Consider the following 115343-nt stretch of genomic DNA (forward strand, 5'->3'; position numbering starts at 1 on the left):
GCAGCACGTCCTGCCATCCGTTCATGGCGGCGGACCCGGCGAAGAACCCGATCACCACCGGGATGCCGATGAACACCAGGCGGCGCATGGGCTCGAGCTGCTTCTGGTATTGCGCCAGGGAATCACGGGTCTGGCTCTGCAGGTTCTGCGGTCGGGACCGCCAGGCCAGCCACATGGACAACCAGACGGCTGCGCCCATGAGCACCCCACCGATCGCGAACAAGGCGGCACGGGTCCAGATCTCGGTCCAGAACACCTCGGAGAAGTCCACCTGGTTGTACCAGAGGACATCGGTGTAGACGCCCGAGAAGAACATGAAGGCGACCACGAGCACAGCCAGCACCACGATGGTGAGCACCAGCGCGGAGGGGCGGCGGGAGCCGGCTGGACGCGCCCCCGAGGAATCACCGCCGCGGTCCGCCGGCTGCCCTGGGCCACCGGGACGACCAGGACCCCCCGGTCCGCCGCCGCCCGGGCCACCGAACAGGCCGCCGGAGCCCCCTGTTCCGCGGTCGTTGCCGCGTCCATCGTCCGGTCCTCCGAAGAGACCGCCAAACCCTTGTCCGAAACTCACGTGTCCTTACCCATCTGCGCCCTGGCGCCGGTCGTATCCTGCACTGCGGTGGCGGCCCTGGGGGGCCGCCGAAGTCCCTGGTCTTGCGTATCCTGCGTGTCTTGCGTTGCACCGCGCCATGGCGCGCCAGGCCTCAGTTGTCACTGCACCTGTCAGCCGCACGTCGGTGCCTGCGGCGTTTCACCACTCCCCACGGTCTCGACCACGGTTCGGGCCTGCTCGAGGGTGGCCACCGAATAGACCTCGATCCCCTCGGGGACGTTGCCCGCCAGTTCAGCGCAATTGCCCTCCGGCGCCAGGAAATGACGTGCCCCGCCAGCCTGGGCGCCGGCGACCTTCTGCACGATCCCGCCGATCTCCCCGACCGTTCCATCCGGGTCGATGGTCCCGGTGCCCGCGAAGTGCTGGCCGCCAGCCATGGCACCGGGCGTCAACTCATCGACGATTCCGAGCGCGAACATCAGCCCAGCGCTCGGACCACCGACATTCTCCAGCGTGATCGCCACGTCCAGCGGAAATTCGAAGTCCGAGTCCAGGAAGACGCCCATCAGCCACTCCCCCTGGGCCCCCTCGTAGACGGGGACCTCGACGGTGCGCTCCTGGCCGTCCCGGACGATGCCGAGGTTGACCGGTTCACCACCGGAGTCATTGAGCCGGTTCTTCAGACCCTCGAGCCCGGTGACCTCGATTCCGTCCGCGGTGACCAGTTGATCCTCCGGCTGGAGCAGGTCGGTCGCCTGGGAGTCCTCGGTGAAGCCGGCGACGAACAGGGTCTGGCGGTAGTCGATGCCGAGGTTCTCCAGCGCTGCCGCCACGGCCCAGCTCTGAGAGGTGGCCATGGCTGCGGAATTCTCGGCGTTGACCTCCTCTGAGGTGGTCCCGGAGGGGTAGACGAGTTCCTGGGGGATCACGGATGCGGTGGGATCGACCCAGCTGCGCATCACATCCAGGAACGTCGTCCAGCCGTTCGGGGCCCCGGACACGTACACCGTGGTCAGGTCCAGGTGGCCGTCCGTCGGATACGTCTCGGCACCGTTGACGGTGATCACCGGCTCACCCTCGAACTCGCCGACGGTGTTGAAGGTCGGCCCGGGCGACTCGATGATGAACGGGCTGGGCAGGGCGACGGCGGTCAGGGTCAAAAGGCCGGCAACGGCACCCGCCACGGCGGTGAAGCGGCGACGGCGACGACCGGCCTGGGCTCGACGTGTCCACGCCTTGAGGTCGGTGGCGTCTTTCAGGCGGGCCGCGTCAGCCGGTGCCTGGTCCGTGAACGGGGTCACGGAACCGGGCACGGCCGACGGCGACGTCGGCGGGTGTCCGGTCTCTGACACGTCAGGGCACCTGTCTTCACGAAAACTGCCCCGGGACGGTGGGTCCACCGACCCGTGGGCAGAGGCGTACGACCCGCTGTCCGGGCCGCTCTGGTCTTCTCTTGGTCCATTCTAGGGGGTCTGCGCGCAAGGTGTGGCGCGGGACGCAATGCCCCTGTGCGCCCAGAGTGAACCGGTGGATTCACTGCGGACACGGTCAGGGCTCGCCGATACGCTGGTGCCCATGACGAATCCCCCGAACGGCCCCGGTTCCCACGACGGCGAAGACCCGCTGTCCGACATGCTCCGCCGCATGTTCGGCGAGGGTGGGCCCGATCCCGAGGAATTGCGCCGTGCCCTCGAGCAGATGGGCGGCGCCGGTGGAGCCGGTGGCCCCGGAGGCCTTCCGTTCGACCCCTCCCAACTGGATCCGGCCATGATGAGCCAGATGATGCAGCAGTTCCAGACCATGATGCAGTCCTCGCCCGAGGACGGCCCGGTCAATTGGACCCTGGCCCGGCAGTCCGCGCGCCAGGCCGCCGCCGGACAGGACCCGACCGTCGGCACCTTCGCCCGGCGTGAGATCGACGAGGCCCTGCGGCTGGCGGAACTCTGGTTGGACGGTGCCACTGAGATCGAGTCCACCGGCCTGCTCGGCAAGGCCTGGTCCCGCGCGGAATGGGTCGAGGCGTCCATGGACACGTGGCAACGGCTCACCGAACCAGTGGCCGTCTCCATGTCCGAGGCCATGTCCCGGGCCATGAGGGACCAGCTGCCGGGCCAGGTGCCCGAGGAGATGCAGGGCATGCTGGAGGGCATGCAGCCGATGCTGCAGAACATGGGAGGCACCATGTTCGGCCTCCAGCTGGGCCAGGCCGTCGGCGCCCTCGCCCAGGAGGTCCTCTCCGGAACCGACTCAGGTTTCCCGGTGGCCGGGCACCAGTTGGCCATGGTCCCCGTGAACATCGAGGAGTTCGGAGACGGGCTCGAGGTCCCGGACGATCAGATCCGCATCTACCTGGCCCTACGGGAAGTGGCCCGCATGCGCCTGTTCGTGCACTCCCCCTGGCTGGAACGGGACCTGTACGCGGCGATCGAGCAGTATGCCTCGGGCGTGCACATCGACATGTCCAAGATCGAGGAGGCTGCCCGGTCCATCGACCCGTCCGATCCGGAATCCATGCAGGAGGCCTTCGCCGGGGCGTCGTTCATCCCCGAGCCCACGGGAACGCAGAAGGCGGCACTGGAGCGCCTCGAGTTGACCCTCGCGCTAATCGAGGGCTGGGTGGACGTGGTGGTCACCGAGGCCGCCAAGCCCCTGGATGCGGCGAACGCCCTGCGGGAGACCATCAATCGGCGCCGGGCCACAGGGGGCCCGGCGGAGCACGCCTTCGGCACCCTGGTCGGCCTGGACCTTCGTCCACGCCGGCTGCGTGAGGCGGCCACGCTCTGGGAGAAGATCGGTGAGGCCAACGGTCGCGAATACCGCGACACCATCTGGCGCCATCCCGACCTGCAGCCCACTGCCGAGGACCTGGACGATCCGGACGGCTACGTCACCCGGCGCGAGACCCGCGAACAGGAATCGGCAGGCCTCGACGACGAGCTGCGCAAACTCCTCGAGGGCGGGTTCGGCGACGGCGAAGGACACAAGTAGTCAGTCGTCCGGTTCTCCGTCCGGCCCTGTCAGGCCCCGCCCGGTCGCGTGGCTGACGCCGTTGAGGAAGGCCATGGCCTCCTTCTGCCGCGGATAGCGTTCCGCCATCGCGTGGAACGCAGCCGAGTGGTCACCGTGCTTCAAGTGCACGAGTTCATGTACGAGTACGCCGTCCAGCACCCACCCGGGCATCCCCGCCACCGCGGCGGCGATGCGGATACGGCCCGTCGTCGGTGTGCACGAACCCCAGCGGCGCTGCTGGCGGGTGGACCACACCACCTCGCTCGGCTCCACCTCGCCACCCAGCCAGGTACGGGCCAGTTTCCGGGCCCGGGCCAGCAGATCGCCGTCCGAGTCGGGGCCTGCCGGTTGCCGTGAGGCCACCTTCTTCAGCATCCGGCGCGCCCAGTCCCGTTCCGCTTCGACGCCCAGGCCCATCGGCACCGAGACCTGGACCCGTCCGTCGCGCCAGGCAGCGGAGATGGTGCGGGTGCGGCGCGAGGACCGCACGATCCTGACGAACGTGCCATCCACCTCCATCTCCTCGACTTCCCGGCTGGGACTTCCGGGCCCCGACGCCCGACGACGGCCGGTCCCGGACGCAGTGCGGGCCGGGGTTCGCGTGGAAGGCCGGGCATCGGGCCGTGAGGACGTCATGGCCCCATTCTGCCGTTGCCTCCGCCAGGGTACGGACATCGACTCCCCCTTGTGGATAACCTCACGGGCCGGACCGGCATCGATGCCACGATAAGACGACGACCCGTTCCGGAGGCGGAACAGACCGGCGTCGACCATCCCGGTGTCACTGTGGAAAGCGCCGTCCGACGACGCCACCGCTCCAACCCGCCACGCCTGACGAAGGAGAATTCCATGCGCCTCGATCCCGGGCTCACGCTGCTCCAGATCGCCGACGACATCGTCCAGATCGGCTCGGGAACGCGCTCCACCCAGCTCTCCGGCTGCCCGGCTCCTGCTGTCGAATACCTGCAGCGGCTCGTTGACGGGATCCCGGACGGACAGGAGGCGGCCACCGCCCGCCGATGCGGCCTGGATCCGGCCGACGCCCGTGACCTGGAGGCGACCCTGGAGGACTTCCTGCGGTGGCACGATCCGCCGGCACGCGCCGGTGCGGGCCATGCCGCCGACCTGCTGGCCGACGATCTGGCGCTGGCGCTGGCCCTGGATGCGGCACCCGCCGGCACCGCTGGAACCGGTGACGCTGACGGCATTCATGGCGTCCCTGGCAATCGCGGCACCGACGCATTGGAGCGCGTGTCCGAGGTCTTGGACCGCCGTCAGGATATCCAGATCCAGATCCTGGGACTGGGGCGCACCGGGTCCGTCATCGCCCGGGTCCTGGCCGCCGCCGGCATCGGCCGGCTGGCGGTGTGGGATCCTCAGACGGTGAAGGCCGCTGATCTCGGTACCGCCTATCTGGCCCCCGACCTCGGCCGGAGCCGGCCCGTCGCGTTGGGACGGCGCGTGGACGACGCCGGCCTCGGCACCGTGGTCCTGCCACTCACCTCCCCCGTACGCCCGGGCCCCGGAGGCGCCCTCACGGTCAGCGTCACCAGGGGTGCCGTGGACTATGACGTCATCGCTCTCGCCCGCGCGGCCGACCATCCGGTGTTGCCGGTGGTGATGCGGGACGACGACGCACTCATCGGCCCCTGGTTCGTGCCTGGTCAGGGGCGGTGTCCCTTGTGCTGGGACCTCGCGGCCCGGGACGCGGACCCGGAGCGGAGCCGGCGGACCGCAGCCCTGCTGGAACATCGGGCCGGCCGTGAGGACGTGGCCGTGGCGACGACCGCCGGCGCCCTGGCGGCCCGCCAGGTGATCCGATGGGCTGAGACGGGAACGGCCCCGGCGGGTGCGGTCCTGCACGTGCACGGAGACGGCAGCCGCGTCGACACGCTCACGGTGGCCACTCACCCGGAGTGCGGGTGTACCGCCTCCGGATGACCCTGTCCGGCCGCCAAACTGTCCGGCCGCCAAACCGTGACGTCGCCAGTCCGCCAGGCAGTCAGGCAGTCAAGCAGTTGGGGTTCCGTTGACGAGTTCGAGCACATCCTCGCCGTACTTCTCCAGCTTGGACTTGCCGACCCCGGCGATGCGCAACAGCTCGGCCGGCGTCTTCGGCTCGGCCTCGGCGATCGCCACCAGGGTGGCGTCCGTGAACACCACGAACGCCGGCATGGAGGCCGCCTGGGACGTGGACAGCCGCCACGCCTTGAGATTCTCGAACAATCCCTCGTCGTAGGTCGGCGGACAATCCAGGCACCGGCCGGTCTTCCGCTCGGCGCCGGTCTCCAACAGGACGCCGCAGGAGCGGCAGTGGGCCGGCTGGGCGCGCTTGCGGCCCGAGCCCCGCCCACCGGGACCGGACGCTCCCGCGGCGCCGGGCCGGCGTCGGCCCTGGCTCTGGGCCCCGTGCCGGGAGTCCGCCTCGGGATCCAGAGAGTCCAGGAAGCGCGAGGGCTTGCGAGTGGAGCGTCCGCCGGTGCCGCGTGAGAGCGTCCAGGTGAGGAACAGGCGCAGCCGGGCTCGGGTGATGCCCACGTAGAGCAGTCGCCGTTCCTCGTCGATGTCCTCCTGCGTGTCCGCGAAGCTGATCGGCATGAGGCCCTCGGAGAGCCCGACGAGGAAGACGGCATCCCATTCCAGGCCCTTGGCCGAATGGAGTGAGGCCAACGTGACGCCCTGGACGGTGGGGGCATGCTGGCTGGCAGCGCGTTCGTCCAGCTCGGCCACGAGGTCGGTGAGGGTGAACTGGTCACCACGGGTGGTGGCCAGTTCCTCGGACAGGGCTACCAGGGCGTTGAGCGATTCCCATTTCTCGCGGGTGGCCCCCGAAGCCTGGGGAGCCGCCTCGGTATAGCCCAGGGAAGCCAAGACGTCTTTGACCCGGCCGGGGACCTCGTCTCCGGAGACGTCCTGGGCAGACCGGGCCGCCGCCCGCAGCTGCAGGATGCCGTCCCGGATCTCGCGTCGGGAGAAGAACCGTTCTCCGCCCCGGAGCTGGTAGCCGATGCCGGCGGCGGCGAAGGCCGATTCGAACGCCTGGGACTGGCCGTTCGTGCGGAACAGGACCGCGATCTCTGCGGCCTGGATGCCCTCGTCGAGTAGCTGTTTCACCTGGGCGGCGATCCACCCGGCTTCGGCCTCGTCGTCCGAGCATTCGGCGAACACCGGCGCCGGGCCGTGGTCTCGCTGTGACACGAGCTCCAGGGGTTCGGCCCACCGTGGCATCGGCCCCCGGACGCCTCCCGGTCCCGGCACCGGCACCCGTTGCCGGGTGCGTTCGGACAACAGCCGGTTGGCGAGGTCCACAATCTCGGGAGTGGAGCGGTAGTCCCTGACGAGCTTGACCATGGTGGTGTCCGGGTGTTCCTGGCGGAAGTCGAGCAGGAAGCGGGAGGTGGCCCCGGTGAAGGAGTAGATGGTCTGGGAGGCGTCGCCCACCACGCACAGCTCGTTCCGTCCGCCCAGCCAGAGATCCAGCAGGCGGTGCTGCAGAGGCGAGACGTCCTGGTACTCATCCACGATGAACACGCGGTACTGGTCCCGCACCTGGGCGGCGATCTTCGGCTCCGTCTCCAGGATGCCCACCATGATCAGCAGGACGTCCTCGAAGTCGATCAGGTTCCGGTCCGTCTTGACGTCCTCATACCCCTGGAACAACCGGGCCACGCCGTTGGCGTCCCAGCCTGTCGGCATCTCGCGACCAGCGGCAGCGGCGGCATACGAGTCCGGGGTACGCATAGAGACCTTGGCCCACTCGATCTCGCCGGCCAGGTCCCTCAGCGCCGCGCGGTCCGTGGTGGTACGCAGGCGCCGAGCAGCCTCGGCGAGCATGTTCACCTTGTGGTCAACGAGCTCAGGGACGGCCCCACCGACCGCCTGGGGCCAGAAGTACTGCAGCTGGCGCAGGGCAGCCGAGTGGAACGTCCGTGCCTGGACCCCGTGGGTGCCGAGGTCCCGCAGCCGGGTGCGCATCTCGGCGGCGGCCCGGGCTGTGAAGGTCAGTGCCAGGGTCCGGTGTGGGTCGTAGACGCCGGTCTGCACACCGTGGGCGATGCGGTGGGTGATGGCCCGCGTCTTGCCCGTCCCTGCCCCGGCCAGGATGCACAGGGGTCCGTTGAGGGTGGTTGCGGCCTGACGCTGCTCGGCGTCCAGGCCAGCCAGGATGTCTGTGGCGATATCGGGGTGGTCGGTCACGGTCCTCCGGAGGGTGTCGTTCAGTTCTGCAGTGTGCGCGGTTCGGGCAGCGGTCCGCCGAACCAGTGTTCGATCAGGGCGCGGGAGATGGACGCGGCCCCGGGGATGGTGATGTCTCCGCTGGCCACCGTCTCCTCCAGCTCCTCACGCGTGAACCACCGCACGTGGGCCACCTCGTCCCGGTCCGCGTCCGCCTCGTCAGGATGGTCCGTCACCGCTGTGTAGCCCAGCATGAGGGACTGCGGGAACGGCCACGGCTGCGATCCCAGGTACACGGGTGAATGGATGCGCAGGTTCGATTCCTCGCGGACCTCACGGACGACCGCTGCCTCCAGCGACTCCCCCGGTTCCACGAAGCCGGCCAAGGTCGAGTACATCGCGGGTCCCCAGGCGGCGTTGTTGCCCAGCAGCACACGGTCATCCCGATCGGTGACCGTCACGATGATGGCCGGGTCCGTGCGCGGGAAGTGCTCCGAGCGGTCCTGCGGGCACACCCGGACCCAGCCCGATTGGGTGATCGCGGTCGGGGTGCCGCACCGCGGGCAATGCGTGTGCCCGGCATGCCAGTTGGCGATCGCCACGGCCTCCACGAAGACCCCGGCGTCCCGGTCTGTCAGGGCCGCCGCCGCGTCCCGCAGGCCGACCCAGGCGACCTGTTCCGGCTGGTCCACCGGCCGGCCTCCGGCTTCTCCGTCCGTGAGGGTGGGCTGCTCATCGGCGACCAGCAGGATCAGTTCGGCCCGGGACTGGGTCTCCCGATCGCTCCCGTCGGCTTCATGCTCGACGCCGGCCGCCGAACGTCCGAGGTACACGGCACCGTCCGGCAGGTCACCCTCCGGCCGGACCAGGACCAATTGACCGCCGAGAACGGGCGCACGACCACCGATCATCCACAGCACGCGGGCTTCTGGCTGCTCCCAGACCTGTTCCAGCCATCCTTCGCGGGCCCGTTCCTCGCAACCCCGGTCCACGTTCTCCCGAGCCAGGGGAAGCCGGCCGAGGGCGGGAAGGATTTCGTCCGAGGTACGCATGCTTCCACGGTACCGCCCAGTGCGGACACCGTTGCGTCGATCCGGTCGTGGCTGTGGAGCACGGCCGAGTCCTGCTGGAACCACCGCGGCACATCACGGCGGCATCCGCCACGGCCGGTCATTCGGCGACTCGCCGCACCTGAGCCCCTCTGCTGCCGGGGCGGGAAAGTACGGTGGTGAATGTGAACCGTACGCCCATGGAACTTGCTGCCTTGGCCAGCGCCGCCATCCCCGATCTGTCCCCGACCGGTGTGGTCGGCTCCCCGGACGATCCCCGGGACTTCTCGGCCGCCGTCGTCTTCGACCGCCAGGGAAGCCGGTGGCGGGTGCGGTCCCCTCTCCACGAGGAGGCAGCGATGCGGCTGGAGACCGAGCTGCAGGTGCTGTCCGGCTTCACGCCCGGCATCCGCGCCGGACTGCCGTTCCGGGTGCCGTCCGTGGCCGGGGCGGTTCGCCTCGATGGTATGCGCACCTTCGTCTACCACGACATGCCGGGCGAGGAGATGGAACTCGAGGACCTCACCGAGCTCGGCGGCAAGACTCCCGATGACATCGGGCGGGTGATCGCCGCGGTGCACGCGCTGCCGGCCGCCGTCGTCGAGAACGCGGACCTTCCCGTCTACACCGCGGACCAGTTCCGCCAACGCCGCCTCAATGAGCTGGACCAGGCCGCGACCACAGGCCGCATCCCCGCCATACTGCTGCGTCGCTGGGAGAACGCGCTGGAGGAGATGGAGCTCTGGGAGTTCTCCCCCGTGGTGGCCCACGGAGACCTGCACGAGGACAACCTGCTCGTGGATCAGGGCCGGCTGGTGTCGGTGACCGGGTGGACCGATCTGCACATCGGCGATCCGGCCGAGGACTTCGCCTGGCTGGCGTCCTCTGGGAACCAGGAGTTCACGGACCAGGTGGTCAAGGCCTACTGGCAACACCGGTCCGGGGGAACCGTCCAGGACGGGCACTTGTTGCGCCGGGCCGTCCTGGCGGCCGAGTTCGCCCTGGCCCAATGGCTCGTCCGGGGCATCGCCGCCGATGACGAGGAGATGGCCGCCGAGGCCGAGGCCATGCTGCAGGAACTGGAGGCGGACGTGGAGGAACACGGCGGACAGGCCATCAGCGCTGCACCCGCTGTGGCACCGGCTGCGCATCCTCAGGGCCTTGCCCCCGCCAGCACCGATGATCCAGCTGACGATGATGACACCGGGGAAGGCACCGACGATGACGACGCCGTCATCATGGATCGCGCACGCGCCCCCGAGCAGGAGGGCACCGATGAAGCACCGGGTGCAGATCAGCCGGTGACGCATGATGCGGCATCGGAGGGCTCGGAGGATGAGCTGGTGCCGGACGAGCTGGCGGCAGATGAGGCCGAGTCCGGCCACCCGAGCGAGGCCGTTGGCCCGGACGACGCTGAAGCCCCGGACGATGGTGACGACCCTGAAGACGCCGAGGAAGTGAGCAGTACCCAGGATGTGAGCAGCACCGAGGTTCAGGAGCACGCCGAAGAACATGGCGATTCCGAGAACGACGATGCTGAACACGGCCCTTCTGGGAGCCATGCCGCGGCACCCCACCAGGAGGGACCCCCGACGACGGCCCTGGACCTGGACGAGGTCCGGCAACTCGACATCCGCCGGACCACGAACCCGTCCTGAACCGGTGAAGACCGGCCCGGCAGAGACGTGGATCAGTCACGCTGGGGCATGACTGCCCGTGCCAGGATTGCCTCGAGTTCAGCCTCGCCGGCCAGGTTGTGCAGGGCCCGCTCCGTGCCGTGCGCCACGTAGACGAAGCAGGCACTGATGTTCTCCAGCGGGATGCTGTGCAGCCGCGACCAGGCCAGTCGGTAGACGGCCAGCTGCAGGGACTTGACCTCCAGGTCCCGGCCGGAGGGCACCGCGCCGGTCTTCCAGTCGACGAGCTCCCATCGCGCCTGCGGATCGTTCGGCTCCCGAGGTGAACCGCCCTCCCGGAACACGGCATCGATGCGGCCACGCAGGGTGACTCCCCCGACCGTGGTCTCCACCGGTGGCTCGATGTAGGCAGGCACCCGGTCCGCCCAACGGCTGGCCAGGAAGCTCTGCTTCATCGGCTCCAGGTCCAGGGCATCCTCCACCCAATGGTCCGCCGAGTCCTCCGGGTCGTCGAAGTCCAGCATGCCGGTGCTGCCGAAATGGTCCTCCACCCAGGCATGGAAGGCCGTCCCCCGTCGGGCGGCATGGGCCGGCGGACGGGGCATCGGCCGCCGGAGCTGACGGGCCAGGGCCTCGGGATCGTTGGCCATCTCCACGAACGTCGAGGCACTGACGTGGCTGGGCAGCTCGACCAGGTTCCCACGGTGGTTCACCGGGGTGGACCGTTCGAGGACCCATTCCACCTGACGAGCCAGATCGCTGGCCGGCTCATCATCACCGGCTTCTGTCGGCTCGGCCTCGGTCTGATCGGCCTCGGTCCGGCCCGACTCGGTCTGATCGGCCTCAGTCTGGTCTGCCTCAACGCGCAGCGGATCGGCGTCCCGCACCCAGCGGGCTGCCGTCTCCAGCGCCGCCCTGCGGGGACGAGCCCTCCGTGGCAGGGCCGTCGCCCGGTCGAGGTCGTCGGGGGCCGCGGGGTCCATGACCAGGACCTCGGGGCCGTCCAGCGGGTCGAAGGGCCACCAGGCGGACAACCTGCGCTCGGCGAAGGGGTTCTCCTCCCCGGCCTCGGACGGGTCCGCCCAGGGGCCGATGGTGATGTGAACGCGGCTGGAGTCGAGGAGCTCCTGCAGGAACGGAGACGGCGTGGACGGGGTCTTGGTGACACCGCGCCAGTGGCTGCCGCTGAGTAACAGGAGTGTCCTGGCCCGGGTGAAGGCCACGTAGGCCAGGCGCCGCTCCTCCTGGAGGTGGTGCACGGCGGCACTGTCCTTGTAGGAATCCGGGTAGTTCTCCTTCTGGCCCTTGAGGAACCACCCGACGGCGTGCCCGGCCCAGTCCCGCTGGTTCTCCCAGTCGGTGTTCCACTGCGGGAGACTGTGCCGGTCGCCCCGCAGGTCCCAGGGCAGGTGTCCGGAGCGTTCAGAGGTCCAGGTGTCGAAGGTCTTGCCGGGGAATTGCCCGTCCACCAGCCCCGGCACGGCCACGATGTCCCATTCCAGTCCCTTGGAGGCGTGCGCCGTGAGCAGTTGGACGGCATCATGGCGGGGTTCCACGCCGGCGATGCCCAGGCCCTTCTCGCGTTCCTCGGCGGCCTCGAGCCAGGCCAGGAACGCCGTGAGGTCTGAGCCGGACCCTTCGGCGGCGCCGTTGGTGAAGTCCCGGGCGGCGTCCAGGAAGGCATCGAGGTGCCGACGGGCGGTGACTCCGGACTGTCCCGGCCGGGCGGCGACCTCGATGTCGAGCCCGAGGGTGGACTCGACCAGCCGGATCAGGGCGGTCAGGTCCAGCCCGGTCTGCCCGGCGAGGTAGCGCAGTTCCCGTGACAGCCGCTCCAGCCGTTCCCGGCCCTGGGCGCTGAAGCTCCGTCCGGACCGGCTCGTCCAGTGCGGGTCCGGGAGCCAGTCGAGGGCCTCGATCAGGGAGGAGGTCTCGGCGTCCTCCTCCGGTGAGGTGTCCTGCTCGGCCGTCTCACCGCCGTCGGGCTCCCCCGGGCTGCGGCGCCGGGTGCGGGCAAGCATCGCGGCCCGCTCCTGCAACACCACGAGGTCGGCTGCACCGATGCGCCAACGGGCACCGGCCAGCAGGCGCATCAGGTGGTCCGACCGGCTGGGATCGGAGATGACCTGCAGCACGGCGATGAGGTCCGCCACCTCGGGCACGGACAGCAGCCCGGACAGCCCGAGTACCTCATAGGGCACACCGGCGGCGTCCATGGTCTCCATCAGCGGTTCGAACTGGCTGCGGGTGCGGCACAGGATCGCCCGCGTGGGCCGTTTCGCCACCGGCAGGTCCTGGCGTGCGGCCTCCTTCAGGGCGGCGACGACGGCCGCGGCCTCCTGCTCGGAGTCCGGCAGCCAGGAGGCCCGGACCTCGCCTTCGACGGCCACCGGCGACGGCTCGAGCGGTTTCACCTGGATCCCGCCCACCGGTTCGCTGCGGAGGGGGTCCGCCACCGTGTTGGCCGCCGCGAGCACGGTGAGGGAGTTGCGCCACGCCGTGGTCAGGTAGCTGACGGGCGCCGGGCCGGCGGCACCCTCCGGGCCGGGCACCGAGAAGCTGTGCGGGAAGGAGAACAGCTGACCGGCAGAGGCCCCGCGGAAACCGTAGATGGACTGGTTGGGGTCGCCGACGGCGGTGACCGGGTGACCGTCCACCCCGAACAACCCGCGGAACAGTTCCAGCTGGGCATGGGAGGTGTCCTGGAACTCGTCCAGGAGCACGACCCGGTAGCGGGAGCGTTCGATCTCCCCGACGGCGGGGACCTCCTGGGCGATCCGCGCGGCGTACCGGACCAAATCGCCGAAGTCCATGACGCCGGCGTCGTGCTTGGCCTGGCGGTACGCGACCACGAGCTCGGACATGACCCGGCGCAGCCGGAGCATGGTGAACACCGAGGTGACCGTGGCGTTGCTGCCCTCGACGGCCTTCTCGCTGAACGGCAGGTTCTCCCCGAAGACCTGCTTCTCGGCCAGGCATCTCTCGACCTCGTCCGGTTCCACGAGGTGCTCGGCACAGTCCGCGGCCAGCTTGATGGTCCCCCTCACCAGAGTGGAGGCCGGGATGTTCGCGAAGCCGAGGTCGCCCTCGTAGGCGCGCACGATCCGGGACACCAGCTGGTATGACTGGGCCTCGCCGATCATGCCGGTGTCCGGCTCCAGGCCGATGCGCATCCCGTGATCCCGCACCAGCGTGTTCGCATAGGAGTGGTAGGTGGAGACGCTGGCCCGGGCGGGCCCCTCCGTCGTCAGTCCGTCCTCGGTCTCGGCCTCGGAGGCCACCGGGGACAGGTCCAGGCCCGATTCGACCAGCAGATCGAGCTTGCGGTTGATGCGCTGGGCCAACTCGCCGGCGGCCTTGCGGGTGAAGGTCACGCCGAGCACCTGGTCCGGGGCGGAGAAGCCGTTGGCCACGAGCCACACCACCCGGTCGGACATGGTGGCGGTCTTGCCGGAGCCGGCCCCCGCCACCACGAGCCGGGGCTCCAGGGGCGAGGTGATCACGGCTGCCTGCTCGGCGGTGGGCTCATGTTGTCCCAACAGCCGGGACAGCTCCTCCGGGCTGTACCGGGCGGTGCGCACGTCCGGACTCATCGATGCCATTCGGTGGTTTGCCTTCCGTTGCTGTGGATCGGGCAGATGGCGGGCAGGGCACAACCGGGGTTGTCCGCACCACCGTGGATCGCCAGGTACCGGGGCCCGATCATGGCGCGGGCGGCGGTGAAGATCTGCTCGATCGCCCACTGTTGACCCGGGCCCAACGCGGGCTGGCCCTGGATCTTGACGCTCTTGTTGGTGGTGCGCAGCTGGACCAGTGCCGCCCCACCCGGTTCGGTGGGCCTGACGAAGTCCTCCGCCGGCAGGGCCCCCGCGGCGATGGCCGCCTGGTAGACGCCCAGCTGGGGCAACTCCTGCAGCTCGTCATTCGAGGGTGTGCGTTTGCCGGTCTTGAGGTCCACCACATAGGGCCGCCCCTCGGCGTCCTTCTCCAGCCGGTCGATGATGCCGTTGATCTGGACCCGCAGCCCGTCACGCTCCAGCTCCTGGTGGAACTGGTGCTCCACGGCAACCCGCGACCGGCCGTCCTGCTCCATCTGGCGCAGATACCCGACGAAGTAGCCGATCATGCGCTGCGCATCGGCGGCCACCCGCTCGGCCTCCCATCCCGGCTCCAGGCCGAGGTCCGGCAGCCGGCGTTCCAGCTCGGCCAGGAGAGCCTCGGCGGGGCCGTCCGGGTGACGCTCCGCGATGGCGTGGATGAAGGTGCCGATGGATTGGGCCTGGGTGGTCCCGGCCTGACCGCCGGCCTGGTAGATGAACCAGTTCAACGGTGACTTCAGGGCCGATTCGACCCGCGAGGGCGACACCGGCACCGCTGTCAGGGCGGTGTCCACGAGCGGCTGCTCGGTGGACAGGGGCAGCAGCCCCCACCAGTTGGCGGGATCCGCCCCGCGGATCCCCTCGTCCGCCAGTCGGGACAGGGCCGAGGCGGCCTCGCGTACCCGGGCCGGCGGGCCGACGTCGTCCGCCGGATCCGGCCCTGCGGGCGCCGTGCCGTGTCCCGTCACGCCGGCGACGGCCACCGTACCGGGCTCCTGCGAACGTTCCTGCCGGCCGGTGGTGGCCTCCTGCTCAAGCTCGCGCCGCAACCCGGCCACCAGCGCACCGGCGGTCAGGGGGCGGGGCACGTCCGTCAGGGGCCGCTCGTTCTCCACGTCCCTCCAGGGCTCGACGAGGTCGAGGAAGTCGGAGGGCTGGTGGTTCTCCGAGGACACCGCGATGCCGATGACGCGTTTCCGGGCTCGGGAGACGGCGGTCGCGAAGCTGCGCAGCTCATCCTGTCGCACCTCGGCCAGCCGTGAGCGGTGATCCATGCGGGTGGTCTTGCCCTGGGCGACATCGGCGAGGTCCGTGGCCCCGAGCAGCTGTCCGCGCAGCCGGGTGTTGGGCCAGATCCCGTCCTGCAGTCCCGCGATGATCACCACGTCCCATTCCCTCCCGGCGGCGGAGGCCGGCGTCACCACGGACACGGACCACTCCTGGACAGCGGTCGAGGCCAGGGAGTCCATCGGCAGGTCCTGGGCCTCCATGTAGTCGGCGAAGGCCAGCGGAGACGCCCCGGGAAACTGGTCCACATAGCGTTCGGCCGCCTGGAAGAGCCCGACGACGGCGTCCAGGTCCCGGTCGGCGCGCCGGGACGCGGGGCCGGTTCCGGTCACGGCCTCCCGTTCCCAGCGTGCGGGCCGGTCCGAGGCCGCCCACAGGGCCCACAGCACGGTCTCGGCGGTGGCTGCCGGGTCCGCTGCCGCGGCCCGGCCGGCCGAGACCATCCGGGCTATGCGCAGGACGCCGGCCCCCGGAACAGGGTGGTCCGCCAGCGCCTCCGGATCTTCGAAAGCCTGCAGGAGCAGCTCGGTGCTGGAGCGGGTGCCGCCGTCCGCGCGTTCGCCCTGCAGGAGGCGCTGGCGCAGTTGACGCAGGTGTAGGGCCGTCGCCCCGCCGTAGCTGCCGCCGGCCAGCCACAGCGCCCGGTCCAGGTCCAGCACCGAGTCCGGCTCCCCGGCCGGGGTGGAGACGGTCCTGAGCAGGGAGAGCAGGGGTGTCACGGCGGGCTCGGTCTTGAGCACGGTGTCCGTCACAGAGCGGTTGACGGGGATGCCCTCAGCCTCGAGGTACCGCCCGAGTTCGGCGACGAGCGGCCCCGAGCGGGCGATGACGGCCATGTCCCCGAGGGGGACGCCGCCGCGGTGGTGCAGGTGCAGCACCTGTTGGAGCACCAGGAGCTGCTCGTGCGGGGGCGAGGCCACCACATGGACCGTGGCCTTCACCTCCAGGCTGGGCTCCGGCGGAGCCGGCAGGAGCTCCTGACGCAGCGCCAGTGTGCCCGGCAGTGCCGGGATCCGGCGGGCCACCCGTTGCCAGGCCGCCAGCACTCCCCCGCCCATCCGGTGGCCCGTGGTGAGGGTCAGGGTGCGGCCGGGCCGCTGGGCGGTGGCCAGGCACTCCGGGTAGTCGCGGACGAGGTCCGGCCGGGCGCCGCGGAAGCCCTGGACCACGGTGTCCGGGCTGGCCGTTGCGATGACGTCCTGTCCGGTGGCGAGGACGCGAATGAGGCGATGCACGGCGGGGGTCGCCTCCTGCAGGTCGTCGATCACCAGCACGGGCAGGCTTCCCCGCTCGGCGTCCAGCAGCTCGGGGAAGTCCTCCAGCAGGCGGGAGGCCGTGGTGATCAACCCGGCCGGGTCGAAGGCCTCGCTCATCCCGAGGTCCAGCCGGTCCCGGTAGTCCTGCAGGAGCACGGCAGCGGCCGTCCACTCCGGGCGGCGGTACTGGCCGCCCAGGTCCTCCAGCTGACCGGGTTCGATCCCGTACTCGCTGGTGCGGTCGATCAGCTCGCGGACCTCCTTGCGGAACCCGCGGGTGGCCACCGCCTCGGAGAGATCCTCGGGCCAGTCCGGGCCGCCGCGCTCCCCGGAGGCGTAGGTCTCCAGCAGTTCCGCGATCACCGTGTCCTGCTCCGCGCCGGAGAGCAGCCGCGGGGTCCGTTCGACCGTCGGCAGGAACCCGGCCGTCCGGGCGCGGCGGATGAGGTCGAAGGCATAGGCCGCCCAGGTCCGCACGGGCGTGGCCGCACGGGTGCCCCGGCCGGCCTGGTCCAGCCGCACGGACAGGGCGTCCCTCAAGCGGGCGGAGGCCTGACGGGTCGGAGCCAGCACCAGCAGCCGGGAGGGGTCCAGCCCGGCCTCGATGCGCCGCGCCGCGTACTCCACCGCGAGGGTACTGCGTCCGGTGCCGGGTCCGCCGAGCACCAGGACGGCGCCGTGCCCCGGCGCCAGGTCCAGGACCTGCTGTTGGTCGGCATCAGGGGTGAAGGTCTCGGCGCGGACCTGCTTCGGTGCGGTCAGGCGGAGGCCGTCATGCTGCGCTTCGAGGGACATGTCTTCATTCAACCAGCCGCCCCGGACAACTTAACGAACCACACTGATCAGCCCAGCCGGCCCTTCAGCTCCGAGAGCACGGCCCTCGCGGCCTCGTCCGGCGACCATCGTGCCCGGGCGAGGTCCACGCGCCGGCGCGGGCCGGCGTCGGGAGGATCGGCAACCTGCCCCTTCAGCGGTGTGCGCTCCGCGGCGTAGTGCGGCGCGGCCCGCGCGGACAACGACGCCGGCAGGGAACCATCGGCGCGCACGATCCGCCACCAGCAGGTCCCCTCGGGCGCCTGGGACATCGCCCGGCCCGCCTGCCGCGGCCCGCCGGCGCCCAGCAGCCCGGCCAGTCCGCCATAGCTCACGGCAAGACCCGGCGGGACGAGCTGGGCAGCCAGGATCAGCGCCTCAGAGAGCTCATACGGTCCGGGGGGAAGGTCGGGAAAGGTGCCCACGGGTGTCCATTCTGCCGGACCTGTCCACAGCGGGCCGCGTTGCGCCTGTAGGGCGTCCGTGCCACGCGGTACCGTGATGGCGTGAGCGACGTAACAGCATCCTCCCCCACCGGCGTGCCGGCCCCCGCGCCGGCCTCGGACCCCACCGTCCAGGCGGCCCAGGCGGCCGTTGCGGTGCTGCCCTGGCACCAGCAGATCCGCGTCGGCTTCGACCTGGAGACCACGGGCCGGGACCCCAACGAGGCCCTCATCGTCACCGCATCCCTCGTGGTGGTGGACCCGCAAGGCAACCTCGCCGCCAGCTACGAGTGGCTGGTGAACCCCGGCGTGCCGATCCCGGAGGAGGCCGCCGCCGTCCACGGGGTGAGCACCGAGAGGGCCCAGGCCGAGGGCATGCCCGCGGACCAGGCCGTCGTGGAGATCGCCGACACCCTGCGGGACTTCTTCGATGCCGGGATCCCGGTCATCGCGTTCAACGCCTGCTACGACTTCACCGTCATGGACCGTGAGCTCGCCCGCCGTGGCCTGGAGCCGCTGCAGAACCAGTGGATCATCGACCCGTTCGTGATCGACAAGCAGGTGGACCGCTACCGCAAGGGCAAACGCACCCTGACCGATGTCTGTGCCCACTACGGCGTGACGCTGCTGGACGCGCACACCTCCGCGGCGGACTCATTGGCCGCCGTGGGCGTGGCGGACGGCCTGGCGGTCAGGTACGCGGCCCTGCAGGTCGGACTGGCCGAGCTCCACGCGCTCCAGGTGCAGTGGAAGGCCGAGCAGGCCGCCAGCTTCCAGGACTACCTGCGCCGCAAGGACCCCGCCGCCGTGATCAACGGCGACTGGCCCGTGCAGCTGCGGTAGGGCTCGTCCGCATCCTCGACCTGTTCCATACCCTGATCCTCACTATGGACCTCGTTCTGGGAGTCGGCGGCTCCTAAGAGGTCGGAGCAGTCGCGGCGGCAGCGGCCCGGGCCGCATGCGGCAGGGCGGCGGCGATCCGCTCCATGGCGGCGTCGTCGTGGGCGGACGAGACGAACCAGGCCTCGAAGACGCTCGGTGGCAGGTAGACCCCGTGCTTGAGCATGGCGTGGAAGAACGGCGCGTACCGGAAGGTCTCCTGGGCCTGGGCATCGGCGTAGTTGTGGACACCGCCGGACGAGGTGCCGAAGGCCACCGAGAACAGGGTCCCGGCGCGCTGGATGGAGTGGTCCACGCCCGCCTCGGTCAGGGAGCCCACCAGCATCTCCTCGAGCTGCTGTGAGCGCCGGGTGATCGTGTCATAGACCTCACCCGTGGCGTTCTGCAAGGTGGCCAGGCCGGCGGCCATCGCCACCGGGTTCCCGGACAGGGTGCCCGCCTGGTAGACGGGTCCCAGGGGAGCCAGCAGGTCCATGACCTCGGCGCGGCCCGCCACGGCTGCGGTCGGCATGCCGCCGCCGATGACCTTGCCGAAGGTCCACAGGTCAGGGGTCCACCCCTCGACCTTTCCGGACAGGCCCCAGTAGCCGGTCTCCGAGGCACGGAAACCCGTGAGCACCTCGTCCCAGATCAGCAGGGCGCCATGGCGTTCGGTGATGCCGCGGTGGTACTGGTTGAAGCCCTCCTCCGGGGCCACCACGCCCATGTTGCAGGGTGCGGCCTCGGTGATGACGGCGGCGATCTCCTGCCCGCGGGCCGTGAAGGTCTCCTCCAGCGCGGTGCGGTCGTTGTAGGGCAGCACCAGGGTCTCGGCGGCCTGGGCCTCGGTCACCCCGGCGGACCCGGGCAGGGACTGGGTGGCGACCCCGGAACCGGCGGCGGCGAGCAGTCCGTCCGAGTGGCCGTGGTAGCAGCCGGCGAACTTCACCACGAGGTTGCGTCCGGTGGCGCCGCGCGCCAGGCGGATAGCCGTCATGGTGGCCTCGGTGCCCGTGGAGACCATGCGGACGCGGTCCACGGGGACCTTCCCGGCGATCAGCTCGGCCAGTCTCAGCTCGTCCGGGGTGGAGGTGCCGAAGGACAGCCCGGCATCCACGGCCCGGTGGACGGCGTCCACGACGGCGGGGTGGTTGTGCCCCAGCAGCATGGGGCCCCAGGAGCACACCAGGTCCACGTACTCGCGGCCTTCGGCGTCGGTCAGGTAGGGGCCGGCGGCCTTCACCATGGACACCGGGGCGCCGCCGACCGAGCCGAAGGCGCGGACCGGGGAGTTCACGCCCCCGGGGATCACGGCACGGGCGGCGTCATACAGGGCGGCGTTGGTGGTGGGAGCGGTGTTCGAGGTGGTCTCGGTCATCAGAGGCGTCCTTCCTTGATCCAGCGGGCCAGCTCGGTGGCCCAGTACGTCAGCACGGTGTCCGCCCCGGCCCGGCGGATGGACAGCACGGACTCCATCACGGCGGCGTCGCGGTCGATCCAGCCGTTGGCCGCGGCGGCCTCGATCATCGCGTACTCCCCGGAGATCTGGTAGGCGGAGACGGGGACATCGGAGGCGTCAGCCACGTCCCGCAGGATGTCCAGGTAGCTCATGGCGGGCTTGACCATGACCATGTCGGCCCCCTCGTCCAGGTCCAGGGAGACCTCGAGCAGCGCCTCGCGGCGGTTGGCGGGATCCATCTGGTAGGTCTTGCGATCACCTGTGAGCTGGGAGTCCACCGCCTCGCGGAACGGTCCGTAGAAGGCCGATGAGTATTTGGCCGCATAGGCGAGGATTCCGGTGCCCTGGTGGCCGGCGTCGTCCAGGTCCTGACGGATGACGGCCACCTGGCCGTCCATCATCCCGGAAGGGCCCACCAGGTCGGTGCCGGCCTCGGCCTGGGCCACGCCCATCCGGCCGTAGATCTCCAGGGTGGCGTCGTTGTCCACGGCTCCACCCTTTGTCAGGACGCCGCAGTGTCCGTGATCGGTGAACTCGTCCAGGCAGAGGTCGGACATGACGACCATGGAATCGCCGACCTCTTCCTTGACCGCGCGGATGCCGTCGTTGAGTACCCCGTCCGGGTCCAGTGAGGCCGAGCCCGTGGCATCGCGGGTCTCGGGGATGCCGAAGAGCATGATGCCCCCCACGCCCAGCCCGGCGGCCTCGGCGGCCGCGGCCTTCAGGGTGTCCCGGGTGTGCTGGACGACTCCCGGCATGGACTGCAGCGCCACCGGCTCGGTGATGCCCTCCCGCACGAACACCGGCAGGATCAGGTCGGCCGGGTGGAGCCGGGTCTCGGCCACCAGCCGGCGCATCGCGGCGGACTGGCGCAGGCGGCGCGGGCGGTGGGTGGGAAAGGACATGGGTACCTCGGCATTTTCTCGGCAGTCTGCGACGGTCCGTGGGTCGGTCGGTGCCGTCCCAGTCTACTGAGCTAGCTCAACACGTCCTTCGTGGTGAATCGGCCGTAGGCGAGTGCCCCGAACACGGCCACGTAGCCGACCTGCAGTAGCGCGTTCTCCCGGAACGAGTCCCAGAGGAGGGGCGCGCGCAGCAGGTCCGCGAAGCCCATCCAGTGATGGGTGAAGAGCCAGGGGTGCAGCCACGCCAGCTGGGGCAGGGCACCGAGGATCTGCGCCACGATGGTCAGTACCACGGCGGCGGCCATCGCCCCGACGGGCACGTCCGTCAGCGTGGAGACGAAGAGGGCGAGCGCGCCCAGGCCGCTCAATGAGACGGTCGCGTAGAGCACCATCAGCCCGATCCGGCCGAGCGTCTCCGCCGAGGTGATGGTCATTCCCGAGGGCAGCACCAGCGGTCCGGTCCCGAACAGCGCCAGCCCGGTGAGCACGCCGACGGCGGCCACCACCAGCGCTGCGGCCAGGCAGAAGACGAGCGCCGCCGCGTACTTCACGGCCAACAGGCCGGCCCGCCGGACAGGGGCCACCAGGAGGTACCGGAGCGTGCCGTGGGCGGCCTCCCCCGCGATCGAGTCCCCAGCCACGACGGCGACGGTCAAGGGGAGGAAGAAGGGCATGCAGACCATGACCGCGGCCACCGCCAGGAACAGGCCGCTGGCGGCCACCTGGTCCAGGAAGGCCGGGCCCCTGCCCTGAGGTGGCCCGGACGTCACCCGCACCACCACCCCCATGAGCACGGGCACCGCGGCCAGTGCGGCCAGCAGCGTCCAGGTGCGCCGGCGCCGGAAGAGCAGTCCCAGTTCGGAGACCAGCAGGGCCGTCCCGGTGCGTGCGGGACGGACGTGGCTCTCGGGGTCACTGCTCAACGTCGAACCCCTCCCCCGTCAGCTCCACGAACCGGTCCTCCAGGCTGGCGTGCTCCACCTCGACGCCGCGCACCCCGACCCCGGCGGCCACCAGGGCGGCGACGATCCGTTCAGGCTCCGGCCCGTCCTCGCCCAGCGGGGCGCGCAATGTCCCGGCACCCGGAGCGGGCACGCCCTCCTCGACCGGCGCCAGTCCCAGGCCCCGCAGGACGTCCCCGGCGAGCGGGACGTTCCGGGTGCGGACGAGGATCCGGCGGGGGCCGTCGTCGAACAGGGAGGCCAGCGTCCCCTGGGCCAGCAGGCGGCCACGGCCCACCACGGCCGCATGGGTGCAGACCTGCTCGATCTCGCTGAGCAGGTGGCTGGAGACGAAGACGGTGGCCCCGTCCTCCGCCAGGGATCCGATGAGGTGGCGGACCTCCCGGGTGCCCTGCGGGTCCAGGCCGTTGGTCGGTTCATCCAGGATCAGCAGCTCACGCTCGGAGGCCAGCGCGTTGGCCAGCCCGAGACGCTGCTTCATACCCAGTGAGTAGGCATGCACGGCCAGCCCGGCCGCCTGCCCCAGGCCCACCCGGTCCAGGGACCGGCCGATGCGCCGCTTGCGCGTGGCGGGATCGGTGGCCCGGTTAGCGGCGTCGAGGCGCAAAAGGTTCGCCGTCCCGGTCAGGTAGGGGTAGAACGCCGGGCCCTCCACGAGGGTCCCGACGCGCGGCAGGACCTCCATGGCGGCCTCGGGCATGGGCCGGCCGAACACGCTCATCGACCCACCACTGGGCGCGGCCAGGCCGAGCAGCATCCTGATGGTGGTGGTCTTGCCGGAGCCGTTGGGGCCCAGGAAGCCGAACACGGAGCCGCGGGGGACCTCGAGGTCCAGTCCGTCCACGGCCAGTCGGGCGCCGAACCGTTTGCTCAGCCCCCGGGTACGGATGGCCGACTCGGGCTCGCCATGGTCGGCAAAGGGCACGCTCACCCGGGACTCACCGGCCGCTCCCGCGGAGCTCGCTCGGTGCTCATCCCGAACTGGCGACATCGAGCAGGCGCTCGAGCGGGACCGGACCGGCGAGGACCCGGCCGTCGTCGGCGAGCAAGACCGTGGCCAGCGGCGTGCTCAGCACCCGGCCAGCCGCCGAGTCGATGGCGTACTGGTCCAGGAGCGGCGAGTCCGTCAGGCCCGCGGGCACCTTCTCGGCGGGGATGACGGCGACGGCGTCCCACCCGGAACCGAGCACGGAGTCGCCTCCTGCCGGATGACGGTCTCCGGCGTGCGGGCCGGAGCCATGCGGACCGGAACGGTGCGCACCAGGCCACATCCCGACGTCGGGCCGGGCCCGTTCGACTTCGGCGCCCGCGGGCGGGGTGAACTCGAACAGACCGGCGTCCGGGGTCTCGGTCGAATAGCTCGTGTAAGCGACGCTGATGGCCGGGTCCTCCTGGCCCACTGCCCGGATACGGACGCTCAACGGCGCGCCGGTGGCGGCGTCGACGGCAAGGGTGACATCCTCGACGAGCGTGTCCGGAGTGCGCGGGTCGAGCCGCAGCGTGTAGGCGTCTCGGCCGGCGACTCGGGTGTCCTCGCCAACGGTGACCTCCGTGGTGGGATCCAATCCCGCCAGCGCCTTCTCGGCCAGCCGCTCGGGGGTCATGTCGCCTTCCGGGGCATGCGCCATGCCGTGGCCGCGGCCAGCACCGTCGGGCCCCTCCGGCAGGATGACTTGCGCGGCCCGGCGCTCCGCCGAATCGTATGCCCAGACTTCCTGCCCGTTGCGCACCACATTGCGCTCGTCCGTGCCGTCGAAGACCTGCACCCGGAGCCGGTCGGCGCCGTCCGCGAAGACGCGCGCCTCGTGGGTTCCGGAAAGCAGCGAGAATGCCTCGGCGAGGCCCTCCGGCACAATTCCACCGGCACTCGACCCTTCCGATCCGCCCCGCTCCGGGCCCTGCCCCGTCGGCAATTGCGGCAGGCCCAGCGCGAAACTGGCCTCGACGGTGCCGGAGAAGGAGGTGTCGTGGTGCCCTGCGGACAATGCCAGGACCTCCTCGGCTGTCCGGTCCGGCAGGTCCGCCTGGGCATTGGCCGTCAGGCCCCCGCCGAGCGCGATCACGCCCACGATCACCGGCACCGCCACGGCCGGGATCCACTTGCTGCGCTGCTTGGATGCCATGGGAGGTCCACCTTAAGGAATTCGTCTTCCCCGTCCACGCTACGCCGGCCCCGGGCCCGTGGCGAGGGGCCCGGGCCCGTGGCGGGGGGCGGGCCTCAGGACCGCGGCTTCTCCTTCTTCGGATCGTAGAAGGGCGTGGCCACCACGGTGGCGGGAATCCGCTTCTGCTGGCCGTCCAGCTTGCCGATCTCCACCTCGGCACCCGCGTCCGCGTGCTCCACCATCATCCGGCACAGCGCGATGTTCTTGCGCAGGACCGGGGACCGGGTGGCGGAGGCTACCACGCCGACCTGGAAGCGGCCCACGTGCACCGTGTCCCCGTGCCCGGCGGGCTCGTTGCCCGCCAGTTCGAGGCCGACCATCCTGCGCTGTGGGTTCGCCTTGCGCTTGAGCAGGGAATCCCGGCCGGAGAAGTCGTCCTCCTTGGTCTTCAGTGGCACGGTGAAGCCGATGCCGGCCTCGAAGGGGTCGATCTGGTCGTTGAAGTCGTACCCGGCGAAGACCAGCCCGGACTCGATCCGGAGCATGTCCAGCGCATCGAGTCCCAGTGGCGTGAGCCCGTGGGGCTTCCCCGCCTCCCAGACCGCGTCCCACACGGCGTTGGCGTGGCTGGGATGGCAGAACAGCTCGTAGCCGAGCTCGCCGGAATAGCCCGTGCGGGACACGATCACGGGGGTGCCCTGGTGGTCCCCGATCCGGCCGATCGTGAAGCGGAACCAGGTCACCGAGTCGAAGTCCGGCTGGTGCGGTGGGGTCCAGATCAGATCCCTCAGGATGTCCCGGCTGGCCGGGCCCTGCACGGCGATGTTGTGCAGCTGGTCCGTGGAGTCCTTGATCCAGACCCGGTCCAGGCCCCGTTCGGTCGCCACCTGCCGCATCCACTCACCGGTGTAGTCCTCCCCGGGAATCACCCGGAAGTTGGTGTCGGAGCAGCGGAACACGGTGGCGTCGTCGATCATGCCGCCGGTGTCGTTGCAGATCGCCGTGTAGACCACCTGCCCCTCGGAGAGCTTGCGGATGTTCCGGGTCATGCAGTACTGCAGCAGCGCCTCGGCGTCCGGGCCGATCACCTCGAACTTGCGCAGAGGAGACAGGTCCATCACGGCGGCCTTCTCCCGGCACGCCCAGTACTCGGCCTTGGGCCCGTAGCCGTCGTAGTGCGTCGGCAGCCAGAAGTTCCGGTACTCCGTGAACTGCTTCGTCAGTGCACTCGTCCGCTCGTGGAAGGCGGTCTCACGCGTGAGCTTGGGCACGGAGTCGGGATTGGTGCGGTGGGTGATGGCCATGGAGAATTTCCGCTCCGAGGGGTAGACGCGCAGGTGGATGTCAGTGGGGACCCAGCCGTTGGAGGGGTCGATGTCGTCGGGGCAGGCGGAGGAGGCGCAGACCAGGTCCTGCTGGGCCTGCATCATCACGTAGTCCCCCGGGCGGGACCAGGGCTCGTCGAACACCAGCATGTTGTGCTCGTCGAACATGGTGTTGTAGAAGAGGTTCAGCGCCGGCCAGGACTTCCGGGCGGTCACCGAATACCGCTTGAGCTGGCCGTTGAAGTTGTCCGTGCAGTTCACGTGCCCCGGGTAGCCGAAATCCTCGTAGTACTTGGCGTTGCACGCCGGCGTGAAGGCGTCATGACGCCCCACCGTGTCCCGGATGATCGCGACCAGCGGGTCCATGTCCTGGTTGTAGAACTTGCCGTGCAGCCCGGGCTGGGCGTAGGCCTGGCCCACGATGTGCCGGGTGGTGCTGGCGTCCAGCCCCAGCTCGCGTCCCTCCTGCAGTGCCCGCGCGTCGAAGGCCAGGAAGTCCGAACACTGGCGGCCGGCCACATCGATGATCTGGATGTAGTCGCCCTTCTTGACCTCGTAGCCGATCGCCGTGCTGTGGTCGATCCGCGCGTCCAGGACCGGCTCGGCCAGCGGCGGGGGCAGCTCGATCTCCCGCGGCCGGTACGGGTCCGCCCGCTGGACCTCGATCATCAGGTCGGAGGGCGGGTTCTGCTCCTCGAAGTTCATGGCCCAGGTGGGGTTCCCGACGACGGCCGTCACCGGCCGCTGCGCCGTGAACGTCTCCCGGGACCCGGCTGGGGACCAGCCGCCGAACAGGCGAACGCCGTGGGCGGCATCCGGCCGCAGCCCGCGCAGGGCCAGGGCGGTGACCACGCGGGCGACCTGCTGGTTGTCAAAGGCGGAGCCCTCGGTGAGCGAGCCCAGCACCGTCGCCGGCCCATCGGCCCGCAGCCCGAGGGCGGAGAAGTCCTCCCCGCCGTTGCCCAGCACGGTCAGCTCGGCGGCCTGGGCCCCGAAGCGGTCCACCACGGTGAGTTCGTCCCCGGACTCGAGTTCCAGGGCGGTCACTCCTCCGGGGCGGACCCAATACCGTTCGTGTCCCGGCACCACGGGCAGCAGCCCCGGTTGCACCAATCGCGGCCTGGCCAGATCGAGCGGGAGTGAAGTCAGGTCAGTGAGATCGAGGGGTGCAGTCACCGGTATCCCTCCTCAGGGATGTCTGAACAATGGTCGGGACGCTGTCCGGTAGCGGCGTTCCCCGCACCGTAGCCCACATTCCCGGCCCATGTAAGAGGACCTTGAGAGGTCTCTGTGTTGGGCATCGAACCTCGGAGACATCAAACGGAGATTCTCCATGGCCGGCCCTCCATCACCTGCGGTCAGGTGCTCCAGGTCGGTGCCCCCGGATCAGGTGGTACACGGCATAGCCCCACAGGGCGACGCTGACGACCAGAAGGGCCCAGTGCACCCCGTGGAGCCCTCGGTCAGGGGTGGAGAGCATGAGGATCTGAGCCACGATGTTGAAGCTCATGGCGAAGGCCAGCAGCCAGGCCACCGTGCGCGTGGGGCGCTGCTTCCAGTCGAATCCCATGACCCCAGCATAGGTTCGGGAACCAGCCGCGCGCCTCCGTAGGCGAATCGTCTTCGTCTGATCCGGAGCCCAGTGCCCGTCATGGACCTTTCAGGGCAGTGAGTAGGACGCTTCCACCGATGTCCTCGGCAGACCCCGGCATCACCTCCAGGCTTCACCGGTAGAGGATCGGCATGCGGCACTGCCTGGCGTCAATCATTCGTTCTGCCAGCGAGTCTCGCCGTCCTTGACCACGGATGTCGGGTGCAGGCCCTGCTTGCGGGCGATGGCCGCTGACGCCGCGTGGTCGGGGTGGATGTAGGCAACATAGCGGTCGACTCCGGTCGCCGTCAGCCAGCCAATCATTGATGCTGTGGCCTCAGTGGCGAGGCCGCGGCCCTGGAATGCTGGCGAAATCACCCAGGCGATGTTGGCCTCGAACTCGTCCGCGCGACGCTCGACGGTGGCCTGCACATATCCGACAGCGCGCCGCGAATCATGGAGGGCGACGACCCAGTTCAGCCACCACTGCGCGTTGTCGTCAGAATGGCCCAACGTTTGCACCCGGTAGAGCCTTTGCAATTGCTCCAACGTCGGCGGCGTGCCGCCGGTGAACTCGTATATCGATGGGTCAGCCAGCACAGGCAACATCTCTGGGGCGTGCTGGACGGTGAGTGGGTCGAGAACGACGCGCGTCGACTCGATCGGCTCGATGGCAGGCCAGTTCATGGTCAGATCCTCGCACGGTGTGAGGTAGGCGCGATGACACCGCGGGAGAAGGCGACTTGCCTCAGGTAGGGAACGCTATATGGCGACGAATTTGCGCCGGACGGTCGCGGACCACAACGACCGGCCCGCTCCCATATGACGTTCCTTTACCGGACACTTCTCACTGACGCCGGCCTGGTCCTTTGCGGCCCGGAAACGTCACCGTGGCGATCTAGATTTCTTCAGTTACATCGAGTCCTGATCTCCAGGACTCGCAGGGGTTACAGGTGACGGTGGTACCGGCGTGGATCTTCGAGGAAGCGCCGCCAATGATGCACTAGTTCGAGGTTCTCCCACGGCACTGCGCGCAGTCCCCATGGACCGACTTCCAGAACCCGGGCTCCGGGCAGGGAGGCCAGCAGCGGGGAGTGCGTGGCCAGGAGCAATTGACTGTCACCGTTGGCCAGGCGGTCCAACAATACGGAGAGTAACCCCAGACACCCGGTAAAAGACAAGGCTGATTCGGGTTCATCCATCACCCACAGTCCGGGTCCGCGAAACCGATCGCGGACTAGGTCAAGGAACGATTCCCCGTGTGACATCTCGTGGAATGGCAGATCCGGCCGGGAGGTTCTGGGGTTCGTTTCGAGATACGTGAAGAATCCGTGCATCGTCTCTGCGCGCAAGAAGTACCCGCGACGGCTGGCGCCGGGGTTCCGGATCAGATGCAACTGTTCGTCCAGTGCAGACTCACTCCGACGAGTCGAATGCTCGGCACCTGTGGATCCGCCTTCGGCCGAGAGCCCGTAGGCGCTGGCGATGGCTTCGACGATGGTGGATTTTCCCGAGCCGTTCTCCCCCACCAGAACGGTGGCCGATCCCATTTCCAGCCCCTCATCCCACAGTTGCCGAACGGGTGCCAGCGTCCCGGGCCACGCACTGCGGTCAAGTTCGGCGTTCTGATGCGTGCGTACCTGGCGCACCGGCAGACGAGACAGATTCATAGTTCCAGCATCACAGATCAACTTGGCTGCGCGTCGATGATCTGCAATCCGAGCGATTACAGACTCTCTTGCGATGGAGACCCGGGTATCTACCCCTCGCCGTCACATCAACCAACTTTCAAAGCCGCGCCAGTTGACCGTTGAGGATCCCGCACCGGGCCCCGATGCGGCACGCGGAGCTGGAGCGACGGCTGCCGGCTTCGGATTGCGTGCCGGCGTTCGGTGCTGACAGGATCGGTCCTGTGGCCGCATCGCAACAGTCCCTCCGTGCCGCCGTCTTCCTCGGGCTGAGCGTCGACGGCCGCATCGCGCGGCCCGATGGCGACCTCGAGTGGCTGACCAGACGCGGCACCGCCGCCGGGGACGCAGGCTTCACGCCCTTCGTGGAGTCAGTTGACGCGGTAGTGATGGGCCGACGAACCTACGAGGCCATCGCTTCCGACGAGCACTGGCCCTACCTCGATCGGCCGATGCATGTGATCAGCACGACCCTCGCAGCAGACGGAGATCCCCGGATCACCGTGCATCGCTCCGGCGAGGCGGCCATCGACGCGCTGCAGCGGGACGGGCACCGGCGCGTCTACGTCGACGGTGGCGAGACCATCCGCTGGTTCCTTGCCTCCGAACTTGTCGACGAGCTCACGCTCTCCCCCGTGCCCGTGCTCATCGGCGACGGGCCCTCACTGTTCGGGCCGCTTGGCGGAGACGTGCATCTCGAGCATGTCCGCACCGCGGTTCTCGTCGGCGGGATGGTCCAGACCACCTACCGCGTCTTGGGCGGACCGACGCCGCCCGCAGCCAAGTAGGGCAAGCGGGTCTCACCCCGCTTGCCCGTCCCGTAAGCTCAACCCCCACCGGACATTCCTGCTCACGACATGGTGACATGAATACAGCCCTTAGACGGCGTCCCGGTTGACCACCCGTCCGGTGAGGTGTCCGGTGACAGCACAGCATCCGAAACAGGGTCCAGTCAGCCAGGACGATTCCGGACCGATGTGCACGCCCAACCGGCACCCAGGATCCCGGTACGGTGAGTCCATGACCGAAACCTCCAGCGCCACCACCCGGATCGCCGTGCTGATCGACTGTGACAACGTCTCCCCCACCCACGCAGGTGCCGTGCTGGAGGAGCTCGCCACCTACGGCACGCCGACCATCAAACGGGCCTACGGGGACTGGACCACCAACCAGCTCAGCGGCTGGAAGAATGAGCTGAACCGGCTGGCCATCCAGCCGACCCAGCAGTTCTCCTACACCGTGGGCAAGAACTCCACCGACTCGGCCCTCATCATCGACGCCATGGACCTGCTCTGGATGGGCAACGTCGAGGCGTTCGCCATCGTGTCCTCAGATTCGGACTTCACCCGCCTGGCCACCCGGCTGCGCGAATCCGGCAAACGCGTCATCGGTCTCGGCGAGCGCAAGACCCCGGAGTCCCTGCGCAATGCCGTGGACCAGTTCATCTACCTCGAGCTGCTCGGGGGCACCCCGGAGGAGGACTCAGCTCCGTCCCGACGGGCCACGCGCCGGGGCCGCCGGGGCGGCGCCGCGAACGACAACGACACCGATGCCGCCGATGGAACTGCCGACGTTCCTGTCGCCGTCGACACACCCGATGCACCCGATGCACTCGACGATGACCGCGTGCGGATCAACCTGGAGAGCGCTCTGGCCAAGGCCATCAACGCCACCAGCGGTGACGACGGTTGGGCCTCCCTGAGCCGCGTCGGACAGCACCTGAGCCGCACCCACGTGGACTTCGACCCCCGTGACTTCGGGCATCAGAAGCTGAGCACCCTGGTGTCCGAACAGCCCTACCTGGAACACCGCACGGCCGATTCCCGCATGCAGGTCCGCCTCAAGCAGGGCAGAAACCGGATGTGACCGTCCCCCACCGGCTATCCGCCGGAACTTTCGGGATACCCTGACCGGCATGCCTGTATCTCCCGTCACACCTCGGCCCGGTGCCGGCCACCGCCTGGCTGAGCTGATCCGTCTCCGCACCGTCTCCGCCCTGCAGGGTGAGCCGGAGCAGTCCGCCGTCGCCGCGGATTTCGAGGCGTTCCCGGAGCTCATGGCCCGGCTCTACCCACTCGTCCACCAACGGCTGGATCACGAGGTCGTGGATTCCACCGGCCTGCTGTTCCGCTGGCGCGGTGCCCGTGCCGCAGACCCCCTGGTCCTCATGGCGCATTGGGATGTGGTCCCGGCACCCGCGGACCAGGCCGAGTGGACTGCCGTGGGCTGGGAGGCGGACCCGTTCGCCGGCACCGAGGACACCGTGTCCGGCGAACCGGTGGTGAGGGGCCGTGGCGCCCTCGATGACAAGGGACCCCTCGTGGCCGTCCTGGAGGCGGTGGAGAACCTCCTGGCCGCAGGATTCACTCCGGATCACGATGTCTGGCTGGTCTTCGGCGGCGACGAGGAGGTCGGTGGACGCAACGCGGCGGCCATCTCGGACCTGCTTCGCGAGCGCCTGCAGGAGGAACAGGGCCAAGGCGCCGAACCGTGGCTGGTCCTCGACGAGGGGGGCGCGGTGGTTCCCGCACCGCTGCCCTTCGTCCAGGGCACATGCGCCATGGTGGGCCTCGCCGAGAAGGGCCAGGCCCAGTTGCGGCTCACCGTCTCCGGCGCCGGCGGCCACGCCTCCTCCCCGCCCTCTGGATCCCCCATCCCACGCCTGGCCCGCGCCCTGCGCCGGCTGGAACGGCGGCCCTTCCCGGCCCGGCTGAACGGCACGACGTCGGCCATGCTCGGCGCGCTCGCTCCCCTCGCCTCCGGGGCGGCAGGCCGCGCCCTGCCGTGGGCTCTCCGCTCCGGGACCATGGCGGCCCGGGCACTGGGCGCGATGGGCGGTGAGGCGGCCGCCTTGGTGCGCACCACCGTGGCCCAGACCAGGCTGGACGCCGGGACGGCGAACAACGTGCTGCCCTCCACGGCCACTGCCGTCCTGGATTGCCGCATCGTGCCCGGGGAGACCGTGGCCGGGGTCCGGGACGGCATCGTCCACCGCATCGCCGACCCCGGAGTGCAGGTCGAGCTCCTCCACGGGCAGGACCCCTCGGACGAATCGCCCGCGGAAGGTGACCGGTTCGCGGCCTTGGAGGCCGCCGTCGGGACCTCCTGGCCGGATGCGACGACCGTGCCCTACCTGTTGATGGCCGCCACCGACTCCCGGCATTTCCATGCCTGGTGCCGCCACGTCTACCGGTTCGCCCCACTGTGGATGGATGACGCTCAAAGGGCCTCCATCCATGGGGAGAACGAGTGGGTGTCCGTGGCCTCGCTGGAGCGGGGTGAACGCTTCCACCGCGGTCTCATCACCGCCCGAGGCGGCCGCTTCCCCGACTCGGCCGAGGCGGCTCCCGGCGCCATGACGGCACCCGGCGGCCAGGGGTGAAGGCGGCCCTCCGGCGCCGGCAGGGAGGCGCGCTGCTCTTCGGCGGGCTGGCCTCCGTCGTGGGGTTCCTCGCCTTCGTCGAGTTCACCTCCGGGGTGCTGCAGGGCTACTACGCGCCCCTGCTGACGGACATCGCCCGGCACCTCGGGGTGAACGACGCGGACGTGAACTGGCTGGAGGGTTCCCAGTTGATGCTGTCCGCGCTGGTGGTGCCGATGCTCTCCAAGCTCGGAGACCAGGTGGGCCACCGGAAGGTGCTGATCTGGTCCACCGCCGTGACCCTGGCCGCGTCGATCGCCCTCGTGGTGGCGCCCGTGTTCTGGGTGTTCCTGGTCGCGTGGGCCTTCCAGGGGTTCTATGTGGTGTGGCTGCCGTTGGAGATCGCCCTGGTCTACGTCCGGACCGTGGCACGAGAGGACGCCGCTGCGGCAGCTTCGGGGCCGGCGGCGTTGACGCGGCGGGCCGCCGCCGTGCTGGTCGGGGCCCTGGAGGTCGGAGCCATCGCCGGAGCCCTGGCCGCCGGCGCTCTGGTGGACACCATGGATGTCCAGGCCGTGCTGGCGGTCCCGGCCGTCGTGGTGGGACTGTGCCTGGTGGCCATCATCCTCGGGGTCGAGGAGACTCCCGGGGCCTCGCTGGCGAACTTCCGCCGCCGGGATTTCGATATGGCCGGGCTGTTCTGGGTCACGGTGGCCCTCGTCCTGATCATGGGGTCGCTGTTCGTGCTGCGGGGTGCCGGCCTCGCACCGGACCGCCCCGGGTTCTGGCTCTCGGTGCTGATGCTCGTGGCCGGCGCACTCGCGCTGGTGCGGTTCGTCCGGATCGAGCGTCAGCATCCCGATCCCCTGATCGACATCCGCATGTTCACCGATCCCGCCCTGTGGCCGGTCTTCGCCACCGCCGGCCTGTTCGGGGTCTCGGTCCTCGGCGCCCAGGCCCCGCTGTCCACGTTCGCCCGGACCGACCCCGGGATCTACGGCTATGGACTGGGGACCACCGGTTTCCAGACCTCCCTCATCATCGGCACCTATCTCATCGCCATGGTGGCCGGGGCCGGCCTGCTGCCGGTGGCCTCACGGTGGACGAGCCCGAGGCTGGCCCTGTTGTGCGCCACCCTGTGCGTGGCGGTCGGATTCGGCCTGTTCCTGCCATTCCATGACCAGATCGGGCAGGTGGTGGCGAACATGGTGGTGGTGGGCCTCGGTTCCGGCGCCCTGGTGGCGTCCTTGCCGGCGGCGGCCGCCGCGGCCGCCCCGCGGGAACAGACGGGCGTGGCCACGGGACTGACCAACTCGGTCAAGACCGTGGGCGGCGCGGTGGCCTCCTGCATCTTCGGGCTGGCACTGGCCACCACCGCCGCGGCGGGGATACCGGGCCCCGAGGTCGTTCCGGAGATCACGGGAACTCCCGACGTCGGCACGGCCGGTTCGTTCTCCGGTTACCTCACCGTGTGGATCGTCTGCTCGGCCACGGCCTTGGCGGCCGCGGTCCTGTTGCTGTTCGTCCCGAAGAAGGCGTTCCAGTAAGTACAGAGCATGGTGGCGCAGTCACCGGCGGCGGGCCGGATGATCCCGTGGGCTAGACGCGATGGCCGAGGTCCAACGCGGCCAGGACCCCGGGGGCGTCCGGGCTCGGTGCGGTGCCGGCCAGGTCCAGGCACTCCTCAGCGGCCGCCCGGGCCGTGGGCTGGCCGAGGGCGATGAAGCGGGTGCCGGCCGGGACGGCGGTGCCGCGGCGGCGGACCAGCTCCCGCACCGCGCTCGGACTCGTCAGCACGACGTCGGCCCCAGGCAGGTCGTCGACAGTCGCCAGGGCATCCACGGACGCCGGGCCCTCGCCCGCCAGCCCGGCCAGCAACCGCCGCTCCGTGTCCGCCGGATAGGGCACGGTGCGGTAGGCCTGCACGTGGTGGACCTCCCAGCCGCGTTCGGCCAGCCCCTCCGCGACCTCGTCGGTGGCCAGGGCGGACTGCGGCAACAACAGGACTCGACGGGGAGTCTCACCCGGCGGCGGGAACTGCGCGAGGATCCCGGCGGCGGAGGCGTCGCCCTCCGGCATCCAGGGGACCTGGGTGCAGCCGGCCTCGGCCAGGACGCGGGCGGTCCCCGGGCCGGTGACGGCCACCCGGATGCCGGCATCCACCTGTCCGTCCCAGCCGGCGCGGACCAGGGCCCGGACGGTGTTCGGGCTGGTGAGGACCAGCCACGCCGGGACGGGTGCCGGCCGCTCATCAGAAGCCAAGTCCCGCACGATGCAACGGAGCCCCGCCAAGTCCTCCGGCAACGCGAAATCGGTCAGAGGAAGGAAGAAGATCCGGTAGCCGGCTTCGGCCAGGCCGGCCTCGACCGCCCCGGCCTGGGCCGGTTGACGGGTCAGGATCACGGGACGGCTGGCAGCCACGGGCATCAAGAGGTCACTGCGGGGCGGGCAGCAGGTCGGCGCCGCCGGCCAGCATGGCCTCCGCAACGTCGATGCCGAGCTGGCGGGCCAGTCCGAGGGTCTCGGAGTCGGCGGAGCCGTCCTCGAGGCGCACCCGGACGGCCGGCAGGTCCACGGAGGCGTGCTCCCGCAGCAGGCGGCTGCCGTCGGTGGCCGCCACCACGGCGTCCATCACGAGTCGGGCCGATTCCTTCTCCACGCGGGCGAGGGCGCCGATCGGTGCCGCACATCCGGCCTCGAGCCGCTCCAGCAAGGCCCGCTCGGCGGTGACCTGCAAACGGGTGACGGCGTCGTCGTACCCGGCCAGGGCCCGCGCCACCGGATGGGTTGATCCGGCCCCGACCACCGCCGTCTCCGGACGGCACTCCACGGCCAGGGCACCCTGCCCCGGGGCCGGCATCATGACGGTCGGCGCGAGGCGTTCGGTGATCGCCCAGTCGAAGCCGATCCGGTCGAGTCCGGCGCAGGCCAGGATCACGGCGTCCAGATCACCGCGCGGGGCCCCGGCGGCCGCAGGGGCGTGATCATCGTGCTGTTCCAGTCCCGGAACCCGCGCGAGGCGGGTCTGCACATTGCCGCGGATGTCCACGACGTCCAGGTCCGGCCGCACGGCCTTGAGCTGGGCGACCCGCCGGGGCGAGCCGGTGCCGACCTTCGCCCCCTGCGGCAACTCGGACAGCCGCAGGCCGTCCCGGGCACACAGGGCGTCACGGACGTCCACCCGCTCGGGAATGGACGCGATGACCAGGCCGTCCGGCTGAACGGAGGGCAGGTCCTTGAGGGAGTGCACCGCAAGGTCGACCTTGGCATCCAGCACCGCGGCGCGCAGGGCCGAGGCGAAGACACCGGTGCCGCCGAGCGAGGCCAGGGAGCCCGTGGTCACGTCCCCCTCGGTGCGGATGATCTCCAGTTCGGCGTCCAGCCCGGACAGGCCGGCCAGGGCTTCCGCCACAGTGGTCGTCTGGGTGCGGGCCAGGCGGGATCCGCGGGTGCCGATCGTGAAGGTACCGGTCATCGGGTCGGAACACCCACCTCGGAGTCGAAGGCCGCCACCGTGGGGCGGGCCGTGCCGTCCCGCATGACCTTGACGCAGCAGTTGGGCGCACACACGTCATTCCAAGCGCCGAAGCAGCCCACAGCGGCCCGGCCCTCGCGCCGGCCCAGGCGCTCCTCGACGATGTCGACGAGGCCCGAGACGAAGGCCGGATGCGTCCCGGGAGTCGGGGTGCGGCGGAAGGCCAGACCGAGGTTCTCGGCGGTCTCCTTGGCCTCGGTGTCCAGGTCCCACACCACTTCCATGTGATCGGACACGAAGCCCAGCGGCACCACGAGCACCCCGGCGAGCGAGCCGGCGTCGGACCCTTCGCCGTGGTTCTCGCGTTCGCCCTCGCGTTGGTTCTCATCCGCGGTGGCGGGCACGGCCGCCAGTTGCTCGATCGCGTCATTGATGTCCGGCTCGAGCCACGGTACGTGCGGGGCACCGGAGCGGGACTGGTACACCAGTGACCACTCGATGCCGTCGGCCTCAGGGACGCGCCGCAGGATCTCCTCGGCCACGTCCAGATGCTGGGCCGAGTAGACGTCGGCACCGTTGCCCTCGCCGGGCGCCAGCCCGGTCTTCTCCTGGAGTTCCGCAGCCACGGGGCGTGGCCCGGCGGCCTCGGCATCCGAGGTCGGGATGGAGTGCGTGGCGAAGAAGATGTGCAGCCGTCCGTCGGCCCGGCCAGCGTCCGCCAGCTCGGCGCGGATCTCGGCCAGCCCGGCACTCAGGCCCTCGGCGAAGGGGGCCACGAATCCGGGGTGGTTGAAGTACTGACGGATCTTGTCCGCCTCGAGCTTGCCCTCCAGGCCGGTGGATCGCAGGGCCATCCCCAAGTCCTCGCGGTACTGGCGGCAGGAGGAATAGCAGGAGTAGGCCGAGGTGGCCACGGTCAGCATCTTCCGGTGCCCGTCGGCGTAGATCCGCTCGAGTGTCTGGGGGATGTAGGGCTCCCAATTGCGGTTGCCCCAGTAGACCGGCAGGTCGATCCCGCGGGCGGCCAACTCGGTCTGCAGGGCCGCCAGGAGGGCACGGTTCTGCTCGTTGATCGGGCTGATGCCGCCGTTGGCCCGGTAGTGCGTGGCCACCTCCTCGAGGCGTTCATCCGGGATGCCGCGGCCTGCGGTGACGTTGCGCAGGAACGGGATCACATCATCCTGCCCCTCGGGTCCGCCGAAGGAGGCCAGCAGGATGGAGTCATAGTCCTTCGCGGCCATGGTGCCGTTCTCATCCACCCCGGCCAGGGGATCGAATGGCTGGTTCCCTGCCGCATGCTTGGCGATATCCGTCATCAGGCCAGGACCTCTGCGATCTCGCTGGTGGTGATGTGGCGGCCCGTGTAGAAGGGCACCTCTTCGCGCACATGCATGCGGGTCTCGTTGTTGCGCAGGTGGCGCATCATGTCCACGAGGTTGTTCAGCTCCGGCGCCTCGAGGCCCAGCAGCCACTCCCAGTCGTTGAGGGCGAAGGCACTGGTGGTGTTGGCCCAGACCATGGGGAACTCGCGGCCCAGCATGCCGTGGTCCTTGAGCATCCGGCCACGCTCAGCCGGCTCCAGCAGGTACCAGTCGTAGGAGCGGACGAAGGGGTAGAAGCACAGCCACTTCAGCGGCTTGCGTCCCATGGCGAAGGCCGGGATGTGGTCCTTGGCGAACTCAGCCATCCGGTCCGAGCCCATGGCGGACAGCACGATGGTGGTTCCGGCCAGCAACTCGGTGCGGCGCAGGGTGCGGATGGCGGCCTGCAGATCCTCGGCCACGTGGCCGTACATCCAGACCATCAGGTCGGCGTCGGCGCGCATGCCGGAGACGTCATAGGTGCCGCGGACGGTCACGCCCTTCTCGGCGAGCCCGGCGACGACCGCGTCGAACTGCTCCACAGCCCGCTTCCGCTCGGTCTCGGTATGGCCCCCGGCACCGTTGCCGACCGTGTTCCGCGCGAAGACGGTATAGGTGGTGAACCACTCGACCTTCTCGGCATCACCCGGGCTGTCTACTCCCTGCGTGCCGGCGTCTGCGTCGCCATGAGGCTGGTTCTCGGTCATCGTCACAACTCCTGTGGTGTCACCTAAGGTCTGGGTTCCGTGCACCGCTGGTTTCTACAAGCGGTAGAACGAGCGGTCCCAGCCTACCTCTCCCGGCGCCAGGATGCCTCAGCCGAGTCCAATCGGCCGGCGGGACCGGCGGAGGCATCACGGCACGATCCGCCGGCGGGTATCAGCCACGATGGCGGCCAGTCCGGTTCCGGCCAGCCACGCCCCGACCGCGTCCAGCCCGGGCTGGTCCCCCAACCACGTGCGCACCGACTCCACTCTGGTCCGGTGGTCCGTGGTGGCCGCGGGCAGCGCGGACTTCCACCGCACCACGAAGGAGGAGACCAGCCCTGCGGCCACGTCCACCCCGGTGAGGGCCATGGCATCCGCCACGGCCCTGGCCCGCAGGTCCTCCTCCGGCGTGCGGTAGCCCGGCGCGGCCGAATCAGGGGCGTCGGTCACCCGCCCGTAGGACAGACGCACCACGTGGCGGTGGCCGCCGAGCTCCTGCCGAGCCCAGTCCCACTTGGCGCTGACGTGGGTCAGGGCCTTGGCACCCACCACGTCCGAGGAGACGGCCGGTGAGACCAGCAGACCGGTCCCCCGGGGGTTCGCGTCCAGTCCGGGCGCGTCCACCACCAAGGTCACGAGCGCGACGCCGGCCCCCTCCTGCGGGCGGTCCGCGGCGGACAGTGCCCCGCCGGAGACGGGGGCGAGCAGGTCCCAGGCCCGGGGGCCGTCCGTAGCCACGACCACGCGATCCACTGTGACCGTCTCGGTGCCGCCCACGCCGGCGGTCAGCTCCACGGTCCAGCGGTGTTCGGCCGCGGCACGCGCCAGCGTGACCGCGCGGGTCCCGGTCAGCACGCGGGCACCCGCACGGCACACTTCCTCGGCGAGCGCAGCCGTCAGGGTGTGCATGCCCCCGCGCAGGGAGGCGACCACGGCTCCCGGCGGGGCGGCGGCACGCCGGGAGGCCACGGCGCGGGCCAGTGAACCTTCAGCGACCAGGGCCTCCAGCAGGCCCGGCGCGACAGTGCGCAGGTCCAGGGTGTCAGGGTCCGCGGAGTGCACTCCGGCGACAACGGGCGCCACCAGGGTCTGCAGCACACCCTCCCCCATGCGGTCCCGGACGACGGCGCCGACGGTGACCGGGGTCCCCTCCTCGACCGCCTCGCGCCAGGTGTTCAGTGAAGGCGGCACGGGCGTCGGGTGCGTGACGGACGTCGCATCGGCTGAACTGACCGTCGAGTCCTCGAGGTCCTGGCGCGCCCGCTCCAGGGCGTCGGCGCCGAGCGCCTCGGCGACCTCGGGGGCATCCAGGTCACCCGGGATCCCCAGGATCCCCAAGCGAGGTGCGGGCACGGCGCGGTGCTCCTGCCCCGGTCCGGACGGCGGCAGATACAGCCACGAACCGCCCGGGTGGGGCTCGACGACGGCCTCCCCCAGTCCCAGCTCGGCCACCAGCTCACGCACGGCCGGGGTGCGGACGGCGAAGGACTCCGCACCGGCGTCGAGGGTGATTTCGCGGCCCCCGGGCAACGCCACCGTCCTCGGGGCCACGCAACCACCGAGGGAACCGCCGGCCTCCACCAGGGTGATCTCGTATCCCGCGCGAATCAGTTCCCAGGCTGAGAGCAGCCCGGACACTCCCCCACCGACCACGAGGGCGGTGGGGGTGACTGCCGGCCCGGAGGTCACGGCTGGATCGAGTGGATCAGGTCGACTATCCGGGTCAGGACCGTCGGGTCAGTGGTGGGCGGGACGCCGTGACCGAGGTTGACCACATGCCCGGGGGCCACGCGACCGGCCTCGACGACCTCGCGGACGTGGGCTTCGAGCACCTCCCAGGGGGCGGACAACAGGGCCGGGTCGATGTTGCCCTGCAGCGGGACGGTGCCGCGCCCGTCGGGGCCCGGCGTGGCACCCAGGCGGCGGTGCGCCTCGCCGAGCGGCAACCGGTAGTCGACGCCCATGACGGAGGCGCCGGCGTCGCGCATGGCAGGGAGGATCTCGGAGGTGCCGGTCCCGAAGTGCACGAGCGGCACCGGCTGGCCACTACCGTCCACCAGGTCACGGACGTGGGAGAAGGCATGGGCCGAGTGCGGCTGGACGTACTGCTGGTAGTCGTCCAGGGACAGGGATCCCGCCCAGGAGTCGAAGAGCTGGCCGGCGGAGGCCCCGGCCTCGATCTGCGCACGGAGGAACGCGCCGGCAGTGTCGGCGGCCCACGTGGCCAGGGCGTTCCAGGTCTCGGGATCCGCGTGCATCATGGTGCGCGGACCGAGGTGGTCGCGGGACGGGCCACCCTCCACCATGTAGGCGGCCACGGTGAACGGGGCGCCGGCGAAACCGATCAGCGGGGTGCTGCCCAGCTCGGCCACGGTCCGGCGCACGGCCTCACGGATCGGTTCAAGGGACTCGTCCGTCAATTCGGGCAGGGCCGCCACATCGGCGGCGGTGCGCACGGCCTGACCGAGTACGGGGCCGGTGCCGGGAACGATGTCCACATCGACGCCGGCCAGGCGGAGCGGGACGACGATGTCGGAGAAGAAGATGGCGGCATCGACGTCATGTCGGCGCACGGGTTGCAGGGTGATCTCAGAGGCCAGTTCCGGCTTCAGGCAGGACTCCAGCATGCCGATGCCCTGGCGCACCTCCCGGTATTCCGGCAGTGACCTGCCGGCCTGCCGCATGAACCACACCGGAATGCGGGAGGGGGTGCCGCCGCGGAAGGCGGTGACCAGGGGCGATCCGACGGTGGATCGGGCCGGGTCGGTGGTGGCCAGCGGATGGTCGGCAGGCAAGGGGGTGCCGGTCAGGGGTTCGGACATGACCGACATTGTCCCATTTTCCTTCTGCAGTGGTGAATTGCGGATGGATCGCGGACGGGCCGTGACGGCGCGGTGGCGATCAACACAGGGTGCCCTTCTTAGACCCGCCTGATCGAAGGGATTAGAATCGGCGCATTGTGGCTTTGTTTTCCCTGGTTGCCTCGCACACCGACCTTGACCTCGACACGGTGGCGCAGCTGAGCAACGGCACCGTCGAGGTCGCCTCTGTCATCCCCGAATCCTCCGTCAGCGGTGCGGTCGTGCTGGCCACCTGCAACCGAGTGGAGATCTACGCCGAGGCCCCGGATGACCAGTCGGTCGAGCAGGCCCGCGCCGAGCTGCTGAGGGCTGTGTCCCGTGGCTCCGGTCTGGCCCCGTCCACCGTCGAGTCCTCCTTCAAGGTCCTGACCGGTGACTCGGCCGTACGCCACCTGTTCGAGGTGGGTTCCGGGCTGAAGTCCGCCGTGGTGGGTGAACGCGAGATCGCCGGACAGGTGCGCCGCGCACTGGGCACCGCCCAGGAGACGGGGACCGCCACCGGCACCCTGGTCAAGCTCTTCGAATCGGCCACCCGCACCGCCAAGGACGTCGGCACGCGGACCGCGCTGGGATCGGCAGGCCGCTCCATCGTCTCCGTGGCACTTGACCTGACGGCAGACCTGCACGCAGGGGTCACGGACGCCGAGACCCGTGCCTTCTGGGAGCAGGCCAACATCCTGGTGATCGGCACCGGGTCCTACGCCGGTACCACCCTGGCCCAGCTGGCCGATCGCGGCGCCGTCCACGTGGGCGTGCACTCCGCATCCGGCCGTGCGGAGGCCTTCGTGGCCGACCGCGGCGGATGGGCCATGGCCCTCGGCGGGGAGAAGATCCACGGTGCTATCGCCGAGGCCGATGTCCTGATCGGCTGTTCCGGCGGCGATCGCCGGCTGGAAGCGGAAACCCTGCGCCGCCTCCGCGAGGGCGTCGAGACACGGCTGACCGTGTTGGACCTGGCCCTGAGCCACGACTTCGATCCGGCTATCGCCGACCTGCCCGGCGTGGACCTGATCACCCTGGAATCGGTGAAGATGGCCGCCCCGGAAGGGCAGCGGGAATCGCTCGTGGAGGCCTCCCGACTGGTGGACGGCGCGGTGGCGGGGTACGTGCAGGAGCGCAAGTCCCGCAGCGCCAACGAGGCCATCGTCGCCCTGCGCAAGCACACCCAACAGGTGCTGGAATCCGAGATGGAGCGGGTCCGCGGCAAGCACGGCTGCACCGCCGCCGCCGAGGAGGTGGAGTTCGCCCTGCGCCGCATGGTCCGCCAGATGCTCCACGAGCCCACGGTCCGTGCCAAGGAGATGGCGGCCGAGGGACGTCTCGAGGAGTACGAGAACGCCCTGAACGTCCTGTTCGGCCTGGAGGTCTCCGCACCCGTGGCTCAGGCCGGCCTCGACTCCTGCCCGGCCGACATCGCCCCGGACGCCACCGCCGGAGCAGTGGAGCCGGCTGCCGGAACAGCCCGCATCGCCTGATGCGGCTACCGGCCGGTAGACTGGCCTGCACCGTCTGCACCTGACGAGTCATTCCAGAAAGGCATCACTGTGAGCACCTCCCCCGTGCGCCAGTCGAGGCTGCCCCGCGAGGAGCGCCGCAAGCAGCTGCTCGATGCCGCCCGGCAGGTCTTCGTCGACCATGGGTTCCACGCGACGTCGATGGACGATATCGCCGTGGCCGCCGCCGTCTCCAAACCGGTGCTGTACCAGCACTTCCCCGGCAAGCACGAGCTCTTCCTCGACCTCATGGACACCCAGGTCGACCTGCTGGGGTCATCCATCACCGCGGCGTTGGAATCGACGACGGACAACAAGGCCCGTGTGCAGGCCACAATCCACGCATATTTCCAGTTCGTGGACAGCCCGGACCGGGCCTACCGCCTGCTGTTCGACTCCGGGCTGAACAACGACCCTGACGTTGCCCTGCGGATGGAGGGCCTGGACCACCGGTTCGCCGCCGACATCGCCGAGGTCATCGCCGCCGACACCACGCTCTCCCGCGAGGAGGCGCTGCTGCTGGGCCACGGTCTGGCCGGACTGGTGAAGTCCTCCGCTCGGCACTGGGCCGGACAGTCCGGCGATGCTTCGCGGCCGGACCTGGAAACCGCAGCCGACCTGGCCTTCCGTCTTGCCTGGCGCGGCATCAGCCGCTTCCCCAAGGAACGCTGAGAGTCCGCTGGCGAACGTGCCGGGCGCACAAGTCACGGACCGTTACGCCCGTGGCCGAAGTGGGCTCGGGCCCACCGCGCAGCGACCGGCGATCCCCTAGTCTGCTGTCGGACCAGTATTCGCCGGACCACGGAACCCCGTGGGCCCCGGCCCCCGTGACCAGAAGGAGACAGGCATGGAAATCCGCATTGGTGTTCAGAACGTGGCCCGCGAAGTCGTCATCGAGTCGGACGCCACCAACGAGGACGTCGCCCGACTGGTGTCCGATGCGTTGTCCGACGGCGGCACCCTGCGCCTGAAGGACACCAAGGGCCGCCTGGTCCTGGTTCCCTCGGCCATCATCGGCTACGTCGAGATCGGCACCGAGACCCCGCGTCCGGTCGGCTTCGTCCCGACCCCGGGTTCCTGACCCCCGGCACTCTCGGCAACACCTCCGCCGCCGGATAGGGTGGGCCCGTGGCCCACTACCATCTGGATCTCGCCCGTTCCGCCGCCCAGACCGAGCTGGCCAGCCGTTTAGCCGCTCTGCGGGAGGAGTTCTCGCTGCCCGCCGCTTTTCCACCAGAGGTGCTGGCGGAGGCAGAGCAGGCCGCGGCGAACGCCGCGGACCGCCTTCCGGTCAACGACCGGACGGACCTGCCGTTGCTCACCATCGATCCTCCGGGATCCACGGACCTGGACCAGGCCGTCCACCTGCAGCGCGGCTCCGGCGGCCAGGATGACGGATTCACCGTCCACTACGCGATCGCCGACGTTCCGGCGTTCATCACTCCCGGGAGTGCACTGGACGCCGAGACCCTGCGTCGAGGACAGACGGTCTACCTGCCGGACGCGCGGATTCCGTTGCACCCGGAGGTCATCAGTGAGGACACCGGCTCCCTGCTGCCCGGCGTGGACCGCGGGGCGTACCTGTGGACGTTCGGCCTGGACCGAACCGGTGCCGTGGTCTCCACCTCCGTGGAACGTGCTCGGGTGCGGAGCCGGGAACAGCTCACGTACCAGGAGGCACAGCATCGGATCGACTCCGGTGGCGATCCCGGCTCCACGCTCGCCCTGCTCAAGGAGGTCGGACTCCTGCGTGCCCGGCTGGAGACCGACCGCGGCGGAGCGAGCCTGCGTCTGCCGGAGCAGGAGATCACGGCCACGGATCACGGCTACGAGGTCCTCACCGCGCCTCCGTTGGACGTGGAGGACTGGAATGCGCAGATCTCACTGATGACCGGTATCGCCGCGGCGCACATCATGCTCGAGGGCGGCGTGGGCATCCTGCGCACCATGCCGCCGGCAGACCCGGAGGCGGAGTCGACGTTCCGGGCCCGGACACAGGCCCTCGGACATCCGTGGCCACAGGACCAGCCGTACGGTGAATATCTGCGGGACCTGGACATCACCCGACCGCAGGAGTTGGCCATCATGCACGCGGCCACCTCCTTGTTCCGGGGCGCCGGATACACCGCCTTCGATGGCGACACGCCCGATGTGAGCGTCCAGTCAGCGATCGCGTCCCCCTACGCCCACACCACCGCGCCCCTGCGGCGGCTGGTGGACCGGTTTGTCCTGGCCACCTGCCTGGCCCTGGAGAACGGCGAGGAGGTGCCCCAGAGTGTCCGCGGCCTGCTGCCGAGCCTGCCCGCGGCCATGAAGGACTCCTCGCTCATGGCGTCCCGAGCCACCAATGCCGCACGGGACCTGGTCGAGGCGGCGTCCCTGCAGGGGATGGAGGGCCAGGAGTTCAGCGCCGTGGTCATCTCCGCGCCAAGCTCCGAACAGGCCGCGAAGGCTCGCCGCGAGGGGCGCGAGCCCTGGGGCGAGATCCAGGTGGAACAGCCCCCGGTCCTGGCCCGCTTCGAGGGCCATGCCGAGGCCGGGCAGCGCATCCGGGCGGTGCTCGTCACCGCGGCCATGGCCACCCGTACCGTGCTGTTCCGCGTGGTCGGCCAGACTCCCCCGCCCCGGCCCGCGGAGGTCCCGGGAGGGGCCCTCGCACCGGAAGATCACACGGACCCGGTAGACTGGCCCCATCAAGGATGACCGATCGCATTGTTCATCTGCGTTCACCCTCGTGATTTGACTCTCCGGATCCGGCACGCGCCCCTGAAGGGCCAGCCCGAATCCAGGGCCCATCCCCTCGATGCCGGCCTTGCACCTCCCGCGATCGGCTCCACCATGGACGCACGGCGTCCGGCCGATCCGCGCCGCCCCGCAGCTAGCCGAGCTAGCCGGAGCCAGGCGCCGGAGTGCACTGGAACCAGTGCCATCGCGCCGAGCTGCCCTGCCTGAATGACGGGACCGAATTTCCCCATGACTCCTGAACAGAAGATCGCCGCGGACAACGACATCGACACCGAGGACCTGGCCACCTCCGAGATCGAGACGATCGAGGTGGAGGACTCCATCGACATCGCCGAGGCCAACGAGCCCGTGGCGGAGAAGACCTTCGCCGACTTCAAGGTCCGCGCGGACATGGTCGAGGCCCTCACCGAGAAGGGCATCACGCATCCCTTCCCCATCCAGGCCATGACCCTCCCGATCGCCCTGGGCGGGCATGACATCATCGGCCAGGCCAAGACCGGCACGGGCAAGACCCTCGGCTTCGGCCTGCCGGCTTTGCAGCGCGTGGTGGGCCCGGGCGAGCCCGGCTTCGACCGGCTCGACTCCCCCGGCGCCCCGCAGGCGTTGATCGTGGCACCGACCCGTGAGCTGGCCAACCAGGTCGCCCAGGACATCACGACCGCCGCCTCCAAGCGTTCCGTACGCATCGCCACCATCTATGGTGGTCGTGCCTACGAGCCCCAGATCGAGGAGCTGCAGCGCGGGGTCGAGGTCGTCGTCGGCACCCCCGGCCGCCTCATCGACCTGATGCGACAGCGTCACCTGAACCTCAAGCTCGTGAAGATCGTGGTGCTGGACGAGGCCGACGAGATGCTGGACCTCGGCTTCCTGCCGGATGTGGAGACGTTGCTCTCCGCCGTCCCGGAGGTCCGCCAGACCATGCTCTTCTCGGCCACCATGCCGGGTCCCGTGGTCGCCATGGCCCGCCGGTACATGACGCAGCCGACCCACATCCGCGCCGCTGACCCCGACGATGAGGGCATCACCAAGAAGGACATCCGCCAGCTGGTCTACCGCGCTCACCACATGGACAAGGACGAGCTCGTCGCCCGCGTCCTGCGCGCCGAGGGCCGCGGCAAGACCATCATCTTCACCCGCACCAAGCGCACCGCCGCGCGCGTCTCGGACGAACTGGCCAAGCGCGGCTTCGCCGCCGGCGCCATCCACGGGGATCTCGGCCAGGGTGCGCGCGAGCAAGCCCTGCGTGCCTTCCGTGGGGACAAGGTGGACGTGCTGGTGGCCACCGACGTGGCCGCCCGCGGCATCGACGTGGACGATGTCACCCATGTGATCAACTTCCAGTGCCCCGAGGACGAGAAGACCTACCTGCACCGCGTGGGCCGCACCGGCCGCGCCGGCAACAAGGGCACCGCCGTGACCTTGGTGGACTGGGAGGACATGCCGCGCTGGGGTCTGATCAACAAGGCCCTCGGACTGGACGTCCCCGAGCCGCCGGAGACCTATTCCTCCTCGAAGCACTTCTTCGAGGACCTGAACATCCCGAAGGGCTCCAAGGGCCGCCTGCCCCGGGATCAACGCACCAAGTCGGGCCTGGAGAGCGAGACTCTCGAGGACCTCGGCGGTCCGGGAGCGAAGTCGGACACCCGAGGCGACCGTGGCGGCCGGGGCCGTGGTGACCGCGAGGGCGGGCGCGACGGCGGCCGGTCCGGGCGCGGTGGACGCGGCGGCCGTGATGGCGGTCGCGAGGGCGGCCGTGATGGCAGCGGAGGACGCGGACGCTCCGGCGAGGGCCGGGAACGTTCCGGTGAGAGCCGCGGTGACCGCGGCCCTCGGGCCGGCGATCAGCGTGACGACCGCGCCCCGCGCGAGGGCGACTCGGGTGAGACGCGCTCCCCGGGTACGGGCCGGCGTCGTGGTACCGCAGACGCTTCCGGCGCGGCCTCCGAGGGTGGCGTCACGCGCAGCCGCTCGCGGAGCCGGTCCCGCACGCGCCGCAAGAACGGCAACGTGGTGCAGGGCGGCGCGGGTGGCGAGGCCACCGGCGGTCAGGCCCCCTCCGGCGAGTGACCGGCACTCGACCGTGCATGTGTCCCCGTACGTTGTCACCACAGCACCGTGGCCGGCCACGGCACGGTGACCGCTGTGGATGAGTTCCGGCCGGACGGCCCCAACCTGGTGGTGGGGGCGGAGAACCTCGAGTTCCTGCCCTCACTGCCGGACGGGGCCTTCACACTGGTCTACCTGGATCCCCCGTTCAACACGGGGCGGACCCAACGGCGCCAGCAAATGTGGATGGTCCGTGCCGCCGCGGAGGAATCGGACCGGGTCGGCTTCGGCGGGCAGAGCTACAGGACCATCAAGGGTGCCCTGGCCTCCTACGATGACGCCTTCGCCGACTACTGGGAGTTCCTCGAGCCCCGGTTGCGAGAGGCCTGGCGGCTCCTGGCCGATGACGGCACCCTCTACCTGCACCTGGACTACCGGGAGGTGCACTACGCCAAGGTCATGCTGGACGCGATCTTCGGCCGGGACTGCTTCCTCAACGAGATCATCTGGGCCTACGACTTCGGCGGCCGGTCCAAGCGGAGGTGGCCGAGCAAGCACGACACGATCCTGGTCTACGTCAAGGATCCCGACGGCTACTGGTTCGACTCCGAGGAGGTCGATCGGGAGCCGTACATGGCACCCGGGCTCGTGACCCCGGAGAAGGTCGCCCGCGGCAAACTGCCCACCGACGTCTGGTGGCACACGATCGTCTCGCCCACCGGCAAGGAGAAGACCGGCTATCCGACCCAGAAGCCGCTGGGCCTGCTCAGGCGGATGGTGGCGGCGTCCTCCCGCCGGGACGACTGGGTACTCGACTTCTTCGCCGGCTCCGGCACGCTCGGGGCCGCCGCGGCCGCACTCCAGCGGCGCTTCGTGCTCGTGGACCAGAACCCCGAGGCCCTCGAGGTCATGCGCCGCCGGCTGGCCGAACACCTTTGAACACCGTGCGCCTGTCAGAATGGCGTGATGGCCGATCCTGACGCGTTCCACCCCACCCGCCGGAACCTCCAGCTGAGTGTGAGCGGCGAGCGGGCCCGGATCCTCCCTGACGAGCACGACGACGGCTGGGTGCTGGAGATCGGCGGGGCGCTCCAGTCCCATGTCGACCTGCACGACCCCACCCGGATCCGCTATGAGTACCTGCGCCGGGTGGCCAACGTCCTCGATGCCGGCTGGCCGGGCCACCGGCCCCTCCGCATCCTCCACCTCGGCGCCGGTGCGCTCACCCTGCCCCGGTATATCCAGCTGACCCATCCCGGCTCCGCCCAGACGGTGGTGGACCTCGACCGCGAGTTGCCGACGCTGGTCTGCTCCGTCCTGCCCCTGCCGGAGGGGACGGACCTCACGGTGGTCATCGGAGATGCCCGCGCCGAGCTCGCCCGCCTGGAGGGCCCGGAGTTCGATGCCATCGTCCTGGACATCTACACCGCGGTGGACGCCGCCGTGCATCTCACGGGCAGCGAGTTCTTCGGTGAGCTGCTGAGTCGTCTCACGGAGTCCGGAGTGCTGCTGGTGAACATCGGGGATGACACGGGCCTGCGGTTCCTGGCCCGGCAGGCCGAGGCCTTGGAGACCGCCGCCGCCAGTGCGGGCCTCACCGGGGCCTGGACCCTGGCCGACGCGACGATGCTGGACCGCCTGCAGGCCGGCAACGCGGTCCTGGCGGCCGGCGGCGCTCTCGATCGACAGGACCAGGCGGACCTTCACACCCGGCTGCTGGCCGCCGGACCGCATCCGGCAGCGGTGCTGGCCCCGGAGCAGACGGCGGCCCTCGCGGCCCGGATCGGCTAGGTCACAGGTACAGCAACAGGCTCAGGCACCACCACAGGCAGGGCCACGGCCGATGTCACGGCCGGATGACCTCCGTGCCCGTGGCCTGCTCCTCCAGCCGGGCGACCACCTCGTCGGGAGTCGTGTTCTCACCGATCCGGTTGGGCTTGCCGGCACCGTGGTAGTCGGAGGAGCCGGTGATGAAGAGATCGTGCTCCAGGGCGAGGAGCCGCAGGGTGCGCCGGGCCTCGTCCGGGTTGTCCCGGTGGAAGACCTCGACGCCGGCCAGTCCGGCGTCGATCATCTCCCGGAACAGGTCCATGCCGATGACGCGGCCGCGCATGGACGCCATGGGATGGGCGAAGACCGGTACACCGCCGGCCTCGAGCACCAGACGGACGGCGTCCACCGGGTCTGGGGCGTAGTGGCCCACGTAGTAGGGAGAACGCGGGGTGAGGATCGAGGTGAAGGCGGCCGAGCGGTCCCGGATCACACCCGCGGTGACCAGGGCATCGGCGATATGCGGTCGGCCGATCGTGGCGTCCGGGGTGGCGTGGGCCAGCACCATCTCCCAGGTGATGGGATAGTCCTCCCCCAGCCGCCTGACCATGCGCTGGGCACGCATGAGCCGGGAGGTCCGGGCCCGTCCGATCTCCTCATTGAGATCGGGTGCCAGCGGGTCGTGCAGGTAGGACAACAGGTGGACGCTGATCCCGGTGTCCGAGACGCAGGAGACCTCCATGCCGGGGATGAACGTCAGGCCCAACTCCACGGCCTCGTGGGCGGCCTCGGCCCAGCCGGCGGTGGTGTCATGGTCGGTCAGGGCCAGGCCGGTGAGACCGGCCCCGGCAGCGGCCCGCACCACATCGGCAGGCGGTTCGGTGCCATCCGAGATGTGGGAGTGCGTGTGCAGGTCGAACGGCATGACCCCCAGACTAGCCAACGGCCCCGGGCTCGCGGGAAAGAATGCGGCGATGAGTGGAATGATGGAAACCATGAACGACGAAACACCCCGGCCCACCGACCAGACCACGCCCGCCGACCAGGCCGGCGCCGTAGCCGACCAGCCCGTAGAAGACCGTGTGAACAACCGGTCCCAGAAGCCGACCTCGGATGCGTTCAAGCGGTTCATGGGCTCGAACTGGGCCCCCGCCGAGACCACGCCGGTCCTGCCGGATGCCTCCGCCCCGTTCGCCGCCCGGCGCCGCAAGGCCCTGTCCGAGCAGTTCGAGGGCGAGCGGCTCGTCATCCCGGCCGGAGCGCTCAAGGTCCGTTCCAATGACACCGACTACCGTTTCCGCGCCCACTCCGCCTTCGCCCACCTGACCGGTTTGGGCGTGGACCATGAGCCGGATGCCACCCTCGTCCTGGAGCCGGTGGATCACGGCGCCGGTGACCACGGCGGACACCACGAGGCCACCCTGTACTTCCGCCCCATGGCCGGCCGCGACTCCGAGGAGTTCTACTCCAACGCCCGCACCGGTGAGTTCTGGATCGGCACCCGCCCCACCCTCGGCGGGTTGCAGGCCCGCACCGGGATCCGCACCGCCGACCTGTCCGAACTGGAGGTAGCCGTCACCAAGAACGCCGGCGCCGTGGAGATCGGCGGGGTCCGCATCCGCCTGCTGCGCGGCTCCGACCTGGACGTCGAGGCACTGGTGGACACCTCCCGCATCAACACCGGGGTGGACCTGGAGTTCTCGGACGGACTGGACGCCCAGCTCACGGAGTTCCTCTCGGAGCTGCGCCTGGTCAAGGACGGCTGGGAGGTCGAGGAGCTGCGCGGCTCCGTGGCGGCCACCATCGCCGGCTTCGAGGACATCGTCCGGGTCCTGCCCGACGCCCGCGGCCATGAACGCGGCGAGAGGATCGTGGAGGGCGCGTTCTTCTCCCGTGCGCGCCTCGAGGGCAACGACCTGGGCTATGACACCATCGCCGCGTCCGGCAACAACGCCACCGTGCTGCACTGGATCCGCAACAACGGCGAGGTCCGCTCCGGGGACCTGATCCTCGTGGACGCCGGCGTGGAGGCGGACTCCCTCTACACGGCCGACATCACCCGCACCCTGCCGGTCGACGGCACGTTCTCGCCGATCCAGCGCACCATCTACCAGGCCGTCCTCGATGCCGCCGACGCCGCCTTCGCCGCGGTGAAGCCCGGCCTGAGGTTCCGGGACATCCACACCACCGCCATGCAGGTGCTGGCCGAGCGACTGCACGAGTGGGGGCTGCTACCGGTCTCCGTGGACGAGGCCCTCTCACCCGAGGGCCAGCAGCACCGCCGGTGGATGCCGCACGGCACCAGCCACCACCTGGGCCTGGACGTGCACGACTGTGCGCAGGCCAAGCGCGAGCTCTATCTGGACGCCGAGATCGTCCCGGGCATGGTCTTCACGATCGAGCCCGGCCTGTACTTCAAGAATGAGGACCTGGCGGTGCCGGAGGAGTACCGCGGCATGGGCGTGCGCATCGAGGACGACATCTACGTCACCGACGAGGGCGCCGAGAACCTCTCCGCCGCCCTGCCGCGCACGCCCGACGACGTCGAGGCATGGATGGCCCGGCTCCTCGGCTGACGGGCCCGCCTGATAGGTCAGCCGCGCCGCTCAGGCTCGTCCTGAGCGGTGTCCGGCTGATCGGCCTCGGGTTGGTCCACGGCCGACCGGCGTCCGTAGGCTGGCCGCTCGAAGGTGCCCGGTTCGCTCCCGCCGGGTTCCCCCGAACCGGTCTCGCCCGGTGCCGCGGTGCCGTTCTGGTCCTGTTCCGCAGACCCGGTGCCCGACGTCGGCCGGTCACCGCCCGGTGCCGGCGCGGCCTCCGCGTCGACGGGACGGCTGGGGTCGGAACGACGGCCGGAGCCACCGGCACGGCCGTTGCGGGCCGGCTTCTGCTGATCCTGCTGGCCCTGCTGGCCCTGCTGGCCGTAGGACGGGGCCTCGAAGGACGCCGCGGCCTGGCCGCCCGGAGCGTTCTTGGCGGCGTTCTCGCTGAGGATGCGTTCCCGGACGACCTTCGCCTCGTCCTCCGGCAGCCGCACCCCGTATTGGGGGCGGCCATCCGAAAGGTCCGGGAAGGTGCCGTTGCGGGAGGGCGCCTCGGACTCCGGTGCCGACGGCGCCGGCGCGGTGTCCGCGGAGTGGGCGGCCGGCGTCGGGCCCTGATTGACCGTGGGCTCCTGAGCGGGAATCTGGCTGGCCGGAGGCTGTGGGGCGTTGGACTGGTTGGCCGGTGGCGCGGGGGTGTCCGTTGCGGGAGCCGGAGCCTGGGCTGGGCGGCCCAGCAATTGCTTGGCCTGATGCGCCGTCTCGAACTCGCAGACCACGTCGAAGTTGGAGGGGACCAGCTGTTGGACCGAGTTCACGCCACGGCCCTTGCGCAGCGCGTGCCCGATCACGCCGAAGAGCACCCAGATGGCCACGCCGAGACCCACCGTGTACAGGATCTGGAATCCGGATCCAGAGGGGTCGATCAGGGTCATCAGGATGCCGAGCATCGCACCGAAGAAGGCACCCTGGATGGCCGAGCGCAGGGCCACGGACGGGTAGGTCAGGCGGTTGCGGATCCGCTCGACGGTGCGCAGGTCGGTGCCGACGACCGACACCGTGCGGACGTCGAACTCCTGCTCGGCCAGTCGGTCCACGACCTTCCGGGCCTCGGCGTAGGTGGGGAAGGACCCCAGCACCTCACCGCGGGGCAGGCCGCTGACCGAGGGGTCGGAGGATGTGGGACCGAAGAGCATGGACATGGGCTCCATTGTGCCGCTCGTGCCGGTGCGGGTCATCACGGCGCCCGGGTTCTCCGCCACCGGCGTAAGGAGACGTGAGCAACCGCGGCCGGATGGCAGGGACCACGGCCCGGTCCGGCCGACTAGGCTGGATGGGTGAATGTCCCGAAGATCTTCGTCGCCCGCCTGCTGGGCCTGGACGTGTTCGACCCCCTGGGTGACCGTCTGGGCCGCATGCGTGATGCCGTCGTCATGGAACGCGGACCGGGTCAGCCGCCGGTCGCCGTCGGGATCGTCATCGAGGTTCCGGGCAAGAAACGGGTGTTCGTGCCGATGACACGGGTCACCTCCATGGGCGCCGGCCAGATCATCACCACCGGCCTGATCAACCTGCGCCGTTTCGAACGGCGCGGGGCCGAGCTGATGGTGGCGGCCGACCTCTTCGACCGCCGCGTCACCCTCGCCGATGGCACCGGGCAGGCCGTGCTCGAGGACCTGGGCCTGGAACAGCAGCGCAACGGTGACTGGCTGGTCAGCGACCTCTATGTCCGGCGTCACGCCGGCCGCAGCGCCTTCGGCCGCGTCCGGGGCGAGCATCTGCTCGTGGGGTGGGGCGAGGCCCGCTGGGCTGCCCGCGAGGAACCACAGGGTGCGTCCAGCTTCGTGGCCGCCCACGAGGACCTCAAGGCCGCGGACCTCGCCGATGTCCTGCACGAGATGACCACCAAGCGCCGTGTCGAGGTGGCCACCGAGCTGCAGGACGGGCGGCTGGCGGACGTGCTCCAGGAGCTCCCGGACGACGACCAGGTGGAGATCATCTCCAACCTGGACATCGAGCGCGCCGCCGACGTGCTCGAGGAGATGGACCCTGACGACGCCGCCGACCTCCTCCACGAACTCTCGGACTCCCAGCAGGAACTGCTCCTGGAGCTCATGGAACCCGAGGACGCCGACGATGTCCGCCGCCTGATGGAGTACGAGGAGAACACCGCCGGCTCCGTCATGACGCCGGTCCCCGTCATCATGCCGCCCGAGGCCACGGTGGCCGAGGCACTGGCGAACATTCGCCAGCAGGAGTTCACCCCGGCCATGGCCTCCCTGGTGATCGTGGCCCGCCCACCCTTGGAGACCCCCACGGGCCGCTACCTCGGCGTGGTGCATTTCCAGCGCCTGCTGCGGTATCCCCCGCCCGAGCCGCTGGGGAACATCCTGGACAAGGACCTCGAGCCGGTCTCCGACCTCATGCCCCTGCCGGCCGTGACCCGTGAACTGGCCACCTACAACCTGACCTGCATCCCGGTGGTCAACGAGCACCACCGTGTGGTCGGTGCCGTCACCGTGGACGACGTGCTGGACCACCTGCTGCCGGACGACTGGCGCAGCATGGACGATCCTGAGGAGGTGTCCTGATGGCGGACAAGAACCCCGAGACCACCGGCCCCCGCCGTGCCGGCCTCGACACGCCGCTGGGCGCGCGAGGACGCCGCTGGCCCCGGCTGAATCCCAATCCGGACGCGTTCGGCGAGGCCACGGAGGGCTTCGCCCGGTTCATGGGGACACCCCAGTTCCTGCTGTGGATGACCATCTTCTGCGCCGTCTGGCTCGGCTGGAACACCTTCGCCCCGGAGATGTGGCGCTTCGACTCCGCCGCCATCGGCTTCACCGCCCTGACCCTGGTGTTGTCCCTGCAGGCCTCCTACGCCGCTCCCCTGCTGCTGCTGGCGCAGAACCGCCAGGACGACCGGGACAAGGTGTCCCTGCGTGAGGACCGCAACCGTGCCGAACGCAACCTGGCGGACACCGAATACCTGACCCGCGAGCTGGCCGGTCTGCGCATCGCGCTGCAGGACGTGGCCACCCGTGACTTCGTGCGCTCGGAGATGCGCGATGCCGTCGCCGAGATCACCGAGGAGCTCAAGGACGAGGTGCGCGAGAAGATGCGCGCCGAGATCCTGGCCGAGATGGACCAGAGTCCCGACGCCGGCCCGGCGCCGAAGCCGTCCGGCTCCAGCCCCCGGAAACACAAGAAGAAGAAGAACCGGCCCAGCCGCGAAGCCCGCGAACGCATCGAGGGCGACGAGGACGGCCCCCAGACCACCACGTTGGCCATCATGGCCGCAGAGGAGGCAGACCAGCCTGCCTCCTCGGCTGACCGCGCTGACTCGAAGGACAACCCCAAGGACACCCCCTCCGCATGACCGACACCCCCGGCGCCTCCGACGCAACTGGCACCTTCGACACCCCCGAACTGTCCACCGCTCTGGAACGGGCCGCGTGGGCCCGGCTCGGCTCGGTACTGGACCCGGAGATCCGGCGCCCCGTCACCGAGCTGGGCATGGTCGCCTCGATCACCGAGTCAACCGAACCACCCGAATCATCCACCGGCACCGGCACCGGCACCGGCCATCTGACCATCGGCATCCGCCTGACCATCGCCGGCTGCCCCCTCCGGGACACCATCACGCAGGACGTGGAACGGGCCCTGGAGGGACTGGACGGATGCACGGGCGCCGACGTCGTCATGGCCGTCATGACCGCCGAGCAGCGTGCCTCGCTCAAGGAGCTGCTGACCGCTGGCCGCCCGAAGAACCAGTTCGAGAAGGGCTCGCTGGCCCGGGTCTACGCGGTCGCCTCCGGCAAGGGCGGCGTCGGCAAGTCCACCGTCACGGCCAACCTCGCCACCGCCCTGGCGGACCGGGGGCTCTCCGTGGGACTGGTGGACGCTGACATCCATGGCTTCTCCATTCCTGGCCTGCTCGGCACCACGGCCAAGCCGACCCGGGTGGACGAGATGATCCTGCCGCCGGTGGCCCAGGGCGTGAAGGTCATCTCGATCGGCATGTTCCTCGACGCTGACCGGCCGGTCGCGTGGCGCGGTCCCATGCTGCACCGGGCCCTCGAGCAGTTCGTCACGGACGTCTACTGGGGCGACCTCGACGTCCTCCTGGTCGACCTGCCGCCGGGCACCGGGGACATCGCGATCTCTGCCGCCCAGCTGCTGCCGACCTCCGAGCTGCTCATCGTCACCACGCCGCAACAGGCGGCGGCACAGGTCGCGGCCCGGGCGGGCGAGCTCGCGGAACAGACGGGCCAGCAGGTCGCCGGTGTCATCGAGAACATGGCGGCCATGACACTGCCGGACGGCACCGTTCTGGATCTCTTCGGCTCCGGTGGTGGCCAGACCGTCGCGGACCGGCTCACCGGGTCCCTCGGTCATGCGGTGCCGCTGTTGGGCTCGGTCCCCCTGGACCCCCTGTTGCGCGAGGACGGCGACGGCGGCACCCCGGTGGTCCTGGAACATCCGGACTCAGCGGCGGGCACGGAGCTGCGGCGCATCGCGGGTTCGCTGGCCGTGCGACCGCGCGGTCTCTCCGGCCTGAAGCTGCCGGTCACACCGCGGGACTGATCGAGTCTCCTGCGCGTCCCGGTCGGGTCTCGCGCGCGTCCCGGCTATCCGGCGTCGACGTCGAAGGGTGGTCGGCCTACGTGGCGTCCACGTCGAAGGGTGCCGGATCGCGCGGAGCGGCCGGCGCAACGGCGGCCCCGCCCGGCTGACCGGCTTCTGCATCTGCATCTGCATCTGCAGCGACACTGACACTGCCCACGCCACCCGCACTTCCGGCGGAGTGGGTCGTCGAACGGCTGGAGGTCTTGCCGAAGAACAGCGCTCGGGGATCCATGTCCTTGAGGTCCTCGCGCAGCTCGTCGCGCTGGGAGCGCACGGAGTCGAGTTCACCCCGGAGGCCGCTCCGTCCCCTCCGTGCCTCCGTGTGGGATCCACCGGACGGGCCGGAGGCGCCGGCCGGACCTGAACTCGAAGCCTCCCCGTCCACCGGATCGGCGAGGGCGTCCTTGATAATGCGGCGGGGGTCGTACTGGCGGGGATCGTACTTCTTCCAGTCGATCTCGTCGAAATCGGTGCCCGTCTCTTCCCTGAACTGGGTCTTGGCACCCTCGGCCATACGCCGCAGGTTCCGGATCCATTCGGTGAGTTTCCGCGCGTACTCCGGGAGCTTCTCCGGACCGAGGATGAGCACGGCCAGCAGGGCCAGGATGATCAGCTCAGCGCCGTTGATACCGAAGGTCACAAGTCCTCAGCCTACCCGAGCGGCAGGGCGTCGCCGGAGGAGGTCAGACCGCCCGTCCTGTGTTCGTCCGTCATCTGCCCGTGCCGAACTCGGCAGCGGTCATCGGGTGCCTTCCTCGTGCTCATCCATCCAGGGCAGGAGTCGTTCGAAGCCCCGGGCCAGGCGGTCCGCAGGCCGTTCGGGCCCTGTCCCCGACTGGACACGGGATTGTTCCGAGATGACGACGAGGGTCATCACACGCTCTGCCCGGTCCATCGGCAGGTCTGAATCCACCGTGTAGGAGGCGTTGGGAGTCTGCGCCGTGGCCGTCCACGTGCCGTCGCCCAGATCGAGGACGGACATCTCCACGCCGACGGGCAGTCTGCGGGTCTCGCCGGACGCGGCCACGGTGTCAGCCCAGGCTGCGGCGCGGGCGTCCCCGTTCGCCAATGGACAGCCGGGGATCCCGGCATCCTCGCCCAGTGAGCGGCACTCGTGCAGCACCAGTGAGGCCTCCTCACCCTGGAGTGACATCACCACCTCGGCAGTCTCGTCCTCCACAGCCCAACCAGTGGATTCGTGCTGCAGTCCCAGTCCGTTCAAGGAGGGGACGTTCCACCCCAGTCGTCGCAGATCGGTGACCATCTCCGGGGTCAACGCCATGGTCTCGGCCAGGGCGACTCCGGCAGAGACCTTGCCTTCGGCTGGATTGACGGATCCAGACGGCGACGGGAGGGAGGGGGCCAGCGCCGGACCGCCGATGCCGGCTGGCGAGAGTACCGCGGGACCGCTCGAGTCGTCGGTGGTGTCAGCGTCAGGGTCGCCGATCTCGGACTCTGCGGCACCGGCGCTCCCAGCGTTCGGCGACCCGGACGGCGCAGGTGATGCGCCGGCGTCGGGATCCGCCGTGGAGGAGTTCACGGAGGCGGACGGCAGAAGGAGGTTCTCCCCGGTCTCCGGGCCGGCCGCGGCCTCCGGATCACCCGCGATCCAGGCGGTGGACAGCACCGCGACGGCAGCCAGGCCAATGGCCCCCAGTCCCATGACCACCTTCCAGCCGGCCACGCCCTGGCGTTCTTCCAGCACCGGCGGCACGGCGGGACGAGACCCGGTGGAGGGTTCTGCGGCGTGCGAAGGCCAGGCGTAGGGCGAAGGTGGTACCGCCCACTGCGATTCCGGCGAGGCCGGATCTGACTGGGACGACGGAGAAGACGGGTACGACGAATTCGTCGAGGAGGCAGCCGGAAGGGATGACAAGGACGAGGCGGCTTGAAGGATGCGTTCGCGCTGCTCCACCTCGTGACGGCATGCGTCACACTGCTCGAGATGGACAGAGATCCGCTCACGGGCAGCCGGGGAGAGGGCATCCTCCACATAGGAGTCGAATCGTGCCCGGGGATGGAAGACCGCCATCAGCGCGGGCCCTTCCCTCCGGAGGTGTGTGCGGGGAGCGGCACGAAGGGGGTGGTGCAGGTGGGAATGGTCACTGCAGTCGACTCCTTTCCGTACCCATCCAGTCTGGCCCCTTTTGCTGTGAGGAGTCTGAGCATGGGAGCGTGTCGTTTGAATCGCCGTAGACTGGACTGCCGGTCGGCACCCCCGACTCCCCCGCCGCACGAGAGAATCGAGCACGCCCCATGAAGGCCCTGAGCCCCCACCAGACGGACAAGCATGCCAGCTGGGCATTCGCGGAGTCCCGTCCGGCCGAGGACGACGTGCTCCTGCGGGCCCGGGAGCGGTCCTCCGACCTGGGGATCGTGCCGGTCACCGAGGGCACCGCCGCCCTGCTGACCGTCTTGGCCGCCACCCGCTCCCCCTCGACCCTGGTGGAGATCGGCACCGGTGCCGGCGTCTCCGGCATCGCCCTGATGCGCGGTCTCACCCGGGACGCCATGCTGACCACCATCGATCCCGATGCCGAGGCTCTGCGCGCGGCCCGCGAGGGGTTCGCCGAGGGCGGGTTCCCCGCCAACCGCACCCGCATGATCACGGGCCGGGCCCGCACCGTGGTCCCGCGGCTCAACAGCAAGGCCTACGACCTGGTGTTCCTCGATGCGGACAAGGCCTCGCTGGTCTTCCACGTGGAGCAGGCAGCGCGGCTGCTGCGTCCCGGGGGCCTGCTGATCGTCAACGACGCCCTCGATGAGGATCGGGTCCCCAAGCCCGCCGTCCGTGAGGCGTCCACCGTGGCCGCCCGGGAGGCCGGCAAGCTGCTGCGGGATGAGGAGACCTGGCATTCCGCACTGGTCCCCACCGGCTCCGGCGTGCTGCTGGCCGTGCGCCGCTGAACGCCTCCGCTTCCCGCTGAACGCCCGGATCCCACTCGCGCCCCAGCCTCAGCCCATCCCTGGCCGGCTCCCGTCCGAGCAGGGGAAAGCCCCCGGTTCCACCGCCTTCGAGCCGTGGATCCGGGGGCTTCCTGGTACCGGACGTGCAACGCCGGTCAGGGAAGTCAGGCGTCGGTGACGCCGACGAGGCACTCCTTGAGCGCGTTCGCCTCATCCTTGTTGAGTTCAAGCACCAGGCGGCCGCCACCGTCGATCGGCACGCGCATGATCAGGCTCCGGCCCTCCTTGGTCACTTCCATGGGACCATCCCCGGTACGAGGCTTCATGGCTGCCATCTGTGTTCCCTTCTCGATGCGGTCCCCGTCGTCACAGCGAGGCCGCAAGACTATACGTGCGGTCGTCAGGGCTAAAGGCATCCCCTGGCGGCCCGCGGAGCGCTTGACACCCCTATTATTCCGGATTCGGCCCGGTGCCGCTAATCACACGACGTCATCTGCACTTTGGCCCGGTATTCTCCCCGCCAGTTGACGCAGCCTCGCGATCTCAGCATCCCGCTCGGCCAGGGCCCCGGACAGCGTCGCGAGCACCTCGTCGACCTGGTCCATGCGGTATCCGCGCAGCCCCGGCGACAAGCGCAGCGCGTCCACGTCCTCCGCTTCCGGAGACGGGGGCAGCAGGACCGGCGGCAGGGCACGCACAGGCTCGGACAGCGGCGCTGCGAACCCCGTCTTGCCCGTGACGGCCAGGGCGAGAAGCCCCACCACGACGACGGCGGCCACCAGGACCAGCACCATGAACACGTTCACTGGGGATCACCCGACGCAAACCCGTGGTCCGCCGTGAGCCGCTGATGGTCCGGGTCCCAGTCCTCCCGGTCGGGCCATCGTCCCCCGGCCACCGTGTTGAGCACGAGGTCCACGGCCTCTTCCGGGGTGTCGGCCAGCTGGAGCAGGCTCACGTCGACGGGATTGACCATGCCGCGCTTGACCAGGCTGTCTCTGATCCAGGCCACCAACGGGCCCCAGAAGTCCCGCCCCAGCAGCACCACCGGAAAGGCGGTAACCTTCCCGGTCTGGACCAGGGTGAGGGCCTCGAACAGCTCGTCCAGGGTGCCCAGACCACCGGGGACCACCACGAATCCCTGGGAGTACTTCAGGAACATCACCTTGCGCACGAAGAAGTAGCGGAAGTCGACGCCGAGGTCGACCCAGTCGTTCATTCCCTGCTCATGGGGCAGCTCGATACCCAGGCCCACCGACAGCCCGCCGGCCTCCTTGGCGCCGCGGTTGGCCGCCTCCATGGCCCCGGGCCCGCCTCCGGTGACCACGCTGAAACCGGCCTCGGCGAGCCGGTACCCCACCTCTCGGGCCTGCTCGTACTCGGCCGCGCCGGGTGCGGTGCGCGCGGACCCGAACACGGAGATGGCCGGCCCGAGGTCCGCCAGGGCACCGAAGCCCTCGACGAACTCGCCTTGGATGCGCAGCACCCGCCACGCGTCCGTGGTGGTGGACTGCCGTTCCGATGATCGGGCGTCGTCTGAACGAAGCAGCAATTGGTCGAAGGTCGGACCGGCTGCAGCAGCACCGCGCAGGGTTTGAGCGCCGCGCCGGATTCGCGGAGCGGAGGCGTCCGCATCGCCGTGGTGTGACATGAGCCCAGCCTATCGCCGCACCGGGATCCACGACTCCGGGCCAAATCGCGCAATAAGTGTTTCAGAAAGGCAACGATTGGGTTAAATGCACCGTGACGACCACGTCTTGATGATCTGGCCTGATCTTGTCCTATAGTCTCTCCCCTATGACGCAGAGCACACCGGCCCCGACGGATCCCCCCGCAGCCGACTCCACCGCAAAGCGGGCCCTCGTTGAACTGGACAATGTCAACAAGCACTTCGGTTCGTTCCAAGCCCTCAAGGACATCAACCTGACCATTCCCGAGGGGCAGGTGGCAATCGTCATCGGCCCCTCCGGTTCCGGCAAGTCGACGCTCTGCCGCACCATCAACCGCCTCGAGACCATCGATGAGGGGGGCACCATCCGCATCGATGGAAAGCCGCTCCCCGCGGAGGGCAAGGGCCTCGCCCAGCTACGGGCCGATGTCGGGATGGTGTTCCAGTCCTTCAACCTCTTCGCTCACAAGTCGATCGTGGAGAACGTGACCCTGGGGCCGATCAAGGTCAAGGGCATCAAGAAGTCCCAGGCCAACGACGAGGCCATGGCCCTGCTGGAACGCGTCGGGGTCGCGCAGCAGGCCAAGAAGATGCCCGCACAGCTCTCCGGCGGCCAGCAGCAGCGCGTCGCCATCGCCCGGGCGCTGGCCATGCGGCCCAAGGTGATGCTCTTCGACGAACCCACGTCCGCCCTGGATCCCGAGATGGTCCAGGAGGTCCTGGACGTCATGGTCCAGCTGGCACACGAGGGCATGACCATGGTCGTGGTCACCCACGAGATGGGCTTCGCCCGCAAGGCCGGCGACCGTGTCATCTTCATGGACGAGGGCGCCATCCTCGAGGACACCGATCCGGAATCCTTCTTCATGAATCCGCAGCACCCGCGCGCCAAGGACTTCCTCGGGAAGATCCTGACCCACTGACCAACACCGTCACCACTTCATCAACCGCATCACCCGCACCCAACCGCTCAATCACTCGAGCACCGCTCCTGGAGGAACAATGCGCAAGAAGCTCCTTTCCACCGCCGCCATCGCCGCGTCGGCCGCCCTCGTCCTGTCCGCCTGCTCGCCGTCCTCCACCGAGGAGGGTGGCGAGACCGGCGGCAGTGAGACCGCAGGCGGGGGCGACTCCGTCCGCATCGGCATCAAGTTCGACCAGCCGGGCCTCGGCTTCCGCGAGGGAAGCGGTGACCCGACCGGCTTCGACGTAGACGTGGCCAAGTACGTGGCCACCGAGCTGGGCTACACCGAGGACCAGATCGAATGGGTCCAGACCCCCTCGGCCAACCGCGAGAACGCCCTGGAGGGCGGCGAGGTCGACATGATCTTCGCGACCTACTCGATCACCGACGAACGCGCCGAGCGCGTGGGCTTCGCCGGACCGTACTTCGTGGCCGGCCAGGACCTGCTGGTCCGCGCCGACGACACCGAGATCACCGGCCCGGAGGACCTGGAGGGCAAGAACCTGTGCTCGGTCACCGGTTCCACCTCCGCCCAGACCATTCAGGACGAGTACGCCGAGGGCGTGGAGCTGGTGGAGCAGGGCGGCTACGCCGAGTGCGTGACCTACCTCGAGTCCGGCCAGGTGGACGCCGTCACCACCGACGACATCATCCTCGCCGGCCTGGCCGCGACCCCGGAGAATTCGGGCAAGTTCACCGTCGTCGGCAATCCCTTCACCGTCGAGCGCTACGGCGTCGGCATCCCGCAGGGTTCCGAGGATTGCCAAGCCATCAACGACGCCATCACCAAGATGAAGGACGAGGGCGCCTGGGAAGAGGCCCTGACCGCCAACACCGAGGGCACCGGCTACACGCCTGACGAGGAGCTGAACAACGGCCCCGAGGCGGAGATGGAATCCTGCGAGGCCTGATCACCACCATCACACCGTGATTCGGCGGTGGGCCGGGCACCCGCCCGGCCCACCGTCGTCCTCCTCCGGCCACCACCACCGGCCACGGCCCCGGCACACCCCCAAGCCGGCGGCCACTGACACAGGAAGCTCATGAACGGATTCCTCGAACTCTTCGCCGACTACGACATCCTCGGCGCCTTCTGGATGAACGTCCGGCTGACGTTCCTGGCGGCCATCGGCTCCTTCATCCTCGGCACCATCCTGGCCGTCTTCCGGATCTCTCCCGTCGGCTCCCTCCGGAGCATCGGCACGTCCTACGTGAACACGGTCCGCAACACCCCGTTGACCATCATCATGGTGCTCGGCGTGCTGGCCGTATGGGGTCAGCTGCAGATCACGTTCTCCTCGGACTTCGACCTGAACTTCTTCACCTACGCCGTGATCTCCTTGATCCTCTACCACGCGGCGTTCGTGTGCGAGGCGATCCGTTCGGGCGTCAACACGGTGCCCCTCGGCCAGGCCGAGGCCGCGCGTGCGATCGGGCTCAGCTTCCTGCCGGCCGCCCGCCTGGTGGTGCTCCCACAGGCCCTGCGCGGTGCGATCACGCCGCTCGGCAACACGCTCATCGCCCTGACCAAGAACACCACGGTAGCCGCGGCAGCCTCCGTGGCCGAGGCCTCCGGACTGATGAGGACCATGATCGAGTTCAACCCGGACCTGATGATCTACATCTTCCTCACCATCGCGATCGGATTCTGCATCATCGTGATCCCCATGGGTATCCTGACCACCTGGCTCTCCGACAAATTGGCGGTGGCCCGATGAAGGCACAGGCCTCCGTCCTCTTCGACGCCCCGGGTCCCAGGGCCCGGCGCAACATCCTGATCTCCAATGCGATCGCCCTCGCCGTGGTACTGGTCGTGGTCGTCCTCGTGCTCATGCAGCTGGACCGCCAGGGTCAGCTGGCCCCTGCCCAGTGGACCAATGCCCTCAACGCCAACGCCTGGACCAACTATTATCTGCCCGGCCTGCAGTTCACCCTGCAGTCCTCCGGCATTGCCGTGATCACGGCCCTGGTCTTCGGACTGGTCTTCGGCTTCCTGCGCTTGGCCCCGTTCGCCATCATCCGAGGGGTCTCCGGCGTCATCGTGGAGTTCTTCCGCGCCGTCCCGGTGCTCGTGATGATGTTCTTCCTGTACTTCTTCTTCTCCCGCGTGGTGGCTCCCACGGGGCTGATCGCCTCCGGGGACGCGGCGTACTACGGCGTCATCGTGGGCCTGACGGTCTACAACGGGGCCGTCATCGCCGAACTCGTCCGGTCCGGCGTGAAGTCCCTGCCGAAGGGGCAGCGGGAAGCCGCCGCGGCAGTCGGCATGACCGGCAACCAGTCCCTGCGTCTGGTGGAGGTTCCGCAGGCACTGACCGCCATGCTGCCGTCCCTGCTCAGTCAGTTCGTGGTCATCCTCAAGGACTCCGCCCTGGGCTACCTGATCGGCTTCTACGAACTGCTGCAGTACTCCCGCCAGCTGGGCTCCGGGTACTCGAACATCCTGCAGACGCTCGTGGTGGCGGCGCTGATCTTCATCGTCATCAACTTCATCCTGACCTGGCTGGCGACGAAGCTGGCGGGCACCCTGTCCTCCCGCACCGGTGGCGACACGGCCCCGGCCACCTCCACCACCATGGTGTCCACCATCGAGGTCGCCAAGTAAGCCCGCAGTAGGCCCGCAGTAAGCCCGTAGAAGGTCAGGCAGCCGTCTCGGTACCCGATCCGCAGCAGGTCAGGACGATGAGGATGCCGGGACGACTGCCGGCACCAGCCACCGGCGCAGTGCGGCCAGGCAGTTGCGGATGGCCCCGGCGGTGACATGCTCGTCGTCCGTGTGGGCCAGCAGGGCGTCCCCGGGGCCGAAGTTCACCGCGGGCACCCCGAGCTCGGAGAACCGGGCGACGTCCGTCCAGCCATACTTCGGCATCGGCGTTCCCCCTACAGCCGCGACGAAGGCGGCGGCGGCCGGACGGTCCAGTCCGGGCCGGGCCGAGTGCGACTCGTCGACGACCTCCACGCGGTCACGTCCGATGCCGGCCTCGGCCAGCACCTCGTACACGTGCGCATGGGCCTGCTCGAGGTCCTTGTCCGGGGCGAACCGGTAGTTGACCTCCACGGTGCAGGCGTCCGGGATGACGTTGCCGGCGGTCCCCCCATTGATCCGGACCGCGTTCAGGCCCTCCCGGTAGTCGAGTCCCTCGACCGTGATGGTGGCGGGCCGATAAGCGGCCAGCGCCGCCAGTAGGGGCCCGGCCGCGTGGATGGCGTTCTCCCCCTTCCAGGCCCGCCCGGAGTGGGCCGCCACCCCGGGCACCGTGACGACGTACCGATTGGTCCCGTTGCAGCCGCCCTCCACCACACCGTCGGTGGGCTCCAGCAGCACGGCGAAGTCGGCCTGCACCAGCTCCGGGGCCTCGCGGGCCACGCGGGCCAGCCCCGAGTGTTCGGAACCGACCTCCTCGTGGTCGTAGAACACCCAGGTGACGTCGTGCGCGGGGAGGGGGCCGGCGTCGTGCCCGATCCATCCGGCCAGCGCCAGCTGGACGGCCACCCCGGACTTCATGTCCGTGGCTCCCCGGCCGTAGAGCACGTCTGCGTCCGCCGGACTGGCCGGACTGACCAGGCTGACCGGTCCGGCGCCGGACGTCTCGTACCCGGGAGTCAGTGCCTCAGCGCCGGCCGGCGACTCCCAGCTGGAGGGCACCGTCCCGCGCGCGCCGGGCGTGGTGGGCAGCGGCACCGTGTCCAGGTGCCCGGCGAGCACGACGCGGGCCGGCAGGCCGAAGTCGGTGCGCGCCACGACGCTGTCCCCGATGCGGTGGATCGCCAACCGCGGCAGTTGACGCAGGGCGGCCTCGACGGCGTCGGCCAGGGGGGTCTCGTGGTCGGAGACCGAGGGGATGTCCAGCAGCGCGGCCGTCAGCGTCGCCACATCCGAATCGAGGGGCGGCAGGACGGGGACGGGATGGCCGGAAGCGGGCCCGGCGTGGCTGGTGCTGTTCATGCCCGTCAGTCTAAGTCTGTGCCAGTAGGATATTTCCCATGACTTCAACCCCCACCCAGCCGGGTTCCAGCCTGTCCGCCGACCGTTCAGACCACGCCGATGCCGCTCGCCCAGGCGGCGTGCGCACGGCCTCGGGCGTCGGGCTGGCCACCGTGGCGGACGATGGCACCGTTCTCGATGTCTGGTATCCCGCCCCGGTGCTCGGCACCGACGGCGGAGGGCTGGAGGCCGAGCTGGCCGCGGTGGCCGTCGCCGACGCCGACCGGGGCACCCGCCAGCAGGTCCACACCGTGCAGATCGATCTCGACGCGGCGCCCGCAGACGCCCTGGACGCCTGGTTGCGCCTGCACCTGCTGTCCCACCGGCTGGCGCAGCCGAACACCATCAACCTGGACGGCGTCTTCGGGGTGCTGGCCAACGTGGTGTGGACGAACTTCGGTCCCTGCCTGCCGGCCGGATTCGAGACCACACGGCTCCGGCTGCGCGCCCGCGGTCCCGTACAGGTCTACGGCGTGGACAAGTTCCCCCGTATGACCGACTACGTGGTGCCCACCGGCGTGCGCATCGGCGATGCCGACCGGGTCCGGCTCGGGGCCCACCTGGCCGAGGGCACCACCGTGATGCACGAGGGCTTCGTGAACTTCAACGCCGGAACGTTCGGCGCCTCCATGGTCGAGGGCCGGATCTCCGCCGGCGTCGTGGTCGGTGACGGCTCCGACGTGGGCGGCGGCGCCTCCATCATGGGCACCCTCTCCGGCGGGGGATCCCAGCGGATCACCATCGGCGAACGGGTACTGCTGGGCGCCAATTCCGGCGTGGGAATCTCCGTCGGCGACGATTCCGTGGTCGAGGCCGGGCTCTACATCACGGCCGGCACCCGAGTGGCCGTGCGCATGGGCACCCGTGACGGGTCCAAGGGGGAGACAGGCGGGGAGGCCGGTGGAGAAACCGCCCACGAGACCACCGTCAAGGCCCTCGACCTCTCAGGCGTCCCCCACCTGCTGTTCCGCCGCGATTCCTCCACCGGCCAGGTCCAGGCCCTGCCCCGCGCCGGCCAGACCGTGGCCCTCAACGACGCCCTGCACGCCAACTGACTCCCCAGTAGCCAGACCATGCCGAGTACAGCCGTGTCACGACCCCTGAGGCCGTCCACCCTGGACCGCGGGCGAGGGGCGCCGCGCCGATGAGCAAGCGTTCCCGGCGGCGCTGGCGCGCGCTGGTGGTCCTCCTGATCTGTCTGGCCGTGGTGGGCGCCGGAACGTGGGCCGCCTCCCGGTTCATCGACTCCTCGGAGATCCTGGTCCGTGAGCACTGCACGGCGATCGTCGGAACCGACTCCTTCAGGCTCGCGCCCGACCAGGCGGCCAACGCCGCCCTGATCTCCGCGGTGTCCCTGGACCGCGGCCTGCCGGCCCGGGCCGCCTCCATCGGCATCGCCACCGGCTTCCAGGAATCGAAGCTGCGCAACATCGACTATGGGGACGAGGCGGGCCCGGATTCCCGCGGCCTGTTCCAGCAGCGGCCGTCCCAGGGGTGGGGCACCGAGGAGCAGGTCATGGATCCGGTCTATGCGGCGAACCGCTTCTACCAGGAGCTGGAGGAGCTGGTGCCCGACTTCGAGGACCTCGACATCACGGTGGCGGCCCAGAGGGTCCAGCGCTCGGCGTTCCCCGATGCCTACGCCGACCACGAGCCCGAGGGCCGGGCCTATGCCTCGGCGTTGACCGGGCACTCCCCCGCGGCCCTGAACTGTGTGCTGAAGTCGCCGGCCGAGCCCGGCGACGCCACCGCCATGTCCGCCGCCCTGCAGGACCAGTTGTCCTCGGCGCAGCCCCGGGTGTCCGACGACGGCCGCACGGCCACCATCCCGGCCTCCGGGACGCGAGGCTGGGCTCTCGTGCAGTGGGCCGTGGCCAACGCCGACCAGTTCGGCATCACCTCTGCCTCATTCGGCGGACAGGGCTGGGTCCGGGCGGATCACGGCTGGGCCCCGGCCACGGGCACCGACGGCGCGGTGACCCTCACCTTCGCGGGTTGACCCGCGAAGGTGAGGGCCTGCTAGAACCAGCTAGGACACCAACGCTCAGCGGCTGGGGTAGTCCCGCAAGGCGTGGCCGGTGTAGACCTGGCGCGGGCGCCCGATCTTCGTGGCCGGGTCCTCGATCAGCTCACGCCACTGGGCGATCCATCCGGGCAGCCGGCCGAGCGCGAACAGCGGGGTGAACATCTTCTCCGGGAAGCCCATGGCCTTGTAGATCAGGCCGGTGTAGAAGTCGACGTTCGGGTAGAGGCGGCGCTCGATGAAGTAGTCGTCCGCTAGTGCCTTCTCCTCGAGGCGCATGGCGATGTCCAGCAGCTCGTCGTTGCCGCCGAGCTTGCCGAGGATGTCATGCGCGGTCTGCTTGACGATCTTCGCCCGCGGATCGTAGTTCTTGTAGACGCGGTGGCCGAAGCCCATGAGCTTCACCCCGTCCTCCTTGTTCTTGACCTTCTCCATGAAGTCCTCGGGCTTGACGCCGTCCGACTTGATGGAGCGCAGCATGTTCAGCACGGCCTCGTTGGCACCGCCGTGCAACGGGCCGTAGAGCGCGTTGATGCCGGCCGAGATGGAGGCGAACATGTTGGCATGCGAGGAGCCGACCAGGCGCACCGTGGAGGTCGAGCAGTTCTGCTCGTGGTCCGCGTGCAGGATGAGCAGGAGGTCCAGAGCCTTGACCATGTCCGGGTCCAGCTCGTACGGCTCGGCGGGGACACCGAAGCTCTGGCGCAGGAAGTTCTCCACCAGGTTCAGGGAGTTGTCCGGATAGAGCATCGGCTGGCCGATGGACTTCTTGAAGGCGTAGGACGCGATCACCGGCAGCTTGGCCATCAGGCGGATGGTGGAGATGTGGACCTGTTCCTCGTCGAACGGGTCCAGGGAGTCCGCGTAGAAGGTGGACAGGGCGGACACGGCCGAGGACAGCACCGGCATGGGGTGCGCGTCCCGCGGGAATCCGTTGAAGAAGCCCTTGAGGTCCTCGTGCAGCATGGTGTGGCGGCGGATGTTCTGGTCCCACTCGCCCAGTTGGTCCCCGGTCGGCAACTCGCCGTAGATCAACAGGTAGGCGACCTCGAGGAAGGAGGAGTGCTCGGCCAGCTGATCGATCGGGTAGCCGCGGTAGCGCAGCACGCCCTCATCACCGTCGATGTAGGTGATGGCCGACTTGGCGTTGGCCGTGTTCATGAAGCCAGGGTCATAGGTGACCTGACCGGTGTCCTTCAGCAGCGGTCCGATGTTCAGACCGTCGTTGCCGATGGTGGCCTTCTCGCGGCCCAGCTCGACGATCGTGCCGTCAACGGACAGCTGAGCTGAAGTGTTTTCGGTCATGGGTGCTCCCTCATGAGTTGTTCAGTGTGCGAACCACCGGAAACCATCCGCCTGGGACGGCGACCATGTGAAGCGGGGGTGGTCCAATCCACGTCAACGCTACCAAGACGGGGGCCCGGACAAGGAATCGGTGACGATTGTGGCCCCTGGCGGTCCCGCGAAAGCGACCAACGGCCGGGGGCCGCAGGTCAGCGCCAGGAGCGCAGCCGTTCAGCTGCCTGCGCCACCGCGTCGTCAGTGGCGGTCAGCGCCACTCGCACGTAGCCGTTGCCGGCCGCGCCGTAGAAGGTGCCGGGACCGACCAGGATGCCCAACTCGGCGAGCTCCCCGACCAGATCCCAGCTGTCCTGCTCGGTGGGAGCCGCAGCCACGGCGTCGGCCCCTGGCCCGGTGGCGTTTCCCGCGTCCGGGGCCCGCCGGCCGTCCCGGGTCCACAGGTACAGGCCCGCCTCGGAGTGGTCCACCACGAGGCCTGCGGCCTCGAGCGCGTCCTTGAGCAGAGTGCGCCGGGACCGGTACCGGTCCTTCTGCTCCTGAACGTGGGAGTCGTCCCCGAGTGCTGCCGTCATGGCAGCTTGGACCGGCATCGGCACGATCATCCCGGCGTGCTTGCGGCTGTTGAGCAGGGTGGACATCAGCGCGGCATCCCCGGCCGCGAAAGCCGCACGGTAGCCGGCCACATTGGACTGCTTGGACAGCGAGTACACGCTCAGCAGGTTGGTGTGGTCGCCGTCAGACACCTCGGGCGACAGGATGCAGGGCACCCTGGCGGCGCCCCCGTCCCGCTGGTCCCCGCTCCGATGATCCCCGCCGTCCGCGCTGCCCTCGTGGCTCGCGTCGTCGTCGTCCCAGCTGCCCCAGCCGAGCTCGGCATAGCACTCGTCGCCGGCCACCACGGCACCCAGCCCGCGGGCCTGCGCGACGACGGCCCGCAGTTCCTCGATCGAGGCCACCTTCCCGGTGGGGTTGCCCGGGGAGTTGGTCCAGACCAGTTTGACCCGGGCGCGGGTCTCGGCATCTAGTTCATCGAGCGAGTCCGCGGCCACGGCGGTGGCGCCCACGAGCAGGGCGCCGATGTCGTAGGTAGGGTAGGCCACGGTGGGCCGGACCACCACATCGCCGGGACCCAGGCCCAGCAGGAGCGGCAGCCAGGCGATGAACTCCTTCGAGCCCACGGTGGGGATGACCGCCTGCGGGTCCAGCCCCGCGACGCCGCGACGCCGGGCGAACCAGGCGACGATGGCCTCGCGCAGCTCCACGGTGCCTTGAGTGGTCGGATAGCCGTGCGCGTTGGCGGCCGCCGCGAGGGCGTCCTGGATGAGCGCGGGTGTGCTGTCCACGGGCGTGCCGATGGACAGGTCTGCGATCCCACCGGGGTGGGCCGAGGCGGTGGCGCGGTAGGGAGCCAGGGATTCCCAGGGGTATTCGGGCAGCGTCAGCACGGTGTCAGCTCGGGTTCGGTTCGTCGGGCCGGGGCCGTCAGAGGCCTTCGGGCATCGGCTGCGGCGGCAGGGCGGTGATCAGCTCATGGTCCTTGGGAATCAGGCCCATCTTCGCGGCGCCGCCCGGTGATCCGAGGTCGTCGAAGAACTCGACGTTGGCCTTGTAGTAGTCGGCCCACTCGTCCGGGGTGTCATCCTCGTAGTAGATGGCCTCGACCGGGCATACGGGCTCGCAGGCGCCGCAGTCCACGCACTCGTCGGGGTGGATGTACAACATCCGCTCACCTTCGTAGATGCAGTCGACCGGGCACTCTTCGATGCATGCCTTGTCCTTGACATCCACACACGGCAGGGCAATGACGTACGTCACGTGGAACCGTCCACCTTCCAGGGGGTCGGAATGGGGTCCGGACATCACCGGACCTGGGATTCTGGATCCAGTCTAGTCCCGTGCCACCGGGTGGCGCAGAAGAGACTGGGCCAACAGCATCGTGATGATGGCCACGGCCGGGATGCCCCAGACCCAGACCGTCCCGGCGATGGCCGGACCGGGGACCACCGCGAGGGTGTAGTCATTGGCAGCCACGGCGAAGGTGTCCAGACCGGGCCAGTTCCCCAGGACCATGGCGGTGGTGAACGCCGCGATGGCGACGACTCCCCCGGTCCAGGCCACTGAGGACCTCAAGGTCCACCAGAGCTGCGCGGAGGCCACGAGCAACAGTGCCAGCGCGGCACCCCAGGGCAGGACCCAGGCGCCCTCCTCAGTGGTGGTGCCTCCGATCCAGCTGAAGTGCAGGTGCAGCACGGTCCCGAGGATCCCGACGCCGGCCCCGATCAGGACCGCGACCAGCAGCGGCACCCAGCCGCGTCGGCCTTCGGGGCGGGTGCCCCGCCGTTCCGGGCCCGAGCGCGGCCCGACGCCGTCCGGGGACTGCCCGGACGGCGTCGGACCCTGCTGGTGGTCCCGCAGATCAGGAGCGGGCACGGGCGCGGGCGGCCTTACTGCGCTCCCCGGCGTCCAGGATGAGCTTGCGGATGCGGATCTCCTCGGGGGTGATCTCCACGCACTCGTCCTCGCGGGCGAATTCGAGGGACTCCTCCAGGGTGAGCTTCTTCGGCGGGGTCAGGCCCTCGAAGGAGTCAGAGGAGGCCGCACGCATGTTGGTGAGCTTCTTCTCCTTGGTGATGTTCACGTCCATGTCATCGGCGCGGGAGTTCTCGCCGACGATCATGCCCTCGTACACCTCGGCACCCGGCTGGACGAAGAACGTGCCACGCTCCTGCAGGTTGATCATGGCGAACGGCGTGGCGGTGCCGGAACGGTCCGCCATGAGGGAGCCCTTGTCCCGGTACTCGATCGGACCGGCCCAGGGCTCGAAGCCATTGGCGTAGGAGGAGGCGATGCCGGCGCCGCGGGTGTCCGTGAGGAACTGCGTGCGGAAGCCGATCAGGCCTCGGGCCGGCACGTTGAACTCCATGCGGATCCAGCCGGTGCCCTGATTCTTCATCTCGGTCATGCGGCCCTTGCGGGCGGCCATCAGCTGGGTGATCGGCCCCATGAACTCCTCGGGGGTGTCGATGGTCATCAGCTCCATCGGCTCATGCACCTTGCCGTCGATGGTCTTGGTGACCACCTGCGGCTTGCCCACGGTCAGCTCGAAGCCCTCGCGGCGCATCTGCTCCACCAGGATGGCCAGTGCCAACTCGCCGCGGCCCTGGACCTCCCAGGCGTCGGGACGCTCGGTCGGCAGGACCTTGAGGGACACGTTGCCGATGAGCTCGGCGTCCAGACGGTCCTTGACCTGGCGCGCGGTGACCTTGGCGTTCTTGACGCGACCGGCCATCGGGGAGGTGTTGATGCCGATGGTCATGGAGATCGCCGGATCGTCCACGGTGATCAGCGGCAGGGGCTTCGGGTTCTCGGCGTCCGTGAGGGTCTCACCGATCATGATGTCCTCGATGCCGGCGACGGCCACGATCTCACCCGGACCAGCCGAGTCGATCGGCGCGCGGGACAGGCCCTTGGTGCCCAGCAGCTCGGTGATCTTCACGTTTTTCAGCTGGCCGTCCTGGCGGGCCCAGGCGACCTGCTGGCCCTTCTTCAGGGTGCCGTTGAAGATGCGCAGCAGGGCCAGACGGCCCAGGAACGGGGAGGCGTCCAAGTTGGTGACGTGCGCCTGCAGGACCTCGCCCTCGGTGTACGTCGGGGCCGGGATGTGCTCCATGATGGTGGCGAACAGCGGCTCCAGGTCCTCGCTGTCCGGCATCTCGCCATCACCGGGCTGGGTCAGGGAGGCCTTGCCGGCCTTGCCGGAGGCGTAGACGATCGGCAGGTTCAGCACGGAGTCCAGGTCCAGGTCCTCGACCTCGTCGGACAGGTCCGAGGCCAGGCCCAGCAGCAGGTCCATGGAATCGGAGACCACGCCGTCGATGCGGGCATCGGGACGGTCGGTCTTATTGACCACGAGGATCACGGGAAGCTTGGCGGCCAGGGCCTTGCGGAGCACGAAGCGGGTCTGCGGCAGCGGGCCCTCGGAGGCGTCCACGAGCAGTACGACGCCGTCCACCATGGACAGTCCGCGCTCGACCTCGCCACCGAAGTCGGCGTGGCCGGGGGTGTCGATGACGTTGAAGGTGACGGACTCGCCCTTCGCGGAGGGACCGGAGTAGAACACGGTGGTGTTCTTGGCGAGGATGGTGATGCCCTTCTCGCGTTCCAGTTCGCCGGAATCCATCACCCGGTCCTCCACCTCGCCGTGGCTGGAGAAGGCGCCGGCCTGGCGCAGCATCGCATCCACCAAGGTGGTCTTGCCGTGGTCCACGTGGGCCACGATGGCGACATTGCGGAGGTCGGTGCGCTGGGTGAGGGTTTCAGTCATAGGGGTGCCTGTTCATCGAGGGCGGCGGGCTGGCGGGTGCCAAGAGGTTGTTAGCCGTCAAGGGCCCCGTCCGATTATACGGGACCGAGCCAATCCCCTCGGACACGCCTCGGACCACCCCGCCTCAGTACGGGCGTTCCCCGAGGGACTCGAGCAGCTGACGACGCTCGGTGCGCTTGGTCAACTGTTCATCGGGATCCGGCACCGGAGCCGCCGAGAGCAGTCGCTTGGTGTACTCCTGCGTCGGATGGTGCAGGACCTCCTGCGTGGGCCCCTGTTCCACCTGGCGGCCGTCCTTCAGGACGAGGACCCGGTGCGCGAGCATGTCCACCACGGCCAGGTCGTGCGAGACGAAGAGGCAGGCGAACTCGTAGCGGGACTGCAGCTCGGCGAACATGTCCAGGACCGCGGCCTGCACGGAGACATCGAGGGCGGACGTCGGCTCGTCCGCGATCAACACCTCCGGGTCCAGGGTCAGGGCCCGGGCGATGGAGATGCGCTGACGCTGGCCGCCGGAGAGTTCGTGCGGGAACCGGTTGACCACCGAGCGCGGCAGCTTCACCGCGTCCAGCAGCTCGTAGGCACGGTCCAGTCGAGTCTGACGGTTGCCGACGTTGTGGATGACCATCGGTTCGGTGATGACATCGCCGATCGGAAACCTCGGGTCCAGCGAGGCCGCCGGGTCCTGGAACACCACGCCGATCCGCTTGCGCAGGGCGCGCGCATCTTTCCCGGCAAGCCGGGTCAGGTCGCTGCCGTGGATCTTGAGCGAGCCGGACGCCACGGGCAGCAGCCCGAGGACCGACTTGGCGATGGTCGACTTGCCGGAACCGGACTCCCCCACGAGTCCGAGGATCTCCCCCGGGGCCACCGTGAAGTCGATGTCATGGACCACGCGGTTCTTCTTACCCCGGTGGTCGTACTCGATGCACAGGCCCTGCGCCTCGATCGCATAGACCGCCGTGGTCTGGGTGGAGGTCACCGGCGACGGCTCCGCCACCTGCAGTTCAGTACCCAAGCGTGGCACGGAGCCAAGCAGCCGCTCCGTGTAGGGGTGCTGCGGGTTCTGCATGACCTGGTGGACCTCGCCGGACTCCACGAGCTCGCCGCGCAGCATCACGCAGACCCGGTCGGCCATGTCCGCCACCACGCCCATGTTGTGGGTGATGAGCAGGATGCCGGTGTTCAGCTGGTCCTTCAGCGAGCGCAGCAGTTCGAGGATCTCGGCCTGCACGGTCACGTCGAGGGCGGTGGTCGGCTCGTCCGCGATGATGACCTCGGGCGAGCAGCTGATGGCCATCGCGATGACGATACGCTGGCGCTGGCCGCCGGAGAACTGGTGCGGGTACTGCTTGAGCCGGTGCTGGGCGTCCGGGATCCCGACCATCTCCAGCAGCTCCACCGCCCGCCGGTCCGCCTCGGTGCCGTAGGCGATGCCGTGCACGTTGAGCGACTCGGTGAGCTGGTCCCCCACCGTGAGCACCGGGTTCAGCGCGGTCATGGGCTCCTGGAAGACCATGGCCGCGTGCCGGCCGCGGATCTTGCGCAGACCGTTCGCGTCCAGCTTGGTGACCTCGCGGTCCCCCAGCATGACGGTACCGGTGACGCTCGCGTTGGCCGGGAGCAGTCCCATGGCCGTTGACGAGGTCACCGACTTCCCGGAGCCGGATTCGCCGACCAGCGCCACGACCTCGCCGGGCTTGATGTCGAAGCTGACACCCTTGACGGCGTTGACGTCACCGAACTCGGTGTTGAAGGTGACGGAGACGTCCTGGAAGGACAGGATCGGCCTGCCGTCGCGGTCGGGGTGGCGTTGCACCAGCCCCAGTGAGCCGGTTGCCGGGGACGTGCCCGACGCCGGCCGCGCACTGCCGGCGATCTGATCGCCGTGCGAGCCCTGGTGGTTCTGGTCGTTCGTGTTCCTCTTGCGTCCGAAGATGCTCATGGGTTTCCAATCGTTCCCGAGCCACGGGGGTCGGAGGGTCCTTGGGTCGGGGTGTTGCCGCCGATCTGCGAGCCACCTCCGGGCACTCTGGGCCCGGCATCCATGCTCGGGCGGTCGGCGCCGGCGGTGGCGGCAGCCAGGTCCTTGGACCGGCCAGAGAAGCCCAGGAAGCCACGCTTCCTGCCGCGGGAGCCCTGACGCGGATCGAAGGCGTCCCGGAGGCCGTCACCGATGAAGTTCACGGACAGGGCGATCGCCAGGATGAACATGCCGGGCCACCAGAACAGCCATGGCCGGGTGGTGAACGCGCTCTGGTACTGGCTGATGAGCAGGCCGAGTGAGGAGTCAGGGGGACGGACGCCGAATCCGAGGAAGGACAGCGAGGTCTCCAGCAGGATGGCCGCCGCGATGGCGAACGTGGCATTGACGACGATCACCCCGATGGTGTTGGGCAGCAGGTGCCGCAGAATCACGCGTCCGGGCTTGGCGCCCATGGCCACGGCAGCGGCCACGAATTCCTTCTCGCGCAGAGACAGGACCTCGCCGCGGACGAGGCGAGCCAGAGAGGTCCACGTGACCAGACCCAGCACCAGCGCCAGCGGGATGATCCCGCCACCGAGCCCGGAGGACATCTGGCCGAGGACGGCGGCCAGCACCAGCAGCGGGATGACGATGACCAGGTCGGTCGCCCGCATCAGCACCGAATCGATCCAGCCACGGAAGTAGCCGGCCAGGGCGCCGACCACGGAACCGATGACGGTGGAGACAATGCCCACGACGATGGCGATGATCAGCGACTGCTGGGTGCCGCGCATCACCAGTGCGAAGAAGTCGTTGCCGGTGGTGACCTGACCGAAGGGGTGTTCGCCCCAGCGGATGCCCTCTCCGCCCAGCCATTCGGGCACCACGGACAGGGTGGGGGCACCGCCGTTCACCGTTGCGCCGGTCGCCGCATAGTCCTTGTCCCACCAGCCGGGGATGCCGGCATAGCCGATGGAGGTGAAGGCCAGGATGAAGATCAGCACCAGGAATACGGCAGAGATCATGGCGGCCTTGTGGTGGCGGAAACGCCGCCTGACCAGCTGGCCCTGGCTGAACGACTTCCCGGTCTGCTGACGCAGCTTGGCGTCTTCTACCTCTGCCAGGTTGGCCAGGTCTACGGCCTGCTGGGAGGGTCCATTCTCATTGCGGGGGGTCCCGTTCTCGTTGCTCATGCGACTCACACTCGAATCCGGGGGTCGAGGACGGCATACAGGATGTCGGCCAGCAGGTTGAAGAGCACCGCGGCGGTACCCGTGACCAGGAAGAAGGCCATGACGGGGGCGGGGTCCACCTGTTCCAAGCCCACGCGGAAGAGGTTGCCCATGCCCTGCCAGCCGAAGACCTGCTCGGTGATCACCGCACCACCGATGAGTCCGGCGAAGTCGAAGGCCATGATCGTCGTGATCGGGATCAGGGAGTTGCGGAAGGCGTGCTTGAGGATGACCTGCCGCTCGTTCAGGCCTTTGGCGCGGGCGGTGCGGATGTAGTCCTGCTGGCTGACCTCGAGCATCGAGGCGCGTGTGTAACGCGAATAGCTGGCCAGGGAAATCAGGGTCAGCACGATCGTCGGCAGCAGGAGTTGGGTGCCCTTGTCCAGGAAGTCCTCCCAGAACGTGCCGGTGAAGTTCGGCGTCTGCGAGCCGATCGTCGCGATGGGACGTCCCACGATCTCCAGGTAGGAGGGCCACGAGCGGAAGAGGTGCTCGACGATGATCAGCCCGCCCATCACCACGGCGGTGAACACCGAGACGAGAGTGGCCGCACCCTTGGAATACCCGCCCATCAGCCGGCCAACGAGCACGGCGAGCCCGATGGCCACGACCGAGAGCACGAAGATGATCAGCCAGTTCGGATCCCACAGCAGGTTGTAGGTGACGTAGTAGGCGACCAGGCCAAGCACGGCGGTGATCAGACCGGCGTAGAGCACACGGCGGTTCTTGAGGCCCGCCCCCAGGACGGTGGCCCCGACGGCCGCCGCCACGCCGACCAACGTGATCACGACCGGCCCGAGCTGCGGATAGCGGGCGAAGTTCAGCCAGTCCATGTAGGGCAAGGCGACACAGGTGAAGGCGAAGGCGCCGAGGAAGGTGAGCAGCCGGCGTCGGGCATTTCCGGCCAAGATGGCCTGAAGGGCGAGGCCCAGGACCAGGCCGACGGCGATGATCGTGGGCCAGCTGAACCCGGGATCAGGACTGGCCAGCCAGTCGTTGAAGCCGATGGCCAGGTACTCCTTCAGGAGCACGGCGGCCCAGAAGACAGGGAGCGAGAAGAACAGGAAGGTCAGGAAGGTCACCGCGTAGTCCATCCCGGAATACTGCCGGATGGCCGTCAGGATGCCGATGAGAACACCGAAGACCATGGCGATGACGGTGGCCAGCACCACGAGCCGGAGAGTCGATGAGGCTGCCAGGCCTAGCAGGTCGATGACCTCCTGGCCGGACCGGTTGGTGCCGAGGTCGCATTGGCCGATGAAGCACTGGCCGACGCCGGTCAGCCAGTCCCAATAGCGCGCATACCAGGGCTGGTCCAGGTCCATGAACATGATGCGCTGTTCGATGAGGTATTCGCGGTTGTCCGCGTTGGATTCCCGCAGGTCGGCCAGCGGGTCGCCCGAGTTGATGGTGAGCACGTACAGCAGCAGAGACGCCCCCAGCAACACCAGGAATGAGCTGCCGAAACGGCGGAGGATGAATTTCAGCACAACAGAACGTTGCCTTCCGTACCAGGGGGTCGAGGAGGTCTGCCTGAATCGTCACGGAACACCCGATGTCACCGGTAGGGGATCCCCAGCGGGTCAATGGAACAGTTGAGGCCCGGCCGGATGTGGTCGGGCCCCAACTGCGGTGCGCCTTCGGTGGCGATTCAGCGCCGGTTGATCAGCGAACTGGTCAGCTCAGGCGATCATTCGACGCGGACCCACTGCTCCGCGTTCCACACGGCGCCGGTCTGAGTGGCGGTGTTGCGGACGTTGGCGATGTCGGCCGAGTGGGCCACGATCCCCGGGTGGGCGTACAGCGGGACGCCGAACAGGTCATCCCACAACAGCTTCTCGATGACCTTCACCTGCTCGGCATGGACCGCCGGGTCCACCGAGCCGGCCAGCGTGCTCCAGGCCTCATCCACTTCAGGGTTGGAGTACTGGCCGTAGTTCTGCGGAGCGCCGGTCGAGTAGATGTTCTGGCCGGACGCGATCTGACCGGAACCGGACCAGGCGAACAGGGCCACTTCGTAGTCGCCCTGCGGCTGGACCACACCGAAGAAGTCGGCGTGGCCGGCGTCGATGATATTGAAGCCGGCCTCATCGCACGAGGACTTGATCATGGCCACGGTCTCGGAACGACGAGGGTTCGGCGAGCTGTAACCGATTCGGACGTCCAGATTGGTCTCACCGGATTCCTCGACCAGCTGGGTCGCGCGTTCCATGTCGACCTCGTCGTACTGGCCCTCATATGAGGCGTCCACGACCTCCTGGTAGCTCTCCTGGAACGGGAACACCTCGCGGGCGTTCATGACGATCGTCTCCGGATCCAGCGGCTTGATCAGGTTGTCCACGATCTGCTGACGCGGCAGGCACAGGGCGAAGGCCTCACGCAACTCCCGGTTGTCCGCGAAGAGCGAGCCCTCCATGAAGTTGAAGTCCGCGTGCTCCCAGGTCAGGGAGGCGTCCTGCTGGATGACGATCTGGTCGCCCAGGCCCTCCAACTGCTCGAGCGTGTCCACGGTGGCCTGCGGCTCGATGACGTTCAGGTCGCCGTTCTGCAGGGCCTGCACGTGCGTGTCGGCGGCGGCGAAGCGGATGACCAACTCTTCGGTGGCCGGCGGGGTGCCCCAGTACTCCTCGTTGGCCACCAGGGTGATGGACTGGCCCGGCTCCCAGCTGCTGAACTTGTAGGGACCCATGGACGGGGCGATCTCTTCGGCAGGCAAGGTGCCCGGGGAGGTGTTCCAGCCGGTGTTGAAGAACTCGGCGGCTGGGGCCAACGCCTCGGCGTCCTCGTTCTGAATGGCCTCAAGCATGGCGTCCATGCCCATACCGGACTGCTCAGCAACCACATGGGCCGGCAACGCCGTATCCATGATGATCTCCCAGTCGGCGTACGGCTCCGCGTAGGTCAAGGTGAATTCCTTGCCCGCAGGGTCACCCTCCGGCGCCTCGGGGACGTACTCGCCGAGGGTGTGGGAGATGGCATTGAACAGCGGCGCGGCCTCGTCACCCTCGCCGGTGGCGATGCGCGGGTTCTGCCAACCCCACTTGAAGATGTAGTCGGCGGCGGTCACCGGGGTGCCGTCAGACCAGACGGCATCCTCGTGGATCGTGTACTTCACCTGGAGCGGATCGTCCGAAATCTTCTCGTACGTGCCGAGCTCTTCGTTGGGATAGATCGTCCCGTCGGTGCCGTAGTAGTAGAAGCTCTGGGTCATTCGCTCGGTGATGGCGGAGTTATACGTGGAGTACGTCTCCGGCGTCATACCGTTGTAGGAGATGAACTCGTCCTCACCCACGGAGTAGGAGATGGAGCCGTCCTCGGTCTGGACCTCCCCCAGGTCGGCCAGGCCGGAGCCTTCGGGTTCGGCGGTGAGCTTGTTGCCGGCCTCGCCGGTCATCACCTCACCATTGCCGCCCTCAGGTGCGGCGGTGCCGGATTCTTCGTTCTCGGCCGGGCCACCCGGCGCGCAGGCGGACAGGACGAGCGCCGAGCTGGCCAGAAGAGCAGCAGCGGCAGAAAGCTTTGTGTATTTCATCAAAGCGTCTCCATTCGAACAGGTGCGAGACGTGGTGTGCTCCCGATCCGACCCGGATGGGGTGGGAGGGCCGGTCCGATTCCGGCACTGAAACCAGGTTTCCGTTTCAGCACTGGAGGGTGAGCAACACCACAAGGTGTGCACGAGAATAGCCCCGCAACATGCGAAAGCAACATTGAATAGTCCGCTGAAGAGCCAATCGTTACCATCCCGTAACTTAGCCGGGGGTCCCGTAATCCCGCGTGTTTCCGGGGCGTTACAGCATGTGACTATCTATGTAGACAATGTCCCCGAAACGGGTGTTTCATATCACTCCGGGCATTTTCAGTGCGTCCGGCCCTCAGCGAGGAAGTTGCGGTCCCATCGGGAAGTAGGGCAGGTAGGACACTCCGGAGATGTTGTATTTGAACTTGATCCCCATGATGATGCGGATGCCCACGTGCATCCCCCACGCCCCGGCCGCGAACAGCTGACCCAGCCGGCGGTTGATCAGGGACAGGGGCGCCCCGAGCTCCACGGCCAGAGACACGACCGCCATCACGGTGAACAGCTCCTTCTGCCGGTACAGCGCGGCCCCGGCCTCCGGCTTGGTCGAGCCGAAGAGGTCCTTGCGCATCCCGTCGACGGCGATCTGGCCGCGCAAGACATCTCCCCCGGCCCACTTCAGACCGAGCGGGCCGCGGACCTTCGCCATACCGGAGATGAAGTACACGGCCACGGTGGCCACGTTCATGGCGGTCGGCACAGCCCCATAGGCACGGTCGTGGCGTTGCGGGAAGAGCGTGCCGTCCCGCAGCAGTGAGTCGATGCTGAGGGCGTCTGCGGACCGCGTGGTACCCAGGACCATCTGGTGCATCGTGAGCATGTTGTCACTGTGCAGCAGCATGGTCCAGGAGTTGCGATAGCTGATGGTCCACAGCTGCAGGGCCGCATTGAGCGGTCCAGTGACCCGGTGGCCCACGCCGAGGGTGGCGGCGATGTTCACCACCTGCGCCGCATCGAAGATCCCGTCGGCCACTCGCGGTGGCAGGGGTTTCCTGAGGATCTTGACCACTCCCACCGGGGTGAACTGGGAGGCGTCCTGGGCGTGGAGTCTGCGGAACATGGCCCGCCGCCTGATGTTGTGAGCCGCCGAGAAGATTCCGGTGGCGACCCTCAGCACCGCGGGGCGGATCGGCTGGGCCGCAGGCCGCAACAGGTCGACAGCCTTCTGGAACGCCGGGGATTCAAAGGACGGGAAGGTGTTGCCGGCGCCGTTCACGGTGTGGCCTCCTGCTCGGTTGCGGTCTCGGTTGCGGTCTCGGTTGCGGTCGTAGATGTGTTCCGGGGTGCGGTCTGGACAGTGTTCTCGGTGACATAGTCGCCCGCGGTGTTGCCGGTGCCGATCGGCCGTGGCGGGACGTTGCCCAACTCGGAGCGGGCCATGGGTCCGGTGGGCGGCCCCTGCGCATCCTGCGTGTCGTCATGCCGGGTCTCGGACACGGCCGTCGCGGTCCCGCCGACGTCGGCCCGAGCGTGGACGGTCTCCATCTGCGGTGTGGTGTTGCCGGCAAAGTACGTGTCGAAGAAATACCGCGACCGCACGATCTCCACGCGGACGATGCCGGCTTCCCTGCGCCGCCTCTGGGCTGCGGGGCTCGCACCCTGACCTGCGGCTCGGCGTTGCTGTTGAGCCAGTGCATCGGCGTAGCGCTGGGCGACCTCCACCGCGCGGCCCTGGCGGACCATGCGGGTGATCTGCTTGCGGACCTGGTTCAGCCCACCGGCACCGAAGTGACTGTAGTGCGGGACGATCCGTTCGCCGTCGGCGGTGAATCCGGCCACGTGCGGGATCCGGGTCCGGTCCTTGCGGTCATCGGAGAACATCGGATAGGTGGACAGCGGGAAGGAGTCCTCCTCGTTCTTGTCCTTGCCGTTGAAGTAGTGGCGTACGGGAGAGAGCAACACGGCCGCGAAGGCGACGCCGGCGGCCAGCGCCCAGAGGTCGCGCTCCGCCGCGCGCGGTGCCGGAACGATGGCCAGGTGGTGCGAGAGGTCGATGGTCACGATCGATCCTTTCGGTGTGGGTGCGAGTGGAAACGGATACGGGTGAGTGCGGATAGGGGCGGATGCGGATACGGGTGGGTGCGGCTGAGACGGCGTGGGTATGGCGAGCAACGGGTCCCGGGCAGCACGGCGCGGCCCGGACCGCGTCAGCGGTGTGCGGCGGCGTCGGCCATGGCGGCCCTGGCAGCGTGGAGGCCGGCCATGCCGTGGACTCCTCCGCCGGGTGGCGTGGAGGAGGAGGCCAGGTACAGGCCGGGCGTGGAGGTGCGGTGCGGGCTGAGGACCGGGGCGGGGCGCAGGATCTGCTGCAGCCCGCCCATGGACCCGCCGGCCACGTCCCCACCGATGAGGTTGGGGTTCCAGGACTCGAGGGCCGACGGCGGGGTGGCCACCTGGTGGACGATGCGATCCCGGAAACCGGGGGCGAACCGCTCGATCTGCGATTCGATCAGGTCGCCGACCGGGGCGTCGTAGCCGCCGGGCACGTGGGCATAGGTCCACAGCACGGTCTTGCCGGCGGCCTCACCGGTGGCACGGGACGGATCCGCCCCCTGCTGCTGGCAGACCATGACGAAAGGCCTCTCCGGGATGCGTCCGGCCTTGGCCTCGCGCTCGGCGTGCTCCATCTCGGCGAGCGACCCGCCCACGTGGACGGTGCCGGCGCCACCGACCCGCGGGTCCGTCCACGGGACCGGTCCATCGAGCAGGTAGTCGATCTTGGACACCCCGGTGCCGTATCTCCACCGCTTGAGATGGCCGGCGTACCGATCGGTGAGGTCGGCGCCCTTGAGCTGCAGCAACTGCCGAGGTGTGAGGTCGAGCAGGATCGCATCGGCACCAGCGAACTCACCGAGGTCGGTGACCTCGTGGTTCAGGTGGATGCGGCCTCCGTGGGCGTGCAGGACGGAGGCCAGCGCGTCCGCGATCCCCTGGGAGCCGCCCCGGGCCACGGGCCAGCCGCGGGTCATGCCGAGGGCCCCGAAGATCAGGCCGAAGGCCGAGGTCAACAGGTGTGAGGGCGGCAGGATGGCGTGGATGGAGGATCCCGCGAACAGGGCCCGGGCCGGCTCGTCCCGGAAGATCGTGCGGCCGAGGGCTCCGGACGGCCAGAGAGCACGCACCCCGAACCGGGCCATGCTGACCAGGTGTGGAGGCAGGCGGACCAGGGACGGCCCGAGGATGTTCTCCAGGTGGGCGTCGATGTTCCCGACCAGTGGTGCGTGCAGTCGCTGCCAGGCCGCTCCATCACGGCCCAGTCCACTGACCGTGGCCTCCATCGAGTCCTGCAGGAGGGCCGCGGGCCGCCCGTCGAGCGGGTGCGCCATCGGGTATTCGGGGTGGAGCCATTCCAGACCGTGAGCGGTCAGGCCCAAGTCGCGGAAAACGGGACTGGCCACGCCGAAGGAGTGCCCGGCGGCGCCCAGGTCCACGATCGTTCCCGGCCCCAGGAGGTCCGTCGACGCGGAGGCACCGCCGAAGGCTGAGTGGCGCTCATAGACGTCCACCACCCAGCCGGCCCGGGCCAGCACGGCGGCAGCGGTGAGCCCGTTCGGCCCGGAGCCGACGACGACGGCCCGCCGGCCGCCGCTGGTACGCGCCGCCCGCGCACCTGCACTGTTCTGCGGTGTGTGCTGAGCCATGGAGTCTGCTTCCGTCCTTTGAAGATCCTGTGAATATCCTGCAGGGCCGGAATGAGACGTGGATGAGGCATGGATGAGATATCGATGAATGCCGCGCTCACTCGTCGGATGCCGCCCGGCCTGTCCTCTCTGCTGGCTCTCCTGGCTCCCCTGACTCTGCTGACTCTTGCCCACCCGAGTCGGCGTCGGCCAGGTCCTGCGGATGGGTGGCCGGGTCCAGGGGCGCACCGGACTGGTAGACGGCACGCGCCAGGGTGTTCGAGGCCAGGGAGGACACGATCACCAGGGCACAGATCGTCACAGCTGCCATCATCAATGTCCACCACTCGAAACCGTCCCGGCTGGTCAGGTGGACGAAGATCCCGATGACCACCAGGGGCAGCCCCATCCCGGTGGCCGGGGAGAAGACGTTCATCATCTGCAGCGCGTCCTTCGCCCGGAGCATGGACACGGCGGAGAGCAGCACCAACAGGGCCCCGCCGAGGATGAGCACGGCGGCTGCCAACTCATAGACCTCGAATCCAGCCATCAGCGTTCCCCCCTCGTCAGGATGCGGGCCAGCGCCACGGTCGCCACGATGCCCAGGAAGGCCGCCAGCATGGCGGCGTCCTGGATGATGGCCGAGCCGGTCTGGATGCCGATGATCATCAGGATGCCGATGGCCGCGAAGTAGACGAGGTCACCGACCACCGCCCGTTCGGCGGCCGAGGTGGCGGAGTAGATCCGGAACAGTCCCAGCACCACCGCGCCGGCGAGGATGCCCATGGCCAGGACCAGCAGGAGGTCAGGGACGGAGTCGATGCTCATGGGTGCCGCTCCCTTCCTGCTCTGGCCCTACTCCGTGCCCTGCCCCCGGCCCTGATCCGGAAACCCCTCCGGATCGGCCTTCCCAGCCGCTGCCCCGCGTCATCCTCAGCAACCGGTCCTCCATCTCCCGCAGTCCATCACGCACGGAGTCCCGGTCCGAGTCGAACACGGAGTGCACGAAGACCGTGGCCGGCTCCGTGTCCGTGCCGTGCGCCGTGCCGACCACCAGGGTGCCCGGGGTGATGGTGATGGACGAGGCCATCCACGTCACCTCGAGGTCCGTGGCGCAGCGCAGGGGGAAGCCCACGATCGATGGTTCGGCGAACGTTCCGGGTGTGAGGGCCCGCCGGGCGACCTGGAGTGAACCTGAGATGACCTGGCCGATCAGCCAGACCAGATAGCGCACCATGTTCCAGATGCTGAAGCGCCAATGGTCAGTCATTCGATGTCACCTCCCAGCACAGCCTCCACATAGGGGGCGGTCTCGAACAGGCCGGCCGCGGCCGTCTCGATGAACGGCATCAGCGTACCGGCGAAGACGAAGAGCAGCACGGAGACCCCGATCATCACGACGCCGGGAGCCAGCAGCCGGCCCGGGATCCGAACGGAGTCCGGAACCGCTTCCTCAGGGCCCCGATCCCTGCTGCCGTCGGCCAGGATCGGCCGATACGTCCGCAACGGCTCACCGGCGAAGGACTTGCCCCACAAACGCTGCAGGGCCACGAGGGTCGCCACGGAGGCCAGCACGATCGCGGTCAGGAACACCGGGGCGTACCACGCGGGATTGCCGCCACCACCCTCTGGCCCGACCACCGAGAGGGCCAGCCCCAGCTTGGCCCACAGGCCCGAGGTCGGCGGGAGACCGGCCAGGGACAGCAGGCCGAGGGCCACCACCACGGCCGCCAGCCGGTCCCGGTGCAGCAGTCCGGAGAGTTTGCCGAGGATTCCGGTGCCATAGGTCTGCTCGACGGCGCCGGCCGTGGTCAGCAGGGACGCCATGGTCACCACGTGGTGGATGAGGTAGAACAGGCCGGCGGCCACGGCAGCCGGTGAGGCGATGGCCACGCCGATGAGGATGTGACCCACCCCGGCGATCATCTGGAAGGCCATGACCCCGCGGAAACGGCTCTCGCCGAGGGAACCGAGCGCCCCCAGCACCATGGTGGCGAGCACGACGACGGCGATCACCACCGCGACCGTGGTCGCGGTGCCGTGGGGGGCCGGCGTCGTCACCGTGCTTCCGGCCGTGCCGGCCGAACCTCCGGGAGCGAAGGCGGTGAAGTAGATCCGGAAGATCGCGTACAGGGCGACCTTGGTGTGGAGCGCGGAGAACAGCGCCATGATGCCGGCCGACGTGCCCGGGTAGGCGCGCGGCATCCAGCCGTGGACGGGGACCACGCCGGCCTTGATGGCCAGGGCCAGCAACACGACCGTGACGGCCAGCGCCACCTGTGGGTCCTCGCCGGCTCGTCCGGCCAGGGCGGCCAGGTTCACGGTACCGGCCGAGCCGTAGACGAGACCCACGCCCATCACCAGGATCGCGCTCGTGACGAGGTTGACGATCACGAACATGCGGCTGATCCCCAGCCGGCGCCACGTGCCGGTCACCGCGATGAGCGCATAGGAGGGCAGCAGCATGACCTCGACGAACACGAAGAGGTTGAACAGGTCCCCGGTCAGCAGGGCGCCGTTGACGCCGGACATCAGCATCAGGGCCAGGGCGGGGACGAACCGCAGGCGGTCCTCACCGGACGCGGTGAGGAACCAGCACGAGGCGGCGGTGGCCAGGCCGGTGGTCGCCAGCATCACCGCCGTCAGGGTGTCCGAGACGAACGGGATGGCGATGCCGCCCTCGTAGCTGCCGATCGCGCTCGCCAGGACGGGGACGTCCCGGTGGTGGATCATCAGCGCGACGGCGGCGGCCAGCACCAGCACCGGGACGGCGATGATGAGGATACGGTCCAGCATCCGGCGCCGCAGGATCACCGAGACGCCGGCGAACAGCAGGGGGACGGCCACGAAGAGCGGCAGCAGGGAACCGATGAACTGCTCGGTCATGCGTGGTCCACCCCCTGCTGGCTCTCTGGCTGTCCGTCGGACTGACCGGCTGGCTGGCTGGTCGGTCGGTCGTCTGGCTGGTCGTCGTCGTGGTCGCTGACGGTGGGCGCCCTCTCCTGGTCGTCGTTCCGGCCGATGACCGCCAGAGCGAGCATGAGGATGGTGGTGGCCATGGCGATGACGATGGCCGTCAGGACGAAGGCCTGCGGCAGGGGGTCGGCGGCCTCGGCCACGGTGGTGCCGTCCATGAGCGGCTCGTGACGCCAGCCGGGCACCCCGGTGGCGAGCAGCAGCAGGTTCGCGGAGTGGGAGATCAGGGTGAGCCCGAAGATGGCGCGCACCATGTCCCGCTGCTGCAGCAGCCAGACCCCGGCGGTGGTCAGCACGCCCACGGTGATGGCGAGGACGAAGGTGGAGTCGAACATGTCACCGCCCCCATTCTTCGGGTGGGACACCGGTGGAGATGTGCTGCGTCTGCGGCCGGACGGGGATGGAGCTGGTCACGGGTTCGGGTTCCTCCAGGGTGTCCGGCGCCGGGGTGTCCATCTCCCCCAGGAATGCCTCGTCCACCCGCTCCCGGGTGCTTTCGCCGCCCTCCTGCTCAGCGGAGGCCGGCGCTGTGCCGAGGACGTTGAAGGCGAGCATGACCAGCCCGATCACGGCGAGGTAGACGCCGGCGTCGAAGATCATGGACGTGGTCACGTGCTGCCCCAGGAGATAACCGTGCTGGGGCTCCATGTAGGTCCCCGTGAAGGCCATGTTCACCAGGCCGATGGCCACGGCCATCACCACGCCGCCGCCGATGAGGTACAACGGGGCGCGCGGCGGGCCGATCTGACGGTCCTTCGAGGTCGAGAGGTACAGCAGTCCGACCACGGCCGAGCCGACCAGTGCCGCGATGAACCCGCCGCCGGGCTCGTTGTGGCCGCGCAGGAAGAGGATGGCGGAGACGACCGCCAGGATCGGCAGGATGACCTTGAGCATCAGCTGCAGCTGGCTGGTGTTGCCCCACGAGTCCAGGATGGCGCGCCGGGCGGTCGGGCTGCCGAGGTCGGGACCCTCCGGAGCGTCGGAGCCATCGTCCTCGCCAGGCGTTGCGGGGATCAGTTCCGGGTCCAGGTGGCGGTTGCGGATGGTGGAGAGGATGGCCGCGATAGCCACCCCGGTCATGCCCAGCACGGAGAGTTCCCCGAGGGTGTCCAGGGCGCGGAACTCCACCAGGATGACGTTGACGATGTTGACCCCGCCGGTGATGTCCTGGCCGTTCTCCAGCAGGTACGTTCCGACCTCCGACTTCCCCCGGCGGCTGGTCAGCCCCCAGACGGCCAGGCCGGTCGCCAGCCCGGCGCTCACAGCGATGAGGGCGGCCGGCACCGCGCGCCGGGCACGGATGCGCTGGAAAGTCCGAGGCAGCTTCTGCAGGACCAGCATGATCACGATGACGGTCAGGGACTCCACCAACAGCTGGGTGAGAGCGACGTCCGGGGCACCGAGGGAGACGATCTGCACGGTCACCAGGATCCCGACGGCGGACAGCGCCACGGTGGCCCCGAGTCGGGAGCGGGCCATGGCCACGCCCAGGGCCGAGATGGTCAGCAGGATCAGCAGCACGACGTCGGACGCCCGGTTGAGGTTCGGCTGCAGCGGCGGCAGGGCGCCGCCGGCGTTCAGCAGGAGCACGCCGGGCACCACGATGGCGGCCAGGGAGAGCACCATCATCGCCGCGTGGGAGGCGGCGGCGTCCCGGGCGGTAAGGCGGTTGACGCCTGAGCCGAGCACCGTCAGCCCCGAGGTGGCGGACTCGATCAGGCCGGCCCCGCTGAACGGCAGCTGGGCGCGTTCCAGGGCGGGCCAGAGACGGTGACGGACTGCCAGGGTGCCCAGGCCCACGGCCAACACCGCCACGGTGGTCAGCAGCTCCGGGGTGACGCCGTGCCATAGGACGAAATGCGGGTGCACCTCCGCTCCGGGCAGGGCCGCCGTGGCCGCCGCACCGACGGCGGTGTCCAGCAGCGGGAGGACGAAGAGGGCGGCCACGGAGGCCAGGATCGGCAGTGCGGTGGCGCCGACGAGGATGGCGCCGGGTGCGTGGCCGGCGTCGTGCTGGCCGTCCGGGACCGTTTCGAGAGCCGACTCAGGACCCCGCGCGGGGTCCCAGAAGCCGCCCACCACGATCTTGGCGCAGTAGGCCACCGTCAGCACGGAACCGAGGGCCGCACCGGCCAGGGCCGCAGGGCCCGCCCAGGCGGGCAGGGTTCCGGCGGCACCGCTGGCCGCGCCTCCGGCGGCTACCCAGTCCGTGGACCAGGCGTTGAGCGCGGTGAAGATGGACTCCTTGGAGACGAAGCCGAGCAGCGGGGGGATGCCGGCCATCGCCCCGGCACCGAGCACCGTCACCGCGAAGGTGCCGGGCAGGGCGCGGCGCAGCACGGGCATCTGACGCAGGTCGCGAGTGCCGGTGGCGTGGTCCACCACCCCGATCATCATGAACAGCCCGGACTTGAACAGTGCGTGCGCGATGGTGTGGATCAGGGCGGCGGCGATGCCGGCCTCCGTGCCGGTGCCGATGGCGGCGACGATGAGCCCGAGCTGGCTCACGGTTGAATAGGCCATCAGCTTCTTGAGGTCGTGCTGCTGCAGGGCGCGCCAACCGCCGACGAGGGCGGTGACGAGACCGGCGATGACCAGCAGTACGGACCACAGCGCGTTGTCATGGAACACCGGGGAGAACCGCAGGAGCATGAAGATGCCCGCCTTGACCACGGCGGCGGCATGCAGGTAGGCGGACACCGGGGTGATCGCGGCCATGGCGTCCGGCAGCCAGGAGTGGAACGGGAACTGGGCCGACTTGGTCATGGCGGCCAGGGCGATGAGCAGCCCGATGGTGGTGGTGAACGCCGGGTCGGACGTCCACAGGCCGCCAGCGGCCTCAGGGTCCAGGATCACCGAGAGGTCGGTGGTGCCGGCGCGCACGGCCACCAGGACGACCGCCACGAGCAGGGCCAGCCCGCCGAGGAACGTCACCAGCAGGGTGCGCATGGACGGGGCGAAGGCGGCGCGTCCCGAGCGGGCGATGAGCAGGAACGAGGCCAGCGAGGTCAGTTCCCAGCACAGGAACAGCACCATCAGGTCATCGGCAGTGACCAGGCCGACCATGGACACCGTGAACAGGGCCATGCCGAGGTAGAAACTCAGGTAGGCCGAGGGTGGCATCCCGGCGTCGAGGTACCGGGTCGAGTACACCAGCACGACGGCGCCGATGAGCAGGGAGATCAGCGTGAAGACGCTCGAGATGGGGTCGGCGGCGAAGGACAGGTCGATCCCCCACGCCGGGATCCAGGGGATGGACCACGCATTGGGTGCCGGGCCGGCGTCGATTCCCGTTCCAGCGGAGCCGCCGGCCTTCAGGGCCGGGAGGTAGAGCACCGCGGCGCCCAGGTAGACGGCGGCCAGCGGCCAACCGGCGTTGCGTCCCAGCCAGCGGCAGAACAGCGGGGTGAGGATGAGTCCGACCGCCAGCAGGGCAAGCGTGAGGGCGATGGACATGCAGTTCACCCTACCCAAGCAGGGTGGCCGAGGCGGCCCATGGCGGCACCGTTCAGGTGGATTCGGCGGGGGTCGGAGCCAGCTCCTTTAAGCAGTCGGGATTCGAGGATTACTCCCGGGCCCGTTCGCTGCCAGCGAACGAATGGCGTCGGAGACCTCCACCAGCAGCCTCCGATCTGCCGGGTGGCCGCTGGCCCGGTCGGTCACCAGCCCGACGGCCAGGTCCAGGTCCGGGTCCGCCCAGCCCAGGCAGACGTCCGATCCGTTGTGCCCGAAGGTCCGTTCCGTGCTGGTCTCTCCCAGCGGACATCCCGCTCCGGTGCCGCCCAGTTGCACCCCGGTCCCCCAGCGGGTGGGAAGTCTGGTCCAGCCGTCCGGGCCCCCGTCTGAACTCGGCGTGCACAGCGCCTCCCGCTCCGGGACCTGGAGCAGATGGCGGTAGAACCGCGCCAGCTCCAGCGCGGTCGTGGAGATCCCGGCCGCCGGGATCTGAGCCTGTCTGACGACCCGGCGGTTCAGCAGTGCCGCGACCACGGGCCCACCCGGGGCAGCGCGGAGGGAACCGTCGAACGGCAGGCAGCGGTGCAGCTCGGCATCCGGCACGCCGGGATGGACGTCCTGGAGCCCGGCCGGCTCCAGGACCAGCTCCCGCAGCAGCCCGGCCCAGCCCAGGTCTCCGTCCCCTCCGGTGGCTCGCCCGGTGGCCCGCCGTGCCACCTCCGCGAGGATGAACCCGAAGTCCAACGGCTGGTAGGCGGGACCGGCACCATATCTCCGGTTCCGACGCCGGCCTCCCGCCACCCGCTGCAGGGAGGCCTCGGTGCGGTGCATGGCCATCACGGCAGCCGGATAGGGCCCCGCCGAGGGGACGGCGGAGCGGTGGGTCAGGACGTCGCGGAGGGTGGTGCCGGCCTTCGAGGTTCTCTCGCTCCGCGGCCACCGGCGGCCGGAACCGTAGTCGGGCCAGTACGTGGCCACGGGCTCATCAAGGTCCAGCAGGCCTTCGCCGGCGAGCCGGTGCACCAGCAGGGACGTGAAGGGCTTGGACGCGGAGAACAGCCAGCCCAGGGCGTCGGGCCGGCAGCGGACGGCCCCGTCCACCACGGTCCGGCCGCGGTGGATCACCGCCACCTGCACCGAGGACCCGCGGGAGGCCGCCAGCTCGAGAATGTCGGAGGCATGCACGGGCCCAGCGTAATGAAGCTCATTGCCCCATGTCCCGCACCGACATGGGGACCTCGCCGCCCTACACTCGGCTGGTGGAGAACTTCTGGCTGGCCTTCGGGCTGACACTGCTCGCCGGCCTCTGCACCGGTATCGGTGGGCTGATCTCGGTGGTCCCGCGGCGCGCGTCCGGCGCATTCCTATCCGTCTCGCTCGGCTTCTCGGCCGGCGTCATGCTCTATGTCTCCTTCATGGAGATCATGCCCAAGGCCCTGGACTCCTTGACCGCGGCCAATGGTCCGGCGGCCGGACCATGGGCTGCCGGAGCCGCGTTCTTCGCCGGGATCCTGCTAATCGGCGTCATCGACCGGCTGGTGCCTGAGCAGATCAACCCGCACGAGCCCGGGTTGGTCCACGATCCGGCTGCGGCCGTGAAGCGCCGCCGGATGATGAAGACCGGCACCGTGACCGCTTTGGCCATCGGCGTGCACAACTTCCCCGAGGGCTTCGCCACGTTCATCGCCGGACTCACCGACCTGCAGGTGGCGCTGCCCGTGGCCCTGGCGATCGCCCTGCACAACATCCCGGAGGGTGTGGCCGTGGCCGTGCCGATCCGCGAGGCCACCGGATCCCGCCGCAAGGCCGTGCGGTGGTCCTTTCTCTCCGGACTGGCTGAACCCGCCGGAGCGTTGATCGGATTCGCCCTGCTGATGCCCTTCATGAACGACTTCACCCTGGGCCTCACCTTCGCCCTGGTGGCCGGCATCATGGTGTTCATCTCCCTCGATGAGCTGCTGCCCACCGCCCGCGAGTACGGCAAGCACCACCTGGCCATGTACGGGCTCGTAGCCGGCATGGCCGTCATGGCCGTTTCGCTGTTGCTGTTCGCGACGCTGTAGAACTGATCCATGACCACCGACCCCGGCAACAACCCGAGCATCGACACCAGCACCGGCCGCCGGGCCGTCGGTTTCACCCTGGCTGTGCTGGCCGTGGTGTTCATCGCCATCAATCTGCGTCCGGGGGCCACCGCCCTCGGACCGGTCCTGGCCGAGGTGTCAGCCTCCCTGCAGATCAACGGCACCGTGGCCGGGGTCATCACGGCACTGCCGGGGCTGATGTTCGGACTCGTGGGATTCGTGGCCGTGAGCCTGGGCCGCCGGGCCGGGCTGTCCCTGACCATCGCCCTCAGCCTGATCGTGATGGTCCTCGGCCTGCTGTTGCGCCCCTTCGCCCCGTCCATCTGGGTCTTCATCCCGTTCACTGCCCTCGCCCTGGCCGGCATGGCCGTGGGCAACGTCCTGGTTCCCGCGTGGATCAAGCGGCACGGCGGCGGCCGCACGGTGGCCCTGATGACCCTGTACAGCATGTTCCTCACCGTGGGCGGATCCGCAGGCTCGGGCCTCGCCGCGCCCCTGGCCGAAGCGGCCGGGTCTGCCCTGTCCGCCAGTGACCCGGCCGAGGGCTGGAGGTGGTCGCTCGGATTCTGGGGGCTGGCCGCCGCCGTCCCCTTGGTGTTGTGGTTGCTGGTGGCACGCCGCACGGGGCACGACTTCCCGGGGACTCCGCCTCAGGATGAACCGGACCGGCCCCTGCGGTCCTCCCCCACGGCCGTGTTCCTCATGGTGCTGTTCGGAGTCCAGTCCATGAACGCCTATGTGCAGTTCGGCTGGCTGCCCCAGATGTACCGGGACGCTGGACTGGACGCCAACGTGGCCGGGGCCCTGTTGTCCGTGGTCGCGGCGCTGGGCGTGGTCGGCGGGCTCGTGATGCCCACCGTGATCGACCGGTCCCGGACCCTCGCGCCGTGGATGATCGGCTTCGGCATCGCCACCGCCGGCGGATGGGCCGGGATGCTGCTGGCCCCGGCCGAGGGTGGCCTGTGGTGGGCCATCCTGCTCGGCCTGGGCGGCTTCGCCTTCCCGACGGCGATCGCCCTGATCCCCGCCCGCAGCCGGCAGCCGCATGTCACCGCACGGCTGTCCGGATTCGTCCAGCCGTACGGCTACATCGTCGCCGCGATCGGCCCGATGACCGTCGGGTTGATCCATGCGGCCACCGGGAACTGGACCCTGGTGCTCGTCCTGCTGGCCTGCTCCGGACTCGTCATGGCCCTGGCCGGGCTCCGCGTCTCCGCCCGCGTCTATGTGGACGACGAGATCACGGTGCAGCGGGGCCGAGCTGGGCTGATCCGGCCTGACGGGGACCGATCCGGATTCGAAGCCGATCAGTAGACGACGGCCTCCTGCAAGGTGGCCTCACCCGAGCGGTCCTCGCCTGCCTCGGTGGTCCATTCGACCGTGATGACGTCCCCCACGTTGTGGTCGTTGACGATCTGTGAGAGTTCGTCGGCCGAGGTCACTGGCTGGCCGTCCACGGTGCGGACGATGTCCCGCTCACGGAGGCCGAGCTGTTCGGCCGAGGAGCCCGGCGTCACCTCGATGACGACCGCCTGCTCCTGCTCGGTGCCCACCACGATGCCCAGGGCGCCGTCCGCCCCGATGCTGACGGAGTCCGTCTCCTCACCCGAAAGGACCTGCTCCACCACATCCAGGGCCACCGTCACCGGTATCGCATACCCGTCCACCTCCTCGGCCGTCTCCCCCTGGGATGCAGCCGTGGTGATGCCGATGATCTGACCGTCCCCGTCCACCAGGGGCCCGCCCGAGTAGCCAGGAATCACGTCCGCGCTGGTCTCGATGAGACCCGACAGCCGGGACATGTCATCGGGGACACCGGAGGAGGCCACGATCGACTCGTCCAGTCCCGTCAACTCACCGGTCACGGCGGTGAGATAGCCCTGGCCGCCACCGTTGCCGACGGCCGCCGTGGGCTCGCGCCGGTCCGGGAGCTCGGTGTTGATGGAGGCCGTGGCCAGGGAGGGCGCGTCCTCGATCTGCAGCACGGCGACATCATGCAGGGAATCGCGTCCCAGCACCGTGGCCGTGTAGACCTCACCGGAGTCAGCGACGGTCACCGTGACCTCGGAGGCGTCCTCGACGACGTGGTAGTTGGTGATGGCCAGCCCGTCGCCGGTGAGGACGACGCCCGTGCCGGTGCCCATCCCGCTCATCAGCTGGGTGTCCACCATGAGCACACCCGGGGCATCCGTGACCCGGGAGCCCTGGTCCAGGCCGGCGTCGTCCAGGTTCGGGCCGGCAGCCCAATCCACCTGGATCCCGTCGTGGCTGTGCTGCAGGGCCTCGCCGAGGGGAACGCCTCCGGTGGCCGGTAGCGCCGGGCCGTGGTCCTGCGCCGCCACGATGTCCTGGATCTCCTCGAAGATCAACAGGCCCACGCCACCGGCCAGGATGGCTGCGGCCAGGAATCCCGAGGCGACGATCAGGCGGTAGGCGGGGCTCCGGCGTCGTCGGCGTGGCTGTGGGCGCGGGAGCTGGTACTGCTGCGGGGGCTGGTACTGGTGCGGGGGCACGCCATAGATCGGGCCGACCGCGGGGGGCCGGTCCGGAAGGGGCGGGATCCCGACCGGCGGGCGGTCGGGATCCCGCGGGTTCTCAGGGTCGTTCACGGTACTCCGGTGATCGGGACGGGACGTGGTGGACCGGGCGGAACCAGATCAGCCGCGGACGGCGGCCAGTGCTGAGTCGTAGTCCGGTTCGGTTGTGATCTCCGGGACCACCTCGGTGTAGGTCACGGTGCCCTGCGGGTCGATCACGATGACGGCGCGGGCCAGGAGACCGACCATGGGGCCGTCGGCCAGGGTGACCCCGTAGTCCTCGCCGAAGGTGGAACGGAACACCGAGCCGGTGGTGACGTGGTCGATTCCCTCGGCGGTGCAGAAGCGGCCGGCGGCGAAGGGCAGGTCAGCGGACACGGCCACCACGGTGGTGTTCTCCAGGTCCGCGGCCGCCTTGTTGAACGTGCGGACGGACTGGGCGCAGACGCCGGTGTCCATGGAGGGGAAGATGTTCAGCACGATCGTGCGTCCGGACAGGGACTCCAGGGTGACCGGTGCCAGGTCGGACCCGGTGAGGGTGAAGGCGGGGGCGGGGGTGCCCTCGGCGGGCAGCTCCCCGACGGTGTTGACGGGGCTGGACTTGAATGCGGTGGTTGCCATGCGCTCCAACCTAGCGGTTTAGGCTGGCGAGGTGGAACTGCGCAGCAATGTCACCGATACCGCACTGCTCTTCGAGGGCGGTGGGATGCGAGCGTCCTATACGTCCGCTGTGGCGGTCGCGCTGCTCGAGGCGGGCATCCACCTGGACTTCGTGGCCGGTATCTCGGCAGGGTCGTCCAATACGGCCAACTACCTGGCGCGGGATCCGTGGCGGGCGCGGCATTCGTTCGTGGACTTCGCCGCCGACCCGAAGTTCGGCAGCTGGAAGACGTTCCTGCGCGGGGACGGCCTGTTCAACGCCAAGTACATCTACGAGGAGACGGGCCTGCCGGACCAGGCCCTCCCGTACCCCTGGGAGACCTTCCTGGCCAACCCTGCGACGCTGCGGCTGGGTGCCTTTGACGCCGAGTCCGGACAGCCCGTGTGGTGGGGTCGTGAGGACATCCAGGAGCTCCCCGACCTGATGGTGCGGGTCCGCGCCTCCTCCACGATGCCGGTGCTCATGCCGCCGGTGCTGCTGGACGGGCGGACCTACGTGGACGGGGCCCTGGGCCCGGATGGCGGGATTCCCCTGTCCGCTGCCATCGACGCCGGCCACGACCGCTTCCTGGCGGTACTCACCCGCGAACGCGACTACGTCAAGGCCCCCGAACGGTTCCCCCGGTTCTACCTGCGCTACTTCCGCAAGCACCCGGCGATCGCCGAGGCCCTGCTCACCCGGTGGCAGCGGTACAACGCGACGCGGGAGCGGTTGTTCGAACTCGAGCGTCAGGGCCGGGCCTACCTGTTCGTGCCGGAGACCATGCCGGTGTCCAACGGCGAGAAGGACGTGGTCAAGCTCGCCGCCGCACACGAGGCCGGGCTGGCCCAGGCACGCCGGGAGCTGCCGGCCATCCGGGAGTTCCTCGGCCTGCCGGCGGTGTGATCACTGCTCGCTGACGGCTACTGGGCGGAGTCAGGCAGCCCGAACACGCGGTCGAAGAGCCAGGCGTAGACCGCGTTGTAGATGAGGAAGAAGATGATCAGGGCCGCCTCGTAGAGGAACGCCTCCCACAGGCTGACCTGCAGCAGCAGCGCGACGGCGGGCACCAGGACGATCACGAGTCCGAGCTCGAACAGCAGCGTGTGCAGCAGGCGGATCCGCAGGGGCCGGCCGGTGTGGCCCGAGCGCCGCTCCCAGCGCTCGAAGAGCGTGTTGAACACCATGTTCCAGATCAGCGCCACCACGGAGGACAACACCCCGACGGCGGCGCTGGCGCCGGCCGGGTTGCCCATCAGCGCGAGGATGACCGTGGTGAAGCCGATGGCGAGCGCCTCGAAGATGACGGCGTAGACCACGCGGCGAACGGCCGGCGTCGGGAAGACGCGGCGACCGACCAGGGCCCGGCGGCCGCCCGGGGCCAACGGCACCTCACGTTGGACGACGTCTGACGTGGGGTCGACGCTGGGGTCGACGCTGGGGTCGACGCTGGGCTCGCTGATGGGTTCGCTGGTGGAGTGGGGCACAGTGCCGGGCATGACGAGAAAACCTCCAAGATGTGTCCATGGGAAGTCCTCGAGCGGTTTCGCGTCCATGGAAGCGGATGCTCGGCGTCGTGGACCGACCGACCGGCAGGCCCGAGGAGAACCCGAGGCTGAGCGGATGCGGATCGGTGGGGACCGGTGGTCCCGTGACGCCGTGTGGTGATTCTACCAAGGTTGAACCCCTGGTCCGACGCGGCTATTCCCTGTTATTCCCTGTCATTCCCGGTCATTCCCTGTCACGGCCCGTTGGAGGTAGCCCCCTCCGGCCGGGACCGGGGCTCGGCTTAACACCTACGATGAGGACAGACACCACCAAGCCTGAACAGATACACCTGATCACACCTGAACACACCTGAACAGAAAGAGGCTCCCACCCATGTCGAGCTCACCCATGACTATCCGGGCCGCCATCGTCGGATACGGAAACCTCGGCAAGAGCGTGGAGAAGCTGATCCGCGCCCAGCCGGACATGGGCCTGGTGGGGATCTTCTCCCGACGTTCTGAGCTGGACACGGACACCCCGGTGTTCCCCGCCGCCTCGGCAGCTGATCATGCGCAGGACGTCGATGTGCTGTTCCTGTGCCTCGGCAGCGCCACCGACATCCCGGAGCAGGCCGCCGGCTACGCCCGTCACTTCACCACCGTGGACACCTATGACAACCACCAACTGATCCCGGACCACTACGCCAGGATGGACGCTGCGGCTCGTGAGGGCGGGCACGTCGCCATGATCTCCACCGGATGGGATCCGGGCCTGTTCTCCCTGAACCGCACCCTGGCCGCCGCCCTCTTCCCCGACGCCCAGCAGAACACGTTCTGGGGCAAGGGCCTCTCCCAGGGCCACTCCGATGCTGTCCGCCGGGTACCCGGGGTGCGGCGGGGCGTCCAGTACACGATTCCCAACGAGGACGCGATCGTGGAGGCCAAGGCCGGCCGCGGCGCCGAGATCAGCGCCACCTCCGCGCATGTTCGCGAGTGCTATGTGGTGGCCGATGAGGCCGACCACGCCGACATCCGTGAGGCGATCACCACCATGCCGGACTACTTCGCCCCCTATGACACCACCGTCCACTTCATCTCCGACGAGGTCTTCGAGCGCGACCACCAGGGCATGCCCCACGGCGGCCACGTGGTCACCTCCGGTGATCTGGGTGGTTCGCGCAGCTCGGTGGAGTTCGCCCTCGAGCTGGAGTCCAATCCGGACTTCACCGCCGCCTCCCAGGTCGCCTACGGCCGGGCCGCCGCCCGGCTCGCGGCCGAGGGGAAGACGGGAGCGTTCACCGTGCTGGAGGTCGCCCCGTACCTGCTCTCCCCCGTCGCCCTGGAGGAACTCATCCGCCGCGATGTGTGACCGAACGGGTTGACCGAGCTGGTCGTCCGAGACTGGCGATCGAGGGCCGCCGACCCGTCGTGGGCCGGCGCGCCGCCGTCGTCGTATGCTCTGAGCATGCCGATCACGCGAGATGACCGCGAGACCCTGCCCGCCTCGCCAGACCCGGTTCCCCCGACGCCTCCGGTGCCCTCGATACAACCGGACCCCTCCGCAGTGCGATCCGCACGGCGCGTTCAGTCATGCAGCCAGACACAGGGCGACCAGTCACGGAGCAACCGGTGAGCGGCGGCCTGGTCGCCCTCCTGGACGACGTCGCCGCCCTGGCCCGCATCGCGGCGGCCTCGGTGGATGACATCGCTGCCGGGGCCGCGAAGGCCGGAACCAAGGCGGTGGGCGTGGTGATCGACGACGCGGCCGTCACGCCGCAGTACATGTCCGGGGCGGACCCGTCCCGCGAGCTGCCGATGATCAAGAGGATCTTCTGGGGCTCGCTGCGGAACAAGCTTCTGATCATCCTGCCGGCGCTCCTGCTGGTCAGCGCCTTCATCCCCTGGATCATCCCGTGGATCCTCATCCTGGGCGGCACCTACCTCTGCTACGAGGGTGCTGAGAAGGTCTGGCACAAGCTCCGCGGCCACCATGCCGAGAAGCAGACCCCGGCCACGGAGAAGGGCCCCGAGGCCGAGGACAAGGTGATCAAGGGGGCCATCACCACCGATTTCATCCTGTCCTGCGAGATCATGGTCATCTCCATGAACGAGGTCGCCGACGAGAGCATCTGGTTCCGCGCCCTCATCCTGGTCGTGGTGGCGGTGGCGATCACCGTGCTCGTGTACGGCGCCGTCGCGCTGATCGTCAAGATGGACGACGTCGGCCTGCACCTTGCGCAGAAAGAGCGCACCGGAACCCGGCGGTTCGGCGAGATGCTGGTCAAGGCCATGCCGCAGGTCCTGGCCGCCATCACGTTCATCGGGACCATCGCGATGCTGTGGGTCGGCGGCCACATCCTGCTCCAGCAGTCGGCGGAGCTGGGGCTGCACGGCCCCTACGACCTGGTCCATGCCCTCGAGGCTCCTGTGGCCGCGCTGCCCGCGGTGGGCGGGTTCCTCGGCTGGCTGGTGAACACGCTGTGCTCGGCCGTGATCGGGCTGATCTGGGGTCTGGCCGTCATGGCGGTCCTGCATCCCCTCCTTCGGTTGCTGCCGATCGGCAAGTCCTCCGAGGCCGCGGAGGACGCCGGCCACGAGGAGGGCTCCCTCCGGGCCGCTGTGGCCGGTCACCGTCCGGGCCGTCGTCCTACGGCGCAGGGTCCGGGTCAGAGCCCGGAGTCCGAGCCGCCGGCCTAGCCGGCCGCTTCGCTGGCCTAGCCAGCCGCTTCGCCGGACTCGACGGAGAAGGCCCACATGACGCCGAATCGGTCGAAGGCCTGGCCGTACCAATCTCCCCAAGGGGCCTTCTCGAACGGCATGTTCTCGGACCCGCCACCGGAGATCAGCTTGCCGATCAGTTCCCGGGCGGCTTCCGGGCTCTCCACCGTGTAGAGCAGTGAGTACGCGGTGTCCCTGATCGGGTAGTCCTTGCCGTCCATGGAGTCGCCGCCGGCGAGTTCGCCACCAGGTAGGGACAGGGTCACATGGGCCACCGCCTGCGGATCGGGCTCGAAGGGCATCCCCTCCATGGGCGCATCGGCATAGCGCAACAGGTCCAGCGTGCCGCCGAACACCTCATGCCAGTGCTCGAACGCCTCGGCGGTGTGCCCGGGCAGGGAGATATACGTCGCAAGGGAGGTACTCATGGGGGGCTCCTAGTTCTCTGGGCGGTGTCGCGCCACCCTCGAGGTGATTCAGGCTGTGACACCAGCATGTTCCCTCGGGAGTAGGGCCGCACCTCCGATCCTGCGCAGCCAGGCGGACAGTGCAACGAGACCATGGGCACGAGACCAGGGGCTTGGACCGTCCGGACGGCCGGAATACAGTCGAAGCGTGAGAGCTACATCGTCGGGGACCGCCTTCGTCTTCGCGGGCGGAGGCGTCCGCGGTGCCGTGCACGTGGGGCAGCTGAGAGCCTTGTTCGAGCGTGGCATCACTCCGGACCTCGTCGTCGGCACCTCCGTCGGGGCCATCAATGGCGCTGTCGTGGCCCGCGACCCGCACCCGGACGTCGCCCACGAGATGCTGCGGATGTGGCAGACGGACGAGGCGCGGGCCGTCTTCGGCCAAGCGTGGAGCCGCCAGGCCGGCCGGGTGATCCGCGGCCGCACCTACACGCTGTCCGCCAAGCCCCTCGTCGACCTGATCTCCATGCACTTCCCGCCCCGCACCCAGATCGAGGACCTCGACCTGCCCTTCGTGACGGTGGCCACCTCGATCGAGCGGGCGGCGGAGCGCTCCTTCGACACGGGGCCCCTGGTGCCCGCCGTCGTCGCCTCGGCCACAGTGCCGGGACTCCTGCCGCCCGCCGTCATCGATCACGAGCACTACTTCGACGGCGGCCTGGTCGCCTCAGTGCCCCTGGGACAGGCCGTCCGTCGCGGGGCCACAACGATCTACGTGCTCCAGGCCGGCCAACTCGACAAGCAGATGACGGTCCCGACCTCCATGGTGGAGACGCTCAACGTCTACGTGGACATCACCCGCCGGCACAGCTTCACCCACGCCCTGGAGCACGTCCCCGAGGGGGTCACCGTCTACGTGCTGCCTACCGGTGGCAAGCCCAAGGTGCGCGGCCTGAAGGCGCTGATGTCCCTCGAGCACACCGCGGAGCGAGCCGAACTGGCCTACCAGGCGACCTCCGTGGAACTCGACCGGATCGCCGGCATGCACCCGGCCTGAACATTGCCACCTCCGGTTCCCGCCTCCCTCTCCGCCCCACTCGCCCCGGGCCGTGACAAGACGGGCCGGGGATGCCACCGTGGAGGGATGCGCAGTCCTGACCTCACCACACAACTGCTGGACCTCGCGGCAACCCATGGCCTCGACCTGGACCCGTCCTCGATGTCCATCAACGAGATGGGCCTCGACTTCCGCGTGGCACTGGCCACCACGGCGGCCTCCAGCGCCACCAGTCCGAACGACTCCGCCGGGGAACGCTGGGTCCTCCGGGTCCCGCGCCGCCCGGATGCCCTGAAGCGAGCCGAGGTCGAGTCCCGGCTCCTGGACCTGGTCGGACCGGAGCTGTCTGTGGCTGTTCCCCAGTGGCGCGTCCAGGCCACCGACCTCATCGCCTATCCAGCGCTTCCGGGGGATCCCGGACTCACCCTGGACCCCGACGGCGCTCCCGTCTGGCATCTCGATGTCACCTCCGAGCGGTATGCCCGTTCCCTCGGGGCGTTTCTGGCCGAACTGCATGCGATCGATCCCGCCGAAGCCGCCGCAGCCGGCGTCGAGGTCCGCGATCCGGATCAGGTGAGGACCCAGTGGGCGCAGGACGTCGCGCAGGTGGATGCGGAGTTCAAGGTGTCCCCCGCGCTGCTGGAGCGCTGGTCCGCGTGGCTGGCGGAGGACAGTTTCTGGCCGGCGTTCTCGGTCGTCACCCATGGGGAGGTGTACCCGGCCCACACCCTGGTGGTGGACGAGGAGATCACCGCGGTGCTGGATTGGACCACGGCGTCCGTGGGCGACCCCGCCAAGGATTTCGCGTTCCACCACGCAGTGGTGCCCCCGGACGTGTTTGCCGCCACGCTGGATGAATACGTCCGCCGTGGCGGGCGCATCTGGCCCCGGATGGGTGATCACGGCGCGGAGATCATGGCCGCCAGCCCGGTGGCCTATGGTTTGTTCGCCCTTCAGTCCGGCATGGCCGAACACCGTGAGGCTGCTCAGGCCCAGCTCAATCCGGAGGCTGCCGCAGGCTGAGATTCACATGGCGGCGCAGGTGGACGCACAGACGTCGGCCACCGGCCGGCTTCGAGCGTTCAAGCTGATGGTCAGCTGTGCTCCAGAAAGCCGCGAAGGACCTCGACGAACTTCTCGGGCGCCTGGGAATGTACCCAGTGGCCCGCCTCGCGGATCGTGACCTTGTGGGTCTTGGGGAACAGTGCCCGCATGGTGGCGGTGTACTCATCGCGGACGTAGTCTGAGCGGCCGCCGGCCACCCACAGCACGGGGCGCTCGAAGGTGGCCCCGCCGGTGTCCGGGAACCCGCCGATGGCGTCCAGGCTGGTCCGCAGGAGTTCCAGGTTCGGCTCCCACGTATACCCGTCCGGCCCGCTGCGCAGGTTCTGCAGCAGGAACAGCCGCGTGGTGTCCCAGGGGATGGGATCCTTGAGCGCCTCATCGGCGTCGGACCGGCGTTCGATGCCGCTCAGGTCCACGGCCGCCAGGCTGTCCAGTAGGTGCGCGAACTCGCCCTCCGCGCCCCCGGCCTGCGTGGGAGCGATGTCCACCACGATGAGTCGGGAGACCAGGTCCGGGTGCCGCAGTGCCAGCACCATGGCCACCTTGCCGCCCAGTGAATGCCCGACGACGGCCACGGGGCCTTCCGAGGCGGCGCCGGCCCGGAGCGTGGCAGCCACGGAGTCGGCCATCTGACGGTAGTCGACCACATCGGTCCACTCGGACTCGCCGTGGTTGGGCAGGTCCACCAGCAGACTGAGGTACTCCGGTGCCAGGTCCTTGGCGATCCGGGTGAAGTTCTTGCCGCGGCCGAAGAGGCCGTGCAGGAAGACGATGCTGTCCTCGGCGGTCTCGGCGTTGCCGATGCGGCTGGTGTGCAGGGTGCTTACAGGAAGGTCAGACACGCTCCGAGCCTAGCCCGGTGGTCCCTTCAATAGGATCCGCATTACCGGCCAGTTTAGGGTGGAGACCATGTCATCCATCGAATCCGCCGGCGGTAATCCGCCGGGCACGACCGAGAAAACCGACGAAAGCCCGAACGAGACACACCCAACGGGCGGCGAGGCAGCCACCGAGAATCAGTACAGCACCCGCCTCATCCCGTGGGTCCTCTGGCCCTCACTGGTCATCATCGTCTTGTTCGTCGGCGCGACCATCGCCTTCCCGGCCGCCATGGAGTCGGGGATCGCTGCCGTACAGGAGACCGTCATCAGCAACTTCAGCTGGTGGTACATGCTGCTCGCCTTCGGCTTCGTGGTCTTCTGCGTCTATCTGGGGTTCTCCCGCAAGGGCAACATCAAATTGGGCCGGCCGGACCAGGAACCCGAGTTCTCCACCCTGTCCTGGCTGGCGCTGCTCTTCGCCGCGGGCATGGGCATCGGGCTGGTGTTCTTCGGGATGACGGAGCCGATCACCCATTTCGCCACGCCCCGCCCCGGTCTCGCGGCGCAGGATCCTGGCGTCGGTGCCCTGGCCCAGGATGCCCTGGCCACGACCTATCTGCACTGGGGCCTGCAGCCCTGGGCCATCTACGCCGTGGTCGGCCTGGCGATCGCCCACGCCATCCACCGTCGCGGGCGCCCCCTGTCCATGCGCTGGGCCATCGAGCCGCTGATCGGCGAGAAGGCGACCCGTGGCGGCTGGGGACACGCCATCGACAGCTTCGCGTTGATCGGCACCGTCTTCGGCGTGGCCACCTCGTTGGGGCTGGGCGTCACCCAGATGGCCGCCGGCCTGCGGTCCATGGGCGTCGTCGGGGAGGACGACCTGTGGGTCGAGTACGCCATGATCGCTGCCGTGACCGGCCTGGTGATCTGGTCCGTGGTGTCCGGTGTCAACCGTGGCATGAAGTGGCTTTCGAACATCAACATGGTGCTGGCCGCCGGTTTGGTGCTGTTCCTGCTCATCGTGGGACCCACCCAGTTCCTGGCCAAGGAGATGGTGCAGACCTTCGGGCACTACCTGCAGAACTTCATCGGTACGTCCCTGAACTCGTCCGCGTTCTTCGGGGCCGAGGGTGACGCCTGGCAGGCGTCCTGGTCCACGTTCTACTGGGCCTGGTGGATGTCCTGGACCCCGTTCGTGGGCGTCTTCATCGCGCGCATATCCCGGGGCCGGACCGTCCGCGAGTACCTGTTGGGCGTGATCCTGGTGCCCACCATGATCTCGGTGGTCTGGTTCGGTGTCCTGGGCGGCACCGCCATCTTCTACGAGGCCAACCGGCCCGACTGGTACACCTCGGTGGTGGCCGCCGACGGCTCGGTGGACGTCAACTCCGCGCTGTTCCAGGTGCTGGAGCAGTTGCCGGGTGGTGCCGTCCTGGTGGTCGGGGCGATCCTGCTCTCGGCGATCTTCTTCATCACGTCCTCGGACTCCGGATCGCTCGTGATGGCCATGATCGCCACGGGCGGCAACCCCGAGCCGCCCAACCGGATCCGCGTGATGTTCGCGGTGGCCACGGCCGTCATGGCCGCCGCCCTGCTGCTTGCGGGTGGTCTGACGGCCATCCAGACCCTGGCGATCACCATCGGCCTGCCCTTCACCGTCCTCATGGTGCTGATGTGCATCGCGGTGTTCAAGGCCCTGCACGTCAACGTGCAGCGGACCGAGGCGATCCGGCGGATGACGTTCCTCGCGGACATCTCGGAGCGCTTCGGCCTGGAGTCCGACGACGACGCCGTGGAGTCCGGACCGGTCTCGGCCAACACGTGGTGGTCCTCCCTCAGCCGCGAACGGCAGAAGGAGATCCACCAGCGTGTGGGCCCGCACACCGGGCAGCGTGTCCGCCGGGCGGCCGGCACGGCAGGAGCGTCCAGCCGGGACGGCACCTCTCAGCCGGACAGCACCTCGGACTCCAACCGCGCATAACTGGTCTCCATCCCATCGGCCATGCCGGTGGAGAGGATGGTTTCCCGTAGTGCCGCGTCCGGATAGGTGACGAGGAGGGACAGGAGGGTGCCGCCGTCGACCGGGGTGAGCGTCAGCTCGTTGGTCGTGGCGGTCTGCTCCTGGCCGATCATGGCCTCCGTGGTGACCGACCGGTGGGGTGCCTCGATCTGGAGAACCGTGCCGGTGAATCCGAAGCGGTCCTGACCGCCCTCGCGCTCCCATTCGTAGCGGTAGGTCTCCCCCACCGCCGTGCCGACCTCGCACACCGGCATGGTCCAGCCCTCCGGTCCGAGTTGCCACCTGCGGAGCAACTCAGGGTCATGGTGGGCCTTCCACACCTGATCGAGGGTGCCGCGGATGACCCGGCTCAGCCGGGCCTGGTGATCCCCGATGAGCTGGGTTGTCACGGCCTGGCCGGCGGCGAAGGACTGCAGGTCCGCCACCACGGCATCGATCTGGCTCATGGCCGAGAGCGTGCCCTCTTCCATGCCCATCCCGAGGATCTGCTCCAGATCGGCGACGGAGTTGAAGTGGGTGGTGTGCACGAGCCGGGAGCCCTCCGTGGTCTCCTCGAAGGCGAACACCATCCGCATGACCGGTGATTCGAGGTCCCGGCTTCCGTCCTCCTTGTTGAATCCGTCCAGTACCTCGAAGGATTGCCCCTCGGAGACGGCGATGAACTCGAACCAGGCGGCTGGTCTCTCGTCGTCCGGGCCGGTCATGTAGTACTGCGATTCACCACCCGGATACATGTCGTGCCGGGTGAAGGTGGCCGGCCAGCCCACGGGTCCCCAGAACTTCTCGAGCTGGCGGGGATCGGCGTAGGCGTCCCAGAGCCGGCGCACGGGGACGGGAAAGTCGGCCACGATGGTCATCGTCATGGCCTGGGGGTCTTTGGAAACGTTGGTGACGGGCATGGTCATGCCTTTCCGATGGGGCTATCTGGTTCCGGGCCCGGCTCGTGCGCCAGCAGAGAGTCGAGACGTCCGATCCGTTGGCGCCACAGCTGTTCGTAGCGGTCCAGCAACTGTTGGGCCTTGCGGACGGTGTCTGGATCTCCACTGACGAGCCGCTCTCGGCCCTTCTTGTTCTTCTTCACGAGACCCGCCGATTCGAGGACGGAAACGTGCTTCTGGACGGCCGCGAACGACATCTCGTAGTCCTCGGCCAGCACGGAGACGGACAGCGGCTCCGTGAGGGTCCGGCTCATGATGTCCCTGCGGGTCGCGTCGGCGAGGGCCTGGAAGATCCGGTCCACCTCGTCGTCGCCCAGCTGCCGCCAGGAGGTTTCAGTGCCAGACGTGACGTCGGCTGCTCTATATACAACCATGTGGTTGTACATTAGTGAGCTCGGGCGGTCGCGTCAAGAGGTTCTTTTCTGGTGTTCACGTCATCGGCAATCGCGAGGCAGAGGGTTGGGCAGAGGGTTGGGCAGAGGGTTGGGCAGCACTCCGGGGCGGCCCGGAGGGACTGATGATCTCGCCCCCACCGCGGCCGGTGACCTGAACGCGGGCTGGTCACTGCCTGACCGTGCCACACAGGCTCGCTTGCTAGGTTGCCCAAGCCACCATCGAAAGGACGGTATTCGCAGTGCCACTCACCACGCGATCCAGTGCACGATTCAGCACGAGCAAGAAGCTCCTGACCAGCGTCGCCCTGGTCGGTTCCCTGTTCGGTCTCGCCGCGTGTGGCGGCGGCGGCGATACGGGGGGCTCCGCCGAGGCCGACGGCAGCCAGGGCGCCAGCGCTGGGGCCTCCCAGCCCGCTTCCGAAGGTGCCCAGGCGGCACCCGAGGATGCCCAGCCGTCCATGCCGGAACCGGACGTCGAGAATGTCCCTGACGTCGTGGCCACGGTCAACGGCGAGGAGATCACCGGGGAGGAATTCACTGCGGCCTATCAGGCACAGTTCCAGCAGATGGCCATGCAGTCGCAGATGTCCGGCCAGGAGATGAACCAGGACGAGATGAAGAAGCAACTGGCCGAGTCCCTGGTGGGCACGGAGCTGTTGGTCCAGGACGCAGCGGACCAAGGCCATTCGGCCAACGAGGAGGACGTCAACGCGTTCCTCGAGGAGACCGCCAAGTCCAGTGGCTTGGCCTCTGTGGACGAGCTGATGGCCACATTCGAGGAGCAGGGCTACCCCGAGGACCAGGTCCGCGCTGACGCCCAGAAGCAGTTGATGCTGGACAAGTCCATCGAGGAGATGGACATCCCGGACCCCTCTGACGAGGAACTCAAGGAGCTCTACGACTCCTCGATCGCAGCCCAGTCCGAGGCCCAGGGAGGCGCGAGCGCCCCTGCGGAGGGCGGCGAAAGCGCCCAGCCTGAGACCCCGTCCTTCGAGGAGCTCAAGCCTCAGCTTCAAGAGCAGGTCAAGTCCCAGAAGGAGAATGAGGCTCTGACCCAGAAGATGGAGGAGCTCCGCGAGGGCGCTGACGTCGAGGTGAAGCTCTAGTCCACTTCGTCCTGCCACGAGGCTCGGTTCATATCAGCGGCCACGGGAACCTCATGCCGGTGGGATCCTCCGGGAGCACCTGCTCCTCGAGCAGGTGCTGTACCCGCTGCCGGAGCGCCGCTGCCTCGAACCATGTGAGGTGTTCGGCCAGTGCCGCAGGCACTTCATCGGCGAGCGGGGCAGCGTCGGCCAAGAGGCCGGCGTCGACCCGGTCTCCGGCGAAATCCCAGATCACGGTGCGCAACTTGAACGGTGCGGCAAAACAGAGTCCGTGGTCGATTCCCCACAGTCGACCGTCAGTGCCGTGCAGGACATGCCCGGCCTTCCGGTCGGTGTTGTTGGCCACGAGGTCGAAGACGGCCAAGCGCCGCAACTCGTCGAGGTGGGCGGGATCGCCGTCGACCAGTGTGAAGTAGTGCTCGGCCGGGTCATGGTCGATGAACAGCTGCAACGAGCCGATCCCGAAGGGTCCTTCCTCCCGGATGACGGTCGGCGGGACCACCCCCCACCCGAGCGACTCGCTGAGCAGGAAGGCGGCGCGCTCACGGCGGTACAGCCCGGGCGGAAAGTCTCTCAGGGGTCTTTCGCCCCACTCCGGCTTGTAGATCGCCCAACACCGCCGCGCTACGGGTGAGGAACCGGACTGATCGGCATCGTTGACCACCTCGACGAGAAATGTCTCGTTACTGCTGTGGGCCAACTGGCCGAGGAGCCGGATCGAGCCACGTTCAAGCAGATCGATGTCTCGGTCAGCGCATCGTGCGTCACGCTTCCCATCCCGTCCGCCGGTCTCGCCCATGACTCGCCCCTCCCCTGCCCGGACGCCTACGACGCCTTGAGCTGAGCCAGGGTGTCCTGCGTCGAGTTGACCGTGAGCACCACAGGATCGTGTCCGTCCTGGTAGGACAGCGCGGAGACCGAGCAGGGGCCGATGCTCAACCGCTGGAATCGGTCGAGCGGCGTGCCCATGGCATCGGAAACGGCAACTCGAATGGGGTCCGCGTGGGAGAAGCACACGACCGTCCCACCGTCATGGGCATACCGTAGCCGTTCCAGGGTGGCCGTCATCCGGTCCCTGATCTCCACGAAGCTCTCCCCCTCGGGGAATCTGAATGCCGAGGGGCGTTGCTGAACGGTCTTCCATTCGGGCTTGCGGTACAGGTCGGCGAGCCGGGCTCCTGTCCAGTCGCCGAAGTCCCCCTCCAACAGCCCATCGTCCTCAAGAACGGGCACCCCGGTGCGAGCCGACGTCGGGCGCGCCGTTTCGAGGGTTCGCTCCAGGGGTGAGGCATAGATGGCGGCGATCGGCAGTGCCGCGAGCCGCTCGGCGACCCGGGCAGCCTGCTCCGCGCCGGCCTCTGAGAGGTGCAAGCCGGGCGCACGGCCCGGCAGCACCGTCCCAGTGGTCGGTGTCTGACCGTGCCGAACCAGCAGGACCAGGGTGGTCGTGGCCCCAGGTGGGGATGACGGCGTCTCGTCTCGTGGCATCACGGTCAGCCTAGGCGGGCGACCCGGAACAGTCACGGCGTGGACATCATCTATCCACAGGGTCACCTGGGCCTGGGCCCGGCGTGGGTCCTGGCTGGTCCGAGGTGGGTCCTGGCTGGTCTGAAGCGGGTCCTGGCGAGATTCATGCCCGCCCACGATGTGATCCTGTGGATGAGGTGGGTCTCTGTACGCGCCGGGCCGCCGCCGATAACGTGAGCGTCATGGCCACTGTTCCTGATTCCACGCCGCCCACGGTCTTTTCGTCTTCGGCCACCTCGTCCGAGACGGCCCCGCCCTCCATCGGCACCCTCGCCGAATTGCGCGCCGCCGGCCACGAACAGCGTTCCCTGCGGGAGGAGATCCGCGCCAACCTCCTGGCAGCCCTGGCCGCTGGTCGGAACCCGTGGCCCGGGTTACATGGCTTCGACCGAACGGTCATTCCCCAACTGGAGAGGGCCTTGATCGCCGGGCACGACGTCGTCCTGCTGGGTGAACGAGGCCAGGGCAAGACCCGGCTGTTGCGAACCCTGAGCGGATTGCTCGACGAATGGTCGCCGGTGATCGCCGGGTCCGAACTCAACGAGCACCCTTACGAGCCCCTCACCTCTGAGAGCCGGGCACGGGCCGCGCGCGACGGCGGCGGGTTGCCCGTGGCGTGGAGGCATCGTTCGGAGCGGTATGTGGAGAAGCTCTCGACGCCGGATACCTCCGTGGCCGATCTGATCGGCGACGTGGATCCGATGCGAGTGGCCGAAGGCCGCCGCCTGGGCGACCCGGAGACGATCCACTATGGGCTGGTCCCGCGGTCCAATCGTGGGATCGTCGCCCTCAACGAGTTGCCGGACCTGGCCGAACGGATTCAGGTGGCTCTCTTGAACGTCATGGAGGAACGGGACATCCAGATCCGGGGTTACGTGCTGCGTCTGCCCCTGGATGTACTGGTGGTCGCTTCCGCCAACCCGGAGGACTACACCAACCGTGGCCGCATCATCACTCCGCTCAAGGACCGCTTCGGAGCGGAGATCCGCACTCACTACCCCCGGGAGCTGGCCCACGAGATCGCGGTGATCCGACAGGAGGCACGACTCACCTCGGAGGTCCCGGACGTGATCCTGGAGATCTTGGCCCGGTTCACCCGTGCCTTGCGATCCTCGAGCGCCGTCAATCAGTCCTCGGGAGTCTCTGCTCGTTTCGCCATTGCCGGTGCCGAGACCATCGCCGCTGCAGCCCGCCATCGGGCGACCGTTCGAGGCGACGAACCGGTGGCGCGCCTCGTGGACCTGGAATCCGCGGCAGAAGTGCTCGGCGGCAAGATCGAGTTCGAGTCAGGTGAGGAAGGCAGGGAGGACGAGATCCTCGAACACCTGTTGCGGACCGCGACCGCCCAGACGGTGCGGGAGCATTTTGCCGGCCTCGACTTCGGACCGCTGGTCGACGCCTTCGACGGGCACCGCACCACCACCGGCGGACGCGTGACCGCGGCCGAGTTCCTGGCGGATCTGCCCGAACTCGAGGATCCGACCTTGTACGACGAGATCGACCAACGACTGCGCGTCCTGGCTACCCGAGATTCCACCCCGCAGACGGACTCCGGCGAAGACCCCACAGCAGGAGGCTCCACAGCAGGAGGTCACACAATAGGACACAACGCTGGCGGACAGGCACCGGATGCGTCCGGCGGGCAAGCACTCGGACATCGGGCCGGCGCCATCGAGTTGGCCCTCGAGGGCCTGTATCTGGCCCGCGAACTCTCCAAGGAGTCTGACGACGGCCAGACCGTCTACGGCTAAAGGTGCCTCTGGCCATCCCAACGCAGACCGTCTACGGCCAAGGGGGCCGCTGCCCATCCCAACGCAGACCGTCTACCGCTAAGGGGGCCGCTGCCCATTCCCCCGTATCGAACCGGATCACGCCGCACCTCGCTCGTCTGCTTCGCCACCGCTTTCGCCATCGTGGCTCTCGTCGCGCTCACCGCAACCGTGACCGTCACCGTCGTTCTTGCTTGAGGGTTTCCTACCGTTCGTCGTGGTGGAATTACTGGAGCCAGTCCGCCAATAGTGATTGCGACGCGGCGTCTGGGTGGGATCGTGATAGCGAGCCGGAATGAACCACGGAATCCCGTCGACGACCTCGATCTCCCAGGCTCCGGCATGCACGGCATGGTGGTGGTGCGAGCAGAGCAGTACTCCGTTGTCCACACTGGTCGGACCGCCGTGTTCCCAGTGCTGGATGTGGTGCGCTTCGCACCACGGGGCATAGATGGAGCAGTCCGGTGCCGCGCAGCCGCCGTCCCGGGCCGTGATCGCCCGTCTGAGCTTGCGCGTGAAGAGCCGCTGGGACCGTCCCACGTCCAGCACCTCTCCCGTGCCGCCGAGCACAATCGGGATCAGGTCACTGTCACAGGCCAGCTGCCGGATCATGGCCGGACTCACCGGCCCGGTATAGGCAGCCTGGGAGAGCAGATGACCGGTGGCCTTCGGCGAAACGGTGGCTTGATGCTCCCCGACCTGTCCGGCCAGGGTCTGGTAGTCGATCGTCACCAGCACCTGGGGCCGTGACCCACCGCCAGCGTCCGGCCGGTTGGCTCCCACAAGGCCCTCTGCCCCGTCCCTCGGCCACTGGGCGGGCATCGAGGTGAGGGCCAAGGCACCGGTCAGGGCGCTCACCAGACCATCGAGCCGCTTCTGCGCCGGACTGCGCGGATCCAGAGCCGCCCTCTCTCGGACCTGGCCGGCCCAGGGCTCCGCAGCGGTCTCGATTCGCAGGTCAGCCGCGCTTCGAGTCGCCGTTCCACCCTCGCACCCAGTCAACGCACCGGAGTCGACTTCGGGCTTGCGTTCGCTTTCGCTTTCGCTTTCGCTTTCGCTTTCGCTTTCGCTTTCGACCACGATGTCGTCTGTATTCTGAACCCCAAAGTCGCCGCCTGTGTTCTGAACGCCGGCGTCGATTTCTGTACCGGCACCCTCGTCCTTGCGCGGATCTTTGCGCGGGTTGGCGGCATCGGCGGCGATGGTCTGCAGGACCTCATGCTGCAGATCCGTAGCCATCAGCAGCCACCGATGCAGGTTGGCTTGGCCTCTGCCCTGGTAGAACAACCCTTGAGCTGCGTTGGCCTGGGCGTCCGTCGGCTCCAGGCCATCCGGGTTGACCAGCGCATCGAAGCGCTGGCGCCAGTGCGAGCAGACCTTCTTCACGGTTTCAGGATCCGACTGGCCGGCATGTCCGACGAGGATCCGCTCCCCCTCCGTGACCAGACCGTGGACGAACTCTGGATCGGCACCGGCCAGCCCAGCATCCCGGACAGCCTCAGCCAAGGTTGCCGCCACGGTGTCCACCGAGGCCGAATCCATGGTTGCCCCGGCCACGGCCCGAGCCAGCTCAGGCATTTTCGGAGCGACCACGGCATCGGGTTGCAAGCTGGCGGGATCACGGCTGGCCAGCACGCACTGTGCCCGCGCCACTCTCCTCTTCGCCTCGACTCGGTGGATCCGCAAGGTCTGCCGGAGATAGTCCGCGCCATTGCGGTACGCAGTCTTGCCCTCCGGTATCCCCAACACCTCACGCCGGGTGGTGTGGAGGTCGAAGATCCGATCCGTATGCCCCGCCAATCCGGTCCGAGCCGAGTCGAGCCACCGGGACAGTTCCTCCACCTGAGCCAGAACGACGGGCAAGGACGCCGCCGATGCCTCGCTTGGAGGGATGTCAGCACCAGGACCTGTCGCCGTCTCACCGGGTGCCTCGTCGGCAACATGGACATAGAGGCCCCACTGCGCCGACCGATCGACCTCCGGCTCCTCAGCGAAGCGGTCGAGGTACCCCAACAACCCGGGATCAGTGGCCCGTGCGGCCACCTCCTCCACCAACACGCGGGTGATGGCCAGGAGCTCGGGCAGGTCCAGAGAGGACGCCCCATCCTTATCGATCAACACTGTCCTTGCCACCCCCATCCTTCTCATACCGGCACGGCCCATCCATGTCATGCCCAATGACGATTCGCCGGCTGTTCGACAGCTGAGACCGTCGATCGATGCCCACCGGGTGGACTAGTACACATATTCGAACACGCGGCACGGACATGGTAAAGGCCGCGTCCTGGGCCTGGGGACAACACACCGAGCATGGGGCTCCTGTGCAGGCCGCGGCGCCGAACGCGACACAACTGCACCGGTGAGCCACCGGCGATCCCAAGACCCCAAGACCCCCGCAACGGGTCCGGAGAACCTGATGGTGCCGGCGTCGGGAAGACGGGTCCGGAGAAGCGGAAAAACCTAGTGGTGCCGGCGTCGGGAAGACGTAGAGTGGCGATGGAAGGCTGAGGCCCCTCGTCAGGGGAAGGAGTCACCGTGAGACACCACCAGTCCTCACGTTATGGCCGCTACGACGGCGGCCCCGATCCACTCGCACCACCGATCGACCTCTCCGAGGCACTCGACGCCGTGGCGGACGACGTCATGGCCGGATACTCCCCCGCGCAGGCCCTGCGCGAGTTCCTGCGCCGCGGCGGACGGACGATGGCCGGTCTGGACGAACTCGCCGGCCGCGTCCAGCAGAAGCGCCGGGACCTGCTCAGCCGGCACGGCCTGGACGGCACCCTCCAGGAGGCGAAGAAACTGCTGGACGAGGCCGTCCTCGAGGAACGCAAACAATTGGCCCGTGACATCCGGATGGACGACACCGACCGGGCCTTCCGGGAGATGCAGCTGCAGAATCTCCCTGCTTCCACGGCCGCCGCCGTCACCGAACTGGCCGATTATGACTGGAAATCGGACACCGCGCGCCGCACCTTCGAGGAGATCAAGGACCTGCTCGGCCGCGAGCTGCTCGACCAGCGGTTTGCCGGCATGAAGAGCGCGCTCGAGAACGCCACTGAGCAGGATCGGACGGCCATCGCCGCCATGCTCCGGGACCTCAACGATCTGCTGGACAAACATGCCCGCGGCGAGGACACCCCTGAGGACTTCCAGAACTTCATGGCCCAGCACGGTGACCAGTTCCCCGAGGACCCGAACGACATCGACGAACTGATCGATACCCTCGCCGAGCGCTCCGCCGCGGCCCAGCGCATGCTTCGATCCATGTCCCCGGAACAGCGTGAAGAACTAATGGCCCTGTCCGCACAGGCCTTCGGCTCAGCGGACCTCCTGGACCAGCTGAACCGTCTCGACGCCAACCTCCAAGGCCTGCGCCCCGGCGAGGACTGGACCGGTGCCGAACAGTTCGACGGCGACCAGGGACTCGGCCTCGGAGACGGCACCGGGGTCTTCCAAGACCTGGCCGAACTCGATCAGCTCAGCGACCAGCTCGCTCAGTCCGTTCCCGGTTCCACCCTGTCAGACGTGGACGTGGACCGGCTGGCCCGCCAGCTCGGGGACGAGGCCGCCGCCGACGCCAGGACTCTCGAACGACTCGAGAAGGCCCTCAGGGACAGCGGCCTGCTGCGACGCGGCACCGACGGGGACTTGAAGCTCTCTCCGAAGGCCGTGCGCAAGCTCGGCACATCCCTGCTCAAGGATGCCGCCGGCCGCCTCTCCGGCCGGCAGGGCCAGCGCGATACCCGGTTGGCCGGGGCTGCCGGCGAACTCACCGGATCGAGCCGAGCGTGGCAGTACGGGGATGTCGAGCCCTGGGACGTCACGCAGACCATCACGAACGCGATCAGTCGCACGGTCGCCGAGGGCAGGAATCCCCGGACCGGCCTGCGGATCGAGGTGGCCGACGTCGAGGTCCAGGAGACAGAGGCCCGCACCCAGGCGGCCGTGGCGCTCCTGGTGGACACCTCGTTCTCGATGGCCGCCGAGGGGCGCTGGGTGCCCATGAAGCGCACCGCCCTGGCCCTCCACCACCTCGTCGCGACCCGGTTCCGCGGCGACCAGCTGCAACTCGTGCAGTTCGGCCGCTACGCCCAGCGAGTGGACATCGACGAGCTCACCGCCCTGCCGCCCATGCGCGAACAGGGCACCAATCTGCACCACGGGCTGATGCTCGCCACCCGATTCTTCCGCCAGCACCCCACGATGCAGCCGGTGCTGCTCATCGTCACCGACGGCGAACCGACCGCGCATCTCCTGCACCACGGCGACGCCGGCCCCGAGGCGTGGTTCTCCTACCCGCCCGACCGCGAAACGTTGCGCGCCACCATCGCCGAACTCGACCGCGTCGGCCGGCTCGGTGCGGAGACCACCTTCTTCCGGCTGGGATTCGACCCGGGATTGGTGGAATTCCTCGCCGCCATGGCCCGCCGGGTGGACGGCCGCGTGGTGGCACCGGATGCGGAGGACCTGGGCGCCGCCGTCGTGGGCGAGTTCCTCCGCTCGCGCTCGCACCCATCGGACCGACCGGGTCCGGACTGGACTGACTGAAACTGACTGACTGAAACGGACTGACTGGGGCCGGCTCCCGAGCGTCCGCCCGTGTCCGGGGGCACCTGGAGACATCTGGGGGCCCGGGTCGGGTTGAATGGGTGGATGCACATCGTCCTGGGCCCGGCGCCTGATCAGGCACCCGGCTCCAGTTCCGGGCATTCCGGGCATTCCGGGCATTGGCTACCCGTGCTGGTCGACGACGGCCGGCTCGAGCCCCTTCCCCCGGTCACCACCGCCGCGCTGCCCGATCTGGTGCGCACTCTGCCCGCACGGCTCGGCCTGAACCCGGAGACTGTTCGCTGGGTGTTCGCTTCCGTGACGAGGGACTACCGGCCGCTGCTCGAGGCCGGCGTGGAGATCGGCCGGTGCTGGGACCTGGGTCTGTGCCAGCGCATCCTGACGACCGCAGTCTCCAACACCTCCACCGGTCCCGCCGGCACCACCACCGGTTCCTCCAACTCGTCCACGTCTCCCGGGACCCCCT

At 69.1% G+C, this 115343-nt stretch carries 98 protein-coding genes (2 of these 98 cut by a window edge); 38 read left to right on the forward strand and 60 right to left on the reverse strand.

Going from position 1 to position 115343, the window contains the following annotated elements:
- Both BOSE125_RS08275 and BOSE125_RS08280 read right to left on the reverse strand, forming a co-directional pair.
- Positions 1-574: the beginning of a UPF0182 family protein gene (locus BOSE125_RS08275; protein WP_201301163.1), read on the reverse strand. The gene continues 2585 nt to the left of window position 1, outside the view; 574 of the gene's 3159 nt are visible here — the first part of the coding sequence; the start codon lies at positions 572-574; its stop codon lies beyond the left edge, outside the window.
- A 152-nt stretch (positions 575-726) separates the two neighbouring features.
- Entirely contained in the window at positions 727-1908 is a 1182-nt protein-coding gene (locus BOSE125_RS08280; RefSeq protein ID WP_159551616.1) for a PDZ domain-containing protein, read from the reverse strand.
- Positions 1909-2131: 223 nt separating this feature from the next.
- On the opposite strand from BOSE125_RS08280, the gene BOSE125_RS08285 reads away from it, so the two are divergent.
- Positions 2132-3544 carry a zinc-dependent metalloprotease gene (locus BOSE125_RS08285; RefSeq protein WP_159551618.1) on the forward strand — a complete coding sequence of 471 codons (1413 nt, stop codon included), beginning with the start codon at positions 2132-2134 and terminating at the stop codon, positions 3542-3544.
- Here the strand turns inward: BOSE125_RS08285 and BOSE125_RS08290 are convergent, their stop codons facing one another.
- Complete coding sequence (locus BOSE125_RS08290; RefSeq protein WP_159551620.1) at positions 3545-4201, reverse strand: M48 family metallopeptidase; 657 nt, start codon at positions 4199-4201, stop codon at positions 3545-3547.
- A 213-nt stretch (positions 4202-4414) separates the two neighbouring features.
- On the opposite strand from BOSE125_RS08290, the gene BOSE125_RS08295 reads away from it, so the two are divergent.
- Entirely contained in the window at positions 4415-5506 is a 1092-nt protein-coding gene (locus BOSE125_RS08295) for a ThiF family adenylyltransferase (protein WP_159551622.1), read from the forward strand.
- A gap of 69 nt (positions 5507-5575) precedes the next feature.
- Here the strand turns inward: BOSE125_RS08295 and BOSE125_RS08300 are convergent, their stop codons facing one another.
- The gene (locus BOSE125_RS08300; protein ID WP_236557883.1) at positions 5576-7762 is read right to left on the reverse strand and encodes an ATP-dependent DNA helicase UvrD2; all 2187 of its coding nucleotides are present in this window, start codon (positions 7760-7762) and stop codon (positions 5576-5578) included.
- A 20-nt stretch (positions 7763-7782) separates the two neighbouring features.
- Positions 7783-8793 carry an NAD(+) diphosphatase gene (nudC, locus tag BOSE125_RS08305; protein WP_159551624.1) on the reverse strand — a complete coding sequence of 337 codons (1011 nt, stop codon included), beginning with the start codon at positions 8791-8793 and terminating at the stop codon, positions 7783-7785.
- Between the two features lie 197 nt (positions 8794-8990).
- Between nudC and BOSE125_RS08310 the strand changes: the two genes are divergently transcribed.
- Positions 8991-10448, forward strand: a complete 1458-nt coding sequence (locus tag BOSE125_RS08310) for a phosphotransferase (RefSeq protein WP_236557884.1) — start codon at positions 8991-8993, stop codon at positions 10446-10448.
- Positions 10449-10480: 32 nt separating this feature from the next.
- On the opposite strand, the gene BOSE125_RS08315 is transcribed toward BOSE125_RS08310, so the two are convergent.
- Genes BOSE125_RS08315 through BOSE125_RS08325 form a run of 3 tightly spaced genes read right to left on the reverse strand, consistent with a single transcriptional unit; the run spans position 10481 to position 17807 of the window.
- Positions 10481-14020, reverse strand: a complete 3540-nt coding sequence (locus BOSE125_RS08315; protein WP_236557885.1) for an ATP-dependent DNA helicase — start codon at positions 14018-14020, stop codon at positions 10481-10483.
- Complete coding sequence (locus tag BOSE125_RS18185; protein WP_159551630.1) at positions 14017-17364, reverse strand: ATP-dependent DNA helicase; 3348 nt, start codon at positions 17362-17364, stop codon at positions 14017-14019. The genes BOSE125_RS08315 and BOSE125_RS18185 overlap by 4 nt, the downstream gene beginning before the upstream one ends.
- Before the next feature lie 47 nt (positions 17365-17411).
- Positions 17412-17807 (reverse strand): MGMT family protein, encoded by a 396-nt coding sequence (locus BOSE125_RS08325; protein WP_159551632.1) that lies wholly within the window; start codon positions 17805-17807, stop codon positions 17412-17414.
- A gap of 174 nt (positions 17808-17981) precedes the next feature.
- Between BOSE125_RS08325 and BOSE125_RS08330 the strand changes: the two genes are divergently transcribed.
- Positions 17982-18668 carry a 3'-5' exonuclease gene (locus tag BOSE125_RS08330; RefSeq protein ID WP_371300766.1) on the forward strand — a complete coding sequence of 229 codons (687 nt, stop codon included), beginning with the start codon at positions 17982-17984 and terminating at the stop codon, positions 18666-18668.
- Between the two features lie 73 nt (positions 18669-18741).
- Here BOSE125_RS08330 and hemL read toward each other — a convergent pair whose 3' ends face one another.
- The 9 genes from hemL to BOSE125_RS08375 form a co-directional block, all read right to left on the reverse strand.
- A complete protein-coding gene (gene hemL / locus BOSE125_RS08335) occupies positions 18742-20082 on the reverse strand; it encodes a glutamate-1-semialdehyde 2,1-aminomutase (protein ID WP_159551634.1) in 1341 nt (446 codons plus the stop codon).
- Positions 20082-21068: a porphobilinogen synthase gene (gene hemB / locus BOSE125_RS08340; RefSeq protein ID WP_159551636.1), complete on the reverse strand. Its 987-nt coding sequence runs from the start codon at positions 21066-21068 to the stop codon at positions 20082-20084. The genes hemL and hemB overlap by 1 nt, the downstream gene beginning before the upstream one ends.
- Positions 21069-21139: 71 nt before the next feature.
- Positions 21140-21991 carry an ABC transporter permease gene (locus BOSE125_RS08345; RefSeq protein WP_236557886.1) on the reverse strand — a complete coding sequence of 284 codons (852 nt, stop codon included), beginning with the start codon at positions 21989-21991 and terminating at the stop codon, positions 21140-21142.
- Positions 21981-22955, reverse strand: a complete 975-nt coding sequence (locus tag BOSE125_RS08350; protein ID WP_236557887.1) for an ABC transporter ATP-binding protein — start codon at positions 22953-22955, stop codon at positions 21981-21983. The genes BOSE125_RS08345 and BOSE125_RS08350 overlap by 11 nt, the downstream gene beginning before the upstream one ends.
- 46 nt (positions 22956-23001) lie before the next feature.
- Complete coding sequence (locus tag BOSE125_RS08355; RefSeq protein WP_159551640.1) at positions 23002-24153, reverse strand: DUF2092 domain-containing protein; 1152 nt, start codon at positions 24151-24153, stop codon at positions 23002-23004.
- A gap of 95 nt (positions 24154-24248) precedes the next feature.
- Positions 24249-26636 (reverse strand): DUF1989 domain-containing protein, encoded by a 2388-nt coding sequence (locus tag BOSE125_RS08360; protein WP_236557888.1) that lies wholly within the window; start codon positions 26634-26636, stop codon positions 24249-24251.
- 172 nt (positions 26637-26808) lie between these two features.
- Entirely contained in the window at positions 26809-27030 is a 222-nt protein-coding gene (locus BOSE125_RS08365) for a hypothetical protein (protein ID WP_159551642.1), read from the reverse strand.
- A gap of 195 nt (positions 27031-27225) precedes the next feature.
- Complete coding sequence (locus tag BOSE125_RS08370) at positions 27226-27738, reverse strand: GNAT family N-acetyltransferase (protein WP_159551644.1); 513 nt, start codon at positions 27736-27738, stop codon at positions 27226-27228.
- 260 nt (positions 27739-27998) lie between these two features.
- Positions 27999-28721 (reverse strand): ATP-binding cassette domain-containing protein, encoded by a 723-nt coding sequence (locus tag BOSE125_RS08375; protein ID WP_159551646.1) that lies wholly within the window; start codon positions 28719-28721, stop codon positions 27999-28001.
- 242 nt (positions 28722-28963) lie between these two features.
- Here BOSE125_RS08375 and BOSE125_RS08380 point away from each other — a divergent pair, with 242 nt between their 5' ends.
- The 4 genes from BOSE125_RS08380 (at position 28964) to BOSE125_RS08395 (ending at position 33647) form a co-directional block, all read left to right on the forward strand.
- Positions 28964-29527 (forward strand): dihydrofolate reductase family protein, encoded by a 564-nt coding sequence (locus BOSE125_RS08380; RefSeq protein WP_159551648.1) that lies wholly within the window; start codon positions 28964-28966, stop codon positions 29525-29527.
- Positions 29528-29759: 232 nt separating this feature from the next.
- Complete coding sequence (locus BOSE125_RS08385; protein WP_159551650.1) at positions 29760-30605, forward strand: NYN domain-containing protein; 846 nt, start codon at positions 29760-29762, stop codon at positions 30603-30605.
- Between the two features lie 49 nt (positions 30606-30654).
- Entirely contained in the window at positions 30655-32121 is a 1467-nt protein-coding gene (locus BOSE125_RS08390) for a M20/M25/M40 family metallo-hydrolase (RefSeq protein ID WP_159551652.1), read from the forward strand.
- Positions 32118-33647, forward strand: a complete 1530-nt coding sequence (locus tag BOSE125_RS08395) for an MFS transporter (protein ID WP_236557889.1) — start codon at positions 32118-32120, stop codon at positions 33645-33647. The genes BOSE125_RS08390 and BOSE125_RS08395 overlap by 4 nt, the downstream gene beginning before the upstream one ends.
- Positions 33648-33699: 52 nt before the next feature.
- Here the strand turns inward: BOSE125_RS08395 and BOSE125_RS08400 are convergent, their stop codons facing one another.
- The 6 genes from BOSE125_RS08400 to hemE form a co-directional block, all read right to left on the reverse strand.
- Positions 33700-34527: a uroporphyrinogen-III synthase gene (locus BOSE125_RS08400; RefSeq protein ID WP_159551654.1), complete on the reverse strand. Its 828-nt coding sequence runs from the start codon at positions 34525-34527 to the stop codon at positions 33700-33702.
- A gap of 7 nt (positions 34528-34534) precedes the next feature.
- The gene (gene hemC / locus BOSE125_RS08405; protein ID WP_159551656.1) at positions 34535-35575 is read right to left on the reverse strand and encodes a hydroxymethylbilane synthase; all 1041 of its coding nucleotides are present in this window, start codon (positions 35573-35575) and stop codon (positions 34535-34537) included.
- Entirely contained in the window at positions 35572-36891 is a 1320-nt protein-coding gene (locus BOSE125_RS08410) for a ferrochelatase (RefSeq protein WP_159551658.1), read from the reverse strand. Before BOSE125_RS08410 ends, hemC begins: the two co-directional genes overlap by 4 nt.
- Positions 36891-37643 carry a hydrogen peroxide-dependent heme synthase gene (gene hemQ, locus BOSE125_RS08415; RefSeq protein WP_159551660.1) on the reverse strand — a complete coding sequence of 251 codons (753 nt, stop codon included), beginning with the start codon at positions 37641-37643 and terminating at the stop codon, positions 36891-36893. Before hemQ ends, BOSE125_RS08410 begins: the two co-directional genes overlap by 1 nt.
- Positions 37644-37790: 147 nt before the next feature.
- The gene (locus tag BOSE125_RS08420; protein ID WP_159551662.1) at positions 37791-39332 is read right to left on the reverse strand and encodes an NAD(P)/FAD-dependent oxidoreductase; all 1542 of its coding nucleotides are present in this window, start codon (positions 39330-39332) and stop codon (positions 37791-37793) included.
- Positions 39329-40465 carry a uroporphyrinogen decarboxylase gene (hemE, locus tag BOSE125_RS08425; protein WP_236557890.1) on the reverse strand — a complete coding sequence of 379 codons (1137 nt, stop codon included), beginning with the start codon at positions 40463-40465 and terminating at the stop codon, positions 39329-39331. Before hemE ends, BOSE125_RS08420 begins: the two co-directional genes overlap by 4 nt.
- Before the next feature lie 137 nt (positions 40466-40602).
- Between hemE and BOSE125_RS08430 the strand changes: the two genes are divergently transcribed.
- The 7 genes from BOSE125_RS08430 (at position 40603) to BOSE125_RS08460 (ending at position 48579) form a co-directional block, all read left to right on the forward strand.
- Entirely contained in the window at positions 40603-41979 is a 1377-nt protein-coding gene (locus BOSE125_RS08430) for a glutamyl-tRNA reductase (protein WP_159551666.1), read from the forward strand.
- 69 nt (positions 41980-42048) lie between these two features.
- Positions 42049-42669: a TetR/AcrR family transcriptional regulator gene (locus tag BOSE125_RS08435; protein WP_236557891.1), complete on the forward strand. Its 621-nt coding sequence runs from the start codon at positions 42049-42051 to the stop codon at positions 42667-42669.
- 175 nt (positions 42670-42844) lie between these two features.
- Positions 42845-43078, forward strand: coding sequence for a DUF3107 domain-containing protein (locus BOSE125_RS08440; protein WP_115931633.1), 234 nt, complete (start codon positions 42845-42847; stop codon positions 43076-43078).
- 47 nt (positions 43079-43125) lie between these two features.
- On the forward strand, positions 43126-44700 hold the full coding sequence (locus BOSE125_RS08445) for an RNB domain-containing ribonuclease (RefSeq protein WP_159551668.1): 1575 nt from the start codon (positions 43126-43128) through the stop codon (positions 44698-44700).
- 270 nt (positions 44701-44970) lie between these two features.
- Positions 44971-46809, forward strand: coding sequence for a DEAD/DEAH box helicase (locus BOSE125_RS08450; protein ID WP_159551670.1), 1839 nt, complete (start codon positions 44971-44973; stop codon positions 46807-46809).
- Between the two features lie 48 nt (positions 46810-46857).
- The gene (locus tag BOSE125_RS08455; protein WP_236557892.1) at positions 46858-47727 is read left to right on the forward strand and encodes a site-specific DNA-methyltransferase; all 870 of its coding nucleotides are present in this window, start codon (positions 46858-46860) and stop codon (positions 47725-47727) included.
- Positions 47728-47754: 27 nt separating this feature from the next.
- Positions 47755-48579, forward strand: a complete 825-nt coding sequence (locus BOSE125_RS08460) for a spermidine synthase (RefSeq protein ID WP_159551672.1) — start codon at positions 47755-47757, stop codon at positions 48577-48579.
- A 55-nt stretch (positions 48580-48634) separates the two neighbouring features.
- Here the strand turns inward: BOSE125_RS08460 and BOSE125_RS08465 are convergent, their stop codons facing one another.
- Positions 48635-49483, reverse strand: coding sequence for a PHP domain-containing protein (locus BOSE125_RS08465; RefSeq protein ID WP_159551674.1), 849 nt, complete (start codon positions 49481-49483; stop codon positions 48635-48637).
- Between the two features lie 70 nt (positions 49484-49553).
- Here BOSE125_RS08465 and BOSE125_RS08470 point away from each other — a divergent pair, with 70 nt between their 5' ends.
- Positions 49554-51134 carry an aminopeptidase P family protein gene (locus BOSE125_RS08470; protein ID WP_236557893.1) on the forward strand — a complete coding sequence of 527 codons (1581 nt, stop codon included), beginning with the start codon at positions 49554-49556 and terminating at the stop codon, positions 51132-51134.
- Positions 51135-51151: 17 nt separating this feature from the next.
- Here the strand turns inward: BOSE125_RS08470 and BOSE125_RS08475 are convergent, their stop codons facing one another.
- Entirely contained in the window at positions 51152-52363 is a 1212-nt protein-coding gene (locus BOSE125_RS08475; protein WP_159551678.1) for a general stress protein, read from the reverse strand.
- Positions 52364-52438: 75 nt separating this feature from the next.
- On the opposite strand from BOSE125_RS08475, the gene BOSE125_RS08480 reads away from it, so the two are divergent.
- The 3 genes from BOSE125_RS08480 to BOSE125_RS08490 are packed head-to-tail and all read left to right on the forward strand — an operon-like array spanning position 52439 to position 55688.
- A complete protein-coding gene (locus BOSE125_RS08480) occupies positions 52439-53692 on the forward strand; it encodes a magnesium transporter MgtE N-terminal domain-containing protein (RefSeq protein ID WP_159551680.1) in 1254 nt (417 codons plus the stop codon).
- Positions 53692-54480: a DUF1003 domain-containing protein gene (locus BOSE125_RS08485; RefSeq protein WP_159551682.1), complete on the forward strand. Its 789-nt coding sequence runs from the start codon at positions 53692-53694 to the stop codon at positions 54478-54480. Before BOSE125_RS08480 ends, BOSE125_RS08485 begins: the two co-directional genes overlap by 1 nt.
- On the forward strand, positions 54477-55688 hold the full coding sequence (locus BOSE125_RS08490; protein WP_159551684.1) for an Mrp/NBP35 family ATP-binding protein: 1212 nt from the start codon (positions 54477-54479) through the stop codon (positions 55686-55688). The genes BOSE125_RS08485 and BOSE125_RS08490 overlap by 4 nt, the downstream gene beginning before the upstream one ends.
- A gap of 76 nt (positions 55689-55764) precedes the next feature.
- Here BOSE125_RS08490 and BOSE125_RS08495 read toward each other — a convergent pair whose 3' ends face one another.
- Complete coding sequence (locus BOSE125_RS08495; protein ID WP_159551686.1) at positions 55765-56370, reverse strand: twin-arginine translocase TatA/TatE family subunit; 606 nt, start codon at positions 56368-56370, stop codon at positions 55765-55767.
- Between the two features lie 99 nt (positions 56371-56469).
- Positions 56470-57762 (reverse strand): zf-HC2 domain-containing protein, encoded by a 1293-nt coding sequence (locus tag BOSE125_RS08500; RefSeq protein ID WP_159551688.1) that lies wholly within the window; start codon positions 57760-57762, stop codon positions 56470-56472.
- Between the two features lie 224 nt (positions 57763-57986).
- On the opposite strand from BOSE125_RS08500, the gene BOSE125_RS08505 reads away from it, so the two are divergent.
- Entirely contained in the window at positions 57987-58637 is a 651-nt protein-coding gene (locus BOSE125_RS08505; protein ID WP_159551690.1) for an O-methyltransferase, read from the forward strand.
- Between the two features lie 164 nt (positions 58638-58801).
- On the opposite strand, the gene BOSE125_RS08510 is transcribed toward BOSE125_RS08505, so the two are convergent.
- The 3 genes from BOSE125_RS08510 to BOSE125_RS08520 form a co-directional block, all read right to left on the reverse strand.
- Positions 58802-58972, reverse strand: a complete 171-nt coding sequence (locus BOSE125_RS08510; protein ID WP_159551692.1) for a DUF3117 domain-containing protein — start codon at positions 58970-58972, stop codon at positions 58802-58804.
- Positions 58973-59116: 144 nt separating this feature from the next.
- Positions 59117-59443, reverse strand: a complete 327-nt coding sequence (locus BOSE125_RS08515; protein ID WP_159551694.1) for a DivIVA domain-containing protein — start codon at positions 59441-59443, stop codon at positions 59117-59119.
- Complete coding sequence (locus BOSE125_RS08520; protein ID WP_159551696.1) at positions 59440-60288, reverse strand: TIGR00730 family Rossman fold protein; 849 nt, start codon at positions 60286-60288, stop codon at positions 59440-59442. Before BOSE125_RS08520 ends, BOSE125_RS08515 begins: the two co-directional genes overlap by 4 nt.
- Before the next feature lie 146 nt (positions 60289-60434).
- Here BOSE125_RS08520 and BOSE125_RS08525 point away from each other — a divergent pair, with 146 nt between their 5' ends.
- The 4 genes from BOSE125_RS08525 to BOSE125_RS08540 all read left to right on the forward strand — a co-directional run bounded on the left by BOSE125_RS08525 (position 60435) and on the right by BOSE125_RS08540 (position 63875).
- Positions 60435-61229 carry an amino acid ABC transporter ATP-binding protein gene (locus tag BOSE125_RS08525; protein WP_159551698.1) on the forward strand — a complete coding sequence of 265 codons (795 nt, stop codon included), beginning with the start codon at positions 60435-60437 and terminating at the stop codon, positions 61227-61229.
- 79 nt (positions 61230-61308) lie between these two features.
- The gene (locus BOSE125_RS08530) at positions 61309-62181 is read left to right on the forward strand and encodes a glutamate ABC transporter substrate-binding protein (RefSeq protein ID WP_159551700.1); all 873 of its coding nucleotides are present in this window, start codon (positions 61309-61311) and stop codon (positions 62179-62181) included.
- 132 nt (positions 62182-62313) lie between these two features.
- On the forward strand, positions 62314-62988 hold the full coding sequence (locus tag BOSE125_RS08535; protein WP_159551702.1) for an amino acid ABC transporter permease: 675 nt from the start codon (positions 62314-62316) through the stop codon (positions 62986-62988).
- Positions 62985-63875, forward strand: a complete 891-nt coding sequence (locus BOSE125_RS08540; RefSeq protein WP_159551704.1) for an amino acid ABC transporter permease — start codon at positions 62985-62987, stop codon at positions 63873-63875. The genes BOSE125_RS08535 and BOSE125_RS08540 overlap by 4 nt, the downstream gene beginning before the upstream one ends.
- Positions 63876-63944: 69 nt before the next feature.
- Here BOSE125_RS08540 and dapE read toward each other — a convergent pair whose 3' ends face one another.
- Positions 63945-65216: a succinyl-diaminopimelate desuccinylase gene (dapE, locus tag BOSE125_RS08545; protein ID WP_159551706.1), complete on the reverse strand. Its 1272-nt coding sequence runs from the start codon at positions 65214-65216 to the stop codon at positions 63945-63947.
- 38 nt (positions 65217-65254) lie between these two features.
- On the opposite strand from dapE, the gene dapD reads away from it, so the two are divergent.
- Positions 65255-66310, forward strand: a complete 1056-nt coding sequence (gene dapD / locus BOSE125_RS08550; RefSeq protein WP_159551708.1) for a 2,3,4,5-tetrahydropyridine-2,6-dicarboxylate N-succinyltransferase — start codon at positions 65255-65257, stop codon at positions 66308-66310.
- An 89-nt stretch (positions 66311-66399) separates the two neighbouring features.
- A complete protein-coding gene (locus tag BOSE125_RS08555) occupies positions 66400-67254 on the forward strand; it encodes a hypothetical protein (protein WP_159551710.1) in 855 nt (284 codons plus the stop codon).
- Positions 67255-67299: 45 nt separating this feature from the next.
- Here the strand turns inward: BOSE125_RS08555 and BOSE125_RS08560 are convergent, their stop codons facing one another.
- The 19 genes from BOSE125_RS08560 to BOSE125_RS08650 all read right to left on the reverse strand — a co-directional run bounded on the left by BOSE125_RS08560 (position 67300) and on the right by BOSE125_RS08650 (position 90916).
- Positions 67300-68583: a citrate synthase gene (locus BOSE125_RS08560; protein ID WP_159551712.1), complete on the reverse strand. Its 1284-nt coding sequence runs from the start codon at positions 68581-68583 to the stop codon at positions 67300-67302.
- Positions 68584-68771: 188 nt separating this feature from the next.
- Entirely contained in the window at positions 68772-70025 is a 1254-nt protein-coding gene (gene dapC, locus BOSE125_RS08565; RefSeq protein WP_159551714.1) for a succinyldiaminopimelate transaminase, read from the reverse strand.
- 37 nt (positions 70026-70062) lie between these two features.
- On the reverse strand, positions 70063-70395 hold the full coding sequence (fdxA, locus tag BOSE125_RS08570; RefSeq protein ID WP_159551716.1) for a ferredoxin: 333 nt from the start codon (positions 70393-70395) through the stop codon (positions 70063-70065).
- A gap of 72 nt (positions 70396-70467) precedes the next feature.
- On the reverse strand, positions 70468-71010 hold the full coding sequence (locus tag BOSE125_RS08575; RefSeq protein ID WP_159551718.1) for a hypothetical protein: 543 nt from the start codon (positions 71008-71010) through the stop codon (positions 70468-70470).
- A complete protein-coding gene (gene typA / locus BOSE125_RS08580) occupies positions 70997-72904 on the reverse strand; it encodes a translational GTPase TypA (RefSeq protein ID WP_159551720.1) in 1908 nt (635 codons plus the stop codon). Before typA ends, BOSE125_RS08575 begins: the two co-directional genes overlap by 14 nt.
- Before the next feature lie 124 nt (positions 72905-73028).
- Positions 73029-74849 (reverse strand): ABC transporter ATP-binding protein, encoded by a 1821-nt coding sequence (locus tag BOSE125_RS08585; RefSeq protein ID WP_159551722.1) that lies wholly within the window; start codon positions 74847-74849, stop codon positions 73029-73031.
- Positions 74846-76063: an ABC transporter permease gene (locus BOSE125_RS08590; RefSeq protein ID WP_159551724.1), complete on the reverse strand. Its 1218-nt coding sequence runs from the start codon at positions 76061-76063 to the stop codon at positions 74846-74848. Before BOSE125_RS08590 ends, BOSE125_RS08585 begins: the two co-directional genes overlap by 4 nt.
- 5 nt (positions 76064-76068) lie before the next feature.
- On the reverse strand, positions 76069-77592 hold the full coding sequence (locus tag BOSE125_RS08595) for an ABC transporter permease (RefSeq protein ID WP_159551726.1): 1524 nt from the start codon (positions 77590-77592) through the stop codon (positions 76069-76071).
- Positions 77593-77792: 200 nt separating this feature from the next.
- Positions 77793-79634, reverse strand: coding sequence for an ABC transporter family substrate-binding protein (locus tag BOSE125_RS08600; RefSeq protein WP_159551728.1), 1842 nt, complete (start codon positions 79632-79634; stop codon positions 77793-77795).
- A gap of 340 nt (positions 79635-79974) precedes the next feature.
- Positions 79975-80895, reverse strand: coding sequence for a hypothetical protein (locus BOSE125_RS08605; RefSeq protein WP_159551730.1), 921 nt, complete (start codon positions 80893-80895; stop codon positions 79975-79977).
- Positions 80892-81680, reverse strand: coding sequence for a hypothetical protein (locus BOSE125_RS08610; RefSeq protein ID WP_159551732.1), 789 nt, complete (start codon positions 81678-81680; stop codon positions 80892-80894). The genes BOSE125_RS08605 and BOSE125_RS08610 overlap by 4 nt, the downstream gene beginning before the upstream one ends.
- A gap of 146 nt (positions 81681-81826) precedes the next feature.
- Positions 81827-83320, reverse strand: coding sequence for an NAD(P)/FAD-dependent oxidoreductase (locus BOSE125_RS08615; RefSeq protein ID WP_159551734.1), 1494 nt, complete (start codon positions 83318-83320; stop codon positions 81827-81829).
- A gap of 97 nt (positions 83321-83417) precedes the next feature.
- Positions 83418-83849, reverse strand: coding sequence for a monovalent cation/H(+) antiporter subunit G (locus BOSE125_RS08620; protein ID WP_159551736.1), 432 nt, complete (start codon positions 83847-83849; stop codon positions 83418-83420).
- A complete protein-coding gene (locus BOSE125_RS08625; protein WP_159551738.1) occupies positions 83849-84127 on the reverse strand; it encodes a monovalent cation/H+ antiporter complex subunit F in 279 nt (92 codons plus the stop codon). The genes BOSE125_RS08620 and BOSE125_RS08625 overlap by 1 nt, the downstream gene beginning before the upstream one ends.
- The gene (locus tag BOSE125_RS08630; RefSeq protein ID WP_159551743.1) at positions 84105-84569 is read right to left on the reverse strand and encodes a Na+/H+ antiporter subunit E; all 465 of its coding nucleotides are present in this window, start codon (positions 84567-84569) and stop codon (positions 84105-84107) included. Before BOSE125_RS08630 ends, BOSE125_RS08625 begins: the two co-directional genes overlap by 23 nt.
- Positions 84566-86185, reverse strand: a complete 1620-nt coding sequence (locus BOSE125_RS08635; RefSeq protein WP_159551745.1) for a proton-conducting transporter membrane subunit — start codon at positions 86183-86185, stop codon at positions 84566-84568. Before BOSE125_RS08635 ends, BOSE125_RS08630 begins: the two co-directional genes overlap by 4 nt.
- On the reverse strand, positions 86182-86610 hold the full coding sequence (locus BOSE125_RS08640) for a sodium:proton antiporter (protein WP_159551747.1): 429 nt from the start codon (positions 86608-86610) through the stop codon (positions 86182-86184). The genes BOSE125_RS08635 and BOSE125_RS08640 overlap by 4 nt, the downstream gene beginning before the upstream one ends.
- Position 86611: 1 nt before the next feature.
- On the reverse strand, positions 86612-89731 hold the full coding sequence (locus BOSE125_RS08645) for a DUF4040 family protein (protein WP_159551749.1): 3120 nt from the start codon (positions 89729-89731) through the stop codon (positions 86612-86614).
- 87 nt (positions 89732-89818) lie between these two features.
- A complete protein-coding gene (locus BOSE125_RS08650; protein WP_159551751.1) occupies positions 89819-90916 on the reverse strand; it encodes a serine hydrolase in 1098 nt (365 codons plus the stop codon).
- Positions 90917-90945: 29 nt separating this feature from the next.
- On the opposite strand from BOSE125_RS08650, the gene zupT reads away from it, so the two are divergent.
- A complete protein-coding gene (zupT, locus tag BOSE125_RS08655) occupies positions 90946-91794 on the forward strand; it encodes a zinc transporter ZupT (protein ID WP_236557894.1) in 849 nt (282 codons plus the stop codon).
- Positions 91795-91803: 9 nt separating this feature from the next.
- The gene (locus tag BOSE125_RS08660; protein WP_159551753.1) at positions 91804-93129 is read left to right on the forward strand and encodes an MFS transporter; all 1326 of its coding nucleotides are present in this window, start codon (positions 91804-91806) and stop codon (positions 93127-93129) included.
- Here BOSE125_RS08660 and BOSE125_RS08665 read toward each other — a convergent pair.
- The gene (locus BOSE125_RS08665) at positions 93123-94424 is read right to left on the reverse strand and encodes a S1C family serine protease (protein ID WP_236557895.1); all 1302 of its coding nucleotides are present in this window, start codon (positions 94422-94424) and stop codon (positions 93123-93125) included. The genes BOSE125_RS08660 and BOSE125_RS08665 overlap by 7 nt on opposite strands.
- 48 nt (positions 94425-94472) lie before the next feature.
- Positions 94473-94973 (reverse strand): thiol peroxidase, encoded by a 501-nt coding sequence (gene tpx / locus BOSE125_RS08670; RefSeq protein WP_159551755.1) that lies wholly within the window; start codon positions 94971-94973, stop codon positions 94473-94475.
- A gap of 31 nt (positions 94974-95004) precedes the next feature.
- On the opposite strand from tpx, the gene BOSE125_RS08675 reads away from it, so the two are divergent.
- Entirely contained in the window at positions 95005-95898 is an 894-nt protein-coding gene (locus tag BOSE125_RS08675; protein WP_159551757.1) for a patatin family protein, read from the forward strand.
- 17 nt (positions 95899-95915) lie between these two features.
- Here the strand turns inward: BOSE125_RS08675 and BOSE125_RS08680 are convergent, their stop codons facing one another.
- Positions 95916-96491, reverse strand: coding sequence for a PACE efflux transporter (locus tag BOSE125_RS08680; RefSeq protein WP_159551759.1), 576 nt, complete (start codon positions 96489-96491; stop codon positions 95916-95918).
- Positions 96492-96873: 382 nt separating this feature from the next.
- Between BOSE125_RS08680 and BOSE125_RS08685 the strand changes: the two genes are divergently transcribed.
- Both BOSE125_RS08685 and BOSE125_RS08690 read left to right on the forward strand, forming a co-directional pair.
- Entirely contained in the window at positions 96874-97848 is a 975-nt protein-coding gene (locus BOSE125_RS08685; protein WP_371300583.1) for a diaminopimelate dehydrogenase, read from the forward strand.
- A gap of 260 nt (positions 97849-98108) precedes the next feature.
- Entirely contained in the window at positions 98109-99176 is a 1068-nt protein-coding gene (locus BOSE125_RS08690) for a DUF808 domain-containing protein (RefSeq protein WP_159551761.1), read from the forward strand.
- Between the two features lie 17 nt (positions 99177-99193).
- Here the strand turns inward: BOSE125_RS08690 and BOSE125_RS08695 are convergent, their stop codons facing one another.
- A complete protein-coding gene (locus BOSE125_RS08695) occupies positions 99194-99625 on the reverse strand; it encodes a VOC family protein (RefSeq protein WP_159551763.1) in 432 nt (143 codons plus the stop codon).
- A 187-nt stretch (positions 99626-99812) separates the two neighbouring features.
- Between BOSE125_RS08695 and BOSE125_RS08700 the strand changes: the two genes are divergently transcribed.
- Positions 99813-100661, forward strand: a complete 849-nt coding sequence (locus tag BOSE125_RS08700; RefSeq protein ID WP_159551765.1) for a patatin-like phospholipase family protein — start codon at positions 99813-99815, stop codon at positions 100659-100661.
- An 87-nt stretch (positions 100662-100748) separates the two neighbouring features.
- Positions 100749-101684 (forward strand): macrolide 2'-phosphotransferase, encoded by a 936-nt coding sequence (locus BOSE125_RS08705; protein ID WP_159551767.1) that lies wholly within the window; start codon positions 100749-100751, stop codon positions 101682-101684.
- A 71-nt stretch (positions 101685-101755) separates the two neighbouring features.
- Here BOSE125_RS08705 and BOSE125_RS08710 read toward each other — a convergent pair whose 3' ends face one another.
- On the reverse strand, positions 101756-102568 hold the full coding sequence (locus tag BOSE125_RS08710) for an alpha/beta fold hydrolase (protein WP_159551769.1): 813 nt from the start codon (positions 102566-102568) through the stop codon (positions 101756-101758).
- Between the two features lie 67 nt (positions 102569-102635).
- Here BOSE125_RS08710 and BOSE125_RS08715 point away from each other — a divergent pair, with 67 nt between their 5' ends.
- Positions 102636-104531, forward strand: a complete 1896-nt coding sequence (locus BOSE125_RS08715; protein WP_159551771.1) for a BCCT family transporter — start codon at positions 102636-102638, stop codon at positions 104529-104531.
- Here BOSE125_RS08715 and BOSE125_RS08720 read toward each other — a convergent pair.
- Both BOSE125_RS08720 and BOSE125_RS08725 read right to left on the reverse strand, forming a co-directional pair.
- A complete protein-coding gene (locus BOSE125_RS08720; RefSeq protein WP_159551773.1) occupies positions 104495-105469 on the reverse strand; it encodes an SRPBCC family protein in 975 nt (324 codons plus the stop codon). The genes BOSE125_RS08715 and BOSE125_RS08720 overlap by 37 nt on opposite strands.
- Positions 105470-105471: 2 nt before the next feature.
- Positions 105472-105882, reverse strand: a complete 411-nt coding sequence (locus BOSE125_RS08725; RefSeq protein WP_159551775.1) for a metalloregulator ArsR/SmtB family transcription factor — start codon at positions 105880-105882, stop codon at positions 105472-105474.
- A gap of 260 nt (positions 105883-106142) precedes the next feature.
- Between BOSE125_RS08725 and BOSE125_RS08730 the strand changes: the two genes are divergently transcribed.
- A complete protein-coding gene (locus tag BOSE125_RS08730; RefSeq protein WP_159551777.1) occupies positions 106143-107009 on the forward strand; it encodes a SurA N-terminal domain-containing protein in 867 nt (288 codons plus the stop codon).
- A 28-nt stretch (positions 107010-107037) separates the two neighbouring features.
- On the opposite strand, the gene BOSE125_RS08735 is transcribed toward BOSE125_RS08730, so the two are convergent.
- Both BOSE125_RS08735 and BOSE125_RS08740 read right to left on the reverse strand, forming a co-directional pair.
- Entirely contained in the window at positions 107038-107808 is a 771-nt protein-coding gene (locus tag BOSE125_RS08735; protein ID WP_159551779.1) for an SCO1664 family protein, read from the reverse strand.
- Positions 107809-107834: 26 nt separating this feature from the next.
- A complete protein-coding gene (locus BOSE125_RS08740) occupies positions 107835-108497 on the reverse strand; it encodes a histidine phosphatase family protein (RefSeq protein WP_159551781.1) in 663 nt (220 codons plus the stop codon).
- Positions 108498-108718: 221 nt separating this feature from the next.
- On the opposite strand from BOSE125_RS08740, the gene BOSE125_RS08745 reads away from it, so the two are divergent.
- Positions 108719-110287 (forward strand): sigma 54-interacting transcriptional regulator, encoded by a 1569-nt coding sequence (locus tag BOSE125_RS08745; RefSeq protein ID WP_236557896.1) that lies wholly within the window; start codon positions 108719-108721, stop codon positions 110285-110287.
- 117 nt (positions 110288-110404) lie between these two features.
- Here BOSE125_RS08745 and BOSE125_RS08750 read toward each other — a convergent pair whose 3' ends face one another.
- Positions 110405-112423, reverse strand: coding sequence for an HNH endonuclease signature motif containing protein (locus BOSE125_RS08750; RefSeq protein ID WP_159551783.1), 2019 nt, complete (start codon positions 112421-112423; stop codon positions 110405-110407).
- Positions 112424-112840: 417 nt separating this feature from the next.
- On the opposite strand from BOSE125_RS08750, the gene BOSE125_RS08755 reads away from it, so the two are divergent.
- Together BOSE125_RS08755 and BOSE125_RS08760 are read left to right on the forward strand one after the other, a co-directional pair.
- Positions 112841-114856 (forward strand): VWA domain-containing protein, encoded by a 2016-nt coding sequence (locus BOSE125_RS08755; protein ID WP_159551785.1) that lies wholly within the window; start codon positions 112841-112843, stop codon positions 114854-114856.
- A gap of 105 nt (positions 114857-114961) precedes the next feature.
- Positions 114962-115343, forward strand: partial view of a bifunctional 3'-5' exonuclease/DNA polymerase gene (locus BOSE125_RS08760; RefSeq protein ID WP_159551787.1) — the start only. The gene runs 1460 nt beyond the window's last position; 382 of the gene's 1842 nt are visible here — the first part of the coding sequence; its start codon is at positions 114962-114964; its stop codon lies off the right edge, out of view.

The sequence above is a fragment of the Citricoccus sp. K5 genome (assembly GCF_902506195.1).
In the GTDB taxonomy this organism is placed as follows: domain Bacteria; phylum Actinomycetota; class Actinomycetes; order Actinomycetales; family Micrococcaceae; genus Citricoccus.

Coding starts and splice junctions, on each gene's coding strand:
- BOSE125_RS08290 (WP_159551620.1), bottom strand. CDS start 4,201: ATGACGTCCTCACGGCCCGATGCCCGGCCTTCCACGCGAACCCCGGCC.
- BOSE125_RS08450 (WP_159551670.1), top strand. CDS start 44,971: ATGACTCCTGAACAGAAGATCGCCGCGGACAACGACATCGACACCGAG.
- BOSE125_RS08620 (WP_159551736.1), bottom strand. CDS start 83,849: ATGGCTGGATTCGAGGTCTATGAGTTGGCAGCCGCCGTGCTCATCCTC.
- BOSE125_RS08715 (WP_159551771.1), top strand. CDS start 102,636: ATGTCATCCATCGAATCCGCCGGCGGTAATCCGCCGGGCACGACCGAG.
- hemE (WP_236557890.1), bottom strand. CDS start 40,465: ATGTCCGAACCCCTGACCGGCACCCCCTTGCCTGCCGACCATCCGCTG.
- BOSE125_RS08520 (WP_159551696.1), bottom strand. CDS start 60,288: ATGTCACACCACGGCGATGCGGACGCCTCCGCTCCGCGAATCCGGCGC.
- BOSE125_RS08505 (WP_159551690.1), top strand. CDS start 57,987: ATGAAGGCCCTGAGCCCCCACCAGACGGACAAGCATGCCAGCTGGGCA.
- BOSE125_RS08705 (WP_159551767.1), top strand. CDS start 100,749: ATGCGCAGTCCTGACCTCACCACACAACTGCTGGACCTCGCGGCAACC.
- hemB (WP_159551636.1), bottom strand. CDS start 21,068: ATGTCCTTTCCCACCCACCGCCCGCGCCGCCTGCGCCAGTCCGCCGCG.
- BOSE125_RS08555 (WP_159551710.1), top strand. CDS start 66,400: ATGAGCAAGCGTTCCCGGCGGCGCTGGCGCGCGCTGGTGGTCCTCCTG.
- BOSE125_RS08315 (WP_236557885.1), bottom strand. CDS start 14,020: ATGAGTCCGGACGTGCGCACCGCCCGGTACAGCCCGGAGGAGCTGTCC.
- BOSE125_RS08695 (WP_159551763.1), bottom strand. CDS start 99,625: ATGAGTACCTCCCTTGCGACGTATATCTCCCTGCCCGGGCACACCGCC.
- BOSE125_RS08375 (WP_159551646.1), bottom strand. CDS start 28,721: ATGAATCTGTCTCGTCTGCCGGTGCGCCAGGTACGCACGCATCAGAAC.
- BOSE125_RS08365 (WP_159551642.1), bottom strand. CDS start 27,030: ATGGGATTCGACTGGAAGCAGCGCCCCACGCGCACGGTGGCCTGGCTG.
- BOSE125_RS08400 (WP_159551654.1), bottom strand. CDS start 34,527: ATGCCCGTGGCTGCCAGCCGTCCCGTGATCCTGACCCGTCAACCGGCC.
- dapE (WP_159551706.1), bottom strand. CDS start 65,216: ATGAACAGCACCAGCCACGCCGGGCCCGCTTCCGGCCATCCCGTCCCC.
- BOSE125_RS08685 (WP_371300583.1), top strand. CDS start 96,874: ATGTCGAGCTCACCCATGACTATCCGGGCCGCCATCGTCGGATACGGA.
- BOSE125_RS08310 (WP_236557884.1), top strand. CDS start 8,991: ATGGAACTTGCTGCCTTGGCCAGCGCCGCCATCCCCGATCTGTCCCCG.
- nudC (WP_159551624.1), bottom strand. CDS start 8,793: ATGCGTACCTCGGACGAAATCCTTCCCGCCCTCGGCCGGCTTCCCCTG.
- BOSE125_RS08645 (WP_159551749.1), bottom strand. CDS start 89,731: ATGTCCATCGCCCTCACGCTTGCCCTGCTGGCGGTCGGACTCATCCTC.
- zupT (WP_236557894.1), top strand. CDS start 90,946: ATGTCCCGCACCGACATGGGGACCTCGCCGCCCTACACTCGGCTGGTG.
- BOSE125_RS08635 (WP_159551745.1), bottom strand. CDS start 86,185: ATGACCGAGCAGTTCATCGGTTCCCTGCTGCCGCTCTTCGTGGCCGTC.
- BOSE125_RS08615 (WP_159551734.1), bottom strand. CDS start 83,320: ATGGCTCAGCACACACCGCAGAACAGTGCAGGTGCGCGGGCGGCGCGT.
- BOSE125_RS08590 (WP_159551724.1), bottom strand. CDS start 76,063: ATGAGCAACGAGAACGGGACCCCCCGCAATGAGAATGGACCCTCCCAG.
- BOSE125_RS08440 (WP_115931633.1), top strand. CDS start 42,845: ATGGAAATCCGCATTGGTGTTCAGAACGTGGCCCGCGAAGTCGTCATC.
- BOSE125_RS08630 (WP_159551743.1), bottom strand. CDS start 84,569: ATGACTGACCATTGGCGCTTCAGCATCTGGAACATGGTGCGCTATCTG.
- BOSE125_RS08370 (WP_159551644.1), bottom strand. CDS start 27,738: ATGAACTGGCCTGCCATCGAGCCGATCGAGTCGACGCGCGTCGTTCTC.
- BOSE125_RS08585 (WP_159551722.1), bottom strand. CDS start 74,849: ATGAGCATCTTCGGACGCAAGAGGAACACGAACGACCAGAACCACCAG.
- BOSE125_RS08640 (WP_159551747.1), bottom strand. CDS start 86,610: ATGTTCGACTCCACCTTCGTCCTCGCCATCACCGTGGGCGTGCTGACC.
- BOSE125_RS08720 (WP_159551773.1), bottom strand. CDS start 105,469: ATGCCCGTCACCAACGTTTCCAAAGACCCCCAGGCCATGACGATGACC.
- BOSE125_RS08725 (WP_159551775.1), bottom strand. CDS start 105,882: ATGGTTGTATATAGAGCAGCCGACGTCACGTCTGGCACTGAAACCTCC.
- BOSE125_RS08410 (WP_159551658.1), bottom strand. CDS start 36,891: ATGACGGATATCGCCAAGCATGCGGCAGGGAACCAGCCATTCGATCCC.
- BOSE125_RS08680 (WP_159551759.1), bottom strand. CDS start 96,491: ATGCCCGGCACTGTGCCCCACTCCACCAGCGAACCCATCAGCGAGCCC.
- BOSE125_RS08535 (WP_159551702.1), top strand. CDS start 62,314: ATGAACGGATTCCTCGAACTCTTCGCCGACTACGACATCCTCGGCGCC.
- BOSE125_RS08390 (WP_159551652.1), top strand. CDS start 30,655: ATGCCTGTATCTCCCGTCACACCTCGGCCCGGTGCCGGCCACCGCCTG.
- hemQ (WP_159551660.1), bottom strand. CDS start 37,643: ATGACCGAGAACCAGCCTCATGGCGACGCAGACGCCGGCACGCAGGGA.
- BOSE125_RS08625 (WP_159551738.1), bottom strand. CDS start 84,127: ATGAGCATCGACTCCGTCCCTGACCTCCTGCTGGTCCTGGCCATGGGC.
- typA (WP_159551720.1), bottom strand. CDS start 72,904: ATGACTGAAACCCTCACCCAGCGCACCGACCTCCGCAATGTCGCCATC.
- hemL (WP_159551634.1), bottom strand. CDS start 20,082: ATGACCGAGACCACCTCGAACACCGCTCCCACCACCAACGCCGCCCTG.
- BOSE125_RS08745 (WP_236557896.1), top strand. CDS start 108,719: ATGGCCACTGTTCCTGATTCCACGCCGCCCACGGTCTTTTCGTCTTCG.
- BOSE125_RS08465 (WP_159551674.1), bottom strand. CDS start 49,483: ATGCCGTTCGACCTGCACACGCACTCCCACATCTCGGATGGCACCGAA.
- BOSE125_RS08530 (WP_159551700.1), top strand. CDS start 61,309: ATGCGCAAGAAGCTCCTTTCCACCGCCGCCATCGCCGCGTCGGCCGCC.
- BOSE125_RS08525 (WP_159551698.1), top strand. CDS start 60,435: ATGACGCAGAGCACACCGGCCCCGACGGATCCCCCCGCAGCCGACTCC.
- BOSE125_RS08385 (WP_159551650.1), top strand. CDS start 29,760: ATGACCGAAACCTCCAGCGCCACCACCCGGATCGCCGTGCTGATCGAC.
- BOSE125_RS18185 (WP_159551630.1), bottom strand. CDS start 17,364: ATGTCCCTCGAAGCGCAGCATGACGGCCTCCGCCTGACCGCACCGAAG.
- BOSE125_RS08735 (WP_159551779.1), bottom strand. CDS start 107,808: ATGGGCGAGACCGGCGGACGGGATGGGAAGCGTGACGCACGATGCGCT.
- dapD (WP_159551708.1), top strand. CDS start 65,255: ATGACTTCAACCCCCACCCAGCCGGGTTCCAGCCTGTCCGCCGACCGT.
- BOSE125_RS08485 (WP_159551682.1), top strand. CDS start 53,692: ATGGCGGACAAGAACCCCGAGACCACCGGCCCCCGCCGTGCCGGCCTC.
- BOSE125_RS08600 (WP_159551728.1), bottom strand. CDS start 79,634: ATGAAATACACAAAGCTTTCTGCCGCTGCTGCTCTTCTGGCCAGCTCG.
- tpx (WP_159551755.1), bottom strand. CDS start 94,973: ATGGCAACCACCGCATTCAAGTCCAGCCCCGTCAACACCGTCGGGGAG.
- BOSE125_RS08295 (WP_159551622.1), top strand. CDS start 4,415: ATGCGCCTCGATCCCGGGCTCACGCTGCTCCAGATCGCCGACGACATC.
- BOSE125_RS08500 (WP_159551688.1), bottom strand. CDS start 57,762: ATGGCGGTCTTCCATCCCCGGGCACGATTCGACTCCTATGTGGAGGAT.
- BOSE125_RS08560 (WP_159551712.1), bottom strand. CDS start 68,583: ATGACCGAAAACACTTCAGCTCAGCTGTCCGTTGACGGCACGATCGTC.
- BOSE125_RS08510 (WP_159551692.1), bottom strand. CDS start 58,972: ATGGCAGCCATGAAGCCTCGTACCGGGGATGGTCCCATGGAAGTGACC.
- BOSE125_RS08660 (WP_159551753.1), top strand. CDS start 91,804: ATGACCACCGACCCCGGCAACAACCCGAGCATCGACACCAGCACCGGC.
- BOSE125_RS08470 (WP_236557893.1), top strand. CDS start 49,554: ATGAACGACGAAACACCCCGGCCCACCGACCAGACCACGCCCGCCGAC.
- hemC (WP_159551656.1), bottom strand. CDS start 35,575: ATGACCGGTACCTTCACGATCGGCACCCGCGGATCCCGCCTGGCCCGC.
- BOSE125_RS08460 (WP_159551672.1), top strand. CDS start 47,755: ATGGCCGATCCTGACGCGTTCCACCCCACCCGCCGGAACCTCCAGCTG.
- BOSE125_RS08490 (WP_159551684.1), top strand. CDS start 54,477: ATGACCGACACCCCCGGCGCCTCCGACGCAACTGGCACCTTCGACACC.
- BOSE125_RS08285 (WP_159551618.1), top strand. CDS start 2,132: ATGACGAATCCCCCGAACGGCCCCGGTTCCCACGACGGCGAAGACCCG.
- BOSE125_RS08355 (WP_159551640.1), bottom strand. CDS start 24,153: ATGGCATCCAAGCAGCGCAGCAAGTGGATCCCGGCCGTGGCGGTGCCG.
- BOSE125_RS08740 (WP_159551781.1), bottom strand. CDS start 108,497: ATGCCACGAGACGAGACGCCGTCATCCCCACCTGGGGCCACGACCACC.
- BOSE125_RS08540 (WP_159551704.1), top strand. CDS start 62,985: ATGAAGGCACAGGCCTCCGTCCTCTTCGACGCCCCGGGTCCCAGGGCC.